This is a genomic window from Nocardioides houyundeii (genome assembly GCF_002865585.1).
GTDB lineage: Bacteria > Actinomycetota > Actinomycetes > Propionibacteriales > Nocardioidaceae > Nocardioides > Nocardioides houyundeii.
Genome location: NZ_CP025581.1, coordinates 2,886,101 through 2,997,605 on the forward strand (window position 1 = coordinate 2,886,101; position 111,505 = coordinate 2,997,605).

A 111,505-nucleotide genomic window follows, 5' to 3' on the forward strand; every position below is an offset into this window, starting at 1 on the left:
GGCCACCCCGATCTCGGGGCCGGCATGGGTGTAGACGACGCCGTCGGACTCCCGCGGGATGGTCGAGCCGTTGGTGTTGCAGATGGCCAGCACCTTGGACCGCTGGACCCGGGCGTGCCGGATCGCCTGCAGCGTGTCGGCGGTCTCGCCGGACTGGCTGATCGCCACCACCAGCGTGGAGTGGGTCAGGATCGGGTCGCGGTAGCGGAACTCCGAGGCGAGCTCGACCTCCACCGAGATCCGGGTCCAGTGCTCGATCGCGTACTTGGCGACCATGCCGGCGTAGAACGAGGTGCCGGCCGCGATGATGATGATCTTGTCGATGTCGCGCAGCTCGTCGTCGGACAGGCGCATCTCGTCCAGCTGCAGCAGGCCCTCGGGGGTACGACGCCCCAGGAGCGCGTCGGCCACGGCCTTGGGCTGCTCGTAGATCTCCTTGCGCATGAACCAGTCGTGACCGTCCTTCTCGGCCGCCGTCAGGTCCCAGTCGACGTGGTACTGGCGGCCCTGCGCGGGCGTGCCGTCGAAGCCGCTGACCTCGACGCCGTCGCGGGTGATGGTGACGACCTGGTCCTGGTCGAGCTCGAGCGCCTCGCGGGTGTGGTCGATGAAGGCCGCGACGTCGGAGCCGAGGAAGTTCTCGCCCTCACCCAGGCCCACGACCAGCGGGGAGTTGCGCCGGGCCGCCACGACGCGCGAGGGGTCCGCTCCGTCGAGGGCGACCAGGGTGAAGGCGCCCTCCAGGCGACGGCACACCCGCTGCATCGCGGTCGTCAGGTCGTGCCCGGCCAGCACCTCGAGCTCCAGGAGGTGGGCCGCGATCTCGGTGTCGGTCTCGGAGTGCATCTCGTGGCCGGCCTGCTCGAGCTCGGTGCGCAGCGAGGCGAAGTTCTCGATGATGCCGTTGTGCACCACCGCGAGGCGGCCGGTCCGACCCAGGTGGGGGTGGGCGTTGACGTCGTTGGGGGCGCCGTGCGTGGCCCACCGGGTGTGCCCGATGCCGGAGGTGGACTCCGGGAGGGGCTCCTCGTCGATGGCCTTGACCAGGTTGGAGAGCTTGCCGGCCCTCTTCGCCGAGGCGACCGTGCCGTCGACTGCCAGCGCCACCCCGGCAGAGTCGTAGCCCCGGTACTCCAGCCGACGGAGTCCGTCGATGACCACGCTCTGGGCCTGCTTCTCTCCCACGTACCCCACGATTCCGCACATGGGCGGTGAGTCTAGTGCTCCGGGGCTTTGCAAGAATGCCCGCCATGTCCTCACCCGGCGACGAGTCCTCGCCGTACGTCGAGCTCCAGCGCGCCGCGTGGGCCTCTCTGGCCCCGGCGAGCGACGCCCCGCTCAGCCCGGAGGAGATCGGGCGGCTGCGCGGGCTCGGGGACTCCCTGGACCTGGGCGAGGTCGAGCAGGTGTACCTGCCGCTGTCCCGGCTGCTGTCGATGTACGTCGAGAGCGCCGGGCGGCTGCACCGGCGCCAGGAGGCGTTCCTGCACCGCCAGCACCCGCCGCGGACCCCGTTCGTGATCGGCATCGCCGGCTCCGTGGCGGTCGGCAAGTCGACCACCGCGCGGGTGCTCCAGCAGATGCTGGCCCACTGGCCCGAGCACCCCAACGTGGCCCTGGTGACCACCGACGGGTTCCTGCTGCCCAACGCCGAGCTGCAGCGACGCGGGATCCTGCACCGCAAGGGCTTCCCGGAGTCCTACGACCGCAAGGCGCTGCTGCGCTTCGTGATGAACATCAAGTCCGGCCGCGACGAGGTCGACGCCCCGACGTACTCCCACCTGGTCTACGACGTGCTGCCGCGCGAGCGGGTCACCGTCCGGCGGCCCGACATCGTGATCGTCGAGGGCCTCAACGTGCTGCAGCCCGCCCGGGTCCGCGACGACGGCAAGGTGGGGCTGGCAGTCAGCGACTTCTTCGACTTCTCCGTCTACGTCGACGCCGCGACCTCCGACATCCGCCGGTGGTACGTCGAGCGGTTCCTGCGGCTGCGCGAGACGGCGTTCCGCGACCCCGGGTCCTACTTCACCAAGTACGCCCAGCTCACCCACGAGCAGGCGGTCGCCGAGGCGGAGCGGATCTGGGACACCATCAACGGCCCCAACCTGGACCAGAACGTGCTGCCGACGCGGAGCCGGGCCACGCTGGTGCTGCGCAAGGACGCCGACCACTCGGTGCGCTACGTGCGACTCCGCCGTCTCTGAGGCCGGCCCGGGCCCGAGGGCCGGGTCACAGGGACAGCTGGCTCTTCACGACCTCGGCGAGCCGCGAGGCCACCTGCTCGGCCTCCTCGGCGGTGGGTGCCTCCACCATCACCCGCACCAGTGGCTCGGTGCCCGAGGGGCGCAGCAGCACCCGGCCGCGCTCGCCGAGCAGGGCCTCCTCCTCGGCGACGGCGGCCGCGAGGACCGCGTCCTCGTCGGCGCGGGACTTGTCGACGTTCGGGACGTTGAGGAGCACCTGGGGCAGGCGGGTCATCACGCTCGCCAGGTCCTTGAGGGTGCGTCCGGTGGTGACCATCCGCTCCATCACGTGCAGGGCGGTCAGGATGCCGTCGCCGGTGGTGGCGTGGTCGCTGAGGATCACGTGCCCCGACTGCTCGCCGCCGAGGGAGTAGCCCGAGAGCTTCATCGCCTCCAGCACGTAGCGGTCCCCCACCTTGGTCTGGCGCACGCCGATGTCGTGGGCGCGCATCGCGTTCACGAAGCCGAGGTTGCTCATCACGGTGGCGACCACGGTGTCGCGGGCGAGCCTGCCCTGGTCGGAGAGGGAGAGGGCGAGGATGGCCAGGATCTGGTCGCCGTCCACCACGGTGCCCTCGTGGTCCACCGCCAGGCACCGGTCTGCGTCCCCGTCGAGGCCGAAGCCCACGTCGGCTCCGTGCTCCAGGACGGCCGCCTGCAGGCTGCCCAGGTGGGTCGAGCCGCAGTTCTCGTTGATGTTGGTGCCATCGGGGTGGGCGTGGATGGCGATCACGGTCGCGCCCGCGTCCTCCAGGGCCCGGGGCGCGGCCTCCCAGGCTGCACCCTCGGCGCAGTCGACCACCACGGTGAGACCGGCCAGCGGGTGCTCGATGGTGCGCACCAGGTGGGCGGCGTACTCGCTCACCGCGGTGAGGTGGGGCGCGACCCGGCCGACTCCGGCACCGGTGGGGCGGTCCCAGGGCTCGCCCATGCGCTTCTCGATCGCCACCTCGAGGGCGTCGTCGAGCTTGTGCCCGCCGCGGGCCAGGAACTTGATGCCGTTGTCGGGCATCGCGTTGTGGGAGGCCGAGAGCATCACGCCCAGGTCGGCGTCCAGGGACCCCGTCAGGTACGCCGTACCCGGGGTGGGCAGCACGCCCAGCACCAGCACGTCGACCCCGGCCGAGGCCAGGCCGGCGACCACCGCGGCCTCGAGGAACTGCCCCGAGATGCGGGTGTCACGGCCGACGACGGCCAGGGGACGTTCCCGGGCGAACTCGCCCCGGTCCGCGAGCACGTGGGCCGCAGACACGGCGAGGTCCAGGGCCAGCTCCGCGGTCAGTAGACCGTTGGCCAGGCCCCGGACCCCGTCCGTGCCGAAAAGACGCGTCATGCAGTCGCGATCAGCGCTTGCTGAACTGCGGTGCCTTGCGGGCCTTCTTGAGACCAGCCTTCTTGCGCTCGATGACGCGCGCGTCACGAGTCAGCAGGCCGGCCTTCTTCAGGGTCGGACGGTTGGCCTCTTCGTCGATCGAGTTCAGGCAGCGAGCCACGCCGAGGCGCAGCGCTCCGGCCTGACCGGTGATGCCGCCGCCGTGGATCCGGGCGATGACGTCGAAGCGGCCCTCGAGCTGCAGGTTCGAGAACGGCTCGTTCACGACCTGCTGGTGCAGCTTGTTGGGGAAGTAGGAGTCCAGGGTGCGACCGTTGACGGTCCACTCGCCGGTGCCGGGCACGATGCGCACCCGGGCCACGGCCTCCTTGCGGCGGCCGGTGGCCGCAGCGGGGGCGATCGTCGCCGGGCGCAGCGGCGCGTCGGCCGACGGGGCGGACTCGGAGCTGTAGGCGACGCCCTGCTCGTTGGTCTCGAAGGTCTCCTCGACCTCAGCGGTCTCGGTGTTCTCGGTGGTCTCAGCCACGGTAATCCTCACTCGTCCTTGGAAGTTACTGGGAGATCTGCTGGATCTCGAACGGCTTGGCCTGCTGGGCCACGTGCGGGTGCTCGGGGCCGGCGTAGACCTTGAGCTTCTTGAGGATCTGGCGGCCGAGACGGTTCTTGGGGAGCATGCCCCAGACCGCGTTCTCGATGGCCTTGCGTGCGTCCTTCTCCAGCAGCTCGCCGAACGGCGTGGCGGAGAGACCACCCGGGTAGCCCGAGTGGCGGTAGGCGAGCTTGGTGACCTTCTTGTTGGCCGACAGGGCGACCTTGTCCGCGTTGATGATGATGACGAAGTCACCGACATCCATGTGCGGCGCGAAGATCGGCTTGTGCTTGCCTCGCAGGAGGTTGGCGGCCTGGACGGAGAGACGTCCGAGGACCACGTCGGTGGCGTCGATGACGTGCCACTCGCGCTGAATGTCAGCGGGCTTCGGGCTGTACGTGCGCACGGCGAGAACCTTCTCGTTCGTAGGTCCCGGCGGGAGGTGTCTCGCCGGGTGGGTGGAACCGCGGCTTCTGACGAACACGGCCCGGCTTGCCCGTCCCACCAGCGGACTGGAAGGGCGAGGTGTCCGGATCTGCGCCTGGGCGGTGAGGCCCGGACGCGGCAGGAGTCGCGACGATCAAGTGTAGGGCTGGATTCGGCGGCCCGACAAATCCCACTGCCGCGGGCGGGGCCGCTGAGCGCAAACGCCTACCCCCGCTTACGCCGGGCTCGGGTCGAGGACTAGGTTGTAGCAGACCTGACGACGTGAACAATACGTGCCTAAAGGAGCCGACGTGACTGACGCACCGGCCACCGATGCCCCGGCCACCGCCGGCGCATCCAAAGAGTCCCTCACCGTCCGTGACAACCGCACCGGCGTGGAGTACGACCTCAAGATCACTGACAACACCATCCGCGCTGCGGACCTGGGGCAGATCAAGCTGGGTGACCAGCCCGGGCTGGCCACCTACGACCCCGGCTTCGTCAACACTGCCTCGTGCCGCAGCTCGGTGACCTACATCGACGGCGACAAGGGCATCCTGGAGTACCGGGGCTATCCCATCGAGCAACTGGCCGAGAAGTCCAGCTTCCTCGAGGTCGCCTACCTGCTGATCCACGGCGCTCTGCCCACCAAGGCTGAGTACGACGCGTGGGAGCACGAGATCACCTACCACACGTTCGTGCACGAGAACGTGAAGTCCTTCATGGAGGGCTTCCGCTACGACGCCCACCCGATGGGCATGCTGATGGCATCGGTGGGGGCGCTGTCGACCTTCTACCCCGACGCCCGCAACATCACCGACCCGGACAACCGGCACATCCAGATGGTCCGGATGATCGCCAAGATGCCGACGCTGGGCGCCTGGTCGTTCCGGCACGCCCAGGGGAAGCCGTTCATCTACCCCGACAACGACCTCTCCTACACCGCCAACTTCCTCTCGATGCTCTTCAAGATGAGCGAGAAGAAGTACGGCGCGGACGAGCGGCTGGTCAAGGCGCTCGACACGCTCTTCATCCTGCACGCCGACCACGAGCAGAACGCCTCCACCAACGCCGTCCGCTCGGTCGGGTCCACCCAGGTGGACCCCTACTCCGCGGTCGCCGCCGGTGTCGGTGCGCTCTACGGCCCGCTGCACGGCGGGGCCAACGAGGCGGTGCTGCGGATGCTGCGCCGGATCGGCTCGAAGTCGAACATCCCGGCGTTCATCGAGGGCGTGAAGAACGGCAACGAGAAGCTCATGGGCTTCGGGCACCGGGTCTACAAGAACTACGACCCGCGCGCCAAGATCATCAAGAAGTCCGCCGAGGACGTCTTCGCGGTCACGGGCACCAACCCGCTGCTGGAGATCGCGCTGGAGCTGGAGAAGATCGCGCTCGAGGACGAGTACTTCGTCAAGCGGCGCCTCTACCCCAACGTGGACTTCTACTCCGGCCTCATCTACGAGGCCTTCCAGTTCCCGCCGGAGATGTTCACCGTGCTGTTCGCCATCGGTCGCACCCCGGGCTGGCTGGCGCAGTGGCTGGAGCTGGTGCAGGACAAGGACCAGAAGATCGCCCGGCCCAAGCAGATCTACACCGGAGAGCGGGGCCTCGACTTCGTCCCGAGCTCCGAGCGCTGGGCCTGACCCAGACGCACCGCGACAGCCCCGCACGTCCCGACCGGGACGGGCGGGGCTGTTGCCATTGCCTCACTCCCGCAGCAGCCGCTGCCACGCGGTGCGCCCCAGGGCCCGGCGCAGCCCGCCGGTGGGGCCCGCGGCGCCGAGCGCGGCGCGCGCCGCGTTCCAGCCGCACGCCCCGTGCACGCCACCACCGGGGTGGGCCGAGGCGCTGGCCAGGAAGAGACCGGGCACCGGGGTCTCGGGGCGTCCCAGACCGGGCACCGGCCGCAGCACCAGCTGCTGGTGCAGCGCCGAGGTCCCGGCGTTGATGGCGCCCTGGACCAGGTTGGCGTCGGCGGCCTCGAGGTCACCGGGCGACTGCACCAGGCGTGCCACCTGACGACCCCCGAAGCCCGGCGCGACCCGCTCGATCGCGGCCTCGATCCGCGCCACGTGCGCCGCGACCCGGTCCGCGCCCCAGTCCCCGTGCGGCACGTGCGTGTAGGCCCAGGCCGACTCGGTCCCCGCCGGGGACCGGGTCGGGTCCGAGGTGGTCATCTGGCCGAAGAGCACGAACGGGCGCTCCGGCGTCCGCCTGAGCGAGAGGTCTGCCGCGAACTCCACGAAGCCGTCCACGTCGACCCCGAGGTGCACGGTCCCCGCCGAGCGCGCCCGCTCGGCGGTCCAGGGCACCGGGCCGTCCAGGGCCCAGTTGACCTTGATGGTGGAGCTGTCCCACTGGAACCGCTCCAGGTCGCGCAGCAGCCGGGCCGGCAGCGGCGTGCCGGCGAGCAGCTGCTGGTAGAGCGCGGGAGCGGCCACGTCCGCGAGCACCGCTCGCCGCGCCCGGATCGACGTACCGTCGGCCAGCCGTACGCCGCTCGCCCGCCCGCCGGAGGTGGTCACCGTCTCCACGGCCACCCCGGTGCGCACCTGGACCCCGACCGACTCCGCGCGGCGCCGCAGCGCCGTCGCCAGCTGCCCGGCGCCACCTTGGGGCACCGGGAACCCCACGTCCTGGGCGAGCATGGTCAGCAGCCACCCGAACAGCGCGCTGCCAGCCGCGTCGGGCGGTACGTCGCTGTGCAGGGCGTTGCCGGTGAGCAGCAGCGGCGCCGCGTCCCCGACGAACCGCTCCTCGCCCAGCCGGCGTACCGGCATCACCGCGAGGCGGGCGAAGTCGAACGTCCCGGCGGAGCCGAGGCGGCGCAGCATGCGCAAGCCCGCGGCCACGGGCGGGAAGGGCGTGAAGAGGGCGTCGAGCAGGGGGTCGCGCAGCTGCTGCCACCCCGCCACCAGCTCCATCCAGGCGTCCCCGTCGCCGGGGCCGGCGGTCTCCAGGAGCTCGGCGGTCTCGACGGCGTCGCGACAGAGCACGGCGGCGCGACCGTCCTCGGTGACGTGCGCCAAGGGGTGCGGCGCCCGGCACCAGCGCAGCCCGTGCTGCTCGAGGTGGAGGTCGGCGATGATCGGACTGGCCGCAGCCAGCGGGTAGAAGGCGCTGAACATGTCCGAGACGTAGCCCGGGGCCACCGCCTCGGCGCTGCGCACCGCTCCCCCGACCTCGTCCTGCGCCTCCACCAGGACCACGTCCCAGCCGGCGTCGCCCAGCGCGTTCGCGGCGACCAGACCGTTGGGGCCGGCGCCGATCACCACCGCGTCGACCGCCAGGTCGACGCCCCCGTCTCCCCCCGGAGCAGTCCCCGGGTGAACCACTGAGTCAGCAGCCACGGTCGTCATCGCCCACCTCCATCAGCGGCGTACCCGCCTGCGCGCCGCAGCAATCGGCGCCGGCGTCACGGTGTCGCCCCGCACGGTGCGGTGCGGGCGCGTCCGCCGGGTTCCAAGCGGGCGCCCAGAGAAGTCTCAGCCGGTTCACAGGCTCGACTGGCATGCTGACGGGCATGAGTGAGACCCCGCCGCCCAGCTACTACGGTTCACCTCAGCAAGGTCCCGACCCGACCCCGCAGCCGCGCCCGGACGGGGGCGGCCCCGGACGATCGCGGGGCACCGGGCTCGCCGTCGGGGTGCTCGTGGGCGCGCTGCTGCTCGGCGGCGCCGCAGGCGTGGGCGGTGCCGCGGCGTACGACCAGTGGTGGGACGACGACAACGGCGCAAGCTCCGCCCCGGACCGGAGCACTCCCTCGCGCAGCGACACCGGCAGCTCGGACAGCGACGCCGGCGTGGAGGGCGTGGAGGGCGTGGAGGGCGTGGCCGAGGAGGTGCTGCCCTCGGTGGTGCGCATCGACGTCGAGACCAGCGACGGCGGGGGTTCGGGCAGCGGGATCATCCTCACCGAGACCGGCCGGATCCTGACCAACAACCACGTGATCGAGGGTGCCGCCGGCAACGGGGCCATCACCGTCTCCTTCTCGGACGGGACGCGCGCCTCGGCCGAGGTGCTGGGCGCCGACCCGCTCACCGACACCGCGGTGATCCAGGCCGAGGACGTCTCGGGCCAGACCCCGGCGGCCATCGGCAACTCCGACGACCTGCGCGTGGGCCAGCCGGTGGTGGCCATCGGCTCCCCGTTCGGGCTGGACGCCACGGTCACCTACGGCATCGTCAGCGCGCTGGCGCGGCCGGTCAACGTCGGCGCCGCGGACAACGCGGGCAACACCACCACCTACCCCGCCATCCAGACCGACGCTGCCATCAACCCGGGCAACTCCGGTGGTCCGCTGGTCGACCTCGACGGTCGGGTGGTGGGCATCAACTCCTCCATCCGGACCGCCTCGGACTCCACCAGCGGCCAGTCCGGCTCCATCGGCCTGGGCTTCGCCATCCCGATCGATGACATCCTGCCGGTCATCGACCAGATGGCCAAGGGCGAGACCCCGACCCACGCGCGGATGGGCGTCCAGGTCACCGACGCCGCCACCGCCGGGAACAGCGACGCGCCGGGGGCGCTGATCCGCAGCGTGACACCGGGATCGAGCGCCGCCAAGGCCGGCCTCGAGGACGGCGACATCATCACCGGCATCGACGGCCAGCCGATCGACAGCGCCGACGACCTGGTCGCCACGGTCCGCACCTACCGCCCCGGCGACGAGGTCGAGCTGACCTACGAGCGGGACGGCAAGGAGGAGAGCACCCAGCTGGTGCTCGACTCGGACGGGGACTCCGACTGACCTGCTGCCGCAGGGCGGCAGGGTCGGCCGGGCCCGCTCAGCGGGACCGGCTCACCCTGCCCTCGTCCCAGACCGGCTCGTCGGACTCGTACACCCCGCCGTCCGCGCCGTAGACCAGGTAGCGGTCGAAGCGCCTGGCGAACCACCGGTCGTGGGTGACGGCCACGACCGTGCCCTCGAAGGACTCCAGCCCCGCCTCGAGAGCCTCCGCGGACTGGACGTCGAGGTTGTCGGTGGGCTCGTCCAGCAGCAGCAGGGTGGCCCCGGAGAGCTCGAGCAGCAGGATCTGGAACCGTGCCTGCTGGCCACCGCTGAGGGACTCGAAACGCTGCTCCCCCGCGTGCGCCAGCTCGTAGCGGTCGAGCACCCGGGCTGCCTGCTCACGGCCCCTGCCGGACCGGTGCTCGTCGCCGCGGTGCAGGATCTCCAGCAGGGTGCGCCCGACCAGCTCGGGGTGGTCGTGGGTCTGGACGAACCATCCCGGCCGCACCCGCGCGCCGAGCTTGGCGGTCCCGGTGTGCGGCACCGGCTTCACCGGGGCGGCACTCGAGACCGGCAGGTGCTCGCGCTCCGGGTCGCTGCCGCCGGCGGCCAGCAGCCGGAGGAAGTGTGACTTGCCGGACCCGTTGCTGCCCAGCACGGCCACCCGCTCGCCGTACCAGACCTCGAGGTCGAAGGGCTCCATCAGTCCGGTCAGCCCGAGTGCGGTGCAGACCACGGCACGCTTGCCGGTGCGTCCGCCGCGCAACCGCATCACCACCTGCTGCTCCCGCGGCTGCTCGGTCGGGGGGCCCGCCTCCTCGAACTTGCGCAGCCGGGTCTGCGCGGCCTGGTAGCGGCTGGCCATGTCGGAGTTGTACGCCGCCTTCTGCTTGTACATCAGCATCTGGGCGCGCAGCTTGGCCAGCTCCTCGTCCCAGCGCTTGCGCAGCTCCTCGAAGCGGGCGAAGCGCTCCTCCCGCGCCTGGTGGTAGGTGGCGAACCCGCCCGGGTGGGTCCACACCTGGTTGCCCGCGCTGCCCAGCTCCACGGTGACGATCCGGGTGGCGGTGCTGGCCAGGAGCTGGCGGTCGTGGCTGATCAGCACGATGGTCTTCGGCGACTCCGCGATCCGCTGCTCCAGCCAGATCTTGCCGGGGACGTCGAGATAGTTGTCGGGCTCGTCCAGGAGCAGCACCTGGTCGGGGCCGGCCAGCAGGAACTCCAGCACCAGCCGCTTCTGCTCCCCACCGGAGAGGGTGCGCAGGTCCCGGTTGCGGGCCCGGTCGAAAGGCACCCCGAGGGCGGCCACGGTGCACTTGTCCCAGACCACCTCCAGGTCGTAGCCACCAGCGTCGGCGTAGTCCGAGAGCGCCGTGGCGTAGCGCATCTGGGTGGGCTCGTCCTCGTGGTCCATCAGCCGTCGCTCGCAGGCGTCGACCTCCGCAGCCGCTCGGCGTACCGGCTCGGGAGCCACCGACATCAACAGGTCGGCGACGGTCTCGCCGGAGCCCCCGTGCCCGACGAACTGACGCATCACGCCGAGGCCGCCCGACCGGGTCACCGCCCCGGCGTGCGGCGCCAGCTCTCCGGTGACGATGCGCAGCAGGGTGGTCTTGCCGGCGCCGTTCGCCCCGACCAGTGCCACCTTGGCGCCCTCGCCGGCGCGGAACGAGACGTCGTCGAGCAGCACCCGACCGTCGGGCAGCTCGTAACGGACACCGGCGACGTCTACATGACCCACGCAGGCGATTCTGCGCCAGCGGGCCGGCGCACCGCGACTTGGCACCGCGACTTGGCGACGCGCCCAGTCGCCGGGCTGTGCCGTCTTGGGCGCCGCGCCCATGTCATTGCGGACCGGTCTTGGTGATGATGAGGGCCGACAACGGCACAGGAGAAGGGGCGGCGCATGCGGCTGGAGCTGTCAGCGGAGGACCAGGCGTTCCGGGAGGAGATGCGGGGGTTCTTCACCACCGAGGTGCCGCAGGAGATCCGCTCCACCGTGCTGGAGGGCCGGGAGCTGAGCCGGGACCAGATCGTGACCAGCCAGCGCATCCTCAACGCCGCCGGGCTCGCGGTGCCGCACTGGCCCGTGGACGACGGGGGCCGGGACTGGACCGACCTGCAGCGCCACATCTGGCACGAGGAGATGCAGCAGGCCGGCGTCCCCGCGCCGCTGGCGTTCAACGCCTCGATGATCGGGCCGGTGCTCGCCCAGTTCGCGACGCCGGAGATGAAGCGCCGGTTCCTGCCCGCCACCGCCAACCTCGACATCTGGTGGTCCCAGGGGTTCTCCGAGCCCGACGCCGGCTCGGACCTGGCCGGGCTGCGCACCACCGCGGTGCGCGACGGGGAGGACTGGGTGGTCAACGGGCAGAAGACGTGGACCACCCTGGGCCAGTACGGCGACTGGATCTTCACCCTGGTGCGCACCGACCCCGAGGCGAAGAAGCAGTCCGGCATCTCGATGCTGCTCATCGACATGACGTCCCCCGGTCTGGAGGTCCGGCCCATCGAGCTGATCGACGGTGGCCACGAGGTCAACGAGGTGTGGTTCACCGACGTCCGGGTGCCGGGCGAGAACCTCGTGGGCGAGGTCAACCAGGGCTGGACGATGGCCAAGTTCCTGCTCGGCAACGAGCGGGTGGGCGTGGCCCCGGTGGGCGCGGTGAAGCGGGCGCTGGCCCGGGCCAAGCAGCTCGCCGGCGCCCAGCTCGACGACCCGCTGACCCGGGCCCGGGTCGCCGAGCTGGAGAACCAGCTGCTCGCCCTCGAGCTCACCGCGCTGCGGGTGGTCGCCAACTCCGCCGACGGGGCACCGCACCCGGCCAGCTCGGTGCTCAAGCTGCGCGGCACCGAGCTGCAGCAGGCGGTCAGCGAGCTGATCCTGGACCTCGCGGGGCCGGCCTCGCTGGGCGCCCGCGGCGCGGAGGACTCCGACCTGCCGGGCTGGGCCAGACGCTCGGCCCCGACCTACCTCAACCTGCGCAAGGCCTCGATCTACGGCGGCTCCAACGAGATCCAGCGCCAGATCATCGCCCGCACCATCCTGGGTCTTTGAGAGGAGACGAGACGTGGACTTCAGCCTCGACGACGAGCAGGTCGCGCTCCGCGACGCGGTGCGCAGCCTGGTCACCAAGACGTACGGCGACTTCGAGCAGCGCCGCCGCGCCAGCGCTGCCGAGCCCGGCTACGACGAGTCCCTGTGGCGGCAGCTGGCCGAGATGGGGGTGCTCGGGCTGCCCTTCGCCGAGGACGACGGCGGCATGGGCGCCGGCCCGGTGGAGGTCGCCCTGGTGGCGGCCGAGCTGGGACGGGTGCTGGCACCGGAGCCGTTCCTCGCCTCGGTGGTGCTGGCCGGCGGCGCGGTCGCCGCGGCGGGCACCGCGGACCAGCGCTCCGAGCTGCTCGGTGCCCTGGCGTCCGGGGAGCGGCTGCTGGCCCTGGCGCACGAGGAGACCGTGCCGGTCACGGCCTCCCGTTCCGGTGAGGGCTGGAGCCTGACCGGCACCAAGGAGCCGGTGCTGCACGGGGCCCGCGCCGACCTGCTGGTGGTCAGCGCCGCCCTCCCGGACGGCGGCACCGGGCTCTTCCTGGTCGAGGGCACCGACGCCGAGACCGACGGCTACCGGACCTACGACGGCGGACGTGCTGCCCGGGTGCGGCTCCGCGACGCTCCGGCCACCGCCCTCGGGGAGCCCGGCGCCGACCAGGCCACGACCCTCGCCGGGGTGCTGGCCGCCGCCCGGCTGGCCGCGTGCCACGAGGCGCTGGGGGGCATGGAGGCCGCACTGGCCGCCACCACCGCCTATCTCAAGAGCCGCAAGCAGTTCGGCGTCACGCTGAACACCTTCCAGGCACTGAACTTCCGGGCGGCCGACATGTACGTCTCCCTCGAGCTCACCCGGAGCATCGTGGACTGGGCGACCATGGTGCTGGCCACCGGCGACCCGGCGCGGGCGGGAGAGGCGAGCGCCCGGGCCGCCCTGCAGACCAGCCGGGCGGGTCGCCACATCGGCCAGGAGGCGATCCAGCTGCACGGCGGGATCGCGATGACCGCGGAGTACCTCGTCGGCAACATCACCGCCCACCTCACGGTGCTCGACCACCTGCTCGGGGACGGCCGGCAGCACCTCGGCACGCTGATGACCGGCGTGGGCGACTACGAGGCGCTGGACCCGCTGGACCCGACCATGCGGAGCACGAGCTCGCAGTAGTGCTCGGCCACCTGGTCCGGGCTCCAGCCTCCCTCGCTGTCGAACCACCGGGAGACGTCGATGCCCAGCGAGAGCACCGCCGCCCCGGTGATCGCGGGCTCGGCGGTGTGGAAGACGCCCTCGTCCACGCCGCGGCGCACCAGGTCGCGCACGATGGCGTCCATCCGGTGTCGCATCTTCTCGATCTCGGCACGGTGCTCGGGCGACAGCCCGGCCAGCTCGTAGTTCACGATCCGACCGACGGTGTGGTTCAGCGCGTGGTGCCGCACGAAGTCGCGCACCAGCACCACCAGCTGGTCCCGGGGGTTCTCCGAGCTGGCCACCGCCGCCTCACAAAGCGCCAGCGCGTGCTGGTGTCCGGCCAGGGAGATCTGGTGCAGCAGCTCCTCCTTGGACCGGTGGTGGACGTAGAGCGCCGCCGGGCTCATCCCGGCGGCGGAGGCGATGTCACGGGTGGTGGTCCCGTGGAAGCCGCGAGCGGCGAACGCCTGCACGGCCGCATCGAGCAGCCGGGTGCGGGCATCGGGGCCGTTGACGTCATCGCTCACGCTTGTCATAGTAAGCAAGCGCTTAGTCACCCGCAATCCCCCAAGGAGCTCACGTGCACGGACTCAAGGACAAGGTCGCGATCGTCACCGGGGCGAGCCGAGGCATCGGCCTCGGCGTCGCGGAGCGGCTGGTCGCCGAGGGCGCCAGGGTCTGCGTGACCGCGCGGAAGCCCGAGGCCCTGGAGGAGGCCGTCCTGGCGCTCGGTGGCCCGGACCAGGCGATCGGCATCGCCGGCAACGCCGCGGACCCCGAGCACCGCGCCGAGGCCGTGGCCCGCACCCTGGAGGCGTTCGGCAGCGTGGACCTGCTGGTGAACAACACCGGCATCAACCCGGCGTACGGGCCGCTGGTGGAGCTCGACCTGGACGCCGCGCGCAAGATCCTCGACACCAACGTGGTCTCCGCCCTGGGCTGGGTGCAGGAGGTGCACCGCGCCTGGATGGCCGAGCACGGCGGCTCGATCGTCAACATCTCCTCGGTCGCCGGCACCAAGCCCGCCCCCGGCATCTCCATGTACGGCGCCAGCAAGGCCACCCTGATCAGCCTCACCGAGTCGCTCGCCGTCGAGCTCGGACCGGAGATCCGGGTCAACGCGGTGGCACCGGCCGTGGTCAAGACCCGCTTCGCCAGCGCCCTCTACGAGGGCCGCGAGGAGGAGGTGGCCGCGGCCTACCCGCTCAAGCGCCTCGGCGAGCCCAACGACATCGGCAGCGTGGTGGCGTTCCTGCTCTCCGCCGAGGCCGGCTGGCTGACCGGCCAGACCCTGGTCGTCGACGGCGGCCTCACCCTCACCGGCGGCGTGTGATGGGTGCGGGTCAGGCCCTGTCCGACAAGGGTGCCGTGGTCACCGGGGCCGGCCACGGCATCGGCCGTGCGCTGGCCCGGCGGCTCGCCGCCGAGGGTGCCCGGCTGGTCGTCAACGACCTGGACGCCGACGCGTGCCGGGCCGTGGCCGAGGAGCTCGGCGCCACCGCGGTGCCAGGCGACTGCGCGACCGCCGAGGGCGTGGCCCACCTGGTCTCGACGGCCACCGACGCCCTGGGGCGCATCGACGTGTTCCTGGCCAACGCCGGCATCGACGCCGCGCACCAGACCGGTGTCGACAGCCTGCAGGCCCCCGACGAGGTGTGGGACCGGATGCTCCAGGTCAACACCATGGCCCACGTCCGGGCAGCCCGGGCGCTGGTCCCGGGATGGCTGTCCGACGGTCAGGGCGGACGCTTCGTGGTCACCGCCTCGGCCGCCGGGCTGCTCACCATGCTCGGCAGCGCGCCGTACTCGGTGACCAAGCACGCCGCGGTCGGCTTCGCGGAGTGGCTCTCGGCCACCTACGGCCACCGCGGCATCACCGTGCAGGCGATCTGTCCGCAGGGAGTGCAGACCCGGATGCTGGAGCAGTCGGGGCCGCTGAAGGACCTGCTCTCCCGCGACGAGGCGCTGCCCCCGAGGCGGTGGCCCAGACCTGGGTGGACTCGCTGGACGACGACCGGTTCCTGGTGCTGCCGCACCCCGAGGTGGGCGACTACTACGCCGCCCGGGCCACCCAGAACGAGCGCTGGCTGGCCGGGATGCGCAAGCTCCAGGTCGCGCTGGACCGAGCGACGGGAGCGACCGCATGAGCGCGAACGACGACCTGCGGCACGACGAGCTCCCCGGCCTGGACCTGGACGCCTTCGCCCGGTGGTACGCCGCCGAGCGCCCGGACCAGCTCTCCGGCGACCCGGCCGAGGCCCTGACCGGCCGGCTGATCGCCGGTGGCAAGTCCAACCTGACCTACGAGGTCACCGACGGCAGCAACTGGTGGATCGTGCGGCGACCGCCGCTGGGCCACGTGCAGGCCACGGCCCACGACATGGGCCGCGAGCACACCGTGATGACCGCGCTGGCCGGGACCGGGGTGCCGGTGCCGACGACGTACGCCCACTGCGCGGACCCCTCGGTGCTGGGCGCCCCGTTCTACGTAATGGAGCGGGTGGCGGGCACGCCGTACCGCACCGCGGCGGAGCTCGGCGAGATCGGTCCCGAGCGCACCGCGCACCTGGCGAGCGCCATGATCGAGGTCCTGGCCACCCTGCACGCGGTGGACCCGGCCGAGGTCGGACTGAGCGAGTTCGGCCGTCCCGAGGGGTTCCTGGCCCGTCAGGTACGCCGCTGGGGCAAGCAGCTGGCCGGGTCGGCCACCCGGGAGCTCCCGGACGCCGACCGGCTGCTGGCGCACCTGGCCGGCAACGTGCCGCCCGAGGGTCCTCCCGGGATCGTGCACGGGGACTACCGCCTCGACAACCTGCTCTCGGTGGCCGAGGACGACCAGCCCGTCAAGGCGGTCGTCGACTGGGAGATGGCCACCCTGGGCGACCCGCTGACCGACCTGGCGCTGCTGCTGGTCTACGACAACCTCCCGCGGCTGATCGGCGGCCTCTCGCTGGCCGACGCCAGCACCGCTCCGGGCTACCCGAGCGCCGAGGAGCAGCTCGCGGCGTACGTCGCGGCGGGCGGGCGCGAGAGCGCCGGGGCGGGCGGCGACATGGGCTTCCACCTGGGACTGGCCCACCTGAAGCTGGCGGTGATCCTCGAGGGAATCCACCACCGGCACCTCGAGGGCCAGACCGTCGGCGGTGGCTTCGAGGCCATCGGCGACGCCGTCGAGCCCCTGCTGGCAGCCGGACTGGCTGCCGCCACCTCTTGAGCCATCCCCCAGAAAGGGCTGACATGGACTTCACCTTCGACGACCGCACCCAGGAGCTCCAGGCCGAGCTGCTCACCTTCATGGACTCCCACGTCCACCCGGCCGAGCACCGGTTCGAGACCGAGCTGGCAGGGCTGGCGGACCCGTTCGCCTGGACCCAGGCACCGGTCCTGGGCGAGCTGCGCACCGAGGCCCGCCGTCGCGGCCTGTGGAACCTCTTCCTCCCCGTCTCCGCCGACGAGCACGGTCGCGGCGGCGGTCTGACCAACCTGCAGTACGCCCCGCTGGCCGAGATCAGCGGTCGCAGCGGCCACCTGGCTCCGGCGGCGATGAACTGCGCCGCACCGGACACCGGCAACATGGAGGTGCTGCACATGTTCGGCACGCCTGCGCAGCAGGAGCGCTGGCTCGAGCCGCTGCTGGACGGCCGGATCCGCTCGGCGTTCGCGATGACCGAGCCGGACGTGGCCTCCTCGGACGCGACCAACATCGAGTGCTCGATCGTGCGCGACGGCGAGGACTACGTGATCAACGGGCGCAAGTGGTGGATCACCGGGGCGATGAACCCCGAGTGCGAGATCTTCATCGTGATGGGCAAGACCGACCCCGAGGCCTCGCGGCACCGGCAGCAGTCCATGGTGCTGGTCCCCCGCGACACCCCGGGCCTGGAGGTCGTGCGGCCGATGCACGTGCTGGGTTTCGACGACCACGAGCACGGTGGCCACGCCGAGCTGCGGTTCACCGACGTCCGGGTGCCGGTGACCAACCTGATCGGCGAGGAGGGCGCGGGCTTCGCGATCGCCCAGGCTCGCCTCGGCCCGGGCCGGATCCACCACTGCATGCGCTCGATCGGCGTCGCCGAGCGGGCCATCGAGCTGATGTGCCAGCGCGCGGAGTCGCGCGTCGCCTTCGGACGGGCGCTGTCGCAGCAGGGTGTGATCCGCGAGTGGATCGCGGAGTCCCGGGTGGCGGTGGAGCAGCTGCGGCTGCTGGTGCTCAAGACCGCGTGGCTGATGGACACCGTCGGCAACCGCGGCGCGCACACCGAGATCCAGGCGATCAAGATCGCCACCCCCAAGGTGGTCCAGGAGATCCTGGACCGCGCGATGCAGGTGCATGGCGCCGGCGGGCTGTCGCAGGACTTCCCGCTCGCGGCGTCGTTCGCCGGGATCCGCACCCTGCGCTTCGCCGACGGTCCGGACGAGGTGCACAAGAACTCGCTGGCCAAGGCCGAGATGGCCCGCCAGGCGAAGGGCTGAGCCGTGGACCTGTCGCTGACCTCCGAGCAGGAGTCCTTCCGCGCGCTGGCTCGGGAGTTCCTCGACCGCGAGGCGGTCCCGCACCGGACCCGTTGGGACCGCGAGGAGTCCGTCGACCTGGAGATCGTGGGCAAGATGGGCGAGCTCGGGTTCTTCGGACTGACCATCCCCACCGAGTACGGCGGCCTGGGTGGCGACTACCTCACCTACACCCTGGCGATGGAGGAGCTGGGCCGCGCCGACTCGGCGCTGCGCGGCATCGTCTCGGTCTCCAACGGTCTGGTCGGCAAGTCCATCCTCGGGTTCGGGACCGAGGAGCAGAAGCAGCGGTGGCTGCCGGGGATCGCGGCCGGCACCCTGCTCGGCTGCTTCGGCCTCACCGAGCCCGACACCGGCTCGGATGCCGGCAACCTGACCTCCCGCGCGCGCCGTGACGGCACCGACTGGGTGATCGAGGGGCAGAAGCTCTTCATCACCAACGGCACCTGGGCCGACGTCGCGCTGGTCTTCGCCCGCACCGGCGGCCCCGGCCCCAAGGGGGTGAGCGCCTTCCTGGTGCCCACCGACTCCCCCGGCTTCGAGGCCCGCGAGATCAAGGGCAAGCTCGGGCTGCGCGGCCAGGCCACCGCCGAGCTCTTCCTCTCCGAGGTCCGGGTCCCGGCCGACGCCCTCCTCGGTGAGGAGGGGCAGGGGTTCAAGATCGCGATGACCACCCTGGACAAGGGCCGGGTCTCGGTCGCCGCGGGCTGCGTCGGCATCGTGGCGGGCTGCCTGCAGATCTCCGTCGACTACGCCCGCCAGCGCACCCAGTTCGGGCGGCCGATCGCCGGCTTCCAGCTGGTCCAGGACATGATCGCCGACATCTCGCTGGACGCCGACGCCGCGCGGCTGCTGGTGTGGCGCTGCGCGGACCTGATCGACCGGGGCGAGCCGTTCTCGGTGGCCGCCTCCAAGGCCAAGCTCTTCGCCTCCGAGGCCGCCGTGCGGGCGGCCAACAACGCCATCCAGGTGCACGGCGGCTCGGGCTACGTCGATGAGTACGGCGCCGAGAAGTATCTGCGCGACGCCCGTGTGATGACGCTGTACGAAGGGACCAGCCAGATCCAGAAGCTGCTCATCGGCCGGGCGGAGACCGGCATCAGCGCCTTCGTCTGACCCCAGCCACTGCCCAGCCACTGCCCAGCCGCCACCGATCCCAGGAGTGACCATGCCCGAGCTCGATCCCCGTCTCGACCCGCAGATCGGCGCCCTGCTCGGCCTGCTCTCCGCTCCGGGCAGCAAGGGCATGCATGAGGGCACGCCCACCGAGGCCCGGCGGATGTTCCGGACGCTCACCGTCGACCTGCGCGACCCGGCCGCCGTACCGGAGGTGGCCGCGGTGGAGGAGCTGACGGTCCCCGGCGGCGACGGGGAGCTCCCGGCCCGGCTCTATCGACCGCGCGCCGGGTCCGACCCGCTGCCGACCGCCCTGTTCTTCCACGGCGGTGGCTGGGTGGTCGGTGACCTGGACACCCACGACCTGACCTGCCGGACGCTGGCGCTGGAGTGCGACGCAGTGGTGGTCTCCCTCGACTACCGACTGGCCCCCGAGCACCCCTTCCCCGCCGCCGTGGACGACGCGCTCGCGGCGACCCGCTGGGCTGCGGAGCACCTGGCCGAGCTCGGCGGCAACGAGGTGCTGGCGGTGGCCGGCGACAGCGCCGGCGGCAACCTGGCCGCGGTGACGGCCCAGGTGCTGCGCGACGAAGGGATCGCCCTCGGCGGGCAGCTGCTGCTCTACCCCGGCGTCGACATGCTGGCCGAGCTGCCGTCGCGCACCGAGAACGCCGAGGGCTACTTCCTCGACCTGCCCACCATGACCTGGTTCGCCCTGCACTACCTGGGCGACCACCGGGATCCGGCCGATCCGCGACTCTCCCCCCTGCGCGGCGACGTGACCGGCGTGGCGCCGGCGGTCGTCGTGGTGGCCCAGTTCGACCCGCTGCGCGACGAGGGCACGGCGTACGCCGCGGCGCTCGCCGGCGCCGGGGTGCCGGTCCTGGTCGAGGAGTTCGACGGCCTGATCCACGGGTTCGTCGACATGGGTCGACACTCGGCCGCCGCGCAGAGTGCGGTGGAGCGGACGTGTGCGCTCTTCCGGTCGGTGCTGCACCCGGAGACGGACGGCGCCTGACGTCCGAGTCAGGTTGTCGATGACCTAGGTGCCCTGATCGGCGTCCTGGAACCCCGGCATAGGGTCACCGAGTGACTCGACCCGTGCCGCCACGCTTCGCGGTGAGCGGCACCGTGGCACTGCTCGCCGTCGTCCTCGTCTCGATCAACCTCCGTCCGGGCGCGTCGGCGATCGGTCCGGTCCTCGAGGAGGTCCGGACCAGCCTGGGAATGGGCGGCGGCCTCGCCGGCCTGCTGACCGGTCTGCCCGGCCTGTGCTTCGCGCTCGCGGGCGCCACGGCGGTCCGCTTCGCACGCCGGGTCGGCACCACGGGAGGCATCGCCATCGGTCTGGTGGCTGCTGCCGTCGGGCTGCTCCTGCGCGCCACCACCGACTCGGCGGCGGTCTTCCTGGTGCTCAGCACCCTGGCACTGGCGGGGATGGCTCTCGGCAACGTGCTGGTCCCTGCGTGGATCAAGCGCTACGGCGGCACCCGCCAGGTCCGTCTCGCCACCGTCTACGGCACCGGCCTCGTCGTCGGGGGTTCTCTCGGCTCACTCCTCGCCGCTCCTATGTCCACCGCGCTGGGCGGGGTCGACCTGGCGCTCGGCGCCTGGGGTCTGCTGCTGCTCCCGGCCCTGGCACTCTGGGGCTGGTTGGCGTTCCACGAGCGCCGCAACCCCGCCGAGCGCCTCGACGACGGGTTGGCCCCCAGCGGCCGGGTGCGGAGCTCGCCGACTGCGGTCGCGATGGCCGCGCTCTTCGGCATCCAGTCGATGCACGCCTATGTCCAGCTGGGCTGGCTCCCGCAGGTCTACCGCGACGCCGGGCTGTCGCCGAACTACGCCGGGACGCTCCAAGCGCTGCTCGCTGCGACCGGCATCGTCGGCAGCCTCGCGATGCCGACGCTGATCATCCGGGCACGCACCCTCTCGCCGTACGTCGTCTCCTTCGGCGTCCTGCTGGCCGCCGGCTACCTCGGTCTCCTGCGCGCGCCGGCGACCGTGCCGTGGCTGTGGGCGCTGATGCTGGGCGTGGCCGGCTTCGCCTTCCCGCTGGCCATCGCGCTGCTGCCAGCACGGACCCGACACCCCGAGGTCACGGCACAGCTCTCCGGCTTCGTGCAGCCCGTCGGCTACCTCGCCGCCGCGGCAGGACCGGTCCTGGTCGGTCTGCTCCACGAAGCGACCGGTGGCTGGACCCTGGTCCTCGTGCTCCTCGCGGCCACCGCGGTGCCGTTCACCTGGGCAGGGCTACGGGCCTGCCGGCCCGTCATCGTGGACGACGAGCTCGTCGCCAAGACGTAGGAACCCGAGCACACCTCACCCGTCCAGCACCAGCTCGGCCCGCAGTCCCAGGTGGTCGCTGCGCCCCACGGTCCGCGCCTGGCCGTCGATGAGCCGCGCGCCCGTTCCGCCGGCGTCCAGGAGCACGTGGTCGAGCTGGACCACCGGGCGCGACGCCGGATAGGTGGCGGCGCTGACCCCGGGCGTCCACCCGGTCAGCCGTGCCGGGAGGCGCCCGGGGAGGTTGAGGTCGCCGAGCAGCACCAGCGGCCGCGGCAGGTCGGCGGCCCACGCCACCAGCTCGCGCAGCTGCACCGCCGCTCGCAGGGGCGCGAAGGAGAGGTGCGTGGCGACCACGGTGACCGCGCCGCCGGGGGTCACGACCTCCGCGGCCAGCGCCGCCCGCTGCTCGTCAGGCACCGGCACCACGAAGCGGGCCGGCGCCATCCGCAGCTCGTGCCAGTTCCGGACGGCGTACCTGCTGAGCAGCGCGATCCCGTACGACGGCTCGTGCGGCAGGGTCGCGGGCGCCGGGCGCATGGTGGTGCTGCGCCCCGGCGTCCCGTGCACCGCGGCGGCGAACCGCGACGACCAGGCGGGCCCGGTGCCGGCGCAGGCCGCCGCGATCTCGGCCGTCTGGTCGGCGCTGCCGGACCTGGGCAGCAGGTGGTCGACCTCCTGGACCGCCAGCACGTCGACGTCCAGCGAGGCGGCCGACGCCGCCCAGCCGGGCAGGTCACGGGCGCTGCCGAGGCCGGTCCGTCCCGAGGCCGCGTTGGCGGTGGCCACCCGCAGGTCAGTCAACCCGGACCTGGCCCTGCTCCACGTGCCAGCGCTGGTCCAGCCGCACGTTCTCCAGCAGCCGCCGGTCGTGGGAGACCAGCAGCAGGGTGCCGGTGTAGGACTCCAGGGCCTGCTCCAGCTGCTCGATGGCCGGGAGGTCGAGGTGGTTGGTGGGCTCGTCGAGCACCAGCAGGTTGACGCCGCGGGCCTGGAGCAGCGCCATCGCGGCGCGGGTCCGCTCCCCCGGCGAGAGCCGGGCCACCAGGCTCTCGACCTGGTCCGCCTTGAGCCCGAACTTGGCCAGCAGGGTGCGCACCTCTGCCGAGGTCATGCTCGGCACCGCTGCCTCGAAGGCGTCGGAGAGCGGCACGTCCTCGGGCAGGCCGGTGCGGGACTGGTCGATCTCGCTGACCGCGACGCTGGCCCCCAGGGAGGCCCGTCCGGCCGTGGGCGGCTCGTGCCCCAGGAGCAGTCGCAGCAGGGTGGTCTTGCCGGCGCCGTTGGGGCCGGTGATCCCGATCCGGTCCCCGGCGCTGACCTGCACCGACACCGGTCCGAGAACGAAGTCACCGCGCTGGGCGGTGGCGCCGTCCAGGGTGGCCACCACGCTGGAGGAGCGCGGCGCGGCGGCGATCTCGAACTGCAGGGCCCACTCCTTGCGCGGTTCCTCCACCTCGTCCAGCCGGGCGATCCGGCTCTCCATCTGACGAACCTTCTGCGCCTGCTTCTCGCTCGACTCGCTCTGCGCCTTGCGCCGTATCTTGTCGTTGTCGGGCGCCTTCTTCATCGCGTTGCGCACCCCCTGGGAGCTCCACTCCCGCTGGGTCCGCGCCCGCGACTGCAGGTCCGACTTCTTGTCCGCGAACTGCTCGTAGGCCTCGCGCGCGTGCCGTCGAGCCACCGCCCGCTCCTCGAGGAAGGCGTCGTAGCCCCCGTCGTACACCGCGACCTGGTGCTGGGCCAGGTCCAGCTCCACGACCCGGGTCACGCACCGGGACAGGAACTCCCGGTCGTGGGAGACCAGCACCACCCCGGCGCGCAGCCCGCGCACGAAGGACTCCAGCCGGGCCAGGCCGTCGAGGTCGAGGTCGTTGGTCGGCTCGTCCAGCAGCACCACGTCGAACCGGCTGAGCAGCAGCGCGGCGAGAGCCACCCGGGCGGCCTGGCCGCCGGAGAGCGACGTCATCAGCGCCTCGGCGCCGACGTCCAGGCCGAGGTCGGCGAGCGTGCCCGGGATCCGGTCCGCCAGGTCCGCGGCGCCGCTGGCCAGCCAGTGGTCCAGGGCCGCCGCGTAGGCGTCGTCGGCGCCGGGGGTGTCGGAGCCCAGCAGCTCGGCGGTCGCCTCCATCGCCGTGGTGGCCGCCGCCGCGCCGGTACGTCGGGCGAGGTAGTCCCCGACCGTCTCGCCGGGCAACCGCTCGTGCTCCTGGGGCAGCCAACCGACGAAGGCGTCCGAGGGCGCGGTGGTCACAGTCCCCGCGAGCGGGGCGAGCTGACCGGCCAGCAGAGCCAGGAGGGTGGACTTGCCCGCACCGTTGGCGCCGACCACGCCCACCACGTCGCCGGGTGCCACGGTGAGGTCGAGGGACTCGAAGAGGGTGCGGTGTCCATGGCCGCCGGCCAGGTCCTTGGCCACCAGGGTGCCGGTCACCGCAGAAGCGTAGTCGACGCCCGCGGTGCCACAGACCCGCTCAGCGTCCGTGGGCCATCAGCGCCAGTCCCAGCAGCATCTTGTCGCGCGGATCGGCCAGCGACCGCCCGGTGAGCTGCTCGATCTGCTTCATCCGGTAGATCACGGTGTTGCGATGGCAGTAGAGCTCCACGGCCGCATGGGTGGGCGAGCCGTCGTGCCGCAGCAGCGCCGCCAGGGTGTCGACCAGGGTCTGGGCCTGCCCGCGTGGCTGGGCGAGCAGCGGCCCCAGGGTCTCTGCCAGCAGCCGGGGCGCCACCTGCGGGCTGCCGGCGAGCAGCACCTCCGGCAGCCGGTCGGAGACCGCAACCACCCGGCGTACGCCGCGGCGCACGGTCTCCGCGGCCCGGTGGGCGAGCTGGTAGGCGGTGGCGAAGCCGGCCATCCCGCCGGTGCTGCTGGCCACCCCCATCCGGACCGGTGAGTGCGCGGAGAACAGCTCCACCAGGCCGGCCTCGTCAGGCAGCGGGCCCGACAGCAGGCCGTAGTAGACGCCGGAGCGGACGTGCCAGCGCGCGGTGATGCCCAGCCGGTCCAGCCGGTCCTCGACCGGGGCCAGGGCGTCCCCGACGTCCACTCCGTCCGACAGCGCGACCACGCAGGCGATCGCGTCGTCCGGGCCGATCTCCAGCGCGGTGCGCGCCTCCTCGGCGAAGACCGGGTCCGCGCCGCGGCCCTCGATCAGCCCGTCCAGCACGCCCTGCTCGCGCTGCAGGTCCTGACGCTGCATCCGGGCGCTCTCCCGGCGGTAGGCGTCGATGAGCACCGCGTTCTGGACGTCGAGGTTGGTCCACACCGTGCGGGCCGCCATCAGCAGCACCTGGTCGTCGACCTCGATCGCCGGGTCCGCCGAGACCCTGGCCACCAGCGCCTCCCAGAGGATGCGGGCCCCCAGGGTGTAGGCGTTGAGCACCAGCTCCAGGGGCACTCCCTGCCGCGCCCGGCGCCGCCCCGTGTCGCGCCACAGCTCCACCGCAGTCTCCCCCGCCGGCGCGGGGTCGTCCCCCCTGTCGCGCGCCGAGAGGATGCGCAGGCCGCGCCGGATGTGCACGCGGGTGCTGGCGCGCACGTCGGCGCGGAACTCCGGCCCGATGCGCTCCCACAGGTCGGCGTCCCGCTCGAACAGGGTCAGGGTGATGCTGTCGGCGATGGTGTCCGACTGGTCGAGCAGCAGGGCCCAGGCGTCGTGGAGGGCCTCGTGCAGGGCCTCGCTCAGGGCGGGCGACGGCGCGTCCTTGGCATTGATGGCAGTGGACCGCATGCGAGCACGTTCGCACTGACTGCACAACGTTGACCAGCCCGTGCGGACGATTCAGGCCACCGAGCCAAGACTTTCTGGGCGTTGCGCCCAATGACCGTGATGTGCGTCTCGCCCCATGGTGGTGCAGGTCACAGAGCACATCCAGGCCCAGGAGGTCCGTTGAGCGCCCCGCCCCGAGAGTCCCAGTCGGCCCCCGAGACCGCCGTGGACCTCGAGCTCGCAGACGTCACCGTGCGGTTCGGCGGGCTCCTCGCCCTGGACGGCGTGGGGTTGCGGGTGCGGCCCCGGACCGTGCACGGCGTCATCGGCCCCAACGGGGCAGGGAAGACGACGCTGTTCAACGTGGCATGCGGCTTCGTGCGCCCCGACGAGGGACGGATCCTGCGCCACGGCTCCGAGCTCACCCACCTGCGTCCGCACAGCCTGGCCGGCCTCGGCATCGCCCGCACACTGCAAGGGCTCGGCCTCTTCGACCGCGTCACGGTGCTGGAGAACGTGATGACCGGGGCCGACCGGCACGCCGGCACCGGCTTCCTGGCCTCGCTGCTGGCCCTGCCCCGCTCCTGGCGCGAGGAGCAGGAGCTCCGCGAGCGGGCGATGAGCACGCTGGAGGCCCTGGGCATCGCCCGGGTGGCCGGTCTCTATCCCGGCAGTCTCCCCTACCCCGTGCGCAAGCGCGTGGCCCTGGCCCGCGCCTTGGTGGCGGAGCCCGAGCTGCTCCTGCTCGACGAGCCGGCCAGCGGTCTCTCCGCGGACGAGATGGACGAGCTGGGCCAGCTCATCGTCGGCCTCACCGCCCGCATGTCGGTGCTGCTGGTGGAGCACCACATGGACCTGGTGATGCGGGTCTGCGACGAGATCACGGTGCTCGACTTCGGTCGGGTCATCGCCGGCGGCACACCCGACGAGGTGCGCAACGACCCCGCGGTCCTCACCGCCTACCTCGGGGAGGACGTCTAGTGCTCAGCATCGAGTCCCTCACCGTCGGCTACGGCCCGGTCACCGCGCTGCACGAGGTCTCCTTCACCGCGCGCCGTGGCGAGATCACCGCGGTGCTGGGCGCCAACGGCGCGGGGAAGACCACCCTGCTGCGCACGGTCTCGGGGCTGCACCGCGCCCGCAGCGGCTCCATCAGGCTCGCTGACCGGGCCATCGACCGCTCCCCCGCCGAGGCGATGCCTGCCCTGGGCATGGCCCACGTCCCGGAGGGCCGCGGCGTCATCACCGAGCTCACGGTGGAGGAGAACCTGCGCCTGGGCGGCCTGGGTCGCGCTCGCCGGGTCCGGGGCGGCGACCTCGACCTCGCCTACGACCTGTTCGGGGTCCTGGCGGACCGTCGGGCCGCGGCCGCCGGCACCCTGTCCGGGGGCGAACGGCAGATGCTGGTCATCGGGAGAGCGCTGATGGCCAGGCCGGAGCTGCTGCTCCTGGACGAGCCGTCGCTGGGCCTGGCCCCACGGATCGTCGCCCAGATCTTCGCGCTGCTGCGAGGGCTGGTGGCCGACCAGGGACTGACCGTGCTGCTGGTGGAGCAGAACGCGCGCAGCGCGCTCTCGGTGGCCGACCACGGCGTCGTCCTCGACCTCGGACGGGTGGTCGCCGACGAGCACGCGCACGTGCTCGCGGCCGACGACCAGCTCCGCCATGCCTACCTCGGCTTCTAGAGACCGGAGAACTGCGTGCAACAGCTCATCAACACCGCGCTCGGCGGCCTGACCCTGGGGATGGTCTACGCCGCCTTCGCGCTCGCCCTGGTCCTGATCTGGCGCTCCACCCGGGTGGTCAACTTCGCCCAGGCGCCGATGGCCATGGTCACCACGTTCATCGCCCTGGTGGTGATCGACGCCGGCTACTCCTACTGGCTCGGGTTCGCCGCCGCCCTGGTCGCCGGCCTGGTGCTGGGCGCCTTCATCGAGCGGGTCGTGGTGCGTCCGGTGGAGGGCAAGGCGGAGATCAACGCCGTCATCCTGACCCTGGGGCTCTTCATCGTGCTGCACGCGCTGGCCGCGGTGGTCTTCGGCAACGAGTACCGCTCCTTCCCCGCCCCCTTCGGCATCCGGGGCTTCGAGGTCGGGGACCGGACCATCGCGCTGACCGGCTTCGGCGTCTTCACCATCGGCGCGGTGCTGGTGGTGATGGCCCTGCTGGTGGCGCTGTTCCGCTACACCGACGTCGGCCTACGGATGCGCGCCGCGGCCTTCAACGCCGAGGTCGCCCGGCTGCTCGGCGTACGGGTGGGACGGATGATGACGCTGGGGTGGGCGCTGGCCTCGGTGGTCGGCTCGCTCGCGGGGCTGCTGATCGCGGGCGGCAGCCTGGTGCACCCCGGCTACATGGACTCGGTGGTGGTCTTCGGGTTCGTCGCCGCGGTGCTCGGCGGTCTCGACAGCCCGGTGGGCGCCGTGGTCGGCGGCCTGGTGCTGGGACTCTCGCTCAGCTTCGTCAGCGGCTACGTGGGGTCCCAGCTCGTGGCCCTGGCCGCGCTGCTGATCCTGATGGTGGTCCTCACGCTGCGCCCGGGCGGGCTCTTCTCCTCCGCCCACGCGCGGAGGGTCTGATGTCGTCCGCGTCGCGGCTGGTGCCGCGGAGTCCGCTGGCCCGTCACCTGCTCACCGCCGCGCTGGCGATGGTCGTGGTGCTGCTGGTGCTGAGCATGCTGAGCGACTTCCGCCGCTACCAGATGGCCGAGATGGCCTACTTGGGGATCGCGGTCGGCGGCCTGACGGTGCTGACCGGCCTCAACGGCCAGCTCTCCCTGGGGCACGGCGCCCTGATGGCCTTCGGGGCCTACACCACCGCCCTGCTGCTGCCCGACCGGGACGCCTCCACCCCGCTGCTGGTGGTGCTGCTCGCCTCGGTGCTGGTGACCCTGGTCGTGGGGGCCGCCGTCGGGGCCGCGGCCGCTCGCCTGCACGGTCCCTACCTGGCGGGCGCCACGCTGGCGCTGGCCGTCGCCGTCCCCGGGATCGCGCTCTACTTCAAGGAGACCCTGGGCGGGGAGCAGGGCCTGCGGATCGTGGTGCCCCCGATCCCGGAGTGGGTGCTGGACGCGGCCTTCTTCGTCACCGGACAGGAGCTGACCAACGCCGGGTGGGTCGCCTTCCTGGCTTGGACCACCCTGGTGGTCACCTACCTCCTCCTGGCCAACCTGTCGCGCAGCCGGGTGGGCCGGCGCTGGCGGGCGGTGCGCGACGACGAGGTCGCCGCCCAGCTGGCCGGCATCGACCTGGCTCGGGCCCGGATCTCGGCCTTCATGGTGAGCGCCGCCGCCGCCGGTGCCGCCGGCGCCCTGCTCGCCCTCACCGTCCGCCTGGCGGCGCCCAGCTCCTTCACCCTCACGCTCAGCCTCACCCTGCTGGCGGCGGTGGTGCTGGGCGGACTGGGCAGCCTCTCCGGGGCCCTGCTCGGGGCGGCCCTGCTGACCTTCCTGCCCCAGGTCGTCACCCAGTGGGGCAAGGCCGCCGGCCTCGACGACATCGCCGCCGCCGAGCTCTCACCGCTGGTCTACGGCGTCGTGATGGTGCTGGTGATCCTGCTGGCCCCCAGCGGTCTGTACGGCGTCCTGCACGGCTTCGTCGTACGCCGCAGGACGCGGCGCCTGGCCACCCCGCCCGCGCCCCGGGCCACCCGCCACCCCACCACCGACCTCGCAGCACCCGGCGACACCGCCACCATCACAGAGGGAGCACAGCAATGAGTCAACGGAACAAGAGACCGGCCCGGCTGGTCGGTCTGACGGGCCTGGTCGCCTCGGCGCTCGTCCTGAGCGCCTGCGGCGCCGGCGGGCGCGACGACGGCGACGGGGACGGGGACGGCGGCGACGCCGGCGGCGGAGCCTCGGACGTCGGGGTCACCGAGGACAGCGTGACCGTGGGCGGGCACTTCCCGCTCACCGGCGTCGCCGCCCCGGGCTACAACGAGATCCCCACCGGCGCGCAGGCCTACTTCGACTACGTCAACGCCCAGGGCGGGATCCACGGCCGGCAGATCGAGTACGTGGTCAAGGACGACGGCTACAACCCGACCAACACCAGCAAGGTGACCAACGAGCTGGTCCTGCAGGACGAGATCTTCGCCATGGTCGGCGGGCTGGGCACCCCCACCCACAGTGCGGTCATCGACTTCCTCAACGCCGAGGGCGTCCCAGACCTGTTCGTCTCGTCGGGCTCCCTCGCCTGGGGCGACGACCCGGCGACCAACCCGATGACGTTCGGCTGGCAGCCCGACTACGAGAGCGAGGGCAAGATCATCGGCCAGTACGTCGCGGAGAACATGCCCGACGCGAAGGTCGGCCTCTTCCTGCAGGACGACGACCTGGGCGAGGACGCCGAGAAGGGCGTGCGCCAGTTCCTGGACAAGCAGATCGTCGCGGTGGAGCGCTACACCTCGGGCAACACCGACGTGGGACCGCAGATCGCGGGCCTGCAGGGCGCGAAGGCCGACCTGGTGCTCTCCTTCAACACCCCCTCCTACACCGCGCTCGCGCAGCTGGTGGCCATGAAGCTCGGCTACGACCCGAAGTGGTACGTCGCCAACATCGGCGCCGACCCCGCACTGGTCAGCTCCCTGCTGGCCAGCTTCTCCGAGGGCGCCGTCGACGGCGCCGGCGCTCTGGACGGCGTGATGACCTCGGAGTACATCCCCGGCGTGGACCAGCCGGAGGACCCGTGGGTCGAGCTGTGGCAGAAGGTCTGGGACGCCCACGGCAAGAAGGGCGAGCTGACCAACTACCGCATCTACGGCATGTCCCACGCCTACGCCTTCGTCCAGGCCCTGCAGGCCGCCGGGGAGGACCTGACCCGCGAGGGCCTGATCGAGGTCCTGGAGGAGAACGGCCCGGACATGGTCGGCCCCCAGCTGGCGCCGTTCCGCTTCTCGGCCGACAACCACATGGGCATCTCGGGCATGCGTCTGGTGGAGCTCAAGGGCACCGAGAGCACACCGCTGACGCCGGTGCTCACCACCGACCTGGGTGACGCCGAGATCGTCGAGGACACCTCCGAGCAGGCCGAGGACGCACCCCCGGCCAGCGGCATTCCGGAGTAGCCGGCCGTCGCGACCTGACGGTGGGCCCGAGCCGGTTCGGCTCGGGCCCACTGCCGCGTCCGGCGTCCCTAGATCTGCTCGGCCACCCGACGCGCGGCGACCTGCAGCACCTCCCAGGCGGTGCTGAAGGGCGGCGAGTAGGACAGGTCCATCCAGGCCAGGTCGTCCACCGTGCCCTCGTGCCAGAGCACCGCGGCTGCGGTGTCGATGCGCTTGCCGGACCCGTGCCCTCCGACGATCTGGACCCCGAGCAGGCGTCGGCTCCCCCGGTCCGAGGTCACCAGGATGTCCATCGGCTCTGCCTCCAACATGTAGCCGCTGGCGGTCGACCCCGGGGTCAGCAGGCTCACCGGGTCGAATCCCGCCTCGCGTGCGTCGTCGACCGAAAGACCGGTGCGGGCGATCTCGAGGTACTGACCACCCCCTCGAACCGGGTGATCGAGGTCTCCAGGACGCCGTCGAAGGTCAGGGACCCGCCGCCGAGGTTGTCGCCCAGCGCTCGCCCGGCCTTGTTGGCATGGGTGCCCAGAGGCAGGAAAGCCCAGTCCCCGACCAGCCGGCGCCGCACCTCGCAGCAGTCCCCGGCCGCCCAGACGCCGTCCGCGACCCGCCCCGTGGGCTCGGCGCGCAGCCCGCCGGAGGGGCCCATCGGGAGGCCGCTGTCGGCCAGGAAGCCGGTCGCGGGCTCCACCCCGACGGCCAGCACCACGAGGTCGCAGTCGCGTCCGCCGCCCTCCCACTCCACGCCGCACACCACGCCGTCGCACACCCGCAGTCCGGTGATCTCCGCGTCGAGGATCACCTCGACCCCTGCCTCGGTCAGCGCCAGGGCGACCCGCTCGGACATCTCCGGTTCCAGCAGGCTCATCACCCGGGACCTGGTCAGCACGGTCACGCCGAGGCCGCGCTTGAGCGCGATCTCGGCCATCTCCACCCCGATGTAGTTGCCGCCGACGATGACGAGGTGGGCCCCTTCCCCGGCCCGGGCGAACCGGCCCAGCCAGGCCTCCCCGTCCTCCAGGGTCTTGACCGGACCAACCCGGTCGTACGGCGTCCCGTCCTCGGCGTGCGCCCACGGCGGGATCGCCGCCGGAGCTCCGGTGGCAACGACCAGCTCGTCGTACTCCACCGTCTGCCCGTCGGCCAGCTTGACCTGCTTGCCGGCCAGGTCGACACCGGTGACCTCGGACTCCAGCCGCAGGTCGATCCCGGCCTCGCGGTGCTCTGCCGGGGTGCGCCCGACGAGGGCGTCGCCCGAGGGCACGTCGCCGGCCATCCAGTAGGGGATGCCGCACGCAGAGTAGGAGGTGTAGCGGCCCTTGTCCAGGACGGTGACGTGCAGGTCTCGCCCGTTCTTCTCGGCGGTGCGCAGCGCCTGGTGGGCCGCGGACATGCCCGCGGCGTCGGCGCCGATGATCACGATGCGTTCAGTCATGGGAGGAAACCTCGCTGCTGGGGAAGTTGCGACTCATACCCGCCCCGGTCCCGCGTCATGCGCGTGCCGTCAGTCCTCGGTCTGCTTGGCCCACAGGTTGATGCCGGAGTCGACGGCGTACCGGTCGATCTCGACGAGCTCGTCGGCGGTCAGCGGCGGCCCGTCCAGCGCGTCCAGGTTGGTGTCCAGCTGCTCCACGCTCGAGGCCCCGATCACCGCACTGGTGACCCGGCGGTCGCGCAGCACCCACTGGAGCGCCAGCTGGGCCAGCTTCTGCCCCCGACCCTCGGCGATGGCGTTCAGCGACCGCACCCGGGAGAGCACGTCCTCCTCCAGGCCGGCCAGGGTCGAGTCGTCGCGGGCGGCGCGCGAGTCTGCCGGGACCCCGTGGAGGTAGCGGTCGGTGAGCAGACCCTGGGCGAGCGCGGTGAACACGATGCAGCCCATCCCCTGGGCCTCCAGCTCGTCGAGCAGGTCCTCCTCGATCCACCGGTTGAGCATCGAGTACGACGGCTGGTGGATGAGCAGCGGCGTGCCGAGCTCGCGGGCGATGCTTGCCGCCTCGCGCGTCTTCGTCGCCGAGTAGGAGGAGATGCCGACGTACAGCGCGCGGCCCGAGCGCACCGCAGTGTCCAGCGCCATCATCGTCTCCTCGACCGGGGTGTCGGGGTCGAACCGGTGGCTGTAGAAGATGTCGACGTAGTCCAGCCCGAGCCGGCCCAGGGACGCGTCCAGGCTGGCCAGCATGTACTTGCGGGACCCGCCGCCCTGACCGTAGGGACCGGGCCACATGTCCCAGCCGGCCTTGGTGGAGATCACCAGCTCGTCGCGGTGGCCCGCGAAGTCGTCTCTCAGGTAGCGCCCCAGGTTCTCCTCCGCCCGCCCGTACGGCGGGCCGTAGTTGTTGGCCAGGTCGAAGTGGGTGACCCCCCGGTCGAAGGCCCGACGCAGGATGGCCCGCTGGGTCTCCTCGGGACGGTCGGTCCCGAAGTTCTGCCACAGCCCCAGCGACAGGGCCGGGAGCACCAGTCCGCTGTGGCCGCTGGGCCGGTAGTCCATGACACCGTCGTCGTACCTGTCAGCTGCTGCAACGTAGGCCATGCACCCATCTTGACCGATCCCTGGTCGTCGACAGGCGGGGCGGGTCAGGCGGGTCGGGTCAGGCAGGTGCTCCCGGCGCGCGGCTCTCCAGCACCCGGAAGCCCTTGTGGCTGGCCAGCCTGGTCGTGGGGTAGCCCTGCTCGGTGAGCCAGCGCTGCAACGAGTCGGCACCGAGGTGCTTGCCCACCACCATCACCGCGCGGCCGCCGGGGGCCAGCCGGGGCAGCCAGGTCAGGAGCAGCTCGTGCAGGGCCTGCTTGCCGATCCGGATCGGGGGGTTGGACCAGATCTCGTCGAAGACCTGGGTGGTCGGCACCTGATCGGGCCGGCAGGCGACGAACTTGCCGGCGAGGCCCAGCGAGGCGGCGTTCTCGTTGGCCAGCAGGATGGCCCGCTCGTTGACCTCGACGCCGATCACCGACGACAGCGGCACCGCACGGGCGATGGCCAGGCCGATCACCCCGTAGCCGCAGCCGAGGTCCAGGAAGCGCCCCTGGACCGGGGGCTCGGTCTCGGCGAAGAGCACGTTGGTGGCGTGGTCCACGTGTCCCCGGCTGAAGACGCCCGAGCCGCTGACCAGCCGCAGCTCGTGCCCCCACACCTGGCAGGTGATCTCCTCGCGCTTGAACGGCGCGTGCGGATCGGCGGTGAAGTAGTGCTCCTGCTCCTCGGTCATGGCAGCTCCCTCATGGTCCGGCTCAGCTGGGCCTGTCGGGCCAGCTCCTGGTCGGCGGGATAGCCGACCTCCTCCAGGGTCAGCCCGTGGGCGTGCGCCACGGTGAGGGCGGGGTTGCGCACCCGCGAGGTCATCACCTCCAGCGCCCAGGCTGGCGGACGGCGCCCGTCGCCCACGGCCAGGAGGCAGCCGACCAGGGAGCGCACCATGTTGTGGCAGAAGGCGTCCGCCACCACCTTGGCGACGGCGCGACCGGCCGTGTCCCGCTCCCAGCTGAGCTCGAGCAGGGTGCGCACCGTGGTGGCCCCCTCGCGGCGGCGGCAGAACGCGGCGAAGTCCTGGAGGCCGATCAGCGGCTTGGCCGCGGCGTTCATCTCCTCGATGTCGAGCGGTCGCTGCCAGGCCAGCACGTGGTGGCGGTGCAGCGGGTCGACCAGGGCGGCATCGTCGGCGACCCGGTAGACGTAGCGCCGCCAGATGGCGGAGAAGCGGGCGTCGAAGCCGTCCGGGGCCTCGCTGAGCCGACGTACTCGCAGGTCGGGTGCCACGATGCCGTTGACCCGGCGCAGCAGCGCCTCCAGCGCGGTCTCCCGCGACCGCCCGGCCGAGGCGGCGAGCACCTCGGGAGCCACGTCGCAGTGCGCCACCTGTCCGCGCGCGTGCACCCCGGCGTCGGTGCGCCCGGCGACCACCACGCGCACCCGCGGCACCCGCAGCGCCGTGGCCAGGGCGCCCTCCAGCATCTCCTGCACGGTGCGCAGCCCGGGCTGGGTCGCCCACCCGGAGAAGTCGGTGCCGTCGTAGGCAAGGTCTATCCGGATACGCACGACTCGATTGTCCCAGACCGTCGCGGGTCGACCGCCACCACCTGTTCAACGAAATGGTTGACAAAGGTTCGGTGCGCGATCCACGCTGTAATCAACAGATGTGTTGAGAAAGGTGGTCCCGATGGCCGCAGACCCGCTCTCGAGGGCGTTCTCGGCCCTGGCCGATCCCACGCGTCGCGACCTGGTCGCACGGCTGACCACCGGCGACGCGACCGTCAACGAGCTCGCGGCGCCGTACGAGGTGAGCCTGCAGGCCGTCTCCAGGCACCTGAGGGTGCTCGAGGAGGCCGGCCTGGTCAGTCGCAGCCGGGAGGCCCAGCGCCGCCCGGTGCACCTGGAGGCGGAGGTGCTCGACCTGATGACCAAGTGGATCGAACGCTACCGCCGTCAGGCGGAGGAACGCTTCCAGCGCCTGGACTCGGTGCTGGAGCAGATGCAGGAGCAGGAGCAGGACAGAGCAACACCCGTCGACGCAGACGTCCGAGAGGGGACAGCACCATGACCACGAGCAGCAGCAGCGAGCGATACCTCGACGCGGCCATCGAGGCGGACCCGACGGTCCCGATGATCCACATCCGGCGAGACTTCCGCGCCACCCCCGCCCAGCTCATGCGCGCCCACACCGACCCCGAGGTCTTCGCCCGATGGATCGGCCCGGACTCCGTCGCGATGCGCATCGACCACTGGGACTGCCGCACGCTGGGCTCCTACCGCTACGTCGGCGAGCGCGACGGCGAGGAGTTCGCCTTCCGCGGCACCTTCCCCGAGATCAGCGAGCACCGGCTGGTGCAGACCTTCACCTGGGAGGGCATGCCCGAGGCCATCGCCCTGGAGACGATGAGGTTCACCGACCTGGGTGAGGGTTGGACCCGGCTGCACGCCCAGTCGCTCTGCGACTCCTTCGAGGGACGGGACTCGATGCTCTCCTCCGGGATGGACGTCGGGGTGCACGAGGGCTACGCCAAGCTCGACCGGCTGCTGGCCGACGGTGAGGTCGCGGCGTCATGACGCTGCGTGCGCAGCCCGCCGCCCGGCACCGCGCGGTCGCCGCCACCTTCACCGACCTGGTCCGGGGCGTCGACGACTGGGACGCCCCGAGCCCCGTGCCGGGCTGGGCCGCACGCGACGTGGTGGATCACCTCGTGACGTGGTTCCCGGCGTTCCTCGCCTCCGGGTCCGGGCACCGCTGGCCCCCGGGGCCTCCGTGAGCGAGGACCCGCTGGCCGCCTGGACCGCCCAGGTCCGGGGCGTGCAGTCGCTCCTGGACGACCCCGAAGCGGCGGCGTCCGCCTTCTCCCACCCGCAGGTGGGAGAGCAGGAGCTGGCCAGCGCCGTCTCGTCGTTCTACACCGCCGACGTCTTCATGCACTCCTGGGACCTGGCTCGGGCGAGCGGGCAGCCGGTGACTCTGGACGCGGACGCGTGCCAGCAGCTGCTGAGCTCGATGCGCGCGATGGAGACGGCGATCCGGCAGTCCGGGCAGTCCGGGACCGCGCAGCCGGTCGCCGCCGATGCCTCCGCGCAGGACCGGCTGGTCGCGTTCATCGGCCGCGACCCGGCCTGGGCGCCCTCGCCCTGTGCACAGGGCTCGTGGCGTGGCGAGCCTGTGGAGGGCGGGGACCCTTGAGTCGGTGGGCGCTGGCACCCTGAGTCTCCCGATCCCCCGCCACTGCCCGGAGCACCGATGTCGCAGACCCACATGCTCGCCAAGATCCGCAAGCTGCTGGCCAAGGCCGAGGACCCCGCCGCCAGCCCGGAGGAGTCCGAGACCTACACGGCCAAGGCCGCCCAGCTCATCGCCGACTACGGGATCGACGCCGCCCTGCTGTCCGCGGACGACCCGGGGAGCGACCGGGTGGCGGACCGGGTGGTGGGCCTGGACGCTCCCTACGCCCGGGACAAGGCGCAGCTGCTCTGCGACATCGCCAACCGGCTGCGCTGCCAGGCCGTGCTGCGGACCCGACCGGTGGCCCAGGGGCCGACCGAGCACTCGGTGCACCTCTTCGGGCACGAGTCCGACCTGACCCGCACCGACCTGCTCTTCACCAGCCTGCTCATGCAGTCCACGCACCGGCTGGCCCAGACCCCGGTGCCCCCGTGGGAGCACAAGGCGGCCTTCCGCCGGTCGTGGCAGGCCGGGTTCCGGATGTCGGTCTCGCGGCGCTTGGCCGAGGCGGAGTCGCGGGCCCAGACCCAGGCCACCGGACGCACCAGCCACGACGGACGCTCGACGGGGCTGGTCCTGGCCGACAGGTCCTCGGAGGTCGCGCACGCGCTGCGCGACGCCTACCCCACCGCCGGCCGGGCCCGAGCGCGCTCGCTGTCCGGCTCGGGGATGCGTGAGGGGTACCTGGCCGGGGAGGTGGCCGACCTGGGCGGGACCAGGCTGCGCGGCGGCCGGATCCCTATCGCCTCAACGGAGGCAGCTCCGCCAGGTACGGCGGGTCCGCCCCGGGGCGCGACACGGTGACCGCGGCGGCGCGTCCCGCCCACCGCATCAGCTCGAGCAGCCGGTCGTCGGCGACCTCGAACCGAGACCCGCACGGGCCCGGGCGCCGCCCCTCGAGCGCGCCGGAGCGGATCAGGGCCGCCACCAGGGCGGCACCGAAGGTGTCACCCGCGCCGATGGTGTCCCACACCGCCACGGGCGCCCCCGGGGCGGCCACCACCCGGTCCCGGTCCACCCACATCGCCCCGCGTTCCCCGAGGGTCACCACCACCGCCGCGGCGCCCTGCCCGCCCTCCGCCACCCACAGCAGCCGACGAGCCGCGGTCACCGGGTCCAGCCCGGGCATCAGGACCCCGAGGTCCTCGTCCGAGGCCTTCACCACGTCGGACTGGGCGACCATCGCCCGTACCGCCCGGAGCAGCGGGGCGCCGGCCCCGGTGATGCCCGGGCGGGCGTTCACGTCGTAGACCACCGGAACCCCGGCCCCGACTCGGGCGACGAGCTCACGCACCTGGGTGGCTCCCGGCTCCAGCACCGGTGCGAACGAGCTGACCAGCATGACGTCGGCCGGCGGGACGGCGGGCACCTCGGCCAGCCGCCAGACGACGTTGAAGTCGTACGCCGCGGACCCGTCCTCCGCGATCGTCGCCTCGGCCCTCGCAGTCCGGTCCAGGGAGAACGGATCGTTCGCCCAGCCGACACCCTCCTTCTCCAGGTGGTCGTGGAGCAGCCGGCCCCTGCCGTCGGGACCGAGCGCGGTGACCATGCTGACCCGCAGCCCCAACCGCGCCAGCGCCACCGCTGCATTGGCGGCACTGCCCCCAGGAAGCTCGCGCGGCCCCTCACCGGGACGGCGTACCACGTCGACCAGGGACTCCCCCACCACCAGCACCCGTTCCATGGACGCGATGCTCTCCGCTGGCGCCGCGAGAGTCCAGCGCCATACTCGTCTCCATGACCGAGACTCCGCTGGCCCACGTGGACCGCGACGATCCCGAGCCGCCCTTCGAGCAGGTGCGTCGCCAGATCGCGGCCAAGGTCGCGTCCGGTGAGCTCGCACCGGGGACCCGCCTGCCCACCGTGCGCGCCCTGGCCGAGGGGCTCGGCCTCGCCGTGAACACCGCCGCCCGGGTCTACAAGGAGCTCGAGGCCGACGGGGTGGTCGAGACCCGCGGCCGGCACGGCACGGTGGTCCGCGGCAGCGCGGCGGCCGCCGGCGCAGGCGCCGTACAGGCGGCGGACGAGTTCGTCGCCCAGTGCCGACGGCTGGGGATCCAGGTCTCGGACGCCGTCCGGCTCGTCACGGACCGCTGGCCCCGCTGACTCCCCGCCCCCAGGTTCATGTGCGCAGTTGCGGCGGTCCCGGGAAGCCGGAGAAGCACGAGAGCCCGCCACCTGCCAGGCAGGTGACGGGCTCTGGTGCAACCAGGGTCGCGGAGTGTTACTCCTTGACCTCGGCGTCCTCGGTGGACTGTGCCTCGGCGGTGTCGGCGTCGCCGTTCTCGGTCGAGACCACCTCGGTCTCACCGTCGACGCCCTCGGCCTCGACCTCGGCCGGAGCGGCCTCGTTGGTCTCGGTCTCCTCCGCGGGGGTCTCCTCGGCCTCGACCGGAGCCGCAGCGGCCTCGGTCTTCTTGGTCGAGGGAGCCTTCGGGGAGTACGCCTCGGTCACCAGCTCGATAACGGCCATCGGCGCGTTGTCGCCCTTGCGGGGACCGATCTTGGTGATCCGGGTGTAGCCACCCGGACGCTCGGCGAACGACGGGCCGATCTCGGTGAAGAGCTGGTGGACGACCGACTTGTCGCGGATGGTCTTGAGGACCTCACGACGGTTGTGCAGGTCGCCACGCTTCGCCTTGGTGATCAGCTTCTCGGCGTGCGGGCGCAGGACGCGCGCCTTGGCCTCGGTGGTGGTGATCCGGCCGTGCTCGAACAGGGCCGTGGCCAGGTTCGCCAGGATGAGGCGCTGGTGGGCGGGGCTACCGCCGAGGCGCTTACCCTTCTTGGGCGTAGGCATAGCTGTTTCTCATTTCTCTCCGGCCGTACCAGGTACCGGAGCAGATGGGGTTGCGGGGATCAGTACTGCTCGTCCTCGACGAACGCGTCGTCGTCGTCGTCGCTGTAGGCGGCGAGCGCGGCGTGCGGGTCGAAGCCGGGGGCGCTGTCCTTGAGGGACAGACCCATCTCGACGAGCTTGGCCTTGACCTCGTCGATGGACTTGGCACCGAAGTTGCGGATGTCGAGCAGGTCCTGCTCCGAGCGGGAGATGAGCTCACCCACGGTGTGGATGCCCTCGCGCTTGAGGCAGTTGTAGGAACGGACCGTCAGCTGCAGGTCCTCGACCGGGAGGGCGAGGTCCGCGGCCAGCTGCTCGTCGACCGGCGACGGGCCGATGTCGATGCCCTCGGCCTCGACGTTGAGCTCACGCGCCAGGCCGAAGAGCTCGACCAGGGTCTTGCCGGCCGAGGCGATCGCGTCGCGGGGACGGATCGACGGCTTGGTCTCGACGTCGATGACGAGCTTGTCGAAGTCGGTGCGCTGCTCGACACGGGTGGCCTCGACCTTGTAGGTCACCTTCAGCACGGGGCTGTAGATGGAGTCGACCGGCATCCGGCCGATCTCGTTGTCGGCACCCTTGTTCTGCACCGCGGAGACGTAGCCGCGGCCACGCTCGACGACGAGCTCCATCTCCAGCTTGCCCTTGTCGGACAGCGTGGCGATGCGCAGCTCGGGGTTGTGCACCTCGACACCAGCAGGCGGCGCGATGTCGGCGGCGGTGACGTCACCGGCACCGGACTTGCGCAGGTACATCGTGACGGGCTCGTCGTGCTCCGAGGAGACGACCAGACCCTTGAGGTTGAGGATGATCTCGGTGACGTCCTCGGTGACGCCCTCGATCGTGGAGAACTCGTGGAGGACGGTGTCGACCTTGATGCTGGTCACTGCCGCCCCCGGGATGGAGGAGAGCAGGGTACGACGCAGCGAGTTGCCGAGCGTGTAGCCGAAGCCGGGCTCGAGCGGCTCGATCACGAACCTCGAGCGGAACTCGTCAACGGACTCTTCCGACAGGGTCGGGCGCTGAGCGATAAGCACTTAATTTTCCTTTCCGGACCCACCCACCATTTGACGGGCCCGAACTGCGGTGTCGAGGAGGACTTGCGACGCCGTGGCCCGGTGGCCGCCCCCTGGCGAGGCGCGACCACCGGGTCATCGGTTTACTTCTTCGAGTAGAACTCGACGATCAGCTGCTCCGTGACCGGGACGTCGATCTGGGCCCGGGTCGGGATCTGGTGCACCAGGATTCGCATCCGGGTCGGGATGGCCTCGAGCCAGGCGGGGACGACGCGCTCGCCGTGGGTCTCGCGAGCCACGATGAACGGGGTCATCTCCAGGGACTTCTCGCGCACGTCGATGACGTCGTGGGCGCTGACCTGGAACGAGGGGATGTCGACCTTGCGGCCGTTCACCTTGAAGTGACCGTGCACGACCAGCTGGCGGGCGTGACGGCGGGTGCGAGCGAAGCCGGCGCGGTAGACCACGTTGTCCAGGCGGCACTCCAGGAGCTGGAGCAGGTTGTCGCCGGTCTTGCCCTGGCGACGCGATGCCTCGACGTAGTACTTGTGGAACTGACGCTCCAGGATGCCGTACGAGAAGCGGGCCTTCTGCTTCTCGCGCAGCTGGAGGAGGTACTCGCTCTCCTTGATGCGGCCCTTGCCGTGCTGGCCGGGCGGGTAGGGGCGACGCTCGAAAGCTGCGTCACCACCGACGAGGTCGACACCGAGACGGCGCGACTTCTTGGTCATGGGACCGATGTAACGGGCCATTAGAAGGTCTCCTTAGTCTCTGGTGCTCAGACGCGACGGCGCTTGGGCGGGCGGCAGCCGTTGTGGGGGGCGGGCGTGACGTCCTGGATGGTGCCGACCTCGAGGCCGATGGCACCCAGGGACCGGATCGCCGTCTCGCGGCCCGAGCCCGGGCCCTTGACGAAGACGTCGATCTTCTTCATGCCGTGCTCCTGCGCCCGGCGACCAGCGGCCTCGGCGGCCATCTGGGCAGCGAACGGGGTCGACTTGCGCGAGCCCTTGAAGCCGACGGTGCCGGCAGAGGCCCACGAGATGACCGCGCCGGTCGGGTCGGTGATGGTGACGATGGTGTTGTTGAACGTGCTCTTGATGTGGGCTTCGCCCTGAGCGACGTTCTTCTTCTCCTTGCGACGTACCTTGGTGGCACGGCTCTTGGGAGGCATTCAGTTCTCCTGAGGTAGCTGGTCTGGTGAGTTCGAGAAAGTCGGCGGTGACGAGGGCGTCAGCCCAGGATCACTTGGCCTTCTTCTTGCCGGCGACGGTGCGCTTGGGGCCCTTGCGGGTACGCGCGTTGGTCTTGGTGCGCTGGCCGCGGACCGGGAGGCCCATGCGGTGGCGACGACCCTGGTAGCTGCCGATCTCGATCTTGCGGCGGATGTCGGCCTGGACCTCGCGACGGAGGTCACCCTCGATCTTGAAGTTGGCTTCGATCTCGTCGCGGAGCTTGACCAGCTCCTCGTCGCCCAGCGTGTGCACGCGCGCGTTCGGGTCGACCCCGGTCGTGGCGAGGAGCTGCTGGGCACGGGTACGGCCGATGCCGTAGATGTAGGTGAGTGCGATCTCGATGCGCTTGTCGCGCGGGAGGTCAACACCAACGAGGCGAGCCATGTGTCTGGCGTTCCCTTCGGTAGTCCGCTGCGGTGTCTGTCGTGTCGCGTCCCGGCGCCTCTCCCAGGTCGTGGTGACCTGGCGAAACCGGGCTCCGGCCGCTGCTCCGGAGGTGATTCGCTGGACGTGGCGTCCAGCTAGCTAACACGTTGATTGATGTTGTGCTGTTGTTCAGTTCTCCTGCGAGGACGACCCGAGGGCCGCCCACCTCAGCCCTGGCGCTGCTTGTGGCGGGGGTTGTCGCAGATGACCATGACGCGACCGTGGCGACGGATGACCTTGCACTTGTCGCAGATCGCCTTGACGCTGGGCTTGACCTTCACTTGGAGGGCCTTTCTGGGTGGCTGGTTACTTGTAGCGGTAGACGATGCGACCACGCGTGAGGTCGTACGGAGAAAGCTCCACCACCACGCGATCCTCGGGAAGGATGCGGATGTAGTGCTGACGCATCTTTCCGCTGATGTGGGCGAGCACCTTGTGTCCGTTGCTCAACTCGACCCGGAACATGGCATTCGGCAGGGCCTCAGTGATGGTGCCCTCGAGCTCGATCACGCCTTCTTTCTTCGGCATGTCCTCCACAATCTGTCGAAACGTTGTCTACCGTTTGCTGCGCCGTACGACGGGTGCCGTGCGGGTGACCCGGGAACCTCCCGCGTGAGCGGGTGGACCTCGTGGACAGCTGTTCAACCACCTCATCCCAAGCACGCAGAACTGCTCCGAGGAGCGGATCGCACGTTGCTCGGGCAGCCGCGAGTGGCCGACAAGCATGCCCACGTTGGGCCGACACGCCAGTTTAGTGGCTTCAGGCGGGAAACCCCTAATCACCCCCGGCGGCGACGCCGTCCGGCCCCGGGCAAGAACGTCACCGGGCTGATCGCGGCCAAGATCCGGGCGCGTCGTCCCACGCCCTGGCTCATGGTACGCCGCTCCTCGTCGACGACGGCCCAGAAGTCCGCGGCCTCGTCCTCCAGCGGCACCCTGGGGCCGAAGACGAAGCCGTCGGCACGACGGGCGAGCGCAGGCGCGCGGTCGGAGTCGATGGCGCCGGACTGCTCGCGCCGGGTGACCGTGGGCCCCAGCGGCACCGGCTGCCCGAGGTCGCGGGCATGGTCCACCAGCTCACGCCAGGCCCCCACGAACCGGGCGGACGTCGCCGGGCTGCTCCGGCGGCGACGCCGCCGCCAGGCCTTGGCCCCGATGACCGAGCCGAGCAGCGCACCCAGCAGCAGCAGCGGCAGGCCGACGTAGCGGGCCACGAAGCCCACCCACGCGGGGAGGCCGGTGGACTTCTCCTCGTCCTCCTTCTCCTCCTTCTCCTCCTGCTGCATCCGGGCGCGCAGGTCGGACGCTGCGGCCTCCCCCAGGTCGGACGGCGGCGGGACCGGCGCCGGCGGTGGCACCACGGTGCCGCTCATCGGCTCCCGGGTCTGCGGCTGCTGCTCCGAGGGCGGGCGGTCGGACATGAACTCCTCGGTCGGCAGGGTGCGCCACGAGCCGTCGGCGACCCGGAGCTCGACCCAGGCCTGGACGTCGCGGCCCTCCACGACGCCGTCCTCCTCGAGCACCGCTCCGAGCACGACCCGGGCCGGGACACCGAGCTTGTTGGCCAGCAGCGCCATCGCCGCGGCGTACTGCTCGTCGTTGCCCACCATCGGGTCGGCGTTGACGAACCCGTCCGAGAGCCGCTTCAGCCCGTGTCCGGGGAAGTAGCTGCGCTCGGCCTTGCGCACCCCGTCGGAGTAGCGACCCTCGGTGCGCAGCCGCTTGGCCACCGCGAACACCCGGGCCATCGGCGTGGTCGCGTCCTCGGTCCACTTGTCGCGGACCCGGTCCAGGAAGCCGGTGTTCTCCCCCAGTCCCCGGACCAGCGAGGAGGGCGTCGAGTCCGGGGTGACCTCGTCGTCGGGCAGCACCGCCTCGAAGGAGTAGACGTCCCCGGGGTGCACGCCGCCGGGCACCACCGCGGTGGAGGTGGCCAGGTTGTAGCGGAACGTCTCCTTCTTGCCGTCGGCGTCACCGCGCTCGAACCGCATCGACTGCAGCCCGCCCACGGTCGGCAGCCACACCCCGGAGTAGCCCTCGCCCACGGTCACCCGGACCTCGACCCGGTCGCCGTCCATCGGGTTGTCGATCACCGAGGAGACCCGCTGGAACCCGTCGCCGCCCTCGTCTGCCAGGGGGTCGTTGGTGGCCCCGTAGACCAGGCCGTCCCAGGCGTCCAGGGCGGCGAGGCGGATCCGGGTGCCCGGCGCCGCGCCCGTGACCCGGAACAGCTCCCGGTCGTGGACGTTGAGCGGCTCCTTGCGGCCCTTGAGGTCGACGTAGTTGCGGAACGAGGCCAAGGGCGAGGGGTAGCGCCCGATGTCGAAGGGGGGCGTGACGTGGTCGCGCAGCACCACCCGCTCCGCGTCGTCGCCCAGCACCGCGTTCGCCACCGGGATCGCCGCTGAGGCGGCCACCGCGAGCACCGCGACACCGGCCGCCGCCCGGACCGGGGTACGTCGTCCCCCGCGCACGCTGGCACTCTCCCGCCGCTCGCGCAGCGCCAGCCAGCCCAGGGCCACCGCGGCGAAGCCCGCGCCCTGCAGGAGCAGCGAGGCGGGGTGCTGGACCCCCACCAGGATCACCACCAGCAGCACCGCCGCGGCGACCAGCACCGGCAGCAGGGCGGTCACCCAGGACCGGCTGGTGCGGACGAACTGCGCCCAGGCGCCCAGCAGTCCGCCCGCGAGCCCCAGGGCCCACGGCAGCACCAGCAGCGGACCGTCGCCGTCGACGGGCGGCAGGGTGGTCAGCATGTCCTTCCACCCGAAGAGCGCCTGGTCGGCCAGCTCGCCCAGCGTCCCGGGGCCCGGCACGAAGGCGGTGTCCCCCGTCGAGCGCAGCGTCAACGGCCCACCCAGCAGGAAGAAGATCGCCACCACCAGCACGACCGCGGCCACCAGCGGCAGGCGGTAGGCGCGCACCACCAACGTCGAGGCGACCCCGAGCAGCACCCCCAGCGTGCCCACGAGCGCGAAGCCCCAGCCGGTGAAGGACGAGCCCAGCCCGGACAACGCCAGCGCCAGCAGCACCACGAGCAGCCCGAGGTCCGCCCACTGCGTGCCCCGGGGCCAGTCACGCCGGACCCGGTTGCGGGTCGTGGTGCCCCCGGCGCTCATCGCAGGCTCCAGCGCAGGACGGCGCCCAGGTCCTGCTTGCGACCCAGGTGCAGCACCGGCATGCCCCCGGCCTCGGTGACGCGGCTGGTGCTGCCGGGCTCCACCAGCACCGCCAGGCGCCGCACCTCGGGCGGGAACGCCGCGGCCGCGCGCTGGACGTCGGAGAACGTGCCGGCCGACCCGGTGACGAAGAAGGCGAGGCTGGTCTCGGGTGCCACCGCCACGGCACGGCGGGCCGTCGCGACGATGCCGGCGGTGCCGAAGTCGGCGCGGCACACCGAGTCCAGGGCCAGGTGCGCGCTACCGCCGGCGGAGGCCTCGGCGCCGCAGACGAACGTGACGTCGAAGTCGTCGGTGGCGGCGCGCACGGCGATGGAGGCCGTCACCGCCATGGCGACCTCGAACTCCTCCTGGTCCCCCCACACCGAGGGCCGGTCGTCGACCACCAGGGTCGCGTGGCTGCGGCGGGTGTCGAGGTACTGCCGCACCAGCAGCGCGGCCTCCCCGGTGGAGGCCATCACCTTGGCGCTCGAGCGCCAGTGGATGTGGCGCAGGTCGTCGCCCGGCGCGTACTCGCGCAGCGCGTGGAAGGCCAGGTCGCTCTGGCTCACCGCATCGGTGGAGACACCCTCGAGGTCCCGCAGCAGTCCGGCACCGAGCGAGTCCAGCGGCACCAGGGGCGGACGCACGAGCACCTCGCGTCGCGGCGTCCACACCATGTCGCGGGAGAAGATGCCCAGCGGGTCGCCGCGGCGCGTGGTGGCGGGACCCACCGCGATCACTCCTCGGCGCTCGGTCCGGATGGTGAAGGACTCCTCGTCGCTGACCTGGGGAGCCAGGGCCCCCAGCGCATAGCGGTGCACGGTGGAGCCGACCGGCACCTCCAAGGTGGTGGGCACCAGACGACTGCTGGCCACGTTGGTGACCACCACGCCCGCGGCCACCGACTGTCCCGCGGTGACGCGCTCGGGCTCCAGGCGCAGGTCGACCCGCACGCTGGTGCGCCCCAGCAGGAAGGGCCAGGTGAGCAGCAGCAGCAGGAAGCAGGCGGCCGACAGCACCGCCAGCTCGCGCCAGCCCGCAGCCAGGGCCGCCGCTCCCGAGGCCAGGCCGAGGCCGAGGATCGTCCAGCCGACCGGCCGGACCACCCCCAGAGCCACCCGGGCCCGCTCTCGCAGCTGCTCCACACCCACCTCCGGCATGCCGACCTCAGGCCACCCGGTCGGTGGGCGGCGAGACCGCGTCGAGCAGGCGACTGATGACGGTCTCCACGCTCACCCCGCTGAACTGGGCCTCGGCGTCGAGCAGCAGCCGGTGGCTCAGGACCGGCTCGGCCAGCTCCTTGATGTCGTCGGGCACGACGTGGTCGCGTCCGTCGGCGGCCGCCCAGGTCTTGGCCACCCGGATGAAGGCCAGGCACCCCCGGGGCGAGAGGCCGAGCTTGACGTGCGGCTGACGGCGCGACTCCTCCGCCAGCTCCGCCACGTAGCCCACCACCGCCGGGTCGACGTACACCTCGTCGGCGAGGCCGCTCATCTGGGCGATCGTCTCGGCCGTGATCACCGGGGTGACCAGCGAGGCGCGGTCTCGGACCTTCGCGTTGACCAGCAGCTCGATGGTCGCGGCCCGGTCCGGGTAGCCCAGCGAGGTCTTCATCAGGAACCGGTCCAGCTGCGCCTCGGGCAGGCGGTAGGTCCCGGCCTGCTCGATGGGGTTCTGGGTGGCGATCACCAGGAACGGGCGGCCCACCGAGTGCGGGACGCCGTCGACGGTGACCCGGCCCTCCTCCATCACCTCCAGCAGCGCCGACTGCGTCTTGGGCGAGGCCCGGTTGATCTCGTCGGCCAGCACGATGGTGTGGAAGATCGGGCCGGGATGGAACTGGAAGGTCCCCTGGTGCTGGTCGTAGACCGTGACCCCGGTGACGTCCGAGGGCAGCAGGTCGGGGGTGAACTGGATCCGGGCGTGGCTCCCCTGGACCGTGTTGGCCAACGCGCGCGCCAGCATCGTCTTGCCGGTGCCGGGGACGTCCTCGAGCAGGATGTGCCCCTCCGAGAGCAGGCAGGTGAGCGCGAGCCGGACCACGTGGCGCTTGCCGAGCACGGCCTTCTCCATGTTGTCGGTCAGCTGGTCGAAGGTCTTGCGGAACCACTCGGCCTGCTCGTGCGCGATCGTCATGCTGCTCCTCGGGTCGTCGTCACTCGGTCGGGGGTTCGTGCGTCGGAGGTCATTGCCATCCCCAGGTGGTCGAGCCCGGCGGCCGGTTGCCGCCCTTCTCGGTGCAGGTGGCGGTCACGAACCCCTCGTAGAAGGCCAGGCTCGTGGTGTGGTTGTCGTTGGTGTCGAAGTCGAAGTCCCAGAACTGGTTGGGCTGCAGCGAGTTCGTCACCCGGCACTTGTAGGCCCGGTTCATGTCCGTGGTGGTGATCACCAGGTGGCCGCAGCTGGCCACGTCGCACTTCCACCAGCTGGGCTCGCACCCGCCCAGGGTGGAGTCGTCGGCGTCGCTGCACGGTGAGCGGGACAGCGAGATCGACGGGGGCGGCGCGGTTCCCGAGCCGGTCTTCAGGCTCCGCGACGGAGCACCCCGGGCCACGCCGAGGTCGGTCAGCGTGGCCACGATCTCCACGCCTTCCTCGAAGGTGCTGGTGGTGAGGTCGAAGCCCTCGTTGAAGGAGCCCGGCCCCAGGTCGCGGACCGTGTCCAGGTAGCGGCCGTTGGTGCCCACAGCGGTGACCTGGAGCCGCACCGGCCGACCGTTGCCGGACCCGGCGACGTTGAAGTTGATCGTCTTGCCCACCACCGAGCTCACCACCGGTGCGTTGAGGTGGGTGCCGGTCAGGGGGCCGTAGCTCTGCAGGAACTTCACCCCGCTCGTGGTGCACCCCACCTTGGCCGCGTTCTCGTTGCACAGCCGCAGTGCGACCGAGTGCGCGCTGAGGTTGTCCGGGACGTTGATGGTGCGGCTGCGGGCACCGGTCTCGTTCCAGGAGCCGATCACCACTCCGTTGACCAGCACGGAGACCTGGCTCAGGGCGCCACGGGCCTCGGGCACCGAGTAGGACAGGGCGAGCTCGTTGTCGCGTCCCGTGGCCGAGCCGCTCCACTCCCCCCAGGCCGAGGGGACGCCGATCGCCTCGAACACCACCGGGGCGCTGACCGGCGAGGTGTTGCCACCGGCGTTGTGTGCCTGGACGGTGTACTCCCAGGTGCGGCCGTCGTAGGGCACGTCGAGCTGGCGGCACGAGTTCGCCTCGATCCGCGAGCAGCCGGGCAGCACCACCGGGGCGCCGCCGGCGACCCGCGCCGAGACCGAGTACGTCGTGGGGCCCGGCCCCTCCGGGAGCACGGCGTTCCACTGCAGGAGCACCGCCGTGCTGCTCTTGCCGGTCTGCTGGTCGGTGTGCCGCAGACCCGACGGGGTCGGCGGCGTGCCCAGGGACTGGAAGGGCTCGGAGACCCGCGGCTCGGAGGTGTCGGCCTTGTTCCGGGCGCGGATGGAGAAGACGTAGGTCTTGTTGTTGTCCAGGTTGGGGACGACGTAGCTCTTCAGGTCACCGGGCACGTCGGCGCTGCCGCCGGGCCAGGTGAGGTAGTACATGAGGATCTCCGAGGTCTGGGTGCGCGGCGCGCCCCAGCTGATCGTCATCGTCTTGTCGCCCCGGCTCGTCTGACGGATCCACGGCACCCGTCCCGGAGCGATGTCGGCCACCGCGGACCGGGAGCGCTCGCTCCAGTCGGAGAAGCCCACCTTGTTGTGGGCGCGGGCCTGGAAGGAGTACTGCTTGCCGTTGGCGGGGACCTTGAAGTCGCCTCCGTTGGTGCGGAACCGCTGAGTGCCTCCCCCGCCGTTGACGGCGCGCACCTCGTAGTAGTCGATGGGTGCCCCCTGGGGCTCCGACGGCCGCCAGCTGAGCCGGATGGCCCGGTCGCGGACGCTGATGTCCTGCGGCGCCCCGGGCACGCTCGGCACGTCGAGGACCTCGATGCTGATGCGTCCCGTGACCCGGCGCTCGGGGCCCGGGTCGCCGGCGACGTCGGTCATCTCGACGCTCAGCTCGGTCCGGCCCCGCGCTCCCTTCGGGGAGCTCAACCGCAGCATCGAGCCGGACGAGGTGGCCTGCACCGAGGTGCCCGAGACCCTGCGCACCCCCAGGATCCGCGGCTCGGCGTCGGAGACGCCCGGCTTGAGGTAGCGCGCCAGGTCGATCTCCTTGCTGGTGCCGGGTCGCATGTCCGGGACGGGGATGGCGGCCAGGGAGGGCGACGGGGCCCGCACCACCTGGACGGTGAGGGTCTGAGGGTCGCTCTTCCCGGCGCGGACCGTGATCCGAGCCTCCGAGCCGGCGCGCGCCTCGCCGGCGGCCGCGATCCGCACCGCCGGGCCGCCGTCGTTGGCCAGGCTGACGCCGGAGGCCTCGCTGGCCCACTCCACGGTGTAGTCGAGCCCGACCAGGTCGGCCGGGTCGGCGGTCCACACGTAGCACACCGACTGGATGTCGATGGAGATCGAGTCGGCCTGGGCGACCTCGAACGGCGTCGCCGGGCACTCCAGGTCCGGCTTGTCGCTACCGACCTGCACCGGGATCGTGATGAGCGTGGGCTGCTGGCTGCCGCTGTCCTCGGTCCCGTCGTCCTCGAGCCGAGGGACCACCTCCACCAGAACGGCCGCGGGACCCCGGTAGTCCTCCTTCGCGGAGATCTCGAAGCCCTGGGCTCCGGTGCTGCGCGCTGTCAGCTGGGTGCGCGGCGAGGACCAGATCCGGTTCTGCCCGACGATCTCCACCGCGCCGCCCGTCGGGCTGGCGATGAAGTCGCCGAGCTTGTGCTTGGAGGTCTTGCCCGCGTCCAGGTCGATGGAGGCTCCCTCGCGCAGGTAGGGCCGGCCGCTGCCCGTCGCCGGGACGAACAGGGAGGCCGAGGCCACCCCGCCGGCCGCGTCCTCGACGCGGAACGGGACCACCCGGGGCTCCTCGCCGCGCTGGACCGTGAGCACGTTGCCCTTGCGCTGGTAGATCGCGCGGTCGGCGTACACCTCGGTGACCTGGAGGTCCTCCACGGCGCCGTCCGGGTCGTAGGCGGCGGCGCGCTCCCCGTCCGAGGCGAGGAGGTTCACCCGCACCGCGTCGCTGTCGTCGGCGCTGCCGTAGGCGTCGTACACGATGGGCGGGTTGTTGTAGCCCTCGATCGTGGCCAGGGTGGCGCTCGCCCGCGACTCGTCGATCCCGTTGCTCAGCACGTAGACGACCTCGACCACGTCGGCGCCGGCGGCCTCGGGCGCCTCGATGACCACCGGCCCGATCTCGGACTCCAGGGAGACGCCCTGCGGGGGGTCCACCAGCTCGATGGTGACGTTGTCGGCGGCACCGATCTGGTCGTTGGCGAGCACGTCGAGACGAGCGGTGGCCCCGGGCGCGGTGGTGATCGCGTCGGGCACCGCCACCGGAGGCTGCGGCGCACTGGCACGCACCACGGCCACCCGCACGGTGCCGGTGGCCGCGGCACCTCGGGAGTCCATCACCGTGTAGCTGAACTCCTCCGACCCCGCCGTGTCCGGGTATGCCTGGAACTCCAGGGAGTTGGCGCCGAACCCGATGACCCGGCCCAGTCCCGGGGGTGAGGCGATGCCGGTGATGACGACGGAGTCGCCGTCCGGGTCGACCCCGGTGCCGGGCAGACGCAGGCGCAGGGTGTCCCCCGCGACCATCCGACCCTCGAGGGTGGGTGCCTCGGGCGCGGTGTTCGGACCCCCGGCGGGCACCACGACCACGTTGAGTCGTCCCTGGGCGGTCTCGCCGGTCGAGTTCTGCGCGATGTAGGGGACCGAGAAGGCCTCGCGCTCCTTGACGTCGGTGGGGGCCACGTAGCGGATCACCCGCCCCGAGACGTACGCCGCACCCGCGCTGCCCTTGTAGTCCGCCGGGGCCAGCACCTCGAGCTGTCCGGGGGCTCCCTGCACGGCGTCCCCGACCAGCTGCAGCGGGTCGCCCGACGGGCTGAAGTCGTTGTCCAGGACCGGGTGCACCACCACCGAACCGGCCCGCACCACCGCTCGGTCCGGCGCCGTGACGGGCGTGTTGTCCTCGGGCTGGGGCCGCTGGGTCACCAGGACCTCGCCGGAGACGCCCGAGGAGGCGCCGTTGCTGATCGTGTAGCGCACCACCTGGGCACTGGACAGCTGCCCCTGACGAGCCGAGATCCGCAGCCAGCGCCCGTCCACGATCGCCACGTCGACCTGGTCCGGGCGGTCGGCGCGGGCGCGCTGGACCACCAGGATGCCGCCCGCCGGGTCCACGTCGTTGGCCAGGACGTCGACCGTCGCGGCCGCCTGTCCGTAGAGCGTGAGGGTGTCGGGCATCGCCACCGGGTCCTCGGGCCTGGGCGGCGGCTGGACCACGTCGACGCGGATCTTGCCCCGGGCGAAGGCAGCGTTGCCGTAGGCCGCCTGGTAGTCGAGCAGGTAGGTGCCGGCCTTGTCGGCGTCCACGCGGACCACGCCGGCGTTGGTGTCGGTGCGGATCCGGATGCCGGCCTGGTCGGCGATCTTGCCGCCCAGGGCCAGCTCGGCCTCGGGGGTGGAGGGGTCGCTGCCCGGCAGGTCGTTGGCCAGCGGGCGCACGATGATCGGCTTGCCCACCTCGCCGCTGACCACGTCAGGGGCGGCCACCGCCGGGTAGGTGGTCTGCTCGAACTTGTCCTGCACCGCGAACTGCAGGGACTTGGTCACCGGCGCGGACAGGCCGTCGGAGACGGCGTAGTCGACGCGCACCTCCCCGCCCCGCCTGGGGGCGGTGAACCGCACCCTGCCGTGGTTGGTGGAGCGGGCCGTGGCGCCGCTCTCGCCCTGGCTCACGATCTTGGCCGACTCCAGCAGCAAGGGGTCGCTGTCGTCGTGGTCTCGCCAGTCCGGCAGCACCGGCACCTCGACGGAGCCGCCGGCCGGGACCCGCCAGGTGCGAGGCTCGAACCCCTCGCGCAGCGTGGGTGCGGCGTTGACGTCGGCGGCACGCACGCGCACCGAGACCGTGGCGTGCCCGCTCAGGTTGCGGCCGTCGTCGATGTAGTACTCGAACGTGGCCACGCCCCGGGCGTCGGCCGGCAGCGAGATCTGCAGGGTCTGCCGGTCGGGGCTGATGCCGACCTTCGCACCCGGCATGGTGGGCTTGTCCACGCCCCGGATGGCCAGCAGCCGCCCCTCGGGCGCCGAGTCGTTGTCGAGCGGGTGCAGCACGCTGGTCCGCCCCGCACGCGCCCCGAAGTCGTCAGCCTTGGCCTGCGGCGGGCGGGTGTCACCCTGGGACTGCTGCTCGTCCTCGGTCTCCTTGTCGCGCACCTTGCGGGTGCTGGTGAACGCCTCCCAGTTGTCGATCTTCTGGGGCTCGTCGGCGTCGAGGTCCCAGACCGCACCGCTGGCGCGGTCGTTGAGCACGACCTCGCCACGGTTGACGCGGAAGACCAGGTCGGTCGCGTCCTCGGTGAGCGTGGCCACCACCGGCTCGTCGTCCCCGCAGATGGTCGCGACGTAGCCGGGCCCACCGGACCACGCGGCGTACGAGCAGGCGCCGAGGCGCACGGGCTCGGCCGGTCGGCCGGACACGTCCTCGAGGAGCGTGGTGGTCCGTCCCGTGGTCAGGTCGACGGAGGTGAGCCCGCCCCGGGAGGCGACCAGGACGTCGGCGGCACCGGGCCCGGGCTGCTGGAGCACTCCGCCGGTCGGGACGGTGGCCGAGACGCCCTCCTCCTGGAGAGCGACCAACGCACCGGTCGCGGCGTCGAGGCTCACCGGGGTGTCCCCCACCACCGTCAGGGCGCCCGGTTCTCCGGCTGCCCGGGGCAGGCCCTCGGTCACAGGGTCGGCGAGCTCCGCACCGTCGGGGTGCCAGGTGGCCAGCCGCGCCTTGTCCACCGAGACGACGTACACCGTGCCGGAGGTGGAGACGGCGAGGGCCGCCGCCTTGCCGACCTTCGCGAGCGGGTCGGACTGCTGGTCGATGGCCCCGACCAGCGGCGTGCCGACCTGCGGGTCGTACCGCGAGCCCCACACCGCCCCGGAGCTCGGGTCCAGGCTGGCCAGGGTGCCGCCCCGCATCTGGACCTGCGCACCGTCGGGCAGTGCCGCGGCGGCACCGTCGGTGAGCACCAGGCCCGCGGGGTCGATCCCGACCATCCGGCCGGCCCGGCGGTCGATCCCGGCGACGGCGGCACCGTCCTGGACGACGTCCAGGTCGGCGTCCGACTCCAGGTAGATGGCGCCGTCGAGCCGCCCGATGGGCTTGTTGATCCGACCGAAGTAGCCCTTGTCGGACTTGGTGACCCAGATCCCGCCGTCGTTGAGCTCGGTGCGGTGGCTGCGGTAGCCGTCCGCAGAGACCGCGTAGCCGAGCACGGCACCCGCGGCGAGCACCAGGGCGGTGTTGGACGCGATGGCAGCACGATGACGACGCACGAACCCCCGTAGCGCCACGCTGCCCCCTCGTCCCGTGCCCCCCAGTGCGCGATTAGGGTACGACACGGTTCGTTCCCGCAGGCACGTTGGGCGAGACTCTCGGCTCACATCGTGCCTGCGTTTCGGCGGCGGGACCGGCGTTCGCCACAATGGTCTGCATTCTGCCGGTGGGCGGCCCACGTCCGTGGCAGTCTGGTGCGCGATGCGAGGGGAGGACGGCGTGGTCGAGGAGACCCGGTACGTCGCGGGCGACGGCGTCCTGCTGGGCGCCGGCAGCCGCTGGCTCCTCCTCACCGACCCCGGCGACGAGCGAGTTCTCGACGAGCTCTGGTCGATGCTCCAGGGTCCCCCGCCGCCGGCCTCGCGTCCGCTGACCGAGCGGGTCATGGAGATCGTCGACCGGGCCTTCGACGGCGAGGTGCCCGATCTGGTGCTGCTCGACCTCACGTCCGGATCGCCCGTCTCGACCAGCCGTGGCGCCGGCCGGCTGCGGGTCGAGGGCCAGCGGCACCACCTGTCCCTGTCCGAGCCGGCCGTCATCACTCCCGCCGCCGGCCCCGCACGGCGGCTCCTCGGAGGCGTGGTCCCTGCCCGCAGCGCGGAGGTGAGCCTGCGGTCCGCTGCCGGGAACGACGGTGCCGGCCTGATCGACGGGATCCCCCAGGAGATCCTGGCGGCCAAGGGCCCCGCCGGTCCGCCGCCCCGACGCCCCCGACCCGCCACCCCTCGACCGGCGACGCCCCGCCCGGGCGACTCGGTCGCGCGGGACACCACCGAGCCCGATCCGGCGCTGATGGCCCGCATCGCCGACGCGGCTCCGGCACTCGTGGAGCAGCAACCCCCGACCCGCGTGCCGGCCGGCTCGGACCAGGCACCCGCCGAGGACCACGACGGCTCCACGGTCTTCCGTCCCGAGCACCTCACCGCCGCTCCGGCCGGCGAGACCGTGCAAGCCGTGTGGTGCCCCCAGGGTCACCTGACCCGTCCCACGTCCGCCCTGTGCCGGGTCTGCCGCACCCAGGTCGCGCCGCAGCACCCGCAGCGGGTCCCCCGCCCGGCCCTCGGCGGCCTGCGCCTGCCCACGGGCGAGGTGGTCCCGCTGGACCGGTCCGTCGTGCTCGGCCGCCGGCCCCAGCCAATGTCCACCTCGCCAGCTGACTGGCCGCACCTGGTGACGCTCCCCGCCGAGCACACCTTCGTGTCCCGGATGCACCTCCACCTCTCGCTCGAGGGCTGGGACGTGGTCGCCCGCGACCTCGGCTCCCGCGGCGGTACGACGCTCAAGGTCCCGGGCCAGGCTCCCGTCCGCATGGTCCAGGACCACCCCTACGTCCTGGAGCCCGGTCACGCGCTCGACCTGGCCGACACCTACGAGGTCCGCTTCGAGGTCGGCCCCGAGGTGGGGGTGAGCGGCCCGTGAGCGCCCCGTACCTGCCCGGCTTCACCTTCGTGGAGCACCTGGGCAGCGGCGGCTTCGCCGACGTCTTCCTCTACGAGCAGGAGTGGCCCCGGCAGCGGGTGGCGGTCAAGGTGGTCCGCCCCGACGTGCCGCTGACCGACCGGGAGAAGTCCCTCTTCGCCGCCGAGGCCAACGCGATGGCCCGGCTGGCCGACCATCCCTACATCGTCTCGGTGATCACCGCCGGGCTGACCGAGGACGGCGGCCGCCCCTACCTGGTGATGCGCTTCTGCCCGCCGCCGGACCTGGGGATCCGGGTGCGCTCGCACCCGATGAGCCCGATGGACGCCATCGCGACGGGCATCAAGCTGGCCAGCGCGATCGAGACCGCCCACCGCTCCGGCATCCTGCACCGCGACATCAAGCCGAGCAACGTGCTGGTCACCACCTACCACGAGCCGGCGCTGACCGACTTCGGCATCGCGGGGCACATCCAGGACGTGGCCAGCGACCAGGAGGTGCGCATCTCCTACCCCTGGTCGCCCCCGGAGATGCTCGACGGACGCTCCAACGGGTCCGTGGCCTCGGACGTCTACTCGCTGGGAGCCACGATCTGGCACCTGCTGGTGGGCCGCTCCCCCTTCTCCATCCCCAACGGGGACAACTCGACGCGGGCGCTCAGCGCGCGGATCCTGCACGCAGCGGCACCGGCCACCCAGCGCCCCGACGTGCCGCCCGCCCTCGACCGGCTGCTGCAGCAGTGCCTGGCCAAGGACCCCGCGCACCGCCCAGCGAGCGCGCTGGACCTGGCCCGGGCGCTGCAGCGGATCGAGTCCGACGCCGGCTTCCCGCGGACCGCGGTGGCTGTGGAGGGGGACCGCCCCGACGAGGCGGTGAAGGTGACGCCCACGGCGGTCGAGGACCACACCGTGATGAAGCCGGTCACCGTGATCTCGGCCAGCCGTCCGCGAGCCGCCCTGCCACCGCCGGAGGCCGACGCGGCGCCGGCGTCGCGTGGCGCCGCGTTCTGGGCGGTCACGGCGGTGGTCCTGCTCGCCGGTGTGGTGGGGGGCCTCGCGCTGCGCGGTGGCGGCGAGGACCGCGAGGAGCCGCGCACCACCGAGCCCGCCAGCACCCCGATGAGCGTGCTCCCCGGGGTCCTGGAGCAGCCGCCCACACTGCGCGCCACCCGGGAGGCGGACGGCGTGCGCTTCGAGTGGTCGGTGGGTGGTGGCGTCGAGCGGGGCGACCGGTGGCTGCTGCAGCGCGATGACACCGGCGACTACAAGCGCACCCGGAAGACGTCGTACTTCGTGGCCTCCAGCCGGCGGGTGTGCCTCTCGGTCACGCTGCAGCGCGGCAACGAGGAGTCCCCGCGCGCCCAGGACTGCGCCTAGCCGATCGGGCTAGGCGACTCCGCCGAACGGGACACCGAGCTCGGCCAGCTTCTCCTCGCCGCCGTCGAGCGCCGTCAGCACCCAGGACCCGGTCGGGGTGAGCGCGAACGTGTGCTCGAAGTGCGCGGACCACGAGCCGTCGGCGGTCACCACGGTCCACTCGTCCTCGTCGAGGTCGGTCTCCTTGGTGCCCAGGGTGAGCATCGGCTCCACCGCCAGGGCGAGCCCCCGGACCAGCTTGGCTCCCCGCCCGGGGCGCCCGTAGTTGGGCACGTTGGGCGGCTGGTGCATCTGGGTGCCGATGCCGTGACCGGTGTAGTCCTCGAGGATCCCGTAGGGCCCCTGGCTGCGCACGTAGGTCTCGACCGCATGGCCGATGTCAGTGACGCGACCACCGATCCGGGCTGCCCCGATCCCCCGCCACATGCTCTCCTGGGTGACCTCCATCAGCCGGGAGACCTCTGGGGCGACATCGCCCACCGCGACGGTGATGGCGGCGTCCCCGTGCCAGCCGTCCACGATCGCGCCACAGTCGATGGAGATCACGTCGCCGGCGACCAGCGTGCGGTCGCCGGGGATGCCGTGCACCACCTGGTCGTTCACCGAGGCACAGATGCTCGCGGGGAACGGGGGCTGGCTGTAGCCCTTGAAGGACGGGATCCCGCCCCCTGAGCGGATGTTGTCCTCCGCGATCGCATCCAGCTCACCGGTGGTGACGTCGGGACGTACCGAGGCGCGCAGCAGCTCCAGGGTCTGACCCACCAGCAGGCCCGCGGCGCGCATCTTGACGATCTGTTCGCCGGACTTGATCTCGATGCCGCGGTCGCGCAGTGCCATGAGGTGGCTCCCTGTCAGTGCTTGGAGATCGAGTCGAGCGCCTTGAGCACCCGGGCGGTGACCTCGTCGACCTCGCCCATGCCGTCGACCTCGACCAGCAGGTCGCGGTCCCGGTAGACACCGATCAGCGGCTGGGTCTGCTCGGCGTAGACCTCCTGCCGGCGCCGGATGACGTCCTCGGTGTCGTCAGCGCGGCCGTCGATCAGGGCCCGCTGCAGCAGGCGCTGCACGATCTCCTCCGGGTCCACGGTGAGCACCACCACGGCGTCCAGGGAGTGCCCGGAGTCCCCGATCATCCCGTCGAGCTCCGCGACCTGGGCCACGGTGCGCGGGTACCCGTCGAGCAGGAACCCCGCCTCGGCGTCGTCCTCGGACAGGCGGTTGCGCACCATCCGGTTGGTGACCTCGTCGGGGACGTACTCCCCCGCGTCCATGAAGCGCTGCGCCTCGAGCCCCAGCGGGGTGCCCTGGGACACGTTGGCCCGGAAGATGTCGCCGGTCGAGATCGCCGGCACGCCGTAGCGCTCGGCGATGAACGCGGCCTGAGTGCCCTTGCCTGCTCCGGGCGGGCCCATGATGATCAGACGCATTAGCTGAGGAACCCTTCGTAGTTGCGCTGCTGCAGCTGGCTCTCGATCTGCTTCACCGTGTCCAGTGCGACGCCGACCATGATCAGGATCGAGGTACCACCGAAGGGGAAGTTCTGGTTGGCCCCGATCAGGGCCAGGGCGATCAGCGGGATCAACGAGATCAGCCCGAGGTAGAGGGCACCGGGGAACGTGATGCGCGACAGCACGTAGGACAGGTAGCGCTCCGTGGGCTTGCCGGCCCTGATCCCGGGGATGAAGCCACCGTACTTCTTCATGTTGTCGGCGACCTCCTCGGGGTTGAAGGTGATCGAGACGTAGAAGTAGGTGAAGAAGATGATCATCAGGAAGTACGTCGCCATGTAGACCGGGTTGTCACCGGAGACGAGGTACCTGTTGACGAACTTCAGCACCGGGTTGTCCGTGCTCTGGTTGAACTGCACCGCCATCGCCGGCAGGTAGAGCAGCGAGGAGGCGAAGATGACCGGGATGATGCCCGCCTGGTTGACCTTCAGCGGGATGTACGTCGAGGAGCCGCCGAACATCTTGCGCCCGACCATCCGGCGCGCGTACTGCACCGGGATGCGGCGCTGTGCCTGCTCGATGAAGATGACCGCGGCGACGATGACCAGGCCGACCACGAGCACGGCCCCGAAGGTCCACCAGCCCTTGGTCTGCTGCACCTGCCACAGCGAGCCCGGGAAGGTGGCGACGACCTGGGTGAAGATGAGGATCGACATGCCGTTGCCGATGCCGCGGTCGGTGATGAGCTCACCGAGCCACATGATGACCGCGGTCCCGGCGGTCATGGTCACGACCAGCATCAGGAACGTGCCGGTGGAGTCGCTGTGCAGCAGGTCCTGGTTGCACTGCGGGAGGAGGTTGCCCGAGCGGGCCAGCGCGACGATGCCGGTGGCCTGGAGCAGGGCGAGACCCAGCGTCAGGTAGCGGGTGTACTGAGTGATCTTGGTCTGACCGGCCTGCCCCTCCTTCTTCAGCGTCTCCAGCCGTGGGATCACCACGACGAGCAGCTGCAGGATGATGCTGGCGGTGATGTAGGGCATGATCCCGAGCGCGAAGATGGTGAGCTGGAGCAGCGCACCACCCGAGAACATGTTGATCAGGCTGTAGATGCCCTGGTCCTCGACAGCGGAGAGACAGGACTGCACGTTCGCGACGTTGACACCGGGTGCCGGCACCTGCGAGCCGAGTCGGAAGAGCGTGATGATCAGCAGCACGAACAGCAGCTTGCGCCGCAGGTCCGGCGTGCGGAAAGCGTTGGCGAACGCGCCTAGCACTGGTCCCTCTTCTCTCAACGGTTTCGGTGGTGCGGCCTCGGGCCGACCACCGGCTCTCGGCCCTCGAGGAGGTCGAGCAGCGCTCGATCTACCGTCCCGAGGACCCGGGGAAGCCTAACAGGGTGCCGTGCACCCTTCGGACACGAGTACGGGGCCCGTCCTCGCCGCACATGGCGGCTGGGACGAGCCCCGCGCTCGTTGCTGTGTCTCGAGGTCGGGTCAGACCACCGTGGTGGTGCCGCCCGCGGCCTCGATCTTGGACTTGGCCGAGGCCGAGAACGCGTTGGCGCTCACCTGGAGCGCGACCGTGATCTCGCCCTGACCGAGCACCTTGACCGGGTGGCCCTTGCGGACCGCGCCCTTGGCGACCAGGTCCTCGATGCCGACGACTCCACCCGAGGGGAAGAGAGCGTTCAGGCTGTCGAGGTTGACGACCTGGAACTCCACCTTGAAGGGGTTCTTGAACCCCTTCAGCTTGGGGAGCCGCATGTGGATGGGCATCTGGCCACCCTCGAAGGCGACCGGGACCTGGTAGCGAGCCTTGGTGCCCTTGGTACCGCGACCCGAGGTCTTACCCTTGGAACCCTCACCACGGCCCACGCGGGTCTTGGCAGTCTTCGCACCGGGAGCCGGACGCAGGTGGTGCAGCTTGAGCGTCATATCACTCCACCTCCTCTACCGTCACCAGGTGACGGACCGTGTTGACCATGCCCCGGATCTCCGGGCGGTCCTCCTTGACGACGACGTCGCCGATCCGCTTGAGACCGAGCGTGCGCAGCGTCTCGCGCTGGTTGGCCTTCAGGCCGACCAGCCCGCGCTTCTGCTGGACCTTGAGCTGTGCCATCAGGATGACACCTCCGCCCGGGCCCGCAGGATCGCAGCCGGCGTGACCTGCTCGACGGTGAGCCCACGACGAGCAGCGACCTGCTCCGGCTCCTCGAGCATCTGCAGCGCCGCGACCGTCGCGTGGACGATGTTGATCTGGTTGGACGAACCGAGCGACTTGCTCAGCACGTCATGGATTCCCGCGCACTCCAGCACCGCACGCACCGGGCCACCGGCGATGACACCGGTACCAGGGGCGGCAGGACGGAGCATGACGACGCCAGCCGCCTTCTCCCCCTGCACGGGGTGCGGGATGGTGCCCTGGATGCGAGGAACCTTGAAGAAGTGCTTCTTGGCCTCCTCGACACCCTTGGCGATCGCCGCGGGAACTTCCTTCGCCTTGCCGTAGCCGACGCCAACGAGACCTTCGCCGTCACCCACGATCACGAGGGCGGTGAAGCTGAAGCGACGACCACCCTTCACGACCTTGGCGACTCGGTTGATCGCAACGACGCGCTCGATGTAGGCGGTCTTCTCGGCCTGGCCACCACGACGATCGTCGCGGTTGCCACGGCGCTCGCCTCCGCGCTGTCCGCGCTGGGCTCCGCTCATGAGACTCTTCCTCTTCTCTTTCTTGCTTGTCTTGCGATCAGAAAGCCAGCCCGCCCTCGCGGGCGGCGTCGGCCAGGGCCGCGACGCGGCCGTGGTACTTGTTGCCGGCACGGTCGAAGACCACGCCGTCGACACCAGCAGCCTTGGCACGCTCGGCCACGAGTGCGCCGACCTTCTTCGCCTTGGCCGTCTTGTCGCCAGACTCCGAGCGGACGTCCGCCTCCATGGTGGAGGCGTAGGCCAGGGTCTTGCCGACCAGGTCGTCGACCACCTGCACGCTGATGTGCTTGGCGGAACGGGTGACGACCAGGCGGGGACGCTCGGCGGTGCCGGAGACCTTCTTGCGGCCACGCATCTGCCGCTTGAGCCGGGACTTGACCCGACCAGCGGTGTGCTTGTTGTTGGAGAGCGAGATACCCATGTGCTACTTACCAGCCTTTCCGACCTTGCGGCGGACCTGCTCGCCGGCGTAACGCACGCCCTTGCCCTTGTAGGGCTCGGGCTTGCGAAGCTTGCGAATCTTCGCAGCGGTCTCACCGACCAGCTGCTTGTCGATGCCGAGGACACCGAGCTTGGTCGGACCCTCAACGGTGAAGGTGATGCCCTCGGGGGCATCGACCACGATGGGGTGCGAGTAGCCGAGCTGGAACTCCAGCTGCGTCGGGCTCTTGGGGAGCACGCGGTAACCCACGCCGACGATCTCGAGCTTCTTCTCGTAGCCCTCGGTCACACCGATCACCATGTTGTTGATCAGGGTGCGGGTGAGCCCGTGCAGCGAGCGGCTCTCACGCTCGTCGTTGGGGCGCTTGACCTCGAGCACGCCTTCGTCGTTCCGCGCCACCGTGATGGGCGTGGCGACGGAGTGGCTCAGGGTGCCCTTGGGTCCCTTGACGGTCACCAGGGCGTTGTCGATGGCGACATCGACGCCCGACGGGACCGTGATGGGAAGCCTGCCAATTCGTGACATTGTCGTTCCTCCTTCGGTCTCGTCGTTACCAGACGTAGGCGAGGACTTCCCCACCCACGCCCTTCTGGTTTGCCTGGCGGTCGGTCAGCAGGCCCTGGCTCGTCGAGATGATCGCGACGCCCATGCCACCGAGGACCTTGGGCAGGCCGGTGCTCTTCGCGTAGACGCGGAGGCCCGGCTTGCTGATGCGGCGCACACCGGCGATGGAGCGCTCGCGGTTCCGGCCGTACTTGAGGGTGATGTGGAGCGTCTTGCCCACCTCGCCCTCGGCGGGCTCGGTGACGTCGTAGGAGGTGATGTACCCCTGCTCCCGAAGGATCTCGGCGACGCCTTCCTTGAGCTTGCTGTACGGCATCTTCACCGCGTCGTGGTACGCCTGGTTGGCGTTGCGCAGACGAGTAAGCATGTCTGCGATCGGGTCAGTCATGGTCATGGCCTAATCGGCCCTTTCTCTCTGTGGTTTCCCGCAAGCGGGACCTTCAGGGTTTGAAGTAGGTGGATTACCAGGAGGACTTGGTCACGCCGGGCAGCTCGCCCCGGTGCGCCATTTCCCGCAGGCAGATGCGGCACAGGCCGAACTTGCGGTAGACGGCCTTGGGTCGTCCGCACCGCTGGCAACGGGTGTATCCGCGCACGGCGAACTTCGGCTTGCGAGCCGCCTTCACCTTCAGAGCAGTCTTCGCCATGTCAGTTCTCCTTGAACGGGAAGCCGAGCTGCTTGAGCAGCGCCCGACCCTCGTCGTCGTTGGTGGCGGTGGTCACGACCGTGATGTCCATGCCGCGCGACCGGTCGATCTTGTCCTGGTCGATCTCGTGGAACATGACCTGCTCGGTGAGACCGAAGGTGTAGTTGCCGCGCCCGTCGAACTGCTTGGGCGACAGGCCGCGGAAGTCACGGATGCGGGGCAGGGCCAGCGACAGCAGCCGGTCCATGAACTCCCACATGCGGTCGCCCCGCAGGGTGACGTGGGCGCCGATGGGCATGCCCTCGCGCAGCTTGAACTGCGCGATCGACTTGCGGGCCTTCGTCACCATGGGCTTCTGGCCGGTGATGGCCGTGAGGTCCTTGATGGCGCCCTCGATCAGCTTGGAGTCGCGAGCTGCCTCGCCGACACCCATGTTGACCACGACCTTGGTGAGGCCAGGGACCTGCATGACGTTCTTGATCTCGAACTCGGACTGCAGCGCGGGGAGGATCTCCTCGCGGTAGCGGGTCTTCAGACGGGGAATGGTGTGCTCCCCGGTGGTGGACTCAGCCATCGTCAGATCTCCTTCCCGGTCTTGCGCGAGACCCGGACGCTGCGCTGGGCGCTGTACGTCGAGCCGTCGTTGCGCTTCTTGGTCACGTCGTCGCGGCGGAAGGCGACCCGGCTGACGCCGTCGTCCTCGACCAGCATCACGTTCGAGACGTGGATCGGTGCCTCGGCCGTGATGATGCCACCGGTGTTGCCGGCGCCGGAGTTGACGACCTTGGTGTGACGCTTGATGCGGTTCACACCTTCGACGATCACCCGCTGCTCCTCACGGAGCACCGAGATGACCTTGCCCTGGGCGCCCTTGTCCTTGCCGGCGATCACCTTGACGGTGTCACCCTTCTTGATGTTCACGTGCGGTGCCTTCTTCGTCATCACAGCACCTCCGGGGCCAGCGAGATGATCTTCATGAACTTCTTCTCGCGCAGCTCGCGGCCCACGGGGCCGAAGATGCGAGTGCCTCGCGGCTCTCCGTCGGTCTTGAGGATGACGGCGGCGTTCTCGTCGAACTTGATGTACGAGCCGTCCGGGCGGCGGCGCTCCTTGACGGTGCGCACGATGACGGCCTTGACGACGTCACCCTTCTTCACGTTGCCACCGGGGATCGCGTCCTTGACGGTGGCGACGATCGTGTCGCCGATACCCGCGTAGCGGCGACCCGAACCACCGAGAACACGGATGCAAAGGATCTCCTTCGCACCGGTGTTGTCGGCGACCTTGAGTCGCGACTCCTGCTGGATCATTGGTTTCTCCTGGTTGTCGCGCCGGTTCTCGCCGCCCGAGGACGGGCGAGCCTTGCCGAACTAGTGGTTGGTATCAGGTAGGCCGTCAGGAACGACGACCCGGGAGTCACTTGGCCTTTTCGAGGACCTGGACCACGCGCCAGCGCTTGGTCGCGGACAGCGGGCGGGTCTCCATGATCAGGACCCGGTCGCCGATGCCGCACTCGTTGGTCTCGTCGTGCGCCTTGAGCTTGGAGGTGCGGCGCATGACCTTGCCGTAGAGCGCGTGCTTCACGCGGTCCTCGACGGAGACCACGATGGTCTTGTCCATCTTGTCGCTGACGACCAGGCCCTCACGGGTCTTGCGGGCGTTGCGGACTGCCTCGCTCATGCGGTGGCCTCTTCCTTGTTCTCGGCGCCGGGCGCGGTGCGGATGCCGAGCTCACGCTCGCGCAGCACCGTGTAGATCCGGGCGATGTCCTTCTTGACCGTACGGAGCCGACCGTTGTTGTCCAGCTGGCCGGTGGCCGACTGGAAACGGAGGTTGAAGAGCTCCTCCTTGGCCTCTCGCAGCTTGGTCTCGAGATCCTCGGCACCCAGCTCGTCGAGCGTGTTCACGCTCATCTTGTCGCTCATCAGAATTCACCGGCCTCGCGGGAAATGAACCGGCACTTCATCGGGAGCTTGTGCATCGCGCGGCGCATGGCCTCGCGAGCAACCTCCTCGGTGACTCCGGAAAGTTCGAACATGACGCGGCCGGGCTTGACGTTCGCCACCCACCACTCGGGAGAACCCTTACCGGATCCCATGCGGGTCTCGGCAGGCTTCTTGGTCAGCGGGCGGTCCGGGTAGATGTTGATCCAGACCTTTCCGCCACGCTTGATGTGGCGGGTCATCGCGATACGAGCAGACTCGATCTGTCGGTTCGTGACGTAGTGACCCTCGACCGCCTGGATGCCGAAGTCGCCGAAGGCGATCTTCGTTCCACCCTTGGCCGCACCGGTCCGCTTCGGGTGGTGCTGCTTGCGGTGCTTGACTCGACGGGGCATCAACATGGAGCTCAGGCCTCCTGTCCGGTGGTGGGAGCGGCCTCGACCGGAGCGGCAGCCGGCGCCTCGGCGGCAGCCGGAGCTGCGGCCTCGGTCGACGGCGCGTCGCTGCGGGCGTTGCCACGGGTGCCACGGCTGGGACGCTCGGCGCCGCGGCTGGGACGGCCACCTGCACCGCCGCGACCGGGAGCGCCGGCGCGGGCAGCCTGCTGGGCCTGACGCTCGGCACGGGTGCCGGCGACCTCGCCCTTGTAGATCCAGACCTTCACGCCGATGCGGCCGAACGTCGTCTTAGCCTCGTAGAAGCCGTAGTCGATGTCGGCACGCAGGGTGTGCAGCGGCACGCGACCCTCGCGGTAGAACTCGGTACGCGACATCTCGGCGCCGTTGAGCCGACCCGAGCACTGGATCCGGATGCCCTTGGCACCGGAGCGCATCGAGGTCTGCATGGCCTTCTTCATGGCGCGGCGGAACTGCACGCGGCCGGAGAGCTGCTCGGCGACGCCCTGGGCGACCAGCTGCGCGTCGACCTCGGGGCTCTTGACCTCGAGGATGTTCAGCTGCACCTGCTTGCCGGTCAGCTTCTCGAGCTCGCCGCGGATGCGGTCGGCCTCGGCTCCACGACGGCCGATGACGATGCCCGGACGCGCGGTGTGGATGTCCACCCGCACGCGGTCCCGGGTGCGCTCGATCTCGACCTTGGAGATGCCGGCCCGCTCCATGCCCTTGGAGAGCAGCTTGCGGATCGCGACGTCCTCGCCGACGTACGCCTTGTAGAGCTTGTCGGCGTACCAGCGCGACTTGTGGTCCGTGGAGATTCCGAGGCGGAAGCCATTCGGGTTGATCTTCTGGCCCATCAGGCCTTCCGTCCCTTCTTCTCGACGACACCAACCGGCTGGACGGCCAGGGTGATGTGGCTGGTGCGCTTGTTGATGCGGGTCGCACGACCCTGCGCACGCGGACGCCAACGCTTCATGGTGGGACCCTCGTCGACCGTGGCGACGGAGACGACCAGGTCGCCCTTCGCAAGGCCTTCGACGCTCTCGGCGTTGGCGATGGCGCTCTCAAGCACCTTGTAGACGGTCTCGGAGGCGGCCTGCGGCGCGAACTGCAGCAGCGCGAGGGCCTCGTCGACGGGAAGGCCGCGGACCATGTCGACGACACGGCGAGCCTTCATCGGGGTGATTCGCACGTAACGCGCACTCGCGAAGGCACCCGGCTGGTCGCCGAGCAGGGACACGCGGCGGGCGCTCGTGCGCTGACGCTCACTGACACTCATCGACGACGACCCTTCCGGTCTTCCTTGACGTGCCCGCGGTAGGTGCGGGTCGGGGCGAACTCACCGAGCTTGTGACCGACCATGGAGTCGGTGACGAACACGGGGACGTGCTTGCGACCGTCGTGCACGGCGATCGTGTGACCGATCATGGCCGGCACGATCATCGACCGGCGCGACCAGGTCTTGATGACGTTGTGGGAACCCTTGTCGTTCTCCGCGTCCACCTTCTTCATCAGGTGGCCGTCCACGAAGGGACCCTTCTTCAGGCTACGAGGCATCTCAGTTACTTCCTACCCTTGCCGGACTTGCGGCGACGGATGATCTGGGAGTCGCTGGCCTTGCGCTTGCGCGTACGGCCCTCGGGCTTGCCCCAGGGGGACACCGGGTGACGACCACCCGAGGTCTTGCCCTCGCCACCACCGTGGGGGTGGTCGACCGGGTTCATGACCACACCACGGACAGTCGGGCGCTTGCCCTTCCAGCGCATGCGGCCGGCCTTGCCCCAGTTGATGTTGGACTGCTCGGCGTTGCCGACCTCACCGATGGTGGCGCGGCAGCGCACGTCGACGAAGCGCATCTCGCCGGACGGCAGGCGCAGCGTGGCGCGCGAGCCCTCCTTGGCGACGAGCTGGGCGGAGTTGCCGGCCGAGCGGGCGATCTTCGCACCGCCACCGGGACGCAGCTCCACGCAGTGGATCGTCGTACCGACGGGGATGTTGCGCAGCGGCAGGTTGTTGCCCGGCTTGATGTCGGCGCCTGCGCCGCTCTCCACCGCCGTGCCCTGACCGAGGTCCTTGGGCGCGATGATGTAGCGCTTCTCGCCGTCTGCGTAGTGCAGCAGTGCGATGCGGGCGGTGCGGTTGGGGTCGTACTCGATGTGAGCGACCTTGGCCGGCACGCCGTCCTTGTCGTAGCGACGGAAGTCGATGATCCGGTAGGCCCGCTTGTGGCCGCCACCCTGGTGACGCGTGGTGATGCGTCCCTGGTTGTTGCGGCCGCCCTTCTTGGGCAGCGGACGGGTCAGCGACTTCTCGGGCGTGGTCCGGGTGATCTCGACGAAGTCGGCCACCGAGGAGCCACGACGGCCCGGGGTGGTCGGCTTGTACTTGCGGATAGCCATTGTCTTAGTCCTTCTTCGCCTTCAGTTCCCGGTCAGCCGACCGGGCCACCGAAGATGTCGATGCGGTGGCCCTCAGCGAGGCTGACGATGGCGCGCTTGGTGTCCTTGCGCTTGCCCAGACCATTGCGGGTACGACGGGTCTTGCCCACCCGGTTGATCGTGTTGACCGAGGTCACCTTGACGTTGAACACCTTCTCGACCGCGATCTTGATCTCGGTCTTGTTCGCGTCCGGGTGGACGAGGAACGTGTACTTGTTGGCGTCGAGGAGGCCGTAGCTCTTCTCGGAGACGACCGGCGCGAGCAGGATGTCCCGGTGGTCCTTGTGCAGGGTGCTCACTTCTGGTCCTCCTCGGCCTGCTGCGACTTGCCCGCGGGAGCGGCGGCGACGAACGCGTCGTACGCACCCTTGGTGAAGACCACGTCGTCCGAGGCCAGCACGTCATAGGTGTTGAGCTGGTCGACGGCCACGATGTGCACCTGGGGCGCGTTGCGGAGCGACAGCCAGGTGATGGTGTCGCTGCGCTCGAGCACCAGGAGGTACCGGGCACGGTCGGTCAGGGCGTTCAGCGCCGTCAGCGCCACCTTGGTCGACGGCTTGTCACCGGTGACCAGGGAGTCGACGACGTGGATGCGGTCGTTGCGCGCCCGGTCCGAGAGGGCACCGCGCAGGGCGGCAGCCTTCATCTTCTTGGGGGTGCGCTGGTCGTACGAACGCGGCTGCGGGCCGTGGACGACGCCACCGCCGGCGAACTGCGGCGCCCGGGTCGAGCCCTGGCGGGCGCGGCCGGTGCCCTTCTGCTTGTAGGGCTTGCGGCCACCACCGCGGACGTCGGCCCGCGTCTTGGTGGCGTGCGTGCCCTGACGAGCAGCAGCCTGCTGCGCCACGACGACCTGGTGGATCAGGGGGATGTTGACCTCGACGCCGAAGATCTCGGCGGGGAAGTCGACCTTGACGGTCTTGGCAGCCATTGGGTCAGGCCTCCTGGGTCTTCTTGGCAGCGGAACGCAGCACCACGAGACCGCCGCGGGGGCCGGGGACGGCACCCTTGAGCAGGATCAGGCCCTTCTCGGCGTCGACGGCGTGCACGGTGACGTTCTGGGTGGTGACGGTGTCGTTACCCATCCGGCCGGCCATGCGGGTGCCCTTGAAGACGCGACCCGGAGTGGCGCAGGCGCCGATCGAGCCGGGCTTGCGGTGGTTGCGGTGAGCACCGTGCGAGGCGGACACGCCGTGGAAGCCGTGACGCTTCATGACACCGGCGAAGCCCTTGCCCTTGCTGGTGCCGGTGACGTCGATCTCGTCGCCGGCGGCGAACAGCTCGGGGCTGAGCTCCTGGCCCAGGGCGTACGACGCCGCGTCAGCGGTGCGGATCTCGACCAGGTGGCGACGGGGAGTCACACCGGCCTTGGTGAAGTGACCGGCCTCGGGCTTGTTGACCTTGCGGGCCTCGATCTCGCCGTACCCGACCTGGATGGCGTTGTAGCCGTCGGTCTCGGGCTGACGGATCTGGGTCACCACGTTGGTCGCAGCACCGATCACGGTCACGGGGACGACCTTGTTTTTCTCGTCCCACATCTGGGTCATGCCGAGCTTGGTGCCCAGCAGGCCCTTCACGTTTCGTTCGAAAGTCATCGTCTCAGACCTCAGAGCTTGATCTCGATGTCGACACCCGCGGGCAGATCGAGGCGCATGAGCGAGTCGACAGTCTTCGGGGTGGGGTCGATGATGTCGATGAGGCGCTTGTGCGTGCGCATCTCAAAGTGCTCGCGCGAGTCCTTGTACTTGTGGGGCGAGCGAATGACGCAGTACACGTTCTTCTCGGTCGGCAGCGGCACAGGGCCGGCGACCTTGGCACCCGTACGGGTGACGGTGTCCACGATCTTGCGCGCCGAGGTGTCGATCACCTCGTGGTCATAGGCCTTGAGCCTGATGCGGATCTTCTGTCCCGCCATAGGTCTCTCTCGTCCTTCTCTCGCACCCTGGTGGGGGTGCCGCGTCCTGTTCTGTTCCCGACTCGTCCTCGGGTGAGGCCGTGCCGCCTGTCTCTCTCCACTCACCGCCGACCCCCGAGGTCGGGCGTGTCGCGAGTTTTCCGCGATACATGACCTGGATCCTGCTGTGTTCCTGAGTGGTGCCCGACGTTTCGTCGGGCCGGAATCGGGTCTCGGCCTGATGACTCATCAGTGACGCACACACATGCTTGGACCACGGAGTCAGGGCGCTCGACGGCGTGAGCCATCGGGAGACGCGATTCAGTAGTCAAGATGTGGCGCGCCCCGGCGACCCGCCGGAGCAACCTGAGTATCTTGGCAGAATTCCGGAGCAGTTCCAAATCGCCCGGCGTGGGGTCACCGCCGGTAGCACAGGTCCGTGATGTGGCGGCCCTTCTCCAGCCCCTTGCGCTCGAAGCGGGTCACCGGTCGGTCTGCCATCCGTTCCACGACGCCTCCGGTGAGCTCCGGCACGGCGTCCAGCACCTCGACCATCTGCTCGGCGTAGTCGGCCCAGTCCGTGGCCAGACGCCACACTCCCCCGGGTGCCAGGCGCGAGGCGGCCATGGTGGCGAAGGCCGGATCGATCAGCCGGCGCTTGTTGTGCTTCTTCTTGTGCCAGGGGTCGGGGAAGAAGGTCCACAGCTCGGCCACGCTCGCGGGACCCAGCACGTGCTCGAGGAACCAGGCCGCGTCCAGGGTGCAGAACCGCACGTTGGTGGCACCTGCCTCCGCCACCCGCAGCAGCGCGTCGGCCACTCCGGGCCGCCAGACCTCCAGGGCGAGCACGTCGTGGTCGGGGCGACCCGCGGCCAGCACGGCCGTGGCCTCCCCCACCCCGGAACCGATCTCCACGATCAGCGGAGCGCGACGGCCGAACCAGCTCTCCAGGTCGAAGCCGGGACGGTCCACCGCCTCCTCCGGGATCACCCAGTCGGCCTGGTGCGCCGCCCACCCCTCCGCCTGGCGCGGGGTGAACCGGCTTCCTCGCCGCGAGTAGGACAACACCTCCCGCATCCGCCGACCGTCCTCGGTCAGCTTGTGGTGCGGGCGCGCGGGGCGCACGGGGTGGGAGGAGGGGCCGGAGTCGTTCACGCCACCATTGTCTCGAACCCCCGCGCCGACGGGCCGGGTGCCCCCGTCCCTCACATCAGGAAGGTGAAGAGCGGCGATCCGGGCGAGACCTGCTCGATGGTGAGCGGGCTGCGCTCCATCCGGGCCAACAGGGCAGCCAGGTCCTCGGACCGCTCGAGCTCGATGCCCACGAGCGCGGGCCCGGTCTCGCGGTTGTTCTTCTTGACGTACTCGAAGACGACGATGTCGTCGTCCGCCCCGAGCACGTCGGCCAGGAAGTGGCGCAGCGCGCCGGGCTCCTGGGGGAACGAGACGAGGAAGTAGTGGCGCAGTCCCAGGTGGATCAACGAGCGCTCGAGGATCTCCCCGTAACGGCTGACGTCGTTGTTGCCCCCCGACACCACGCACACCACTGCCTGGTCGGCCGGCACCTGTCCGGACAGCTGCCTGGCTGCCGCGCTGGCCAGCGCTCCCGCAGGCTCCGCGATGATGCCCTCCACCTGGTAGAGCTCCAGCATCTCCGTGCTCACCGCGCCCGCGTCGACCGTGACCACCTCGTCCACGAGGTCGCGCACCAGTGGGAAGGTGAGCTCCCCGACGGTGCCTACTGCGGCGCCGTCCACGAAGGTGTCGACCCGGTCCAGGGCCACCGGACGCCCTGCCGACAACGCGGCCGTCATGCTGGCCGCACCGCTCGGCTCCACCCCGATGATCCTCACCTCGGGCCGGCGCTCGCGCAGCCACAGGGCCATGCCCGCCACCAGTCCTCCCCCGCCGACCGGCGCTAGCACGGTGTGCAGCGGGCCCTGCAGCTGGTCGGCGATCTCCGCCGCCACGGTGCCCTGGCCCAGGATGGTCCGCAGGTCGTCGAACGGATGCACGAACACCGCCCCGGTACGGTCGGCGTCCTCACGCGCCGCGACCCCCGCGGCGTCGTAGGTGCTTCCTGCCACCACCAGCTCGACCCGCCCCTCCCCAGGGCCACGATGCGCTGACGCTTCTGCCGGGGGTGCTGCCGGGGACGTAGACCCTGCCCTCGATGCCCAGCCGGGCGCAGCTCCAGGCGACGCCCTGGCCGTGGTTGCCGGCACTGGCGCAGACCACTCCCCTGCTCCGGTCCTGCTCCGTGAGCCCACTGATCAGGTGGTAGGCGCCGCGGACCTTGTAGGACCGGGTGATCTGCCGGTTCTCGCGCTTGAGGTGGACCGGCGCCCCCACGGTCGCGGAGAGCCGCGGGCTCAGCTCCAGCTCGGTACGGCGGACCACGGGTGCCAGTCGTACCGCCGCAGCCTCGACCTCTGCCGCACCCGGCTCACCTCGTGTCACGCGCGCAGCCTACGCGAGCCGGGAACGCAGAACGGCCCCGGACCGTGAGGTCCGGGGCCGTTCCTAGTCGATCAACCGGTCAGTGACCGGCGGTGATCACTTGTTGATCTTGGTGACCCGGCCGGCGCCGACGGTGCGGCCACCCTCGCGGATCGCGAACTTCAGACCCTCGTCCATGGCGATGGGCTGGATGAGCTCGACCGACATCTCGGTGTTGTCACCCGGCATCACCATCTCGGTGCCCTCGGGGAGGGTCACCACGCCAGTCACGTCCGTGGTGCGGAAGTAGAACTGGGGACGGTAGTTGTTGAAGAACGGGGTGTGGCGACCGCCCTCCTCCTTCGAGAGGATGTAGACCGAGGCCTCGAAGTTGGTGTGCGGGGTCGTGGTGCCCGGCTTGATGACGACCATGCCGCGCTCGATGTCCTCGCGCTTGGTGCCACGAAGCAGCAGACCGACGTTCTCACCGGCCTGGCCCTCGTCGAGCAGCTTGCGGAACATCTCGACACCGGTGACGGTGGACTTCTGGGCCTTCTCGCGGATGCCGATGATCTCGACCTCCTCGTTGACCTTCACGATGCCGCGCTCGATACGGCCGGTGATGACCGTGCCGCGACCCGTGATGGTGAAGACGTCCTCGACGGGCATGAGGAACGGCTTGTCAACCTCACGCGCAGGCGTGGGGATGGCCTCGTCGACCGCGTTCATGAGCTCGAGGATCGAGTCGCCCCACTTCTCGTCACCCTGCAGGGCAGGGAACGCCGCGACGCGCACGACGGGAATGTCGTCGCCCGGGTACTCGTACTCGGAGAGGAGCTCGCGCACCTCCATCTCGACGAGCTCGATGAGCTCCTCGTCGTCGACCATGTCGCACTTGTTGAGCGCGACCACCAGGGACGGCACGCCGACCTGGCGAGCGAGCAGCACGTGCTCGCGGGTCTGGGGCATCGGGCCGTCGGTCGCGGCGACCACCAGGATCGCGCCGTCCATCTGCGCAGCACCGGTGATCATGTTCTTGATGTAGTCCGCGTGACCAGGGCAGTCGACGTGCGCGTAGTGGCGCGCCTCGGTCTGGTACTCAACGTGCGCGATGGAGATCGTGATACCGCGCTGGCGCTCCTCAGGAGCCTTGTCGATCTGGTCGAAGGCCGAGGCCTCGTTCAGGTTCGGGTACTTGTCGTGCAGAACCTTAGTGATCGCCGCGGTCAAGGTGGTCTTGCCGTGGTCGATGTGACCGATCGTGCCGATGTTGACGTGCGGCTTGGTCCGCTCGAACTTCGCCTTAGCCACTGTGGGCTCCTCCTGTTGATTGTTTCATTGACTCGTGGGGTTTTGGTGCAGCCGAGGATCCGGGCGAACTACTCGCCGCGGACCTTCTTGATGATCTCGTCGGCGATGTTCGAAGGAACCTCGGCGTACGAGTCGAACTCCATCGAGTACGACGCCTGCCCGGAGGTCTTGGACCTCAGGTCGCCAACGTACCCGAACATCTCCGACAGCGGCACAAGGGCGTTGACGACCATGTCGCCGTGGCGCTCCTCCTGGGCCTGGATCTGCCCGCGTCGCGAGTTGATGTCGCCGATGACCGTGCCCAGGAAGCTGTCGGGCGTGGTCACCTCGACCGCGAACATCGGCTCGAGCAGGACGGCCTTGGCCATCCGTGCGGCCTCCTTGAACGCCTGGTTTCCGGCGATCTTGAAGGCGAGCTCAGACGAGTCGACGTCGTGGTAGGCGCCGTCCTCGAGGGTGAACTTGACGTCCACCATGGGGTAGCCGGCGAGCACGCCGAACTCCATGGCGTCCTGGCCGCCGGCGTCGACCGAGGGGATGTACTCCCGCGGGATGCGACCACCGGAGACGGCGTTGACGAACTCGTAGCCAGCACCGGTCCCGGTCTCGGGGTCGATGTTGGGCTCCAGGCTGACGACCACCTTGGCGAACTGACCCGAACCACCGGTCTGCTTCTTGTGCGTGTAGCTGTGGTTCTTGATCGCCTTGCGGATCGTCTCGCGGTAGGCCACCTGCGGCTTGCCGACGGTCGCCTCGACGCGGAACTCGCGCTTCATCCGGTCGACCAGGATCTCCAGGTGGAGCTCGCCCATGCCGGCGATGATCGTCTGGCCGGTCTCCTCGTCGGTCTTCACCGTGAAGGTGGGGTCCTCGTCGGAGAGCCGCTGGATCGCGGTTCCCAGCTTCTCCTGGTCGCTCTTGGTCTTCGGCTCGATGGCCACCTCGATCACGGGCGCGGGGAAGGTCATGGACTCCAGGACGACCTGCTTGGCCGGGTCGCACAGGGTGTGACCGGTCTTGGTGTCCTTCAGGCCCATGACGGCCACGATCTGGCCGGCGCCGACCGACGCGATCTCCTCACGCTTGTTGGCGTGCATCTGGTAGACCTTGCCGATCCGCTCCTTCTTGCCGTTGACCGAGTTGACCACGGTCGTGCCGGCCTCGAGCTTGCCCGAGTAGACGCGGACGTAGATCAGCTTGCCCAGGTGCGGGTCCGAGGCGATCTTGTAGGCGAGGCCGGAGAACGGCTCGTCGTCGCTCGGCTTGCGCACGATCTCCTTGGACTCGTCGCGCGGGTCGTGCCCGACGATGCCCTCGATGTCGAGCGGCGAGGGCAGGAACTTGACGACGGCGTCGAGCAGGGGCTGGACGCCCTTGTTCTTGAACGCGGTGCCGCACAGGACCGGGTTGAGCTTGTCGGCCAGCGTCGCGCGACGGATGGCGTCCTCGAGCTCGGGGACGGTGAAGTTCTCCTCGCCCTCGTCGAGGTACTTCTCCATGATGTCGTCGTCGGCGTCGGCGAGGGTCTCGATGAGCCGGGTGCGGTAGTCCGCGGCCTGCTCGGCGAGCTCGGCCGGGATCTCCTCGATCTCGTAGTCCTCACCCATCGTGGTCTCGCCACGCCAGGTCAGGGCACGCATGCCGATCAGGTCCACGACACCGATGAAGTCACCCTCGGCACCGATCGGGAGCTGCAGCACCAGCGGGGTGGAGTTCAGGCGCTCGACCATCATGTCGACGCAGCGGAAGAAGTCCGCTCCGGTGCGGTCGAGCTTGTTGACGAAGCACATCCGCGGCACGGCGTACTTGTTGGCCTGACGCCAGACCGTCATGGTCTGCGGCTCGACGCCCGCGACACCGTCGAAGACGGCGACGGCGCCGTCAAGGACGCGCAGCGAGCGCTCGACCTCGGCGGTGAAGTCGACGTGCCCGGGGGTGTCGATGATGTTGATCTGGTGGTCCTTCCACCAGCAGGTGGTCGCGGCGGACGTGATCGTGATGCCGCGCTCCTGCTCCTGCTCCATCCAGTCCATGGTGGCGCCGCCGTCGTGGACCTCACCGATCTTGTACGTGATACCGGTGTAGAACAGGATGCGCTCGGTGGTGGTGGTCTTGCCGGCGTCGATGTGCGCCATGATGCCGATGTTGCGGACCTTGTTGAGGTCCGTGGTGATGTCAACGGCCACTGAAAGTCACAGTTCCTAACGAGTGTTGAGGGTGCGGTGGGTGCCAGGCGTACGCCGCGGAGGCGGCGTACGCCTGCGGGATCACCAGCGGTAGTGGGCGAAGGCCTTGTTGGACTCCGCCATCTTGTGCGTGTCCTCGCGCTTCTTCACAGCGGCGCCGAGGCCGTTGCTCGCGTCGAGGATCTCGTTCATCAGGCGCTCGGCCATGGTCTTCTCACGACGGTCGGCGGCGTAGCCGACGAGCCAGCGCAGGGCCAGCGTCGTGCTGCGGTTGGCCTTGACCTCGATCGGGACCTGGTAGGTCGCCCCACCGACGCGGCGGGACTTGACCTCGATGGCCGGCTTCACGTTGTCGAGCGCACGCTTGAGCGTGAGCACGGGGTCGGTGCCGGTCTTCTCGCGGCAGCCCTCGAGCGCGGTGTAGACGATGCGCTGAGCAACCTGCTTCTTGCCGTCCTGGAGGACCTTGCTGACGAGCTGGGTGACGATCTGCGACCCGTAGACGGGGTCGACGTCAAGCGGACGCTTCGGTGCGGGACCCTTGCGCGGCATATCAGCTCTTCTCCTTCTTCGCGCCGTAGCGGCTGCGGGCCTGCTTACGGTTCTTCACGCCCTGGGTGTCGAGCGTGCCGCGGATGATCTTGTAACGGACACCGGGAAGGTCCTTCACCCGGCCGCCGCGGACGAGCACGATGGAGTGCTCCTGGAGGTTGTGGCCCACGCCCGGGATGTAGGCCGTGACCTCGACGCCGCTCGACAGGCGCACACGGGCGACCTTGCGGAGGGCGGAGTTCGGCTTCTTCGGGGTGGTGGTGTAGACGCGGGTGCAGACACCGCGGCGCTGGGGCGAGCCCTTGAGCGCGGGGGTCTTGCTCTTGGACACCTTGTCCTGGCGGCCCTTGCGGACCAACTGCTGAATGGTGGGCACCGGGTGGTTCCCCTTCTTGTTCACTCGTCACGGCCGACGCCTTGTCGGGCACGGGATGCTGCGGTTTGATCTGTGTGCCTGTCGATCAGCGCGAAAGGGACGATGTCCGGGCACGCGCATGAGCCTGGACGTACCAGACACGAGGATTGAGGCTACTCGCTCGCGTGGGCGAGGGTCAAAACGGGGCGAGCAGGCCTGGTCGCCACCAGGTAGGCGACGGCCGCGAGGGCGACCCCGGCCATCGTGATCCCGCCGCCGAGCAGCAGCGTCCAACGGGCCCCGAAGGCCTCGCCGATCCAGCCCAGCACCGGGGCTCCGACGGGAGTCCCGCCCATGAAGACCATCAGGTAGAGCGCCATCACGCGTCCGCGCATCCCGGACTCGGTGCTCATCTGCATGTAGGCGTTGGCGGCGGTGATCATGGTCAGCGAGGTCAGGCCCAGGACCGGTGCGAGCAGCGCGAACGTCAGATAGGTGGGCGCAAGTCCCGAGACCACCTCCACAGCACCGAAGACCAGGGCCGCGCCGACCACCAGCCGGTGCCTGACCCGTTCGCGTCGGGCCGCGAGCAGGGCGCCGGTCAGGGAGCCCACGGCGAGGAAGGTGCCGAGCATCCCGTACTCGGTGGGGCCCTTGCCGAAGACCTCGGTGGCCATCAGCGCCGAGGTGAGCTGGAAGTTGAGCCCGAACGTCCCGGCCACGAAGACGATCGCCAGGATCAGCATCAGGTCGGGGCGGTTGCGCACGTAGCTGACGCCAGCCCTGATCGCGCCCGGGCCGCGCTCCATCGGCGCCGGGGTGTCCAGCTGGCTCACGTCCAGCCTGCGGAGCGTGGCGATGGGCGCCGCGTAGGAGACCGCGTTGAACAGGATCACCCACCCGGTGCCCGCGACGCCGCCACCGAAGGCGGCGATCAGCAGACCGGCCAGCCCGGGGCCGACCAGCCGGGCGGCGTTGAACGAGGCCGAGTTGAGCCCCACGGCGTTCGACAGGTCCTCCGGCTCGACCATCTCCGAGACGAAGGACTGGCGTGCGGGGGCGTCGAAGGCCGAGGAGATGCCCAGGACGAACGCGAGCACGTACACGTGCCAGATCTGGGCCGTGCCGGTGACCGCCAGCAGTCCCAGCACGAGCGCCGGGAGCGCCATGCCCAGGTTGGTCAGCTGCAGCAGGCGGTGCTTGGGCACCCGGTCGGCGACGAGGCCGGCGAACGGCGAGAGCAGCAGGATCGGCAGGAACTGCAGGCCGGTGGTGATGCCCAGCGCGGAGCCGGCGTTGGAGCTCAGCTGGAGGACGAGCCAGTCCTGCGCGACGCGCTGCATCCAGGTGCCGGTGTTGGAGACGACACCGCCGGCGGCGTACAGCCGGTAGTTGGCGTTGGCGAGGGAGCGGAAGGTGGGACTCAAGAGGTGGGGATCAGTCTTCCTGTGCTAGTCGTTGGAGGAGCAGGGCGGCGCGGCACAGCGTCTCGCGGTCATCGGGCGTGAGCTCCTGGAGCCGTCGCGCCAACCAGGCGTCGCGCCGCTCCCGGTCGGCCAGGAGGGTGGCGCGTCCCAGGTCGGTCAGGGAGACCACGACCTGGCGGCGGTCGGTCTCGTGCGGACGCCGTACCAGGTACCCCTCGTTCTCCAGGGCCGTGACCGTGCGGGTCATCGAGGGCGGTTGCACACGCTCGGCCCCGGCGAGGTCGCCGATGCCCATGTCACCGAAGCGGAAGAGGCTGCCCAGCACGGTCATCGCACCGAGGCTGAGCTCGTTGTCCGGGTGACGCTCGATGGCCAGCCGTCGGCGCAGCCGCATCACCCCCATCCGGAGCTCGGCCGCGAGGCCGGTGTCGCTGAGCGCTTCCTCGAGGGTGGACATGTCCTTAGTCTAGGTCATTACCTTGGGTAAATACATCCGCCAGTGCGTGAGTTGCTGCACACCCCGTCAACGACGAAGCCCCCCACGCCCGAGCAGCGCCGGTGGCGGCCGCAGGGGCGTGGGGGGCTGGGTGTGCCAGCTGGGGTGTGCCGGCTCAGGTGAGCCAGGAGGTGACCGGGTTGATGGTGAAGTAGACGACGAAGAGGGCGGCGACGATCCACATCAGCGGGTGGACCTCACGGACCTTGCCCACCACCACCTTGATCAGCACGAAGGCCAGGAAGCCCCCGCCGATGCCTGCGGTGATCGAGTAGGTGAACGGCATCAGCACGATGGTCAGGAAGGCCGGGATGGCGATCTCCACGTCGTCCCAGCTGATGCCGGTGACCTGCTGCATCATCAGGAACCCGACGAGCACCAGGGCGGGCACCGCCGCCTCGGACGGGATCGCCTCCACCACGGGGGTGAAGAAGGTGGCCGCCAGGAACAGCACGCCGGTGACGATGGCGGCCAGACCCGTGCGGGCTCCCTCGCCCACGCCCGAGGCGGACTCGATGTAGGAGGTGTTGGAGGACACTCCCCCGGCCCCACCGGCCATGGCCGCGATCGAGTCGACGACCAGGATGCGCTGGGCGTTGGGCGGGCTGCCCTCCTCGTCGTTCAGACCGGCCTCGGCCCCGATGGCCGTCATGGTGCCCATGGTGTCGAAGAAGTCGGCGAGCATCAGGGAGAACACCAGGAGCAGAGCCGCGATCGCGCCACCCTCCAGGCTGCTGAACGCGCCGAAGAGCGAGAACTGCCCCAGGGTGGCGAAGTCGGGCACGCCGACCAGGGAGCCGCCGAAGTCCGGCACGCTCAGCACCCAGCCGCCGGCGTTCTCGGACGCCGGACCCAGGTCGAGCACCGCCTCGACCAGGACCGCGACGATCGTGGTGACCACGATCCCGATCAGGATGGCCCCCCGGACCTTGCGCACCCACAGGGCGATCAGCAGGAGCAGGCCGAAGGCGAAGACCAGCACCGGCCACCCCGACAGCGTCCCGCCGGCGCCGAGCTGCACGGGGACGGTGGTCTGGGAAGCATCGGGGATGCGGGTCACGAACCCGGCGTCGACGAAGCCGATGAGTGCGATGAACAGACCGATCCCCACCGAGATCGCGACCTTGAGCTGCTGGGGCACCGCACGGAACACGGCGGTGCGGAAACCGGTCAGCACCAGGAGCAGGATCACGATGCCCTCGAGCACCACCAGGCCCATCGCGTCGTCCCAGGTCGACTTCGTGGCGATCGAGAAGGCGACGAAGGCGTTGAGTCCCAGCCCGGCGGCGAGCGCGAGCGGGAAGTTGGCCGCCGCCCCCATCAGGATGCAGAGCACGCCGGCGACCAGCGCGGTACCGGCCGCGATGGCCGGCAGGTTGGGCCCGGCCCCGTCCGCGGCCCCCAGGAAGTTGCCCTCGGAATCAGGCACGAAGCCCAGGATCAGCGGGTTGAGCACCACGATGTAGGCCATCGTGAGGAAGGTGACGACGCCGCCGCGCACCTCCCGACCGGTGCTGGATCCCCGTTCGCTGATCTTGAAGAAACCATCGAGCCAACCGCGTGCGGGGGCTGCCTTCTCGTCCACGTCATTGTCCACGAAAGCGAATCCTCGCAGACGCGCCGGAGGAGCGGGACACCGATCACCAACATGTAACGTGAGGGACGTGGAACTCCCCGGCGACCAGCACCCCCAGCACGACGTCGGACGCTCTCTCTACGCGATCGCCGACGTCGAGCCCCTCGACGTCGACGGCGTGCGGACGATGGAGGTCGGCACGGCGCTGTGGCTCGTGGGCTTCGTGGCGCTGCTGCCGTTCTACGGACCGCTGCAGGACTCCGGACGGCTGTGGTGGCTGTGGACCTGCATGGCCGGGCTGGGCCTGGGGCTCTTCGGTCTGGAGTACTGCCGGCGCCGTCGCACCCGCGCCGCCGCGCCGGTCACCGACGCCGGCGGTCGCCGCCGGACCTGACCTGACGCCGCGGTCGAGGTGGGGAGGCCTGACCGAGACGGTCGGGACCAGGTCGGGACTAGAAGGACTCCAGGTCCCGGTCGAGGGTGTCGAAGGCGTGCTCCGGCATCGGCAGCGGCTGCTGCTTGCGGGCCAGCTTGACCTCGGAGTGCGCACCGCAGCCGTGGTCGAAGCTGACCACCCGGCCGTCGTCGTTGGCGTTGCCGTTGGCGCAGACCCCGAACATCTCGGCCAGCGGGCCGGCCAGCCGCACCAGGAACCCGCAGGTCGAGCACGGCTCCGGGGCCGCCTTCGCGATCGGCGACTCGGGGCCGCTGTCCCCGTCGTACCAGCGCTGTGCGGCCTGGTCGCGCCCCTCGATCGAGAGGGTCCGGACCCGACCCAGGCCGAGCTCTGCCGCGACCTCCTTGACCTGGACGCGGTCCTCGGCGCTCAGCGGGTCGTCGCCGAAGGAGTACGTCGGCACCAGTCGCGGATCCTCGTCCTCGACCGGCAGCAGGTCGCCGGGAGACAGGTCGCCGGGCTGGAGCCGCTCCTTGTAGGGCACCCAGCCGGGCGCGACGATGGCGTCGGGTCCGGGCAGCAGGACCACCTCGTCGGCGGTGACCCGGGTGTCGTCGGGGGCGCGGGAGATGGTGACCGACCACTGCCAGCCGACGTAGCCGGGGTGGGTGCAGGCGAAGACGTGCGTCACCGTGGTCGCGTCCTCCGCGACGACCGAGAGGTGCTCGCCGACCTGGTCGGCCGGCGCCTCCTCGCGCAGGATCTCGCGAGCCGCCTCGACCGCGTCGGCGAGGACGGAGTCGGGCTGGGCGGATGCTAGGGCGTTCACGCGCCGAATCATGTCACGCCCGCCATCCACAACCCAACGCCCTGCACCCGGCACCCGGCCTGAGCGGGGAGGATGGGCGCGTGAGCACCGGCGCGCCGCAGCCCCCACCCCGCCAGGACCCGATGTCCGGGCGGCAGCGAGTCCAGGCATGGGCCCGCTCCTCCGGCGAGGCCGCGGGGCGGGCCACTGCGGGCGCGGCGCGCGGCGCCGCGCGCGCCGGGGGCTTCCTGGCCGGCCAGGCCAGGCGTGCCTCGCGGGCCGAGGGGGCTGGCGAGTCCGGACTGTCCCGGCTCATCGAGCTGCACGCCCTCAACGCCGCGGGCGACGCCGCCGTCGCCATCTCCCTGGCCGGCACGCTCTTCTTCCAGGTGCCCACCGGGGAGGCCCGAGGCCAGGTGGCCCTCTTCCTGGGCCTGACGATGCTGCCCTTCGCGATCGTGGCACCGCTGATCGGCCCGTTCCTGGACCGCTTCGCGCACGGCCGCCGCTGGGCCATCGGGACCACCATGGCCGTGCGCGGGTTCCTGTGCTGGGTACTGGCCGGAGCGGTGGTCACCGAGTCCGTCTGGCTCTTCCCCGCCGCCCTCGGCGTGCTCGTGGCGTCCAAGGCCTACGGGGTCACGCGTGCCGCGTCGGTCCCCCGGCTGCTGCCGCGGGGACAGACCCTGGTCAAGGCCAACGGCAGGATCTCCCTGGCCGGCGTCGTGGGGGCCGGTGTCTCGGCCCCGCTGGCCGGACTGGCCTCCTACGCCGGTCCCGAGTGGTCGCTGCGCTACGGGTTCGTGATCTTCGCGCTGGCCACGATCTGGGCGATCCGGCTGCCGAAGCGGGTGGACTCCAGCATCGGCGAGGGCACCCTGGTCATGGGTCCGGACCCGGCGGAGACCGAAGCACCGGACGGGCGCGCCCGGCGACCGCGGGTGCGCATCCCCAGGCCGGTGGCGTTCGCGCTGCGGGCCAACTGCGGCCCTCGCTGGCTCTCGGGCTTCCTGACCATGTTCATGGCCTTCCTGCTGCGCGAGAACCCCATCGACGGCTGGCGCTCGGAGTACCTGCTCGCCGCGGTCATCGGGGCGGCGGGAGCGGGGAACACCCTCGGCATCGCGGTGGCCTCGGTGACCCGGCGCATCGACCCGCGGGTCACCGTGCTGGTGGCGCTGGCCGCCGACGCCGTGCTGGCGCTGCTGGCGGCGTTGTTCTACGGCCTGGTCACCCTGGTGCTGCTGGGCCTGACGGCGGGTCTGGCCCAGTCCCTGGCCAAGCTCTCCCTGGACTCGACCATCCAGCAGCACGTGCCCGGCCGGGTGCAGAGCAGCGCCTTCGCCCGCAGCGACACCGCGCTGCAGAGCGCCTGGGTGATCGGTGGGTTCGTCGGGATCGCGATGCCGCTGATGCCGCGCCTGGGACTCAGCGTCGCGGCAGCCGTGCTGACGGCCTGGGCGGCGTACGTGCTGCTCAACCGCCCGGCCGTACGACGGTCCTAGAGCTCGAGCTCGTCGGCCAGGGCGCGCAGCAGCTTGGCGGTGGGGCGTGAGGTCTTGGGATCGGGGTGCCGGTCGTGGCGGTACCCCTCCCCCAGGTTGTCCAGCAGCCGGATCAGGTCCTCGACGATGCTGACCATCTCCTCGGGACGCTTGCGCGCGGCGTTGCGCTGGTTGCGCGAGACCGAGGGCGGGGCGTCCAGCAGGCGCACCTGCAGCGCCTGCTCGCCACGTCGGCCCTGGGCGACCCCGAACTCGACCCGGGCGCCGTTCTTCAGGGTGGTCACCCCGGCGGGCAGCGCGTCGGAGTGCACGTAGACGTCCGGGCCGCCACCGTCCTGGGACAGGAACCCGAAGCCCTTGTCGGTGTCGAACCACTTCACCTTGCCAGTGGGCATCGCTCTCACGTCTCCTCGGCGCAGACCGCGGCACACACCGCGGCGAACGAGAAGGATAGGGCGCGGGCTCCAGCAGCTGCCACCCGCTACCCGGCGATGGGACACGCCGGCCGCCACGTGGGAGCCGCGCTCAGTCCGCCAGGTGCCGGTCCAGCCAGCCCGGGAACTGCGTCAGGTCCTCCAGCACCACGTCGGTGCCGGCGGCCAGCAGCTCCTCCCGGGTGCAGCCTCCGGTGAGCACCGAGACGCTGAGCGCACCGCCGGCACGGGCGCCCTCGACGTCGTGCACGTGGTCCCCGACGTAGATGTCGACCCCGTGCTCGGCCAGCACGGCGCCCTTGCCGACACCCCAGACGTCGCCGGCGAGGTGGTCGACGTCGAGCGAGAGGTGGTCGAGGTGCAGCCGGGCGTTGGGCGTGTACTTGCCCGTCACCACCACCACACCGCCGGAGTGCGCGCGCACCGCCGCGATCGCCTCGACGGCCCCGACCAGGGCGGGCACCGGGTGGATCGCGCGGTCCGGGTAGAGCTCGCGGAACCGGTGGACGGCCGCGTCGATGCCGTCCTCGGGGAGGTACTCGGCGAGCAGGTGCGCCAGCGGCGGACCGAGCCGCGAGGTCATGGCCGCGGTGTCGAACTCGACACCGTGCTCGGCGCCCAGCGCCAGGAGCGTGGCCGAGAAACCCGGCACCGTGTCGATCAGGGTCATGTCCAGGTCGAAGCCCACGACCGGTCCAACGCGCGTCCTCGACATGCTCCGAGCCTAGGAGCGGGTTGGACCTCGGCCAAAACCCTGCCACGATGTGCGGCTCGGACTGACACTGGACCACGACACGAGCCGGGAGCAGGTGGACGACCATGCAGGGTGCGCGGGACGGTCGCCGTCGAGCGCTGCGGGCCGCTGTCCTGGCGCCGGTCGCCGGAGTGCTCACCGGACTGATCCTGGTGGTCGCCCTCCTCCCCGCACAGGCGCGCGATGCCCCCGCCCGGCTGCACCTGGTCACCCTGAGCACACCGGGGACCTCGGGCTCGGACCGCTCCGCCGAGGAGCTGCTCTCGATGCAGGACGCCGTGCTCTCCGAGGCCGGCGTCGCAGCGCCGGCGTACCGGTGGACGACCGCCCTGAACGGCTTCGCCGCGGAGCTGACCCCGGTGCAGGTCGAGGCGCTGCGGGCCGCGGACTCGGTGTCGTTGGTGGAGCCCAACGAGGTGCACGAGCTCTCCTCCACGCCGGCCGACCTCGGCGCGCGCACGGCGCGCGTCCCCGAGCGGGCCCGGGGCGGCGCCGGCATCGTGGTCGGCATCGTCGACTCCGGCATCGCCCCCGACAACCCGCTCTTCGCCGACGTGCCCGGTCTGGGACGCGAGCCCGAGCGGTTCTCCGGCGCCTGCATGCCTGGTGACGACTGGGCGGCCGACTCCTGCCACCGCAAGCTGGTCGGCGTCAGCTGGTTCGTCTCCGGCTTCGGCGCCGAGCGACTCCGCGCCGCGGAGTCCCTGTCTGCTCGCGACGTGATCGGCCACGGCACCCAGGTCGCCTCCGTGGTCGCGGGCAACGCGGAGGTCTCGGTCTCGGCCGGTCCGAGCGCCGCCGGGCGGTTCAGCGGGGTCGCGCCACAAGCGCGGGTGGCCGCCTACAAGGCCTGCTGGGCCGCGCCGGACCCGGCCGACGACGGCTGTGCCAGCGCCGACCTGGTGACGGCGATCGACCGTGCCACCTCCGACGGGGTGGACGTGCTGAGCATCTCGGTCGCCGGCGGGCGCGCGTTCGACACGGTGCAGCGGGCGCTGCTCGGTGCCGCGGAGGCCGACATCGTGGTCGTCGGCGCGGCGGGCAACCGCGCCGGCCGGTCCTACGCAGCGCACGCCTCCCCCTGGGTGACCACGGTCGGGGCCCTGGCCGGACCGGTTCCCCAGGGACGGGTCGCGGTCCGCGGCTCGGCGCTGAGCCTGGTGGGCGCCAGCCGGAGCACCGTGGCCACCGGCTCCGCGCCGATCGTGCTGGCCGGACGCTCCCGGACGGCGGGCTCTGCGCTGGCCCAGGCGCGGCAGTGCCGGGAGGGCTCCCTCGACGCGAGCCTGGTGGCCGGGGCCATCGTGGTCTGCCAGCGCGGCGGCATCGGTCGCATCGACAAGTCCAACGCGGTACGCCGAGCGGGCGGGATCGGCATGGTGCTCACCAACGTGCGCGGGTCCGCCCGGATCGCGGACGTGCACTCGGTGCCGACGGTGCACCTGGGAGCCAGGGACGGCGCCCGCCTGGTGCGCCACCTGCGCAGGCACTCCGCGACGAAGGCCCGCATCGCTCCGGTGCAGCAGCGCGGCGCGGGCGCCCGGACGGCTCGCTGGTCCTCACCCGGCGACCCGGACGGGGCGGTCGTCAAGCCCGACGTGCTCGCCGCGGGCACCGGCGTCCTCGGAGCCGTGCCACCGGTGACCGGTCGCCGCTGGAACGCCTTCAGCGGCACCTCGGCCGCGGCAGCGCACGTGTCCGGGCTGGCGGCGCTGCTCCGCGCCCGCCACCGGGACTGGAGCGCCCCGACGGTGCGCTCCGCGCTGACCACCACCAGCGCAGCGGTGCGGGACGGCACCTCGACCCTGCGCCAGGGCTCCGGTCGCGTCCGCCGGGCCGCCGCCCTGCGCCCCGGCCTGGTGCTGCGGGTCGCCTCGGGCGACTACCGGCGCTGGCTTTCGGGCACCCTGCCCAGCCGGTCCCTCAACACGCCGTCGATCATGGCCAGGGACTCCACCGTGGTCACCCGGGAGGTGACCAACGTCGGCACCCGCTCCATGTACTACTCCTCGACCGCCTCGGGGTTCGACCACCACAGGGTGCGGGTGGAGCCGGCCGCGTTGCGGTTGCGACCGGGCCAGAGCGCCACGTTCCGGGTGGTCGTGGCCGGGAGCGACACTCCGCGCGGGGACAGCGGGACGGTGACCTGGCGAGGCGCGCAGGGCACCACGGTGCGCATCCCGGTGGTCATCTCCCGGTAGCGGCCTCAGCCCTCGCGCTGGACCGTCATCTCGCGGTCCCCGAACCGCACCCGGTCGCCGGCTAGCAGGGTCGTGGGCTTGCCGGCGGTGAGCTCACGGGTCACGCCCTGTCGCAGCAGCAGCGACCCGTTGGTCGAGCCGCGGTCCATCACGGCCAGGGCTCCGTCGGGCATCGGGCCGAACTGCGCGTGCGTCTTGGACAGCGACATGTCCGACGAGGGCAGGGCGACCACGTGCCGCACTCCCTCGCCGTGGGCGGGCTCCGGGCGTCGGCCGACCAGGGTCAGCCCCTCCACCACGAAGGACTCGCCGGTGTCGAAGGAGACGCGCCAGCGCACCGCGGACGGCCCGGGAGCCGCGCCGACGGGGTTACGACGGGCCACCGTGCGCCCTGGATCGCCAGCACCCTCGAACCGCAGGGGCGGCGCGGAGACCGGTGCCGGCGGGGTGCCGGGCGGGGTGCCGGCGGCTGGCGCCACCGGAGGCGCCGCCGGGGGTGCCGGCGGAGCGGACCGCGCCGGCGTGGGGGTCGGGGCGGGAGCGGGCTCCGGCGCCCGCGCCACCGGCGTGCCGGACCCCGGGGTGGCCGGTCGCAGCGGGCGGGGCACCTCCGGCTGCGGCGGGGCCGGTACGAGGCGCATCGCGGTCAGGTTCACCACGTGCCGGGGCGCCTCAACCTCGACCTCGTCCACGACGACGACCGGCCGGACGTCGACCACCACGGAGCCGGCGCGGTGGTCGTGCCACCCGCGTCGGTGCCCGCGCCCGTCGGCCAGCGCCGTCCAGGCCAGCGCGGCCAGTCCGAAGCCCAGGGTGGGCAGGGTGGCCACCCCGAGGACCAGGGCCCGGACCAGGCCGGGACCGGCACCGATCGTCGTACCGGAGCCGTGGTGGACCACGCGCAGGCCGACCAGCGACTTGCCGGGCGTCGCTCCCTGGGCGCCCACCAGGACACCACTGCTCAGGGTCACCAGCACCGCGAGCCCGAAGACCAGCAGGACCGTGTAGAGCAGTCCGTCGCGCCCCCACGCCCACCATCCCAGCGCGGCCGCGAGCAGGTAGAGGCCCCAGGCCAGCGCCCGGTCCAGGGCGAAGGCGTAGAAGCGCCGGTCGAGCTCGGCGACGGGATAGGTCGGCGACGACACCGGCGGCATGGGCGCCGGAGCGCTCACGGCTGGGTCACCTGGATGGTGACACCGTCCCCGAGGTCGAGGATCGCTCCGGGCATGAGGGAGACCGCGATCCCCGGCTGGAGGTCCTCCTGCGGAAGACCGGGCTGCACCAGCAGCGTCCCGTTGGTCGAACCCAGGTCCGTCACCACCGCCATCCCGTGGTCCACCCCGGAGCCCGGCCGGATCTCCAGGTGGGTCGAGGAGACCTCCTGGTGCGGGCTCGGGACGGTGATGAGCTGGGGCTGGTCCCCTGGGGTGAACCGGCGCGCCTCGGGGGCCCGCCCGACGAGGATGGCACGGTCGACCTCGGCCGTGGTGCCGTGGCTGAAGACCAGTCGGGCGACCGGGCGCGAGGTCACGCTCGGAGCCTGGGGCTGCCCGGGGATGCCCGGCTGGGGCACCGGGCCCGGCTGCGCTCCGGTCTGGGTCATGCCGTCGTGGTCCAGGGCCGGGTGCTCGCCCGTCTCGTCCGCCTCCGGCGGGAGGCCCGCGACCGCCGGGGTCAGCACCACCGGCTCGGGGCCAGCGGGCGGTCCTGCCGGAGACGCGGTCTCCGGCACGGGCTCGACCTCGGGGATCGCCGCGGCAGCAGCCTCGAGGTCGGGCACCGCGACGGGTTCGGGGGCGAGCGGCTCCGCGGCGAGCGGCTCCGCGACGGGCTCGGCCGGCACCTCGACCGGTCCCTGGCCCGGGACCGCGTCGTCGACCGGGATCTCGCCGGGCGTCCCCCAGACCACGGAGCCGACCCGCAGCAGGCCCTGGGTCAGCGACACCTCGGGACCTGTCGGGGCGCTGTCGGGCAGGGTCAGGACCAGGGCGGTGACGTCGGTGAAGGACTGCTCCCCCCACACCCGGTCCTGCCCCGTGACCTCGACCGTCCCGGTCGCGGTGTGCACGGACGCGGAGGCCGAGCCGCGCACCAGCACCCGGGCGGAGGAGTCCGAGGCTGCCACGACCACGAAGTCGTCGATCCCGCCCAGTCCCTGGGCCAGCAGCGCGTCCAGGACGACCTCGAACGGCGCGGCGTCGTCCACCAGCGCCCACAGCCCGGCGATCCGGGGCTTCTGCGTCGCCGGGACCAGCACGCTGGTCTCGGGGCCGAAGGCCGCCAGCCACGTGCCCGCCCGGGCAGAGCGGTTCTTCACGTCGTTCACGGCAGGGCCCCCTGGTTGGTCTCGTCACTCGCCGCACGATGCGAGTCGTCGTCGTTCTCGGCCAATCCCACCACATCGACCACCACTGCCGTGGCGTTGTCGCGCCCCCCGGCGTCCAGGGCCGCCTGCACGAGCTCGGCGGCCGCCTGGCCCGGGTCCGGACAGCGGCGCAGGATGCGCTCGATGTCGACGTCGTCGATCATCGCGTTGATCCCGTCGGTGCACAGCAGCAGCCGGTGGGCGGCGTCCAGCGGCACCAGGAAGAAGTCGGGCTCGGGCACGTCGGCGGCACTCAGCGCCCGGGTGATCACGTGACGCTCCGGGTGGTGCTGCGCCTGCTCGGCGGTGATCCGCCCGGCGTCCACGAGCTCCTGGACCACGGAGTGGTCGACGCTGACCTGGTCCAGCCCCCGGGGCCCAGCCCGTAGACGCGGGAGTCCCCCAGGTTGGCCAGCAGCCAGCGGGTCCCGTCCTCGCCGCGCACCAGCATCGCCACCACGACGGTGGTCCCGGCATGGATCGAGGGGCCCCGGTGTCCCTGCCCCTCGGCGTACTCGCGCAGCCGGACCTGGCAGCGCTCCAGGGCGGCCAGCACGCTCCGGGCAGCGGCGCGCGGCTCGAGCAGCGCGTCGCCGAGCTTGCCGAGCTCCGCCACCACCATCGCGCTGGCCACGTCACCCCCGGCGTGCCCACCCATCCCGTCAGCCACCACGAAGACCGGAGGGGCGGTCAGGAAGGAGTCCTCGTTGACCGCGCGGACGTGGCCGACGTCGGTGGCGGAGCCGTGCTGGAGGTCGACCGCCGTCATCCGTGTCTCCTACTGGTCTGGCACGAGGTCCCGGAGCACCCGGGTAGGCGAGTAGCGTAGGAGGGATGTCGAGCGCCGCACGAGGGACTCCCCCGAGAACGCTGGCCGACCAGCTGCGCGGCTGGCCGGACGATCGTCTTGCCCGGCTGCTGCAGCTCAGACCGGACCTGGCCAGTCCCGCCCCGCAGGACTCCGCACAGGTGGCCTCCCGAGCGGCCACCCGCAGCTCGATCCTGCGTGCCCTGGACGGGCTGACCACGCTGGAGCTCTCGGTGCTGGATGCCCTCGTGGTGCTTTCCCAGACCACCCGCGAGCACCTGGTGGAGGTGGTTCGCGCCGAGACCGGTGCCGTGGAGGCCGCGATCGACCGTCTGGTGGACCTGGCGCTGGTGTGGGAGTCCCCGGCAGGGATGCGCGCCCTGACCGGCGTGGCCGACGCGATCCGCGGCGACGAGTCCCTGGGAGTCAGCGGCCTGCGACCCGTGACCAGCCACGGTCTCAGCGCGGCGCAGGCGGCCGAGCGGATCGCCGCCCTGTCCCCCGACGCGCGGCGCCTGCTCGAGCACGTGACCGACGCCGGCGGCGAGGGCACCACCGGGAACGCCCGGATCCCGGCCTCGCCGGCTGCGGCCACCACGCCTGTCGAGGAGGTCCTGGCCCACGGGCTGCTCGTCCCCCAGGGCGGCGGGGTGGTGCACGTCCCCGGGCAGGTCGGCATCGCCCTGCGGGGCGGGCGCACCACCCACACCCCGCGTGACGACGTGCCTCCGCTCGCCACCACCAGCCGGGACCCCGACCTGGTCGACCGCAGCGGTGCCGGAGCCGCGTTCGAGACGATCCGCCGGGTCGAGCTGCTGCTGGACCACTGGGGGCTGGCACCCCCCGCGGTGCTGCGCAGCGGCGGCCTGGCGGTCCGCGACCTCAAGGCGGCCGCCACCGAGCTGCACGTCGAGGTGGACCAGGCCGCGCTGCTGGTCGAGGTCGCGGCGGCGGCGGGGCTGGTCGCCGAGGGCTCCGACACCGACGGGGTGGCGGCCTGGCTCCCCACCCACGCCTTCGACACCTGGGCGGCGACCGAGGCCAGCGACCGCTGGCTGACGCTGGTGCGGGCCTGGCTGGAGTCACCGCGGCTCAGCGCGCTGGTGGGCACCAAGGACCCCGGGGGCAAGACCCGCAACGCGCTCGCCCCGGACCTGTCCAGCGTGTTCTGCGTGGAGGCCCGGCAGATGGCCCTGGCCGAGCTGGCCCAGCTGTCGCCGGGTCTCACCCTGGCCACCGGCACGGGCGTGCCCTCGCTGGTCGCGCGGGTCGCGTGGCTGCGACCGCGGCGACCCGCCACCCGGGCCGACATGGTCGCCTGGGCGGTCGCCGAGGCCGGGACCCTGGGGCTGACCGGCCTCGGCGGCGTCACGTCGTACGCGCGGGAGCTGCTGGCCGGCGACCCGGTGGCCGCGGCCGCGGCCCTCGCGCCGCTGCTGCCCCAGACGGTGGACCACGTGCTGGTGCAGGCCGACCTCACCGCCGTCGCGCCGGGGCCGCTGGAGGCGGACCTGGCCCGCCGGATGCACCTGCTGGCCGACGTGGAGTCCCGGGGCGGCGCGACCGTCTACCGGTTCACGCCGAGCTCGATCCGCCGAGGCCTGGACGCCGGGTGGTCGGGGGCGGAGATCCACGAGTTCCTGGCCGCTGTCTCCCGGACCCCGGTGCCGCAGCCGCTCAGCTACCTCGTCGACGACGTGGTGCGCACGTTCGGCACCCTGCGGGTCGGCCACGCGGAGGCGTTCCTGCGCGCCGACGACGAGGGGGCGCTCACCGAGCTCCTGCACCACCCGCGGGCCGCCGCGCTGGAGCTGCGCCGGATCGCCCCGACGGTGGTGGTCTCCACCATCCCGGTCGACCTGCTGCTCCCCCGGCTCCGCGAGCTCGGTGCCGCGCCCGTGCTGGAGGCCAGCGACGGCACGGTCCGCGTCGCGCGGCCCGACCTCCAGCGTGCCCGCTCGCCGCGCTCACGGTCAGTGGCCGCCGTGGGCGCCGCCCGGGACGCGGCTCGGGTGGCGGCTGCGGTGACCGCGGTGCGGGCTGGGGACCGTGCGGCCGCCACCAGCCCGGTGCGGCCCCCGACGGCCACCACTCCGACCACCGCGCTGGCGCTGCTGCGCGAGAGCATCGAGGCCGGCGGCGGCGTGCTCATCGGCTACGTGGACAACCACGGCGGCACCACCGAGCGCCTGGTGGACCCCCTGCGGCTCGAGGGCGGCCAGCTGACGGCGTACGACCACCGCAGCGACGACACCAAGACGTTCTCGGTCCACCGGATCACCACGGTCAGCCAGGTTTCCCCGCGACCGTAGGATCGCTGCGTGGATTTCGCCAGGTACGCCGAGTCGGCCGACGCCAGCCCCAGGGCCCGAGTGCGGGCCGCGGCGGTGACCGCATGAGCGACGGCCCGCTCATCGTCCAGTCCGACAAGACGCTGCTGCTGGAGATCGACCACGAGCAGGCGCAGGAGGCCCGGCGGGCCATCGCCCCCTTCGCCGAGCTCGAGCGGTCCCCCGAGCACATCCACACCTACCGGCTCACCCCGCTGGGTCTGTGGAACGCCCGGGCCGCGGGCCACGACGCGGAGCAGGTGGTGGACACCCTGCTCACCTACAGCCGGTACGCCGTGCCGCACGCCCTGCTGGTCGACGTCGCCGAGACGATGGCGCGCTACGGACGGCTCCGGCTGGACAAGCACCCGGTCCACGGCCTGGTGATGACCAGCAACGACCGGCCGGTGCTGGAGGAGGTGCTGCGGGCCAAGCGGGTGGCGGGGATGCTCGGCGCCCGGCTCGACGACGACACCGTCGCGGTGCACCCCAGCGAGCGCGGCAACCTCAAGCAGGCACTGCTCAAGCTGGGGTGGCCTGCCGAGGACCACGCGGGCTACGTGGACGGCGAGGCGCACGCCATCGACCTCAAGGAGGACGGCTGGCAGCTGCGCGACTACCAGCGCGACGCGGCCGAGTCGTTCTGGCACGGCGGGTCCGGGGTGGTGGTGCTGCCCTGCGGCGCCGGCAAGACCATCGTGGGGGCCTCGGCCATGGCGCACGCTGGTGCCACCACCTTGATCCTGGTCACCAACACCGTCTCGGCGCGGCAGTGGAAGGACGAGCTGCTGCGCCGCACCACGCTCACCGAGGACGAGATCGGCGAGTACAGCGGGTCGGTCAAGGAGGTGCGTCCGGTGACCATCGCGACGTACCAGGTGATGACCACCAGGCGGAAGGGGGTCTACACCCACCTCGAGCTCTTCGACGCCCGAGACTGGGGGCTGATCATCTACGACGAGGTGCACCTGCTGCCGGCCCCCATCTTCCGGATGACTGCTGACCTGCAGGCGCGGCGGCGGATCGGGCTGACCGCGACCCTGGTGCGGGAGGACGGCCGCGAGGGCGACGTCTTCTCCCTGATCGGGCCCAAGCGCTACGACGCCCCCTGGAAGGACATCGAGGCCCAGGGCTGGATCGCGCCGGCCGACTGCGTGGAGGTGCGGGTGACCCTGACCGACGCGGAGCGCATCACCTACGCCACCGCCGAGCCGGAGGAGCGCTACCGGCTCGCGTCCTGCACGCCGCGCAAGCTGGACGTCGTACGTCGGCTGGTGAAGCAGCACTCGGCGCAGCCCACGCTGGTGATCGGGCAGTACATCGACCAGCTCGACGAGCTCGCCGAGGCGCTGGACGCCCCGCTGATCAAGGGCGAGACCTCGGTCAAGGAGCGGCAGCGGCTCTTCGACGCGTTCCGGTCCGGGGAGATCTCGCTGCTGGTGGTCAGCAAGGTCGCCAACTTCTCCATCGACCTGCCGTCGGCGGAGGTGGCGATCCAGGTGAGCGGCTCCTTCGGCTCACGGCAGGAGGAGGCGCAGCGGCTCGGACGCCTGCTCCGACCCAAGGACGAAGGCAAGACGGCGCACTTCTACACGCTGGTCTCACGCGACACCGTGGACGCCGACTTCGCGCAGAACAGGCAGCGCTTCCTGGCCGAGCAGGGCTACGCCTACCGGATCATCGACTCCCACGACGTCCCCGCCTAGGACCGCCGCGGGCGGGCGTCTCCTCAGCCGTTGTCGCCGCGCTGGAGGTACATCGTGAAGCGGTCGGCGGCAAAGGCGGAGCGGGAGACCGCCACCACCGCCTCGCCCGACAGCGCCCGCCGGGCCAGCCGGAGCACCGGGTGGGTCTCGGCGAGCCCGAGCAGGGCACGCTCCTCCTGGGTCGCCCGGTCCGCGCGGACGGAGTCCTCGGCCCAGGTGGGCCGCAGGTCGCGCGCGGCCAGCTCCTCGTAGAGGCTCAGCGGCAGGCCGTCGGAGAGAAAGCCCGGCAGCAGCGCCTCGTTGAGGTAGGCGTCCTCCAGGCAGACCGGCTCCTCGCCGGCACTGCGCAGCCGCTTCCAGTGGATGACCGGCGCACCGGCGCTTACCTCGAGAGCGCGCGCGACCCCGGGGCCGGCCTTCTCGATCCGCGCCAGCACGGTCCTCGAGCGTGGCGTCAGCCCGCGGCGGCGGAGGTCCTCGGTGAAGCTGGTCAGCCGGGCCTGACGCCGCGGCGGGGACGCCACGAAGGTCCCGCGACCCGGGATCCGCTCGAGCAGTCCCTCGGCGACCAGGGCGTCCAGGGCCTGGCGCACGGTCATCCGGGCCACCCCGAAGTGGGCGACCAGGTCCCGCTCCGAGGGCGCCGGGGTGCCGGGCGCCGCGCCGTCGATGAGGCCTCTCACGTGCTCACGCACGACCACGTGCTTGAGCGCACGCTGAGAGGCTTCGGCCGGCTGTTCCACGAGCCGAACCCTAGGTGTGGCGGCGGCGTCCCGTCCGGGGAACCGAGGAACCTGCCCCGGTCAGGCTATGCCGGGCACGACCTTCGTCCCGGGCTCGTGCCGGGCTCGGCGCTAGTCGGTGGAGATCGCCTTGAGGACGTTGAGCCGGGCCGCGCGACGGGCCGGGATGACGGCGGCCAGGACCCCGACGACCATCGCCACGACGAGGAAGACGCCGAGCTGGTCCCAGGGGATCGAGATGATGTTGAGCCCCTGGTCGCGCAGGGCGAACATCAGCGCCACGCCGAACCCCACGCCGAGCACCACGCCGAGGACGGCGCCCAAGGTGGCGATCACCACCGACTCCAGGGTGATCATCCGCCACAGCTGGCCGCGGCTGAGCCCGATGGCGCGCAGCAGGCCGACCTCCCGGGTCCGCTCGATGACCGATAGCGCCAGCGTGTTCACGATGCCCAGCACGGCGATCAGCAGCGCCAGGCCGAGCAGGGCGAAGATCATCAGGATCAGCTGGTCGATCGGCTCGCGCTGCTCCTCGGCGAAGGCCGCCTGGTCCTTGACGGTGACGGTGGGCAGGTCCGCCACGGCCTCCTCGATGGCCATGTGCACCTCGAAGGTGCGGCGCGCCACCTGCAGGACGACGGAGTTGTCGCGGTCGGGGTAGCCGGCCTGGAGCAGGGTCTGCTTGGTGGTCACCAGCGGGAAGCCGAGCACCGCGTTGGGCTCGAAGATGCCCTTGACCTTGAGCTTGCGGCTGGACCCGTTGAGGTTGACCCGGATCTTGTCCCCGACGTCCAGCGCCTCGGACGAGGCGTACGACTGGTCGACCACCAGGTCACCGGGGCCGAAGCCGCGCAGCGAGCCCTCGACCAGCACCATCCCCAGTACCCCGGTGAGCGCCTCGGGATTGGCTGCGGTGATGCCCTGGGGGTCGCCGTCGATCTGGGCGGTCACGTAGCGTTGCTGGACCACGTCGGTGACACCGTCGATCCGGCGCAGCTTGTCGGCGATCGAGGAGGAGAACGGCTGCCCTCCCATTCCGGAGACGATGAAGTCCCCCCGGAAGTTCTTCTCGATCGTCTCGTTGACGCTCGCCTTGGCCGAGTCGCCCACGATGGACATCGTGCCGGCCAGCGCCATCCCGATCATCAGGGCGGACGCCGTCGCGGTGGTGCGCCGAGGGTTGCGCAGGGAGTTCTGCCCCGCGAGGTTGCCCACCGTCCCGAAGACCATGGCCAGGAAGCTGCGGGCACCGGTGAGGAACGGCTGGCTGAGCACGGGGCTGGCGGCCGCGACGCCGAGCAGGATGCCCAGCACCCCGCCGCCGATGTACCAGCCTGCCTGGTAGACGCCTCCGAACAGCCCCAGGGCCAGGGCCGCGCCGCCCGCACCGGTCAGCGCCAGGCCGAAGACGAAGCGCTGGTGCAGCGAGGACTCCGGCATCGCGACGTCGTCGCGCAGCGCCTGGACCGGAGCGATCATCGTGGTACGCCGGGCCGGCATCCAGGCGGCTGTCATCGTGACCAGGACGCCGATGGCGTAGGCCGCCGCGACGGTCCGGGAGCGGAAGACCAGCTCCTGCCCCGACAGGTCCAGGCCCAGGGTGCCGAACAGGCCCTGGATGGCCATCGCCATCAGGACTCCCAGGCCCAGGCCCAGGGTGGCACCGAGCAGTCCCAGCACCAAGGCCTCCAGCAGCACCGACCCGGTGACCTGCCGCTTCGAGGCCCCGAGGGCACGCAGCAGGGCGAGCTCACGGCTGCGCTGGGCGACCAGGATCGAGAACGTGTTGACGATCAGGAAGGCGCCCACGACCAGGGAGATGCCGGCGAAGATCAGCAGGAAGGTGGTGAGGAAGCCGATCCCCTCCAGCAGCGCGTTCGAGCCCTCGTCCGCCGCCTCGTCACCGGTCCGGGCCCGCACCCGCTCCGGGAGCACCTTGGCCACCCGGTCCCGCAGCTGCTCCTGGGAGACCCCGTCCGCCGCCGTCACCCAGGCGTCGTTGAAGCGGTCGCGTCCGCCCATGAAGAGGTCCTGCGCGGTCGGGGTGTCGAAGGCGACCCAGGTGGCGCCGTTGAACGACCCCCCGTCCACGAAGTCGGTGATGCCGACCAGGGTGGGAGTGAGCAGCGGCTCGTCCTCGCTGGTGACCAGGCGCACCTCCTCGTTGAGGAAGTAGCCCGCCCGCAGGGCGGTGGAGGCCTCCATGATGATCTCGTCGGGCCCCTGGGGGGCTCGCCCCTGGATCAGGGTGAGACCTGAGAGTCCGTGACCTGCCGGGGCCCCGGTCCAGTTGCTGGCGAAGGCGGGTGCGCCCGCCACGCCCAGCACCTTGTTGTTCTTGTCGATCACGAAGACGGCAGGGTCCAGGATGTTGCCGTCCGCGCGGGCGGCGCCCTTGACCCCGGCCAGGGTGCGGACCAGGCTGCCGGGGATGGTCTTGGTGCTCGACTGCCCCGAGTCGTCTCCGTCGCCTCGAGGGCTGACCACGACGTCGCCCACGGTGGAGGCGAACAACGCCGTGAAGCTGCGGTTGAGGGTGTCGGTGAAGACCAGGGTGCCGGCCACGAAGGCCACTCCGAGCACGATGGCGAAGGTGCTCATGATCAGGCGCACCTTGCGCCCGAGCAGGCTCTTCAGTGAGGCACGGAGCATGGGTGCTCAGTCCGTCGCGCGTGAGGGGGCAGTCATGCCGGTCATGATGGCCAGCACCTGCTCGCGACTGGGGTCGCGCAGCTCGTCGACCACGCGCCCGTCGGCGAGGAAGACCACCCGGTCGGTGTAGGAGGCGGCGACGGGGTCGTGGGTCACCATCACGATGGTCTGGCCGTACTCGTCGACGCTGCGGCGCAGCAGGTCGAGCACCTCGCCCCCGGACTGGGAGTCCAGGTTGCCGGTGGGCTCGTCGGCGAACACGATGCGTGGCCGGCTGGCCAGCGCGCGGGCCACCGCCACCCGCTGCTGCTGACCACCGGAGAGCTCGTTGGGCTTGTGGTTGAGCCGGTCCCGCAGGCCCACGGTGTTGATCACCGTGCGGTACCAGCGGCGGTCGGGCTTGCGCCCGGCGATGGCCAGGGGCAGGAGGATGTTCTCCTCGGCCGTCAGGGTGGGCACCAGGTTGAAGGACTGGAAGACGAAGCCGATCTCGTCGCGCCGCAGCTTGGTCAGCCGGTAGTCGTCGAGCCGCCCGAGCTCCTTGTCGCCGATCCACACCTCTCCCGAGGTGCCGGTGTCCAGCGCCGCGCAGCAGTGCATCAAGGTGGACTTCCCCGAGCCGCTGGGTCCCATCACCGCGGTGAACTCCCCCGCCGCGATGTCGAGGCTGACCCCGTCCAGGGCCTTGACCTGGGCCTGCCCGCTGCCGTAGGTCTTGACCAGGTCGCGCACCCGCGCCGCGGGCTTGCTGTCGCCGAGAGGGCTCCGGGCAGGCACCGAGCTGAGGGCAGTCATGCCCATACCCTCCACCGTCGGGCAACCCTCCCGCCACCGGTATCGCCCAACGAGCAGCAAACCTTTCCGCGCGCCATTGGCGGATCGAACGTCTGTTCGATAGGCTGGGGGGATGGATTTCCAGTCCACTCTCTTCGCTTCCGAGGCGCCCGGGCCCGCCCGGCTCTCCCCCGAGCGCACGACGCTGAGCCACGGCGCCTGGGTGGACGTGCAGCGCGCCTGGCTCGGGGGCGCCGACGAGGTCTTCGACGTGATGAGCACCGACGTGCCCTGGCGCGCCGAGCAGCGCCCGATGTACGACCGGGTGGTCGCGGTGCCCCGCCTGCTCCACATGTACGGCGTCGGTGCGGCGCTTCCGCACCCCGCGCTGGCCGAGGCCAGGTCGGCGCTGGACGCCCACTACCTGCCCGAGCTCGGCGAGCCGTTCGTCACCGCCGGCTGCTGCTTCTACCGCGACGGCAACGACTCCGTCGCCTGGCACGGCGACCGCATCGGCCGGGGCCGGGACCGCGACACCATGGTCGCGATCGTCTCCCTCGGCGACCCGCGCAGGCTGATGCTCCGCCCGCGCGGCGGGGGCGCCTCGCTGACGATCACCATGGGTCACGGCGACCTGGTGGTGATGGGCGGCAGCTGCCAGCGCACCTGGGAGCACGCGGTGCCCAAGCAGGCCCATGCCGGGCCACGGATGTCGGTGCAGTTCCGGCCTCGACACGTGTTCTGAGCGGCTCGGCCCGGGACGGGGTCGGTACACGATGTCGGGCGGGTGAGGTAGCCCACGGGGCCGAGAAGACCCACCGCCAGCCGCTGGCCGCGTGCGCCGTGGGGGTTCTGGGTACACCGTGGCAGCCCTCCCGACCCGGAAGCGGCGTCCGTGGAGCGCGGGAGCAGAGGTACGAGATGAACGCCGACCTCGTCTACGTGGTTGCGGGCGGCAGCCTGCTGCTGGCCGTGGTCCTGCCCGAGCTGCTGGACCGGTGGGCGGTGTCGGCGCCGATGGTGCTCGTGGGCGTCGGCATGCTCATCGGGCTGACCCCGCTCCCCGACGGGCTGCCGCTGGACCCGGTGGCGAACCGGGCCGTCATCGAGCACGTCACCGAGCTCACCGTGCTGATCGCCCTGATGGGGGTCGGACTGGCCATCGACCGGCCGCTGCGCCTGCTGGAGAAGGACTCCCGCCGAGCGTGGGCACCGACCTGGCGGCTCCTGCTGCTGGCGATGCCGCTGTGCATCGCCGGCGTCGCGCTGCTGGGGTGGGCGGTGGGCCTGGCGCCCGCCGCGGCGCTGCTCCTGGGTGGCGCGCTCTCCCCGACCGACCCGGTGCTCGCCTCCGACGTCCAGGTGGCCGGCCCCCAGACCGGGGACCACGAGGTGGACGAGACCGACGAGCTGAGGTTCGCCATCACCTCCGAGGCCGGCCTCAACGACGGTCTGGCCTTCCCGTTCGTGTACGCCGCGATCCTGCTCTCCACCGGGGCGGTCTCGGACTGGGCGGTGGAGTGGGTCGCGTGGTACCTGGTGGGCAAGATCGTGCTGGGCGTGCTCGTCGGGATAGCCGTGGGCTGGGCGCTGGCGCACCTGGCCTTCCGCTCGGCCAGCCCCGCCCTGCGGGTGGCGGAGCGGGGCGAGTCGCTGCTGGCCGTCGCCGCGCTCGTCGCGTCGTACGGCGTGACCGAGGTGGTCGGCGGCTACGGGTTCCTCGGTGTCTTCACGTGCGCCCTGACCTTCCGTTCCGCCGAGCGCGGGCACGACTACCACCTGGCGATGCACAACGTCGTGGAGCGGCTGGAGCGGCTGTTCACCCTGATGGTGCTGCTGGTGCTGGGCATGGCCATGACCCGAGGCCTCTTCGACCACCTGGACTGGCGCAGCGTGCTGATCGCCCTCGCCCTGATCTTCGTGATCCGTCCGGTCAGCGGCCTGGTCTCGCTCAGCCTGCGTGCCCCCGACCCGAGCAAGGAGGGCGCGCTGACGCGCCCGGAGCGGGCTGCGGCCGCGTTCTTCGGGGTCCGTGGCGTGGGCTCGCTCTACTACCTGGCCTACGCCTCGGGCCACACCGAGGGCTTGGCGGAGCCCTGGCTGTGGTCCACGGTGAGCTTCACCGTCCTCGCCTCCGTCCTGGTGCACGGCGTCCTGGCGACCCCGGTGATGCGCCGGCTCAACGCGGAGCCCTCGCCCTCGCCCGCGGCCTCCTGAGCAGGGTCAGGCGCTCAGCTCGCGGCGCAGGAAACGCACGGTGAGCCGCATCGAGTCCAGCCACTGCGGCCCGAAGGCGTGGTGCTCGCCGGGGTAGAGCCGCAGGGTGCTGTCGACTCCGGCTTCGGCCATCAGCCGCTGCGTGGTGCGCGCCCACGGCAGCGGGCAGGACTCGTCCAGGGTTCCGTGGTGGGCCAGCACCGGCACCGTGATCCGGTCGAAGTAGGTGCGCGCGGACAGACCCTCGTAGAAGCGCGGGCGGTCCCGGGGGGTGCCGAAGCGACGGAAGAGCCGCTGCGCGCTCTCTGGGCGCTCGGGCAGCGTCCACCGCCGCAGGTTCTCCAGGTAGTCCGAGCTGACCGAGGCATAGACGACGGCCGCCTTGACCAGGCCGGGCTGGGCGACCAGGGCGTTCATGGTGACCCCGCCGCCCATGGAGCGGCCCAGCATGGCGATCCGGTCCGGGTCCACGCTGGGCTCCTTGCGCAGCGCATGGACGGCGTTGATGGCGTCACGGGTGTAGCCCAGCCGTGTCTCCCGGTCCAGGTCGGAGGCCGGGTCGGAGCCGGCGTGGCCGCGGTAGTCGGTGTGCAGCACCACGAAGCCGGCGCGGGCCAGGTGCTCCTGCTCGCGGGAGAGCCCTTGGCCCGAGACATAGCTCGAGGGCTCGATGTAGCCGTGGTTGAGCACCACGGCGGGGAACGGGCCCGTGCCCCTGGGCACCAGCAGCACCCCCGAGACTCGGACGTCGCCGCTGCGGTAGCGCACCTCGTGCTCGGTGTAGGCCTCGTTCTCGACCACGGTGCGGATCCGGCGCGGGCGCTCGCTGCTGAACTCCTCGGCCATCAGCGCGGGCAGGGAGTACGGCGACGTGGCCGGGGGCAGCCGTTCGGCGGCGGCCGACGGGTCGGTCCGAGGACTCGGCGGCACCGAGGCGGACGGCGTGGTCCCCGCGGGGGTACGTCGTGCCTTCTCGGCATCGTCGGTGCACGCTGCCGCCAGCACCAGCACCAGCACCAGGGCGAGTGCCGGCTTCGCAGGGTGGGGCCCAGCCGCGCGGCGGATCATCCCCCAGCGTGCCAGGTCAGCGCAGCGGGTCGAAGGGGCGCAGCTCGTCGGGGAGCCGGCCGGTCGTCATCCGGTCCGCCAGCAGCCTTCCGGTGACCGGTCCCAGGGTGATGCCCCACATCCCGTGGCCGCCGGCGACGTAGACCCGGTCCGACCGGGTGGCACCGATCAGCGGCAGTCCGTCCGGGGTGCAGGGTCGGGCACCGACCCACTCGTCGCGGCGGGCTCGGAGGTCCACCCCGCACAGCAGCGGACGGGCGGCGTCGACGATGGCCTCGATCCGGCGGGTGTCGAGCCCTGCGTCGGCGGGGCGGAACTCCATCATCCCGGCGACCCGCAGCCGGTCCCCGTCGGGCGTGCAGGCCACCCGCTGCGCCGGGAAGTAGACGGGGCCCCGGGGCACCGGGTCGGCAGGCACCGTGAACGAGTAGCCGCGGCCCGCCTGCACCGGCAGCGTGACGCCGAAGGGCCGGGCCAGCTGGTTGAGCCAGGCGCCGGAGGCGATCACCACCGCGTCGTAGATCTCGCCGGCCACCTGAACGCCCTCGCCCCGGTCCCGCAGCGCGTCCACCTGCACCCCGCTGACGATGCGGGCACCTCGCTGCCGCACCGCCTCGCCGAGGGCGGCGACGTAGGTGCTGGGGGTGAGGTAGCGCTGGCCGTGCAACCGGATCGCGGCGCCGATCGCCGGCGACAGCGCGGGCTCGACCGCCCGGGCCTCGTCGCCGGTGAGCACGTCGTGCTCCAGCGGCTGACCGCTGTCGCGGATGTGCGCGATCTCCTCAAGCAGGGTCTTGGCCTCCTCCCGCGTCCGGTACGCCGCGAGGAACGGCCGGGCCTCGAGCGTGGGCGCCTCCACCCCGCCGCGCCGCAGCTCCTCGAACGCCTCCAGGGCCAGGGAGTTGATCGGCACGAGCGCCGACATCGCGCTCTTCCACCTCGGCATCGTGGAGTTGCGCGCGAAACGGACCAGGAACGAGAGCAGCCGGCGGTCGGTGGTGACCGGCACGTAGACCGGCGACTTCGGGCTGACCACGGCCCGCAGCCCGTACTTGAGCACCGCGGGCTCCGGCAGCGGCGTGGCCAGTCCCGGCGTCAGCCAGCCGGCATTGCCCCAGGAGGAGCCTGCGGCGATGCCGGTCCGGTCCAGCACGGTGACCGTGACGCCGCGTTCCTGCAGGTGCCAGGCCGTGGCCAGTCCGACCATGCCCGCTCCGACGACGGCGACGCTGCGCGGCGACTCGTGCTCCATGCTGCGAAGCATGCCTCACCCCTGTGACGGATGCCAGCAGATCCGACACTTGAGTGTCATACGCCCGGGCCGGCCTCGCTCCCCCAAATGCCCGACAGGGCCCCGGTCGTGAGACCGAGGCCCTGCCGATGGTGCTGTGGTGCGGTGTTGCTGGCGGATCAGAAGTCCATGCCACCCATGCCGCCGGTGGGGTCGCCGCCCATCGGGGCAGCCTTCTCCGGCTTGTCGGCCACGACGGCCTCGGTGGTCAGGAACAGGGCGGCGATCGACGCGGCGTTCTGCAGTGCCGAGCGGGTCACCTTCGCCGGGTCGATGATGCCCTCGGCGATCATGTCGACGTACTCGCCGTTCGCGGCGTTCAGGCCGTGGCCGGGGGTCAGGTTGCGCACCTTCTCCGCCACGACGCCACCCTCGAGACCGGCGTTGATCGCGATCTGCTTGAGCGGGGCCTCGATGGCGACGCGCACGATGTTGGCACCCGTGGCCTCGTCGCCGGTCAGCTCGAGCTTGGTGAACGCCTCGGCACCGGCCTGGACCAGCGCCACGCCGCCACCGGCGACGATGCCCTCCTCGACGGCAGCCTTCGCGTTGCGAACGGCGTCCTCGATGCGGTGCTTGCGCTCCTTGAGCTCGACCTCGGTGGCCGCGCCGACCTTGATCACCGCGACACCGCCGGCCAGCTTGGCCAGGCGCTCCTGCAGCTTCTCGCGGTCGTAGTCGGAGTCCGACTTGTCGATCTCGGCGCGGATCTGGTTGACCCGGCCCTCGATCTGGGCGGTGTCACCGGAGCCCTCGACGATGGTGGTCTCGTCCTTGGTGATGACGACCTTGCGGGCCTGGCCCAGCAGCTCGATGCCGGCCGACTCCAGCTTGAGGCCGACCTCCTCGGAGATGACCTGGCCACCGGTGAGGATGGCGATGTCCTGCAGCATGGCCTTGCGGCGGTCACCGAAGCCCGGGGCCTTGACGGCGACGGACTTGAAGGTGCCACGGATCTTGTTCACGACCAGCGTGGACAGGGCCTCGCCGTCGACGTCCTCGGCGATGATGACCAGCGGCTTGCCGGACTGCATGACCTTCTCGAGCAGGGGCAGCAGGTCCTTGACGTTGCTGACCTTGGAGTTGGCGATGAGGATGTAGGGGTCCTCCAGCACGGTCTCCATGCGCTCGGGGTCGGTGACGAAGTAGGCCGAGATGTAGCCCTTGTCGAACCGCATGCCCTCGGTGAGCTCGAGGTCGAGGCCGAACGTGTTCGACTCCTCGACGGTGATGACGCCTTCCTTGCCGACCTTGTCCATCGCCTCGGCGATGATCTCGCCGACGGTGGTGTCAGCCGCGGAGATGCTCGCGGTCGAGGCGATCTGCTCCTTGGTCTCGACGTCCTTGGCCATGCTGAGCAGCTGTGCGGACACAGCGTCGACAGCGGCCTCGATGCCGCGCTTGAGGCCCATCGGGTTCGCACCCGCGGCCACGTTGCGCAGGCCCTCGCGGACCATCGCCTGGGCGAGGACCGTGGCGGTCGTCGTGCCGTCACCGGCGACGTCGTCGGTCTTCTTGGCAACTTCCTTGACGAGCTCGGCCCCGATCTTCTCGTACGGGTCCTCCAGCTCGATCTCCTTGGCGATGGACACGCCGTCGTTCGTGATGGTGGGGGCGCCCCACTTCTTCTCGAGCACGACGTTGCGACCCTTGGGGCCGAGCGTGACCTTGACCGCGTCGGCGAGCGTGTTCATTCCACGCTCGAGACCGCGGCGGGCCTCCTCGTTGAAAGCAATCAGCTTAGGCATGACTCCTGCGATTCCTTTGGGAGTTCGGGGGTACGGCGCTGGCGGGTTGCCCGCGACGGACGATCCGGCTGCCCGGCGGACCCTTCCCGCCGGCGCTTCGGACCTCAACGTCACCAGTCCGTGTTTGTCACTCTCATCATAAGAGTGCCAACGTCATGTTTAGCACTCGACCCCGGAGAGTGCAAACGCCCCCGGCCCGACGAGCGGACCGGGGACGTGCGCGAGAGGCACCCTCAGGCGGGCAGCCGGATCAGCTTGATCCCCCCGGAGAGCGAGCCCAGCGCGGTCTGGAAGATCGGACCGAGCTCGGATCCGTTGGAGGCGCAGAAGTAGAAGTCCCCGTCGCCGTTCTCGGTGGTCTTCTCCGCCGTGGTGCTGCAGTCGCTGTCGGCCCTGGACGCCGCCCCCGTCCCCGGGTGCGGCGAGGCAGCGGCAGCGAGGGCGTCACGGACGTAGGGGTGCGTGGTGCTGTTGCCGCACCTGGCGGTGTTGGCGTCGCCGAAACCGACCGTGATGATGATGGGTCCGGCGTTCTTGGTCTGGGCGGCGATGTCGGTGAAGTTCTTGCAGGCCTGCTTGATCTGCTCGTTGTTCTCGCCTCCCACGCCCATGTCACCCGGCACGGTCAAGCTGAGTCCGTTGCTGTCCTTGTTGAGGACCTCCTGCGGCTTGCCGTCGGTTTCGAAGATGATGGCCTTGCGGACCGTCCCGGGACGGGTGGTCGGGAGCGAAGCCAGGTTGTTGAGGTCGTACCCCAGCAGGTAGCGCGCCGCTCCCTTGAGCGCACTGGCCAGGTGGGTCCTGAAGTTGGGCGAGGAATACTCGTTGCGCATGCAGGCGATTGACTTCACCAGCTGGCTGGCCGAGTTGAGCGTGGGAGTGGTGGCACTTGTCAAGTAGTTGTTGCTGAAGGGGACGGCAACCCACTCCCCCTTCACGACGTCAACCTGGACCTGAGTGTTGACCCGGGCCGCGTAGGCGGAGTCGCTCTCGTTACGGCCCTGCGCAGGCCCGGTGAACGTGAAGTCGTACGGGTCGGTCAGGCAGTTGATGTCGGTCTTCTTGGACTTGTGGATCGTCGCCAGAGAGACGTAGTGCATCAGGGGGTTCATCGTCTTCAACGCCCCCTCGATGCCGTCGACCATGGCCCTGCGGTTGGGGTCGCTCATCGACTGCGTCCGGTCCGCGAGGATCACCACGTCCATGGGGTTGGGCATCGACGTCCCGCAGGACCCGGCGCAGGCCGTGGAGACGACCACCCCGGTGTTGCCCTGGTCGAACCCGATCACCGGGGCGAAGTTGTAGTCCACGAGCTTGCTGTCCCACACCGAGATGGTGTTGCACTTGCCCTGCGTCGCATGGCACGGGACGGCGCAGATGGCCTCGTTGCAGGTCCAGCCGTCCACGCTCGCGGTCTTCTTCTTGTAGTTGGTGGCGTTGTACGGGGTGGCCGCACCCGGGCTGCAGGTGGCCGGCATCTGGGTCCAGTCCGGCACCAGCGGAGACCCGGTCGAGGCCACCACGCAGTAGAGCTTGCCCTCCGGGCTGGAGTCGGGGTCCGCGGCCTTCGCGGTGGCCACCGCCGCGGCCAGAGCCGCAGACCCGCTGGTGGAGAGGCTGAAGGCCGCCTCGTGGGCCGCCATGTCCATGGTGTCGTGCAGGCGCTGCTTGGAGGAGACCTGGCTGGCGATGTCCACCCCGACCGCCGCCATCGCGAAGAGCAGCACCACCAGGACAGCGGTGATCACGGCGACGGCGCCGCGCTCCTTTTCACGGTTGCGCCGTGCGTCGACCAGGCGGGACAGGATCCAGGGAGCACTCATGGTCATTCGATCCTCATCTGCGCGGTGCGGTCGAGGTTGATGGAGTTCCCGAAGAGGTAGCTGATCGGCGTGATCATGGTGTGGGTGTACTTCACCGTGACGACCGCCCAGCCGTTGGACACCGCGTCGGTGTCGTAGTTGCTGCCGCAGGCCCCGCCGGTCGGCTTCTTGCACGACACGACCACCGTCGCGCCCGCGAGGTTGCCGAGGCTCTCGTTGGCGGCCGCCACGATCTGGGCCTTCGTGCCACCCAGGCTCGCCTCGCGCGCGGCGTCGCGGGAGGCGTTGTTGATCACCGAGTGGCGGTTGATCGCATAGCCGAAGTCGATGATGCCGAAGCACAGCATGAACAGGATCGGCATGATCAGCGCGAACTCGACCGCGGCCGCACCCCGCTCATCGTGGCGTCTGGCACGAATCGACATGTTGCTCCCTCTGGCGTCCGGCGCAGGAGTCCCCGGGCAGCTCGACTACCGACGGGTACAGCGCATCGTCGACACACTAGGAACGCGGGCGTCCGGGCGGAGCGCAAACGAGCCAAGATGGCCCGAACGGTCTAGACCTCGTGACCGTTCGGACGGTCCGCTGGAGCGCCGTCGGGATACCGCTCCGCGAGCACCGTCCACTTGTTGGTGCCCTCGAGGTTGGCGCCCTTCTCGATGATCACCAGGTTGTGGAAGCAGTGCACCGCCTTCACCCACCTGTCGGTGTACGACGGCTGGTGCGCCACGACGTACTCCTCGTGGTTGAGACCGTCGATCAGGTCCTTGACCAGGTCCATCGTGGTGCCCCGGGCGTGCCGGTCCTCCTGCCCGCCCCACTCGGGCCAGTAGGAGGTCTGGGTGTCCTCGATCGCGTAGACCGCCCCCTCGGGCAGCAGCGGGAAGAGGATCTCGAAGGTCCTGCGAATGTGTGCCGGCACGTGCGACCCGTCGTCCACGACGACCAGCGGCACGCCCTGCTCCGCCACGATGCGGTGCAGCACCGCCTCGTCGGTCTGGTCGCCCCGGTAGGTGGTGATCCGGTTGCGGTCCACGAACGACTTGTCCTCGATGTCGAGGCCGACGATGTTGGCCCGGGGGAAGAACCACTTCCAGGACTTCAGCGACGCACCGCCCTGACGGCTGCGCGCGTAGCCGCCGACGCCGATCTCGAGCAGGGTGAACTCGGTGTCCCGCAGGTGCTCCAGGTGCCGCTGGTAGTGCGGGGTGTACCGGTGCACGCCCCACTTGTCGGTGCCGAAGTGCTCGGCCAGCTCGGTGAGGTCGAGGTCGGAGAGAGGACGCTGCGTCGAGGGTTCACCGGGCATCGCGCCAGCCTAGTGGCGCTCGAGAATCCTCAGTCGTCCGGCGGCTCCGGTGGCCGGCGTGGTCGAGGCCGGCAGGCCGTGCCCGTCGGTGGGTTCGCCCGGGCCCCGCTGCACCGTGGCGCGGGACACCAGTGGCGCGGCCTCGAAGGCGGCTGCCACTCGAGCCGCCCGGGTGCTGATCCTCTGCTCCTTCGCCCGTGCTCGCTTGGCCTTGGCCTTGGCCTTGGCCTTGGCCTTGGCGAGCTTCTTCTTGGCCTTCTTGGCCTTGAGCCGCTGGGCCTTGGCCCGCTTCTTCGCCACCGCGTCCTTATCGGTCGTCTTGGTGGTGGCCGGAGGCGCCGCCTGCTGCTGGGAGCTCGCCGGATCCGGTGAGGTGAACCACGAGGTCCACGGCGTGAGCAGCAAGGAGACCGCCGCCGCGGGGTCGACCGTCGGCACCGGCGGCGGCGCGACGGTCGGCCCGGTAGCGGGGGTGCTGGTGGGTTGGGGCATCGGGGCCGCGTCCACCGTCGGCTCCGGCGTCGGCTCCGGCGTCGGCTCCGGCGTCGGCGCGGGGGTCGGCTCGCCCGAAGGCTCGGGGGTCGGCTCGCCCGAAGGCTCGGGGGTCGGCTCGCCCGAAGGCTCGGGGGTCGGCTCGAGCGACGGCTCGCCCGAAGGCTCGGGCGACGGCTCGCCCGAAGGCTCGGGCGACGGCTCGCCCGAAGGCTCGGGCGACGGCTCGCCCGAAGGCTCGGGCGACGGCTCGAGCGACGGCTCGGGGGTCGGCTCGGGCGTCGGCTCCGGCGTCGGCTCCGGCGTCGGCTCGACCGAAGGGTCGACGTGCGGCTCAGGCGTCGGTTCCGGCGTGGGCTCGACCGAGGGCTCCGGCGTCGGCTCCGGTGTCGGCTCCTCGCCCGGCGGCCCGAGCACCAGGGTCTGCATGTCCCCGTGGTCGGTGACCGCCACTCTCCCGTCGTGAACGTCGATGCCGCGGAAGGAGTGCCGGTTGCCATACGGAGCTCCGGACGACATCGCCAACGACTCCCACCCGTCGTACAGGGTGGCAGCCACGGGACCTCCGGCCGCCCAGCTGTCCAGGTCGACCGAGCCGATCTGGCTCGAGGAGTCGAAGTCCTCGTCGGAGAGGGTGAACCACAGGGTGTCCCCGTCCCGGGTGATGCTGTGGGTCTGCAGGTCCCGGTCGACGGGGAGGTCGACGGTGCTCCACTCCAGGGTGGCCTTGTCCAGGCGCAGGATGCGGTTGCCGCCGTACTCGTTGTAGTAGACGGCCCCCTCGTCCACGGCGATCTGCCAGGCCACGCTCTCGAACTCCTTGAGCGAGGTGGCCGGCGGGTGGTACGTCGCGGTCAGGGTGTTGCTGGCGGGGTCGTATCGGCGCAGCCTGCGATCGGCCCAGTTGGTGAACCAGAGCGCGTCGAGCTCGGCGTCGAAGGCCAGGTGCGTGGCCCCGGGTGGGAGGGTGCTGGAGCCGTGGTGCACGCAGTCGGCCGCCTCGTCGCCCTCCTGCGTCGGCGTGCAGGCCAGTGCGTCGACGCTCACCTGGGCGGCGGCCCGGACCCGCTCGATCTCGTCGGGCGCCATCCTGGGGTCGCCGCCGAAGTCCAGCGAGTTCTGGCACCGCGCACCGAGGCCGGAGGCCTTGACCCAGCCGATCGTGGAGTACTTGCCGCGGCGCTGGTGGTCGCCGGCGCTCTCGGCGAACCAGATCCGGTCCCGGCGGGTGTCGTGAGCCAGGCCGATGACCTGGTTGTTGTCACCCGGCAGCGGCACCGCGCAGGCGGCGAAGGGGGCGGTGGTGGAGTAGCGCACCAGCATCGAGTGGTTCCCCTGGCCCCCACCCTGCTGTCCCCCGAGCGAGACCCAGACGCTGTCAGGGGTGGAGACAATTGCCTCGCCGAGCTCGCTCGCGGCCCGGTGTCCGCCCCAGGACGAGCCGAAGGGACGGGTCCAGTCGAGGATCGCCCTGCTCTCCCGGTAGGTCGCGAGCGGGATGTCGTGCCGCTTGGCCTTCGCGCCGACGGAGCGCCCCACCGCCATCGTGAACTCCCCCAGCGTCCACACCGCACCGGAGTCGTCGAAGGTGGTGTCGAGGGGATGCCCGACGAACTCGTGCTGACTCCAGCTGGCCTGGGTCAGCGAGAACGCCTCGGACCAGTCCTGGGTCGACCACGCCACCTCCGCGCGGACGGACGGGACAGCGGGCACCGACGCGGTCGACGGGACGGCGGCGACCAGCACGCCGGTGCCGGCCACCAGGGCCAGCGAGACCAGGACGGGGACCAGGACAGGGAGCAGCCGCGCACGCACCCCCATCCGAGACCTCCCCGTCGACGTCCGGGTCGAGACCTAGACGGACGGCGGCGACCCGTGTCTCCCATCGGCACCAGGCACCGATGGTTGAGGACATCCCTTGCTCAGCCCCCGGCGACCGCGGGGATGACGGAGATCTGGGTGCCGTCCGGGGTGGGCGTCGCAAGGTTGTCCAGGAAGCGCACGTCGTCGTTGCCGACGTAGACGTTCACGAACCGACGCAGCTTGCCGGCCTCGTCGAGGACGCGCCCCTTGATGCCGGGGAACTTCGCATCCAGGTCGTCCAGCACGCCGGCCAGGTCCGCACCCTCGGCGCTGACCTCGGAGTCGCCCCCGGTGTAGGTGCGCAGGATGGTGGGGATTCGGACGGAAACGCTCATCGGTTCACATTCTCCTCGGTCAGCCCGGTGGCGGCGAAGGCGGCGTACGTCGGGGGGATGGTCGCCGCAGGGCCCACCCGGTCGGAGACGGCGTCCAGGGTCTTCAGGCCCATCCCGGTGTTGATCACCACGGTCTCCAGGGTGGGGTCCAGCTGGCCGGTCTCGACCAGCTTCTTCAGCACGCCGACCGTGGTGCCACCGGCGGTCTCGGTGAAGATGCCCTCGGTGCGGGCCAGCAGCAGGATGCCGTCGCGCACGGCGTCGTCGTCGATGTCCTCCACCGCTCCCCCGGAACGCCGGCAGACGTCCAGGACGTAGATGCCGTCCGCGGGATTGCCGATGGCCAGGCTCTTGGCGATGGTGTCCGGCTTCACCGGACGGATGGCGTCGGTGCCGCCCTTGAAGGCCACGCTCACCGGCGAGCAGCCGGTGGCCTGGGCGCCGAAGACCTTGTAGGGCTTGTCCTCGACCAGGCCCAGCTTGACCAGCTCACGGAACGCCTTGTCGACCTTGGTCAGCTGGGAGCCCGAGGCCACCGGGATCACGATCTGGTCCGGCAGCCGCCAGCCGAGCTGCTCGGCGATCTCGTAGCCCAGCGTCTTGGACCCCTCGGCGTAGTAGGGGCGCACGTTGACGTTGACGAACGCCCACCCCTCCTCCTCGCCGGCGATCTCGGAGGCGAGCTTGTTGACGTCGTCGTAGTTGCCGTCGACGGCCACCAGCGAGTCGGTGTAGACGGCGGAGTTGACCTGCTTGGCCCGCTCCAGGTTGCTCGGGATGAAGACCACGGTCTTCATCCCGGCCCGCGCTCCGGCCGCCGCCACCGCGTTGGCCAGGTTGCCCGTGGAGGGGCAGGCGAAGACCTTGCTGCCGAACTCCCGGGCCGCGCTCAGGGCGCAGGCCACGACGCGGTCCTTGAACGAGTGCGTGGGGTTGGTCGAGTCGTCCTTGACCCACAGGTTGTCGATGCCGAGCTCGCGCCCCAGGTTGTGGGCCTTGAGGAGCCGGGTGAACCCGGGCTCCATGTTCGGGCTCTGCTCGATGTCGTCCGGCACCGGCAGCAGTGCCTTGTAGCGCCAGATGTTCGCCGGGCCGGCCTCGATCTGCTCCCGCGTCACGGCGGGGAAGTCGTAGGCGATCTCCAGCGGGCCGAAGCACTCCGGACAGGCGTAGTGCGGACCGAGCTCGATCTTGTGGCCACACTCCCGGCAGGAGAGCCCGGTCGCATGACCGAAGGCGCCCTCGCGCAGGAACGGGGTGGTGCTCGGGGTGGCGGACTCAGTGGTCGCGGCGCTCATGAAGGACCTCCTTCTCATCTGCCCCGCACGGACCTCGCGCGAGTCGGAATTAGCACCGTTTCCGCGACTGGCGACTATGTCGCCAGGAGGCTCGCGGCGGTTGCCGGGACTTCTTCGGGCCGTTCCCTCAGTCCCTCTTGATGAGCTGGCACGAGCGTACGACGCCGTCTCAGAATGTGCACACGCGTCCCACATGTTGGCGCTCAGGCGGGGGAAACGGGTCCTTGCCGTCTCGAGGACGCAATGTCGTCCCTCAGCTGCCGCAGCAGGGCGAGCACGCCGTCGGGGCCGTCGACCACCAGGTCGGCGAGCTCGTTGAGGATGTCCGGCCCGTCACCGCCGTCGGAGCACACCACCATCGCCGGCATCCCCGCCGAGCGCAGGTCCCGGACCTGGTTGAAGGCCTCGATGTCGCCCAGGTCGTCGCCGGCGAAGAGGAACCCGCCGGCACCGAGGCGCTCCACCAGGCCGGCCACCGCCATCCCCTTGTGCATGCCCGGGGCCCTGACCTCGACGACCAGACGGCCCGGCTCGACGGTCAACCCGTGCCGACCCGCCACCTCCTGCACCACCGGCACGAGCCGCGCGAAGATCGTGGCCGGGTCGTCGAGCCGCCGGGTGTGCAGCGCCACTGCGAGGCCCTTCTGCTCGACGTACGCCCCGACGGCCTCGGCCCGGCGCAACAGCCAGGGCACCTCGCGCAGGAAGGCCGCCAGTCCCGCCGGCGGGCGAGGGGAGACGACCCGCCGCTCGCGGGAGCTCCAGCGCTCGTTGCCGTACTGGCCGAGCACCACGAACTCCTTGCCCATGTCGGCGATCCGGGTGCCGATCTCGTCCAGGTCTCCCAGCGCGAGCGCCTGACGGGCGGGCCGACCGGTGATCACGGCGATGCCGCCGACCAGCTCGGCGAGCTCGACCAGCAGCTCGGGGGCGTCAGGATGGATGTGCGCCTGTGTCGGGTCCTCGACAATCGGGGCCAGGGTGCCGTCGAAGTCGAGCCCGATCACCAGTTCTGGGGCGACGCGCACGAGATCGGCGTACAGCGCCGCCACCTCCGGGGTGGGGAACTCCATGCCCCCACTCAACCAGACTCAGCCGGTCAGGATGACAGTGAGGCGGTCGAGCTTCATCGGTGAGACGGCCGGCTGCACCCGCTGGACGCCCAGGTCGAGGGCCAGGAGCTCGGCCTCGGCCTTGAGCCGCTTGGGGAAGTAGACGGTGGTCCCGGGGACGGTGCCATACCAGTTGTCGGACCCGACGACCTGCCATCCGGCCCCGCTGACCTTCGCGGCGGTGCTGGCGGCGAGACCGCGGATCCCCGAGTTGTTGTAGACCTCGACGTAGACCTTGCCGCGCTCGATCACCGGCTCGGGCTCCACGGTCGGGGTCACCTCCGGCACCTCGGGGGCCGGCGGCTCGGTCACGGTCGGGTCGACCGCCGGGTCCTCGGCCCGCGAGACCGTCTCCACGCGACGCTCCTCGGCCGGGCGGTCCTTGGTGGCCACGAAGGCGATGCCGGCCATCGCGATCGCGATGATGCTGAGCATGACCAGCGGGGACGGGAACGCGACCCCGCGCTCGTCACGGCGACGGCTCATCTCAGACCTCGAAGCCGAGACGGCGGGCAGAGCGCTGGCGCTGACGCTGGGAGCGCAGCCGGCGCAGACGACGTACCAGGAGCGGGTCGGCCTCGAGGGCCTCCTCGCGATCGATGAGCGCATTGAGCACCTGGTAGTAGCGGGTCGAGCTCATGTCGAACTCGTCGCGGACGGCCTGCTCCTTGGCGCCGGCGTACTTCCACCAGTGGCGCTCGAACTCCAGGATCTTGCTGTCGCGCTCGCTCAGACCGCGGGTCGGCTCTTCCTCGTGACCGTGGAGGGCGTTCGCGGCGTCCATGTGCGTGTCTCCCCTGGATCTGCTGACGTGTCC

General features: G+C 71.1%; 115 protein-coding genes, 1 pseudogene and 1 riboswitch (1 of these 117 only partly in view). Of the genes and pseudogenes, 33 read left to right on the forward strand and 83 right to left on the reverse strand.

Annotated elements, in window-relative coordinates; genetic code table 11:
• Positions 1-1,206: the 5' portion of a glutamine--fructose-6-phosphate transaminase (isomerizing) gene (gene glmS, locus C0R66_RS13780; protein WP_101525188.1), read on the reverse strand. The gene continues 639 nt to the left of window position 1, outside the view; 1,206 of the gene's 1,845 nt are visible here — the first part of the coding sequence; its start codon is at positions 1,204-1,206; its stop codon lies beyond the left edge, outside the window.
• Positions 1,207-1,250: 44 nt separating this feature from the next.
• Here glmS and coaA point away from each other — a divergent pair, with 44 nt between their 5' ends.
• A complete protein-coding gene (coaA, locus tag C0R66_RS13785) occupies positions 1,251-2,204 on the forward strand; it encodes a type I pantothenate kinase (protein WP_101525189.1) in 954 nt (317 codons plus the stop codon).
• A 25-nt stretch (positions 2,205-2,229) separates the two neighbouring features.
• Here coaA and glmM read toward each other — a convergent pair whose 3' ends face one another.
• From glmM to rplM, 3 genes are read right to left on the reverse strand one after another with little or no spacing between them, the layout of a single operon-like run.
• A complete protein-coding gene (glmM, locus tag C0R66_RS13790) occupies positions 2,230-3,576 on the reverse strand; it encodes a phosphoglucosamine mutase (protein WP_101525190.1) in 1,347 nt (448 codons plus the stop codon).
• A 10-nt stretch (positions 3,577-3,586) separates the two neighbouring features.
• Entirely contained in the window at positions 3,587-4,102 is a 516-nt protein-coding gene (gene rpsI / locus C0R66_RS13795; protein WP_101525191.1) for a 30S ribosomal protein S9, read from the reverse strand.
• Between the two features lie 25 nt (positions 4,103-4,127).
• Positions 4,128-4,571 carry a 50S ribosomal protein L13 gene (gene rplM, locus C0R66_RS13800; RefSeq protein WP_101525192.1) on the reverse strand — a complete coding sequence of 148 codons (444 nt, stop codon included), beginning with the start codon at positions 4,569-4,571 and terminating at the stop codon, positions 4,128-4,130.
• A gap of 331 nt (positions 4,572-4,902) precedes the next feature.
• On the opposite strand from rplM, the gene C0R66_RS13805 reads away from it, so the two are divergent.
• On the forward strand, positions 4,903-6,234 hold the full coding sequence (locus C0R66_RS13805) for a citrate synthase (RefSeq protein WP_101525193.1): 1,332 nt from the start codon (positions 4,903-4,905) through the stop codon (positions 6,232-6,234).
• A 63-nt stretch (positions 6,235-6,297) separates the two neighbouring features.
• On the opposite strand, the gene C0R66_RS13810 is transcribed toward C0R66_RS13805, so the two are convergent.
• Complete coding sequence (locus tag C0R66_RS13810; RefSeq protein ID WP_199286691.1) at positions 6,298-7,950, reverse strand: phytoene desaturase family protein; 1,653 nt, start codon at positions 7,948-7,950, stop codon at positions 6,298-6,300.
• Positions 7,951-8,114: 164 nt separating this feature from the next.
• On the opposite strand from C0R66_RS13810, the gene C0R66_RS13815 reads away from it, so the two are divergent.
• On the forward strand, positions 8,115-9,341 hold the full coding sequence (locus tag C0R66_RS13815; protein WP_241901444.1) for a S1C family serine protease: 1,227 nt from the start codon (positions 8,115-8,117) through the stop codon (positions 9,339-9,341).
• Positions 9,342-9,378: 37 nt separating this feature from the next.
• On the opposite strand, the gene C0R66_RS13820 is transcribed toward C0R66_RS13815, so the two are convergent.
• Positions 9,379-11,064 (reverse strand): ABC-F family ATP-binding cassette domain-containing protein, encoded by a 1,686-nt coding sequence (locus tag C0R66_RS13820; RefSeq protein ID WP_101525195.1) that lies wholly within the window; start codon positions 11,062-11,064, stop codon positions 9,379-9,381.
• Between the two features lie 165 nt (positions 11,065-11,229).
• Between C0R66_RS13820 and C0R66_RS13825 the strand changes: the two genes are divergently transcribed.
• Both C0R66_RS13825 and C0R66_RS13830 read left to right on the forward strand, forming a co-directional pair.
• Complete coding sequence (locus tag C0R66_RS13825) at positions 11,230-12,381, forward strand: acyl-CoA dehydrogenase family protein (RefSeq protein WP_101525196.1); 1,152 nt, start codon at positions 11,230-11,232, stop codon at positions 12,379-12,381.
• A gap of 13 nt (positions 12,382-12,394) precedes the next feature.
• Positions 12,395-13,537 (forward strand): acyl-CoA dehydrogenase family protein, encoded by a 1,143-nt coding sequence (locus C0R66_RS13830; RefSeq protein ID WP_101525197.1) that lies wholly within the window; start codon positions 12,395-12,397, stop codon positions 13,535-13,537.
• On the opposite strand, the gene C0R66_RS13835 is transcribed toward C0R66_RS13830, so the two are convergent.
• Positions 13,483-14,094: a TetR/AcrR family transcriptional regulator gene (locus C0R66_RS13835; protein WP_101525198.1), complete on the reverse strand. Its 612-nt coding sequence runs from the start codon at positions 14,092-14,094 to the stop codon at positions 13,483-13,485. The two genes, C0R66_RS13830 and C0R66_RS13835, sit on opposite strands and share 55 nt — an antisense overlap.
• Before the next feature lie 44 nt (positions 14,095-14,138).
• Between C0R66_RS13835 and C0R66_RS13840 the strand changes: the two genes are divergently transcribed.
• The 8 genes and pseudogenes from C0R66_RS13840 to C0R66_RS13870 all read left to right on the forward strand — a co-directional run bounded on the left by C0R66_RS13840 (position 14,139) and on the right by C0R66_RS13870 (position 21,490).
• Complete coding sequence (locus tag C0R66_RS13840) at positions 14,139-14,891, forward strand: SDR family oxidoreductase (protein ID WP_101525199.1); 753 nt, start codon at positions 14,139-14,141, stop codon at positions 14,889-14,891.
• Positions 14,891-15,475 (forward strand): annotated as a pseudogene (locus tag C0R66_RS13845) (SDR family NAD(P)-dependent oxidoreductase); the annotation flags it as partial. The gene C0R66_RS13840 and the pseudogene C0R66_RS13845, both read left to right, overlap by 1 nt.
• A gap of 62 nt (positions 15,476-15,537) precedes the next feature.
• Positions 15,538-15,705: a hypothetical protein gene (locus C0R66_RS19580; protein ID WP_241901445.1), complete on the forward strand. Its 168-nt coding sequence runs from the start codon at positions 15,538-15,540 to the stop codon at positions 15,703-15,705.
• Positions 15,702-16,772, forward strand: coding sequence for a phosphotransferase family protein (locus C0R66_RS13850; protein WP_101525200.1), 1,071 nt, complete (start codon positions 15,702-15,704; stop codon positions 16,770-16,772). The genes C0R66_RS19580 and C0R66_RS13850 overlap by 4 nt, the downstream gene beginning before the upstream one ends.
• A gap of 23 nt (positions 16,773-16,795) precedes the next feature.
• Positions 16,796-18,031, forward strand: coding sequence for an acyl-CoA dehydrogenase family protein (locus C0R66_RS13855; RefSeq protein ID WP_101525201.1), 1,236 nt, complete (start codon positions 16,796-16,798; stop codon positions 18,029-18,031).
• Positions 18,032-18,034: 3 nt separating this feature from the next.
• Complete coding sequence (locus C0R66_RS13860; protein WP_101525202.1) at positions 18,035-19,186, forward strand: acyl-CoA dehydrogenase family protein; 1,152 nt, start codon at positions 18,035-18,037, stop codon at positions 19,184-19,186.
• Between the two features lie 52 nt (positions 19,187-19,238).
• Complete coding sequence (locus tag C0R66_RS13865; RefSeq protein WP_101525203.1) at positions 19,239-20,204, forward strand: alpha/beta hydrolase; 966 nt, start codon at positions 19,239-19,241, stop codon at positions 20,202-20,204.
• 71 nt (positions 20,205-20,275) lie between these two features.
• The gene (locus C0R66_RS13870) at positions 20,276-21,490 is read left to right on the forward strand and encodes an MFS transporter (protein ID WP_101525204.1); all 1,215 of its coding nucleotides are present in this window, start codon (positions 20,276-20,278) and stop codon (positions 21,488-21,490) included.
• 15 nt (positions 21,491-21,505) lie between these two features.
• Here C0R66_RS13870 and C0R66_RS13875 read toward each other — a convergent pair whose 3' ends face one another.
• The 3 genes from C0R66_RS13875 to C0R66_RS13885 are packed head-to-tail and all read right to left on the reverse strand — an operon-like array spanning position 21,506 to position 25,203.
• Positions 21,506-22,273, reverse strand: a complete 768-nt coding sequence (locus C0R66_RS13875; protein ID WP_199286692.1) for an endonuclease/exonuclease/phosphatase family protein — start codon at positions 22,271-22,273, stop codon at positions 21,506-21,508.
• Positions 22,266-23,903 carry an ABC-F family ATP-binding cassette domain-containing protein gene (locus tag C0R66_RS13880; protein WP_101525205.1) on the reverse strand — a complete coding sequence of 546 codons (1,638 nt, stop codon included), beginning with the start codon at positions 23,901-23,903 and terminating at the stop codon, positions 22,266-22,268. Before C0R66_RS13880 ends, C0R66_RS13875 begins: the two co-directional genes overlap by 8 nt.
• Before the next feature lie 40 nt (positions 23,904-23,943).
• Complete coding sequence (locus C0R66_RS13885) at positions 23,944-25,203, reverse strand: PucR family transcriptional regulator (protein ID WP_101525206.1); 1,260 nt, start codon at positions 25,201-25,203, stop codon at positions 23,944-23,946.
• Positions 25,204-25,362: 159 nt separating this feature from the next.
• Between C0R66_RS13885 and C0R66_RS13890 the strand changes: the two genes are divergently transcribed.
• The 5 genes from C0R66_RS13890 to C0R66_RS13910 are packed head-to-tail and all read left to right on the forward strand — an operon-like array spanning position 25,363 to position 30,249.
• Positions 25,363-26,163, forward strand: a complete 801-nt coding sequence (locus C0R66_RS13890; protein WP_241901446.1) for an ABC transporter ATP-binding protein — start codon at positions 25,363-25,365, stop codon at positions 26,161-26,163.
• Positions 26,163-26,867, forward strand: a complete 705-nt coding sequence (locus tag C0R66_RS13895; protein ID WP_101525208.1) for an ABC transporter ATP-binding protein — start codon at positions 26,163-26,165, stop codon at positions 26,865-26,867. Before C0R66_RS13890 ends, C0R66_RS13895 begins: the two co-directional genes overlap by 1 nt.
• A gap of 15 nt (positions 26,868-26,882) precedes the next feature.
• Positions 26,883-27,761, forward strand: a complete 879-nt coding sequence (locus C0R66_RS13900; protein WP_101525209.1) for a branched-chain amino acid ABC transporter permease — start codon at positions 26,883-26,885, stop codon at positions 27,759-27,761.
• Complete coding sequence (locus C0R66_RS13905) at positions 27,761-28,900, forward strand: branched-chain amino acid ABC transporter permease (RefSeq protein WP_101525210.1); 1,140 nt, start codon at positions 27,761-27,763, stop codon at positions 28,898-28,900. Before C0R66_RS13900 ends, C0R66_RS13905 begins: the two co-directional genes overlap by 1 nt.
• Positions 28,897-30,249 (forward strand): ABC transporter substrate-binding protein, encoded by a 1,353-nt coding sequence (locus tag C0R66_RS13910; protein WP_101525211.1) that lies wholly within the window; start codon positions 28,897-28,899, stop codon positions 30,247-30,249. The genes C0R66_RS13905 and C0R66_RS13910 overlap by 4 nt, the downstream gene beginning before the upstream one ends.
• Before the next feature lie 68 nt (positions 30,250-30,317).
• Here the strand turns inward: C0R66_RS13910 and C0R66_RS19080 are convergent, their stop codons facing one another.
• The 5 genes from C0R66_RS19080 to truA all read right to left on the reverse strand — a co-directional run bounded on the left by C0R66_RS19080 (position 30,318) and on the right by truA (position 34,288).
• Positions 30,318-30,599, reverse strand: coding sequence for a hypothetical protein (locus C0R66_RS19080; RefSeq protein WP_199286973.1), 282 nt, complete (start codon positions 30,597-30,599; stop codon positions 30,318-30,320).
• On the reverse strand, positions 30,596-31,684 hold the full coding sequence (locus tag C0R66_RS13915; protein WP_199286693.1) for an NAD(P)/FAD-dependent oxidoreductase: 1,089 nt from the start codon (positions 31,682-31,684) through the stop codon (positions 30,596-30,598). Before C0R66_RS13915 ends, C0R66_RS19080 begins: the two co-directional genes overlap by 4 nt.
• Positions 31,685-31,753: 69 nt before the next feature.
• Entirely contained in the window at positions 31,754-32,785 is a 1,032-nt protein-coding gene (gene mgrA, locus C0R66_RS13920; protein WP_101525212.1) for an L-glyceraldehyde 3-phosphate reductase, read from the reverse strand.
• 58 nt (positions 32,786-32,843) lie between these two features.
• Positions 32,844-33,461: a class I SAM-dependent methyltransferase gene (locus C0R66_RS13925; protein ID WP_101525213.1), complete on the reverse strand. Its 618-nt coding sequence runs from the start codon at positions 33,459-33,461 to the stop codon at positions 32,844-32,846.
• A complete protein-coding gene (truA, locus tag C0R66_RS13930) occupies positions 33,458-34,288 on the reverse strand; it encodes a tRNA pseudouridine(38-40) synthase TruA (protein WP_101525214.1) in 831 nt (276 codons plus the stop codon). Before truA ends, C0R66_RS13925 begins: the two co-directional genes overlap by 4 nt.
• Before the next feature lie 121 nt (positions 34,289-34,409).
• Here truA and C0R66_RS13935 point away from each other — a divergent pair, with 121 nt between their 5' ends.
• Genes C0R66_RS13935 through C0R66_RS13950 form a run of 5 tightly spaced genes read left to right on the forward strand, consistent with a single transcriptional unit; the run spans position 34,410 to position 36,758 of the window.
• Positions 34,410-34,790: an ArsR/SmtB family transcription factor gene (locus C0R66_RS13935; protein ID WP_101525215.1), complete on the forward strand. Its 381-nt coding sequence runs from the start codon at positions 34,410-34,412 to the stop codon at positions 34,788-34,790.
• Positions 34,787-35,296, forward strand: a complete 510-nt coding sequence (locus C0R66_RS13940) for an SRPBCC domain-containing protein (RefSeq protein WP_101525216.1) — start codon at positions 34,787-34,789, stop codon at positions 35,294-35,296. The genes C0R66_RS13935 and C0R66_RS13940 overlap by 4 nt, the downstream gene beginning before the upstream one ends.
• Positions 35,293-35,496, forward strand: coding sequence for a maleylpyruvate isomerase N-terminal domain-containing protein (locus C0R66_RS19585; RefSeq protein WP_241901447.1), 204 nt, complete (start codon positions 35,293-35,295; stop codon positions 35,494-35,496). The genes C0R66_RS13940 and C0R66_RS19585 overlap by 4 nt, the downstream gene beginning before the upstream one ends.
• The gene (locus C0R66_RS13945; protein ID WP_241901448.1) at positions 35,493-35,915 is read left to right on the forward strand and encodes a DinB family protein; all 423 of its coding nucleotides are present in this window, start codon (positions 35,493-35,495) and stop codon (positions 35,913-35,915) included. The genes C0R66_RS19585 and C0R66_RS13945 overlap by 4 nt, the downstream gene beginning before the upstream one ends.
• Positions 35,916-35,972: 57 nt before the next feature.
• A complete protein-coding gene (locus C0R66_RS13950) occupies positions 35,973-36,758 on the forward strand; it encodes a DUF2786 domain-containing protein (protein ID WP_101525217.1) in 786 nt (261 codons plus the stop codon).
• Here C0R66_RS13950 and C0R66_RS13955 read toward each other — a convergent pair.
• Positions 36,694-37,638, reverse strand: coding sequence for a carbohydrate kinase family protein (locus C0R66_RS13955; protein ID WP_241901449.1), 945 nt, complete (start codon positions 37,636-37,638; stop codon positions 36,694-36,696). The two genes, C0R66_RS13950 and C0R66_RS13955, sit on opposite strands and share 65 nt — an antisense overlap.
• Positions 37,639-37,691: 53 nt before the next feature.
• On the opposite strand from C0R66_RS13955, the gene C0R66_RS13960 reads away from it, so the two are divergent.
• Positions 37,692-38,060, forward strand: coding sequence for a GntR family transcriptional regulator (locus C0R66_RS13960; RefSeq protein WP_101525218.1), 369 nt, complete (start codon positions 37,692-37,694; stop codon positions 38,058-38,060).
• A 118-nt stretch (positions 38,061-38,178) separates the two neighbouring features.
• Here the strand turns inward: C0R66_RS13960 and rplQ are convergent, their stop codons facing one another.
• The 11 genes from rplQ to C0R66_RS14015 form a co-directional block, all read right to left on the reverse strand.
• Positions 38,179-38,754 (reverse strand): 50S ribosomal protein L17, encoded by a 576-nt coding sequence (rplQ, locus tag C0R66_RS13965; protein WP_101525219.1) that lies wholly within the window; start codon positions 38,752-38,754, stop codon positions 38,179-38,181.
• Between the two features lie 59 nt (positions 38,755-38,813).
• Entirely contained in the window at positions 38,814-39,830 is a 1,017-nt protein-coding gene (locus C0R66_RS13970; RefSeq protein ID WP_101525220.1) for a DNA-directed RNA polymerase subunit alpha, read from the reverse strand.
• Positions 39,831-39,952: 122 nt separating this feature from the next.
• A complete protein-coding gene (gene rpsD / locus C0R66_RS13975) occupies positions 39,953-40,561 on the reverse strand; it encodes a 30S ribosomal protein S4 (RefSeq protein WP_101525221.1) in 609 nt (202 codons plus the stop codon).
• A 26-nt stretch (positions 40,562-40,587) separates the two neighbouring features.
• Positions 40,588-40,983: a 30S ribosomal protein S11 gene (gene rpsK, locus C0R66_RS13980; protein WP_101525222.1), complete on the reverse strand. Its 396-nt coding sequence runs from the start codon at positions 40,981-40,983 to the stop codon at positions 40,588-40,590.
• 70 nt (positions 40,984-41,053) lie between these two features.
• Positions 41,054-41,428, reverse strand: coding sequence for a 30S ribosomal protein S13 (rpsM, locus tag C0R66_RS13985; RefSeq protein WP_101525223.1), 375 nt, complete (start codon positions 41,426-41,428; stop codon positions 41,054-41,056).
• Between the two features lie 209 nt (positions 41,429-41,637).
• A complete protein-coding gene (rpmJ, locus tag C0R66_RS13990; protein WP_101525224.1) occupies positions 41,638-41,751 on the reverse strand; it encodes a 50S ribosomal protein L36 in 114 nt (37 codons plus the stop codon).
• Positions 41,752-41,776: 25 nt separating this feature from the next.
• Entirely contained in the window at positions 41,777-41,998 is a 222-nt protein-coding gene (gene infA / locus C0R66_RS13995; RefSeq protein WP_026145687.1) for a translation initiation factor IF-1, read from the reverse strand.
• Between the two features lie 251 nt (positions 41,999-42,249).
• On the reverse strand, positions 42,250-44,589 hold the full coding sequence (locus C0R66_RS14000) for a transglutaminase-like domain-containing protein (protein ID WP_101525225.1): 2,340 nt from the start codon (positions 44,587-44,589) through the stop codon (positions 42,250-42,252).
• Positions 44,586-45,791, reverse strand: coding sequence for a DUF58 domain-containing protein (locus tag C0R66_RS14005; protein WP_101525226.1), 1,206 nt, complete (start codon positions 45,789-45,791; stop codon positions 44,586-44,588). Before C0R66_RS14005 ends, C0R66_RS14000 begins: the two co-directional genes overlap by 4 nt.
• A gap of 7 nt (positions 45,792-45,798) precedes the next feature.
• Positions 45,799-46,767, reverse strand: a complete 969-nt coding sequence (locus C0R66_RS14010; protein ID WP_101525227.1) for an AAA family ATPase — start codon at positions 46,765-46,767, stop codon at positions 45,799-45,801.
• Positions 46,768-46,816: 49 nt separating this feature from the next.
• Positions 46,817-53,035, reverse strand: a complete 6,219-nt coding sequence (locus C0R66_RS14015; RefSeq protein WP_101525228.1) for an Ig-like domain-containing protein — start codon at positions 53,033-53,035, stop codon at positions 46,817-46,819.
• 202 nt (positions 53,036-53,237) lie between these two features.
• Between C0R66_RS14015 and C0R66_RS18745 the strand changes: the two genes are divergently transcribed.
• Positions 53,238-54,455: an FHA domain-containing protein gene (locus tag C0R66_RS18745; protein ID WP_158648051.1), complete on the forward strand. Its 1,218-nt coding sequence runs from the start codon at positions 53,238-53,240 to the stop codon at positions 54,453-54,455.
• Positions 54,452-55,831 (forward strand): serine/threonine-protein kinase, encoded by a 1,380-nt coding sequence (locus C0R66_RS14020; RefSeq protein WP_158648052.1) that lies wholly within the window; start codon positions 54,452-54,454, stop codon positions 55,829-55,831. Before C0R66_RS18745 ends, C0R66_RS14020 begins: the two co-directional genes overlap by 4 nt.
• Before the next feature lie 9 nt (positions 55,832-55,840).
• Here the strand turns inward: C0R66_RS14020 and map are convergent, their stop codons facing one another.
• The 34 genes from map to C0R66_RS14185 form a co-directional block, all read right to left on the reverse strand.
• Positions 55,841-56,668 (reverse strand): type I methionyl aminopeptidase, encoded by an 828-nt coding sequence (map, locus tag C0R66_RS14025; RefSeq protein ID WP_101525230.1) that lies wholly within the window; start codon positions 56,666-56,668, stop codon positions 55,841-55,843.
• A gap of 14 nt (positions 56,669-56,682) precedes the next feature.
• The gene (locus C0R66_RS14030; RefSeq protein ID WP_101525231.1) at positions 56,683-57,258 is read right to left on the reverse strand and encodes an adenylate kinase; all 576 of its coding nucleotides are present in this window, start codon (positions 57,256-57,258) and stop codon (positions 56,683-56,685) included.
• Positions 57,258-58,553, reverse strand: a complete 1,296-nt coding sequence (gene secY, locus C0R66_RS14035) for a preprotein translocase subunit SecY (protein ID WP_101525232.1) — start codon at positions 58,551-58,553, stop codon at positions 57,258-57,260. The genes C0R66_RS14030 and secY overlap by 1 nt, the downstream gene beginning before the upstream one ends.
• A gap of 219 nt (positions 58,554-58,772) precedes the next feature.
• The gene (gene rplO / locus C0R66_RS14040; RefSeq protein ID WP_101525233.1) at positions 58,773-59,213 is read right to left on the reverse strand and encodes a 50S ribosomal protein L15; all 441 of its coding nucleotides are present in this window, start codon (positions 59,211-59,213) and stop codon (positions 58,773-58,775) included.
• Position 59,214: 1 nt separating this feature from the next.
• Positions 59,215-59,397, reverse strand: coding sequence for a 50S ribosomal protein L30 (gene rpmD / locus C0R66_RS14045; RefSeq protein ID WP_101525234.1), 183 nt, complete (start codon positions 59,395-59,397; stop codon positions 59,215-59,217).
• Positions 59,397-59,990 carry a 30S ribosomal protein S5 gene (gene rpsE, locus C0R66_RS14050; protein ID WP_101525235.1) on the reverse strand — a complete coding sequence of 198 codons (594 nt, stop codon included), beginning with the start codon at positions 59,988-59,990 and terminating at the stop codon, positions 59,397-59,399. Before rpsE ends, rpmD begins: the two co-directional genes overlap by 1 nt.
• Positions 59,991-60,027: 37 nt before the next feature.
• Positions 60,028-60,411, reverse strand: a complete 384-nt coding sequence (rplR, locus tag C0R66_RS14055; RefSeq protein ID WP_101525236.1) for a 50S ribosomal protein L18 — start codon at positions 60,409-60,411, stop codon at positions 60,028-60,030.
• Positions 60,412-60,414: 3 nt separating this feature from the next.
• Positions 60,415-60,957: a 50S ribosomal protein L6 gene (gene rplF, locus C0R66_RS14060; RefSeq protein WP_101525237.1), complete on the reverse strand. Its 543-nt coding sequence runs from the start codon at positions 60,955-60,957 to the stop codon at positions 60,415-60,417.
• A gap of 25 nt (positions 60,958-60,982) precedes the next feature.
• On the reverse strand, positions 60,983-61,390 hold the full coding sequence (gene rpsH, locus C0R66_RS14065) for a 30S ribosomal protein S8 (RefSeq protein ID WP_101525238.1): 408 nt from the start codon (positions 61,388-61,390) through the stop codon (positions 60,983-60,985).
• Positions 61,391-61,457: 67 nt separating this feature from the next.
• The gene (locus tag C0R66_RS14070; protein WP_011757321.1) at positions 61,458-61,643 is read right to left on the reverse strand and encodes a type Z 30S ribosomal protein S14; all 186 of its coding nucleotides are present in this window, start codon (positions 61,641-61,643) and stop codon (positions 61,458-61,460) included.
• 1 nt (position 61,644) lies between these two features.
• On the reverse strand, positions 61,645-62,217 hold the full coding sequence (rplE, locus tag C0R66_RS14075) for a 50S ribosomal protein L5 (RefSeq protein ID WP_101525239.1): 573 nt from the start codon (positions 62,215-62,217) through the stop codon (positions 61,645-61,647).
• Positions 62,218-62,219: 2 nt separating this feature from the next.
• On the reverse strand, positions 62,220-62,585 hold the full coding sequence (rplX, locus tag C0R66_RS14080; protein WP_101525240.1) for a 50S ribosomal protein L24: 366 nt from the start codon (positions 62,583-62,585) through the stop codon (positions 62,220-62,222).
• Positions 62,585-62,953 (reverse strand): 50S ribosomal protein L14, encoded by a 369-nt coding sequence (gene rplN, locus C0R66_RS14085; protein ID WP_101525241.1) that lies wholly within the window; start codon positions 62,951-62,953, stop codon positions 62,585-62,587. The genes rplX and rplN overlap by 1 nt, the downstream gene beginning before the upstream one ends.
• Before the next feature lie 106 nt (positions 62,954-63,059).
• Positions 63,060-63,323 (reverse strand): 30S ribosomal protein S17, encoded by a 264-nt coding sequence (gene rpsQ / locus C0R66_RS14090; RefSeq protein ID WP_101525242.1) that lies wholly within the window; start codon positions 63,321-63,323, stop codon positions 63,060-63,062.
• Positions 63,320-63,568, reverse strand: a complete 249-nt coding sequence (rpmC, locus tag C0R66_RS14095) for a 50S ribosomal protein L29 (RefSeq protein ID WP_101525243.1) — start codon at positions 63,566-63,568, stop codon at positions 63,320-63,322. Before rpmC ends, rpsQ begins: the two co-directional genes overlap by 4 nt.
• Positions 63,568-63,987, reverse strand: coding sequence for a 50S ribosomal protein L16 (rplP, locus tag C0R66_RS14100; RefSeq protein WP_101525244.1), 420 nt, complete (start codon positions 63,985-63,987; stop codon positions 63,568-63,570). Before rplP ends, rpmC begins: the two co-directional genes overlap by 1 nt.
• Before the next feature lie 5 nt (positions 63,988-63,992).
• Complete coding sequence (rpsC, locus tag C0R66_RS14105) at positions 63,993-64,838, reverse strand: 30S ribosomal protein S3 (protein WP_101525245.1); 846 nt, start codon at positions 64,836-64,838, stop codon at positions 63,993-63,995.
• The gene (gene rplV / locus C0R66_RS14110; protein WP_101525246.1) at positions 64,838-65,260 is read right to left on the reverse strand and encodes a 50S ribosomal protein L22; all 423 of its coding nucleotides are present in this window, start codon (positions 65,258-65,260) and stop codon (positions 64,838-64,840) included. The genes rpsC and rplV overlap by 1 nt, the downstream gene beginning before the upstream one ends.
• On the reverse strand, positions 65,257-65,538 hold the full coding sequence (gene rpsS / locus C0R66_RS14115; RefSeq protein WP_101525247.1) for a 30S ribosomal protein S19: 282 nt from the start codon (positions 65,536-65,538) through the stop codon (positions 65,257-65,259). Before rpsS ends, rplV begins: the two co-directional genes overlap by 4 nt.
• A 5-nt stretch (positions 65,539-65,543) precedes the next feature.
• Positions 65,544-66,380 (reverse strand): 50S ribosomal protein L2, encoded by an 837-nt coding sequence (gene rplB, locus C0R66_RS14120; protein ID WP_101525248.1) that lies wholly within the window; start codon positions 66,378-66,380, stop codon positions 65,544-65,546.
• A gap of 32 nt (positions 66,381-66,412) precedes the next feature.
• On the reverse strand, positions 66,413-66,718 hold the full coding sequence (rplW, locus tag C0R66_RS14125) for a 50S ribosomal protein L23 (protein WP_101525249.1): 306 nt from the start codon (positions 66,716-66,718) through the stop codon (positions 66,413-66,415).
• Positions 66,715-67,350, reverse strand: a complete 636-nt coding sequence (rplD, locus tag C0R66_RS14130; RefSeq protein ID WP_101525250.1) for a 50S ribosomal protein L4 — start codon at positions 67,348-67,350, stop codon at positions 66,715-66,717. Before rplD ends, rplW begins: the two co-directional genes overlap by 4 nt.
• A gap of 4 nt (positions 67,351-67,354) precedes the next feature.
• Positions 67,355-68,014 carry a 50S ribosomal protein L3 gene (gene rplC, locus C0R66_RS14135; RefSeq protein ID WP_101525251.1) on the reverse strand — a complete coding sequence of 220 codons (660 nt, stop codon included), beginning with the start codon at positions 68,012-68,014 and terminating at the stop codon, positions 67,355-67,357.
• An 11-nt stretch (positions 68,015-68,025) separates the two neighbouring features.
• A complete protein-coding gene (gene rpsJ, locus C0R66_RS14140; RefSeq protein ID WP_008360994.1) occupies positions 68,026-68,334 on the reverse strand; it encodes a 30S ribosomal protein S10 in 309 nt (102 codons plus the stop codon).
• Positions 68,335-68,730: 396 nt separating this feature from the next.
• On the reverse strand, positions 68,731-69,468 hold the full coding sequence (trmB, locus tag C0R66_RS14145; protein WP_241901450.1) for a tRNA (guanosine(46)-N7)-methyltransferase TrmB: 738 nt from the start codon (positions 69,466-69,468) through the stop codon (positions 68,731-68,733).
• A gap of 50 nt (positions 69,469-69,518) precedes the next feature.
• Positions 69,519-70,400 (reverse strand): pyridoxal-phosphate dependent enzyme, encoded by an 882-nt coding sequence (locus C0R66_RS19990; protein ID WP_277869127.1) that lies wholly within the window; start codon positions 70,398-70,400, stop codon positions 69,519-69,521.
• Positions 70,357-70,773 (reverse strand): pyridoxal-phosphate dependent enzyme, encoded by a 417-nt coding sequence (locus C0R66_RS19995; protein WP_277869128.1) that lies wholly within the window; start codon positions 70,771-70,773, stop codon positions 70,357-70,359. Before C0R66_RS19995 ends, C0R66_RS19990 begins: the two co-directional genes overlap by 44 nt.
• Positions 70,774-70,869: 96 nt before the next feature.
• Positions 70,870-72,063 (reverse strand): elongation factor Tu, encoded by a 1,194-nt coding sequence (gene tuf / locus C0R66_RS14155; protein WP_101525252.1) that lies wholly within the window; start codon positions 72,061-72,063, stop codon positions 70,870-70,872.
• Between the two features lie 68 nt (positions 72,064-72,131).
• Positions 72,132-74,249, reverse strand: a complete 2,118-nt coding sequence (gene fusA, locus C0R66_RS14160; RefSeq protein WP_101525253.1) for an elongation factor G — start codon at positions 74,247-74,249, stop codon at positions 72,132-72,134.
• Between the two features lie 81 nt (positions 74,250-74,330).
• On the reverse strand, positions 74,331-74,801 hold the full coding sequence (rpsG, locus tag C0R66_RS14165) for a 30S ribosomal protein S7 (protein WP_101525254.1): 471 nt from the start codon (positions 74,799-74,801) through the stop codon (positions 74,331-74,333).
• Between the two features lies 1 nt (position 74,802).
• Positions 74,803-75,177: a 30S ribosomal protein S12 gene (gene rpsL / locus C0R66_RS14170; protein ID WP_101526259.1), complete on the reverse strand. Its 375-nt coding sequence runs from the start codon at positions 75,175-75,177 to the stop codon at positions 74,803-74,805.
• 152 nt (positions 75,178-75,329) lie between these two features.
• Entirely contained in the window at positions 75,330-76,583 is a 1,254-nt protein-coding gene (locus C0R66_RS14175) for an MFS transporter (protein ID WP_101525255.1), read from the reverse strand.
• Between the two features lie 10 nt (positions 76,584-76,593).
• Positions 76,594-77,040 carry a MarR family winged helix-turn-helix transcriptional regulator gene (locus tag C0R66_RS14180; RefSeq protein ID WP_101525256.1) on the reverse strand — a complete coding sequence of 149 codons (447 nt, stop codon included), beginning with the start codon at positions 77,038-77,040 and terminating at the stop codon, positions 76,594-76,596.
• 154 nt (positions 77,041-77,194) lie between these two features.
• Positions 77,195-78,664 carry an NCS2 family permease gene (locus C0R66_RS14185; RefSeq protein WP_479684924.1) on the reverse strand — a complete coding sequence of 490 codons (1,470 nt, stop codon included), beginning with the start codon at positions 78,662-78,664 and terminating at the stop codon, positions 77,195-77,197.
• Positions 78,665-78,743: 79 nt separating this feature from the next.
• Between C0R66_RS14185 and C0R66_RS14190 the strand changes: the two genes are divergently transcribed.
• Positions 78,744-79,049, forward strand: a complete 306-nt coding sequence (locus tag C0R66_RS14190; RefSeq protein WP_240311550.1) for a DUF2530 domain-containing protein — start codon at positions 78,744-78,746, stop codon at positions 79,047-79,049.
• Positions 79,050-79,107: 58 nt separating this feature from the next.
• On the opposite strand, the gene C0R66_RS14195 is transcribed toward C0R66_RS14190, so the two are convergent.
• On the reverse strand, positions 79,108-79,881 hold the full coding sequence (locus C0R66_RS14195) for a DUF3027 domain-containing protein (RefSeq protein WP_241901451.1): 774 nt from the start codon (positions 79,879-79,881) through the stop codon (positions 79,108-79,110).
• A gap of 80 nt (positions 79,882-79,961) precedes the next feature.
• On the opposite strand from C0R66_RS14195, the gene C0R66_RS14200 reads away from it, so the two are divergent.
• Positions 79,962-81,365: an MFS transporter gene (locus C0R66_RS14200; RefSeq protein WP_241901452.1), complete on the forward strand. Its 1,404-nt coding sequence runs from the start codon at positions 79,962-79,964 to the stop codon at positions 81,363-81,365.
• Here the strand turns inward: C0R66_RS14200 and C0R66_RS14205 are convergent.
• Both C0R66_RS14205 and C0R66_RS14210 read right to left on the reverse strand, forming a co-directional pair.
• On the reverse strand, positions 81,362-81,760 hold the full coding sequence (locus tag C0R66_RS14205; RefSeq protein ID WP_101525260.1) for a cold-shock protein: 399 nt from the start codon (positions 81,758-81,760) through the stop codon (positions 81,362-81,364). The two genes, C0R66_RS14200 and C0R66_RS14205, sit on opposite strands and share 4 nt — an antisense overlap.
• A 130-nt stretch (positions 81,761-81,890) precedes the next feature.
• Positions 81,891-82,514 carry an HAD family hydrolase gene (locus C0R66_RS14210; RefSeq protein WP_101525261.1) on the reverse strand — a complete coding sequence of 208 codons (624 nt, stop codon included), beginning with the start codon at positions 82,512-82,514 and terminating at the stop codon, positions 81,891-81,893.
• Between the two features lie 104 nt (positions 82,515-82,618).
• Between C0R66_RS14210 and C0R66_RS14215 the strand changes: the two genes are divergently transcribed.
• Positions 82,619-84,754: a S8 family serine peptidase gene (locus C0R66_RS14215; RefSeq protein ID WP_101525262.1), complete on the forward strand. Its 2,136-nt coding sequence runs from the start codon at positions 82,619-82,621 to the stop codon at positions 84,752-84,754.
• A 5-nt stretch (positions 84,755-84,759) separates the two neighbouring features.
• Here C0R66_RS14215 and C0R66_RS14220 read toward each other — a convergent pair whose 3' ends face one another.
• The 4 genes from C0R66_RS14220 to C0R66_RS19605 are packed head-to-tail and all read right to left on the reverse strand — an operon-like array spanning position 84,760 to position 87,888.
• Positions 84,760-85,926 (reverse strand): RDD family protein, encoded by a 1,167-nt coding sequence (locus tag C0R66_RS14220; RefSeq protein WP_158648054.1) that lies wholly within the window; start codon positions 85,924-85,926, stop codon positions 84,760-84,762.
• Positions 85,923-87,080 carry an FHA domain-containing protein gene (locus C0R66_RS14225; protein WP_101525264.1) on the reverse strand — a complete coding sequence of 386 codons (1,158 nt, stop codon included), beginning with the start codon at positions 87,078-87,080 and terminating at the stop codon, positions 85,923-85,925. Before C0R66_RS14225 ends, C0R66_RS14220 begins: the two co-directional genes overlap by 4 nt.
• Positions 87,077-87,460 (reverse strand): PP2C family protein-serine/threonine phosphatase, encoded by a 384-nt coding sequence (locus C0R66_RS19600; RefSeq protein WP_241901453.1) that lies wholly within the window; start codon positions 87,458-87,460, stop codon positions 87,077-87,079. Before C0R66_RS19600 ends, C0R66_RS14225 begins: the two co-directional genes overlap by 4 nt.
• The gene (locus tag C0R66_RS19605; protein WP_241901454.1) at positions 87,388-87,888 is read right to left on the reverse strand and encodes a PP2C family protein-serine/threonine phosphatase; all 501 of its coding nucleotides are present in this window, start codon (positions 87,886-87,888) and stop codon (positions 87,388-87,390) included. Before C0R66_RS19605 ends, C0R66_RS19600 begins: the two co-directional genes overlap by 73 nt.
• A 65-nt stretch (positions 87,889-87,953) precedes the next feature.
• Between C0R66_RS19605 and C0R66_RS14235 the strand changes: the two genes are divergently transcribed.
• Complete coding sequence (locus C0R66_RS14235) at positions 87,954-90,239, forward strand: helicase-associated domain-containing protein (RefSeq protein WP_101525265.1); 2,286 nt, start codon at positions 87,954-87,956, stop codon at positions 90,237-90,239.
• 83 nt (positions 90,240-90,322) lie between these two features.
• Entirely contained in the window at positions 90,323-91,963 is a 1,641-nt protein-coding gene (locus tag C0R66_RS14240) for a DNA repair helicase XPB (RefSeq protein WP_101525266.1), read from the forward strand.
• Positions 91,964-91,986: 23 nt separating this feature from the next.
• Here C0R66_RS14240 and C0R66_RS14245 read toward each other — a convergent pair whose 3' ends face one another.
• The 3 genes from C0R66_RS14245 to C0R66_RS14255 all read right to left on the reverse strand — a co-directional run bounded on the left by C0R66_RS14245 (position 91,987) and on the right by C0R66_RS14255 (position 96,153).
• Entirely contained in the window at positions 91,987-92,706 is a 720-nt protein-coding gene (locus C0R66_RS14245; protein WP_241901455.1) for a GntR family transcriptional regulator, read from the reverse strand.
• Between the two features lie 111 nt (positions 92,707-92,817).
• The gene (locus C0R66_RS14250; RefSeq protein ID WP_101525267.1) at positions 92,818-95,358 is read right to left on the reverse strand and encodes an ABC transporter permease; all 2,541 of its coding nucleotides are present in this window, start codon (positions 95,356-95,358) and stop codon (positions 92,818-92,820) included.
• A 6-nt stretch (positions 95,359-95,364) separates the two neighbouring features.
• Positions 95,365-96,153 (reverse strand): ABC transporter ATP-binding protein, encoded by a 789-nt coding sequence (locus C0R66_RS14255; protein WP_101526262.1) that lies wholly within the window; start codon positions 96,151-96,153, stop codon positions 95,365-95,367.
• Between the two features lie 112 nt (positions 96,154-96,265).
• Here C0R66_RS14255 and C0R66_RS14260 point away from each other — a divergent pair, with 112 nt between their 5' ends.
• Together C0R66_RS14260 and C0R66_RS14265 are read left to right on the forward strand one after the other, a co-directional pair.
• Positions 96,266-96,877: an alpha-ketoglutarate-dependent dioxygenase AlkB gene (locus C0R66_RS14260; RefSeq protein ID WP_101525268.1), complete on the forward strand. Its 612-nt coding sequence runs from the start codon at positions 96,266-96,268 to the stop codon at positions 96,875-96,877.
• 176 nt (positions 96,878-97,053) lie between these two features.
• Positions 97,054-98,349: a cation:proton antiporter gene (locus C0R66_RS14265; protein WP_101525269.1), complete on the forward strand. Its 1,296-nt coding sequence runs from the start codon at positions 97,054-97,056 to the stop codon at positions 98,347-98,349.
• A gap of 6 nt (positions 98,350-98,355) precedes the next feature.
• On the opposite strand, the gene C0R66_RS14270 is transcribed toward C0R66_RS14265, so the two are convergent.
• The 12 genes from C0R66_RS14270 to C0R66_RS14325 form a co-directional block, all read right to left on the reverse strand.
• Positions 98,356-99,417: an alpha/beta hydrolase family protein gene (locus tag C0R66_RS14270; RefSeq protein ID WP_101525270.1), complete on the reverse strand. Its 1,062-nt coding sequence runs from the start codon at positions 99,415-99,417 to the stop codon at positions 98,356-98,358.
• 16 nt (positions 99,418-99,433) lie between these two features.
• Entirely contained in the window at positions 99,434-100,681 is a 1,248-nt protein-coding gene (locus C0R66_RS14275) for an NAD(P)/FAD-dependent oxidoreductase (protein ID WP_101525271.1), read from the reverse strand.
• A gap of 146 nt (positions 100,682-100,827) precedes the next feature.
• On the reverse strand, positions 100,828-102,456 hold the full coding sequence (gene groL, locus C0R66_RS14280; protein ID WP_101525272.1) for a chaperonin GroEL: 1,629 nt from the start codon (positions 102,454-102,456) through the stop codon (positions 100,828-100,830).
• 233 nt (positions 102,457-102,689) lie between these two features.
• Positions 102,690-104,279, reverse strand: coding sequence for a TadE/TadG family type IV pilus assembly protein (locus C0R66_RS14285; RefSeq protein ID WP_158648055.1), 1,590 nt, complete (start codon positions 104,277-104,279; stop codon positions 102,690-102,692).
• 2 nt (positions 104,280-104,281) lie between these two features.
• A complete protein-coding gene (locus tag C0R66_RS14290) occupies positions 104,282-104,704 on the reverse strand; it encodes a TadE/TadG family type IV pilus assembly protein (RefSeq protein WP_101525274.1) in 423 nt (140 codons plus the stop codon).
• 131 nt (positions 104,705-104,835) lie between these two features.
• Positions 104,836-105,588 carry a methyltransferase gene (locus C0R66_RS14295; protein WP_101525275.1) on the reverse strand — a complete coding sequence of 251 codons (753 nt, stop codon included), beginning with the start codon at positions 105,586-105,588 and terminating at the stop codon, positions 104,836-104,838.
• A gap of 9 nt (positions 105,589-105,597) precedes the next feature.
• On the reverse strand, positions 105,598-107,901 hold the full coding sequence (locus C0R66_RS14300) for a hypothetical protein (RefSeq protein WP_101525276.1): 2,304 nt from the start codon (positions 107,899-107,901) through the stop codon (positions 105,598-105,600).
• Positions 107,902-108,002: 101 nt separating this feature from the next.
• The gene (locus C0R66_RS14305; protein WP_101525277.1) at positions 108,003-108,278 is read right to left on the reverse strand and encodes a MoaD/ThiS family protein; all 276 of its coding nucleotides are present in this window, start codon (positions 108,276-108,278) and stop codon (positions 108,003-108,005) included.
• The gene (thrC, locus tag C0R66_RS14310) at positions 108,275-109,576 is read right to left on the reverse strand and encodes a threonine synthase (RefSeq protein WP_101525278.1); all 1,302 of its coding nucleotides are present in this window, start codon (positions 109,574-109,576) and stop codon (positions 108,275-108,277) included. Before thrC ends, C0R66_RS14305 begins: the two co-directional genes overlap by 4 nt.
• Positions 109,577-109,587: 11 nt before the next feature.
• A riboswitch (SAM riboswitch) is annotated at positions 109,588-109,723 on the reverse strand.
• 56 nt (positions 109,724-109,779) lie between these two features.
• Complete coding sequence (otsB, locus tag C0R66_RS14315) at positions 109,780-110,649, reverse strand: trehalose-phosphatase (RefSeq protein ID WP_101525279.1); 870 nt, start codon at positions 110,647-110,649, stop codon at positions 109,780-109,782.
• Between the two features lie 18 nt (positions 110,650-110,667).
• Positions 110,668-111,174 (reverse strand): LytR C-terminal domain-containing protein, encoded by a 507-nt coding sequence (locus tag C0R66_RS14320; RefSeq protein WP_101525280.1) that lies wholly within the window; start codon positions 111,172-111,174, stop codon positions 110,668-110,670.
• A 1-nt stretch (position 111,175) separates the two neighbouring features.
• Positions 111,176-111,472, reverse strand: a complete 297-nt coding sequence (locus C0R66_RS14325) for a DUF3263 domain-containing protein (RefSeq protein WP_101525281.1) — start codon at positions 111,470-111,472, stop codon at positions 111,176-111,178.
• Between the last annotated feature and the right edge of the window lie 33 nt (positions 111,473-111,505).

Bases quoted from the DNA above. Each gene is read 5' to 3' on its own strand.
- C0R66_RS14215 (WP_101525262.1), top strand. From the start codon at position 82,619: ATGCAGGGTGCGCGGGACGGTCGCCGTCGAGCGCTGCGGGCCGCTGTC.
- rpsM (WP_101525223.1), bottom strand. From the start codon at position 41,428: ATGGCTCGCCTCGTTGGTGTTGACCTCCCGCGCGACAAGCGCATCGAG.
- C0R66_RS13865 (WP_101525203.1), top strand. From the start codon at position 19,239: ATGCCCGAGCTCGATCCCCGTCTCGACCCGCAGATCGGCGCCCTGCTC.
- C0R66_RS13915 (WP_199286693.1), bottom strand. From the start codon at position 31,684: ATGACTGAACGCATCGTGATCATCGGCGCCGACGCCGCGGGCATGTCC.
- C0R66_RS14235 (WP_101525265.1), top strand. From the start codon at position 87,954: ATGTCGAGCGCCGCACGAGGGACTCCCCCGAGAACGCTGGCCGACCAG.
- C0R66_RS13835 (WP_101525198.1), bottom strand. From the start codon at position 14,094: ATGACAAGCGTGAGCGATGACGTCAACGGCCCCGATGCCCGCACCCGG.
- C0R66_RS14180 (WP_101525256.1), bottom strand. From the start codon at position 77,040: ATGTCCACCCTCGAGGAAGCGCTCAGCGACACCGGCCTCGCGGCCGAG.
- rpsD (WP_101525221.1), bottom strand. From the start codon at position 40,561: ATGGCCCGTTACATCGGTCCCATGACCAAGAAGTCGCGCCGTCTCGGT.
- C0R66_RS14275 (WP_101525271.1), bottom strand. From the start codon at position 100,681: ATGCTTCGCAGCATGGAGCACGAGTCGCCGCGCAGCGTCGCCGTCGTC.
- C0R66_RS13850 (WP_101525200.1), top strand. From the start codon at position 15,702: ATGAGCGCGAACGACGACCTGCGGCACGACGAGCTCCCCGGCCTGGAC.
- C0R66_RS19605 (WP_241901454.1), bottom strand. From the start codon at position 87,888: ATGACGGCGGTCGACCTCCAGCACGGCTCCGCCACCGACGTCGGCCAC.
- C0R66_RS13910 (WP_101525211.1), top strand. From the start codon at position 28,897: ATGAGTCAACGGAACAAGAGACCGGCCCGGCTGGTCGGTCTGACGGGC.
- C0R66_RS14000 (WP_101525225.1), bottom strand. From the start codon at position 44,589: ATGAGCGCCGGGGGCACCACGACCCGCAACCGGGTCCGGCGTGACTGG.
- C0R66_RS13940 (WP_101525216.1), top strand. From the start codon at position 34,787: ATGACCACGAGCAGCAGCAGCGAGCGATACCTCGACGCGGCCATCGAG.
- C0R66_RS14325 (WP_101525281.1), bottom strand. From the start codon at position 111,472: ATGGACGCCGCGAACGCCCTCCACGGTCACGAGGAAGAGCCGACCCGC.
- rplO (WP_101525233.1), bottom strand. From the start codon at position 59,213: ATGACGCTCAAGCTGCACCACCTGCGTCCGGCTCCCGGTGCGAAGACT.
- C0R66_RS13855 (WP_101525201.1), top strand. From the start codon at position 16,796: ATGGACTTCACCTTCGACGACCGCACCCAGGAGCTCCAGGCCGAGCTG.
- C0R66_RS13825 (WP_101525196.1), top strand. From the start codon at position 11,230: ATGCGGCTGGAGCTGTCAGCGGAGGACCAGGCGTTCCGGGAGGAGATG.
- C0R66_RS14010 (WP_101525227.1), bottom strand. From the start codon at position 46,767: ATGACGATCGCGCACGAGCAGGCCGAGTGGTTCCGCAAGACCTTCGAC.
- glmM (WP_101525190.1), bottom strand. From the start codon at position 3,576: ATGACGCGTCTTTTCGGCACGGACGGGGTCCGGGGCCTGGCCAACGGT.
- rplX (WP_101525240.1), bottom strand. From the start codon at position 62,585: ATGACGAAGAAGGCACCGCACGTGAACATCAAGAAGGGTGACACCGTC.
- groL (WP_101525272.1), bottom strand. From the start codon at position 102,456: ATGCCTAAGCTGATTGCTTTCAACGAGGAGGCCCGCCGCGGTCTCGAG.
- C0R66_RS14300 (WP_101525276.1), bottom strand. From the start codon at position 107,901: ATGGGGGTGCGTGCGCGGCTGCTCCCTGTCCTGGTCCCCGTCCTGGTC.
- thrC (WP_101525278.1), bottom strand. From the start codon at position 109,576: ATGAGCGCCGCGACCACTGAGTCCGCCACCCCGAGCACCACCCCGTTC.
- rpsQ (WP_101525242.1), bottom strand. From the start codon at position 63,323: ATGAGCGAGGCAGTCCGCAACGCCCGCAAGACCCGTGAGGGCCTGGTC.
- rpsJ (WP_008360994.1), bottom strand. From the start codon at position 68,334: ATGGCGGGACAGAAGATCCGCATCAGGCTCAAGGCCTATGACCACGAG.
- rpsC (WP_101525245.1), bottom strand. From the start codon at position 64,838: ATGGGCCAGAAGATCAACCCGAATGGCTTCCGCCTCGGAATCTCCACG.
- rpsS (WP_101525247.1), bottom strand. From the start codon at position 65,538: ATGCCTCGTAGCCTGAAGAAGGGTCCCTTCGTGGACGGCCACCTGATG.
- rplQ (WP_101525219.1), bottom strand. From the start codon at position 38,754: ATGCCTACGCCCAAGAAGGGTAAGCGCCTCGGCGGTAGCCCCGCCCAC.
- C0R66_RS13955 (WP_241901449.1), bottom strand. From the start codon at position 37,638: ATGGAACGGGTGCTGGTGGTGGGGGAGTCCCTGGTCGACGTGGTACGC.
- C0R66_RS13885 (WP_101525206.1), bottom strand. From the start codon at position 25,203: ATGCGGTCCACTGCCATCAATGCCAAGGACGCGCCGTCGCCCGCCCTG.
- C0R66_RS14290 (WP_101525274.1), bottom strand. From the start codon at position 104,704: ATGTCGATTCGTGCCAGACGCCACGATGAGCGGGGTGCGGCCGCGGTC.
- rpmD (WP_101525234.1), bottom strand. From the start codon at position 59,397: ATGGCACAGCTCAAGGTCCAGCAGAAGCGCGGGCTGGTCGGCCTGAAG.
- infA (WP_026145687.1), bottom strand. From the start codon at position 41,998: ATGCCGAAGAAAGAAGGCGTGATCGAGCTCGAGGGCACCATCACTGAG.
- rplE (WP_101525239.1), bottom strand. From the start codon at position 62,217: ATGGCTGAGTCCACCACCGGGGAGCACACCATTCCCCGTCTGAAGACC.
- otsB (WP_101525279.1), bottom strand. From the start codon at position 110,649: ATGGAGTTCCCCACCCCGGAGGTGGCGGCGCTGTACGCCGATCTCGTG.
- rplD (WP_101525250.1), bottom strand. From the start codon at position 67,350: ATGGCTGCCAAGACCGTCAAGGTCGACTTCCCCGCCGAGATCTTCGGC.
- rpsK (WP_101525222.1), bottom strand. From the start codon at position 40,983: ATGCCTCCCAAGAGCCGTGCCACCAAGGTACGTCGCAAGGAGAAGAAG.
- rplF (WP_101525237.1), bottom strand. From the start codon at position 60,957: ATGTCACGAATTGGCAGGCTTCCCATCACGGTCCCGTCGGGCGTCGAT.
- C0R66_RS14210 (WP_101525261.1), bottom strand. From the start codon at position 82,514: ATGTCGAGGACGCGCGTTGGACCGGTCGTGGGCTTCGACCTGGACATG.
- C0R66_RS14305 (WP_101525277.1), bottom strand. From the start codon at position 108,278: ATGAGCGTTTCCGTCCGAATCCCCACCATCCTGCGCACCTACACCGGG.
- C0R66_RS13960 (WP_101525218.1), top strand. From the start codon at position 37,692: ATGACCGAGACTCCGCTGGCCCACGTGGACCGCGACGATCCCGAGCCG.
- rplR (WP_101525236.1), bottom strand. From the start codon at position 60,411: ATGGGTATCTCGCTCTCCAACAACAAGCACACCGCTGGTCGGGTCAAG.
- C0R66_RS14270 (WP_101525270.1), bottom strand. From the start codon at position 99,417: ATGATCCGCCGCGCGGCTGGGCCCCACCCTGCGAAGCCGGCACTCGCC.
- C0R66_RS14265 (WP_101525269.1), top strand. From the start codon at position 97,054: ATGAACGCCGACCTCGTCTACGTGGTTGCGGGCGGCAGCCTGCTGCTG.
- rplC (WP_101525251.1), bottom strand. From the start codon at position 68,014: ATGACTTTCGAACGAAACGTGAAGGGCCTGCTGGGCACCAAGCTCGGC.
- C0R66_RS14030 (WP_101525231.1), bottom strand. From the start codon at position 57,258: ATGCGTCTGATCATCATGGGCCCGCCCGGAGCAGGCAAGGGCACTCAG.
- C0R66_RS14255 (WP_101526262.1), bottom strand. From the start codon at position 96,153: ATGACTGCCCTCAGCTCGGTGCCTGCCCGGAGCCCTCTCGGCGACAGC.
- C0R66_RS14295 (WP_101525275.1), bottom strand. From the start codon at position 105,588: ATGCCCGGTGAACCCTCGACGCAGCGTCCTCTCTCCGACCTCGACCTC.
- C0R66_RS13935 (WP_101525215.1), top strand. From the start codon at position 34,410: ATGGCCGCAGACCCGCTCTCGAGGGCGTTCTCGGCCCTGGCCGATCCC.
- C0R66_RS14205 (WP_101525260.1), bottom strand. From the start codon at position 81,760: ATGCCCACTGGCAAGGTGAAGTGGTTCGACACCGACAAGGGCTTCGGG.
- C0R66_RS14320 (WP_101525280.1), bottom strand. From the start codon at position 111,174: ATGAGCCGTCGCCGTGACGAGCGCGGGGTCGCGTTCCCGTCCCCGCTG.
- map (WP_101525230.1), bottom strand. From the start codon at position 56,668: ATGGCACTGCGCGACCGCGGCATCGAGATCAAGTCCGGCGAACAGATC.
- rpsE (WP_101525235.1), bottom strand. From the start codon at position 59,990: ATGAGCGGAGCCCAGCGCGGACAGCGCGGAGGCGAGCGCCGTGGCAAC.
- C0R66_RS14250 (WP_101525267.1), bottom strand. From the start codon at position 95,358: ATGCTCCGTGCCTCACTGAAGAGCCTGCTCGGGCGCAAGGTGCGCCTG.
- mgrA (WP_101525212.1), bottom strand. From the start codon at position 32,785: ATGGCCTACGTTGCAGCAGCTGACAGGTACGACGACGGTGTCATGGAC.
- C0R66_RS13815 (WP_241901444.1), top strand. From the start codon at position 8,115: ATGAGTGAGACCCCGCCGCCCAGCTACTACGGTTCACCTCAGCAAGGT.
- rpsH (WP_101525238.1), bottom strand. From the start codon at position 61,390: ATGACCATGACTGACCCGATCGCAGACATGCTTACTCGTCTGCGCAAC.
- C0R66_RS14260 (WP_101525268.1), top strand. From the start codon at position 96,266: ATGGATTTCCAGTCCACTCTCTTCGCTTCCGAGGCGCCCGGGCCCGCC.
- rplV (WP_101525246.1), bottom strand. From the start codon at position 65,260: ATGAGTGTCAGTGAGCGTCAGCGCACGAGCGCCCGCCGCGTGTCCCTG.
- C0R66_RS13810 (WP_199286691.1), bottom strand. From the start codon at position 7,950: ATGACGACCGTGGCTGCTGACTCAGTGGTTCACCCGGGGACTGCTCCG.
- coaA (WP_101525189.1), top strand. From the start codon at position 1,251: ATGTCCTCACCCGGCGACGAGTCCTCGCCGTACGTCGAGCTCCAGCGC.
- rpsG (WP_101525254.1), bottom strand. From the start codon at position 74,801: ATGCCGCGCAAGGGTCCCGCACCGAAGCGTCCGCTTGACGTCGACCCC.
- C0R66_RS14070 (WP_011757321.1), bottom strand. From the start codon at position 61,643: ATGGCGAAGACTGCTCTGAAGGTGAAGGCGGCTCGCAAGCCGAAGTTC.
- C0R66_RS13905 (WP_101525210.1), top strand. From the start codon at position 27,761: ATGTCGTCCGCGTCGCGGCTGGTGCCGCGGAGTCCGCTGGCCCGTCAC.
- rplB (WP_101525248.1), bottom strand. From the start codon at position 66,380: ATGGCTATCCGCAAGTACAAGCCGACCACCCCGGGCCGTCGTGGCTCC.
- C0R66_RS13925 (WP_101525213.1), bottom strand. From the start codon at position 33,461: ATGACCGAGGAGCAGGAGCACTACTTCACCGCCGATCCGCACGCGCCG.
- C0R66_RS14005 (WP_101525226.1), bottom strand. From the start codon at position 45,791: ATGCCGGAGGTGGGTGTGGAGCAGCTGCGAGAGCGGGCCCGGGTGGCT.
- C0R66_RS18745 (WP_158648051.1), top strand. From the start codon at position 53,238: ATGCGAGGGGAGGACGGCGTGGTCGAGGAGACCCGGTACGTCGCGGGC.
- C0R66_RS14240 (WP_101525266.1), top strand. From the start codon at position 90,323: ATGAGCGACGGCCCGCTCATCGTCCAGTCCGACAAGACGCTGCTGCTG.
- rpmC (WP_101525243.1), bottom strand. From the start codon at position 63,568: ATGAGCGACAAGATGAGCGTGAACACGCTCGACGAGCTGGGTGCCGAG.
- C0R66_RS14285 (WP_158648055.1), bottom strand. From the start codon at position 104,279: ATGAGTGCTCCCTGGATCCTGTCCCGCCTGGTCGACGCACGGCGCAAC.
- rplP (WP_101525244.1), bottom strand. From the start codon at position 63,987: ATGTTGATGCCCCGTCGAGTCAAGCACCGCAAGCAGCACCACCCGAAG.
- rplN (WP_101525241.1), bottom strand. From the start codon at position 62,953: ATGATCCAGCAGGAGTCGCGACTCAAGGTCGCCGACAACACCGGTGCG.
- C0R66_RS13950 (WP_101525217.1), top strand. From the start codon at position 35,973: ATGTCGCAGACCCACATGCTCGCCAAGATCCGCAAGCTGCTGGCCAAG.
- C0R66_RS19585 (WP_241901447.1), top strand. From the start codon at position 35,293: ATGACGCTGCGTGCGCAGCCCGCCGCCCGGCACCGCGCGGTCGCCGCC.